This window comes from Stappia sp. G46H5W (genome assembly GCF_058448995.1).
Window position 1 is genome coordinate 56,306 of record NZ_JBZFLL010000001.1, and the last position, 115,343, is coordinate 171,648.

Genomic DNA, 115,343 nt, shown 5'->3' on the forward strand with positions numbered 1-115,343 from the left:
CTCGGCGCCGGCGAGCGGCTGGTGCCGTCGGGCTTTGCCTCGCGCGGGCACCTGCATGCCTCGGACCTCGTACTCAACATGCTGGAACTGGAGGAAGAGGCGCCGCCCGCCGGCACCCATGTCCTGCTGGCCACCCATGGCCACGGCTTTCTCTACGGCGCCACCTTGCTGCAATACTGACAAGGGAGATCCAGATGGACCACGTCGGCATCCTTTCCGAAGCCTTCTACCTGCCGCCCGACAAGAAGCTGGTGGCGGACGTGTTCCGAGACGAGGACGTGCCCTTCGGCACCTTGTCGAAGAACATCGACTTCCAGCGCGACATCGGCATCCATGACATCCATGTCACCGACGAGCTGCCCTCGGTACTGGCCATCGCCGCCGCGCGCCGCGCCCTCGACCAGGCCGGCGTCGCGCCCGGCGAGGTGGATCTCGTCGTCGACTTCACCTCGATCCCGGAGGACTATGTCGGCCCGACCTGGTCGGCCGCCGGCCTCGTGCAGCAGGAGCTGGGGCTGGACAACGCCTTCGCCACCGCCGTCAACACCGGCGGCTGCGCCAGCTACCATCTGGCGCTGAAGACCGTCGTCTCCTTGATGCTGGCCGACGACGACGTCACGACGGCGCTGCTCTTTGCCGGCGACCGCACGCCGGATCTCAACAAGACCTACTACCCGATCACCGTGGCGAGCGACGGCGGCAGCGCGCTGGTGCTGCGCAAGAATGCGACCCGCGCGCGCATCCTCGGCGTGGAGACCATCTCCATCGGCCGGCTGCACGACGTGTGGTACGTGCCCGGCCTGCAGAACCGCCAGCCGAACGAGGAAGTCACCGAGCGGCTGCTGCACATGTACGCCAAGATGGACAAGTTCAACGAGGGCGTCATCCCGATCAATTTCCGCATGTTCGGCAAGGTGATGACCCAGCTGCTCGACAAGCTGAACCTCGGCTTCGACGACGTCGACTATTACGTCTATCCGACCTTCTCGACCTGGGATCAGGCCTATTTCATGAAGAAGTTCGGCCTGCCGCCGGAGAAGGTCTACACCAGCGCGCTCAAGCATCGCGGCCATGTCCAGGAAAGCGACATGGTCATCAACTATGCGGAAGCGGTGGAGCAGAACCTGATCCGCACCGGCGACAAGGTGATGGTCGTCTCCAACGGCGCGGGTTTCGCCTGGTCGGCGGCCCTCATCCACCATTGAGCGCCGCTGCGCCGGACGGCGAACTCATCGTGCGGCGGGAGGGCCGGGCCGGACGGATCACACTGAACCGTCCGCGCGCTCTCAACATGCTGAGCGAGGCGATGCTTGCCGGCATCGCCTTGGCGCTCGAGGACTGGCGCTGCGATCCGATCACCGAACTCGTCGTCCTGGATGCGGTCGGCGGGCGGGCCTTTTGCGCCGGCGGCGACATTGCCGCCGTGCATGGCCGGGTCGCCCAGGGCGATGTGGAGGGCGCGCGCGGCCACTGCCTTGCCGAATATCATCTCGACCTCACCCTTGCGCGCTACCCGAAGCCCGTCGTCGCGCTGATCGACGGCGTTGCCATGGGCGGCGGCCTCGGGCTTGCGCTGCATGCAAGCCATCCGGTCGCCAGCGAGCGGGCGAGCTTCGCCATGCCGGAATGCGGCATCGGCTGGATCCCCGATTCCGGCGCCTCGCATCTTCTCTCCGGCCTCTCCCCTCCGCTTGCCGCCTTCATCGCCCTCACCGGCGAAAAGCTCGGTGCGGAGGCCGCCGTCTCGCTGGGGCTCCTGCGTCGGCGCATCGCCTCGGCCGACCTGCCGGAGCTGACGGAGGCGCTGTGCGCGCAAGGCATCGCCGCCCTGCCCGCCTCCCTGCCGGAAAGCCCTGCTGCCCCCGCCCTGCCCGGTTTCGCGCCCGAGCTGGAACACGCCTTCGCCGCCCCCGACGTGCCGGAGATCCTCGCCCGGTTGGATAGCGGCGGCGAGCCCTACGCGCGTGCGGCCCGCTCTCTCCTAAAGGCGTCGCCTCTTGCGCTCGCGCTGACGCTGGAGGTGCTTGCCCGCGCCCGTCGGCAGCAGAGCCTGGAGGTCGCGCTCGGCCTCGAATATGCCGTGGTCTCGCAGCTCCTGATCCACCCGGATTTCGCGGAAGGGATCCGCGCGGCGATGATCGACCGCGACCGCCGTCCGGCCTGGTCGCACACGCATGCGCACCGCTTTCAGGCGGTGGACCTTGCGCCGTTCCTCCCCCCGCCCGGCACGGTCCTGCCACCGCTCGGGACGTCCGGGAACCTCAGTCGCAAAGGCACCTGAACCCCGCGGAATTATATATTTCCCCCGCTTCCGGGGCGCCTTTAGATTTTCCCGTGCAAGGCGCAAAAAAGATCAATAACGATGCGGGGTTGCACCCGGATCGCCATCGTTTGCGCGCAGGGCTTGCGGGAGGAGAACCGCCCCTTTCCCGCCTTGCAGTCGTTTCACGGCACACCGCCGTCGGAGGCCTCGTCAACCGGCGACGGCTTCCGCAAACGCATTCGGGAAACAGACAATGACCTCAGTCCAATCGACACCACGTTCCTCGCTGATGGACAACTGGCCGACGCTCGCGGTTGCCGCGCTCGGCTCGTTCCTCGTCATTCTCGACGTGACGGTGGTCGCCATCGCGCTGCCGTCCATCGAGCGGGAGCTGAAGGCGAGCTTCGCCGAGCTTCAGTGGATCATCAACGCCTACAACATCGCCTATACCTCGGTGCTGATCGCCGTCGGCGCGATTGCCGACTGGTTCGGCCGCAGGCGGGTGATGGTGATCGGCCTCGCGCTGTTCGGCGTCACCTCGCTGATCGTCGGCCTTGCCGACACGCCGACGGCCCTGATCTGGGGCCGCGTCGCGCAAGGGCTCTCGGCCTCCGCCATGCTGATCCTCGGCGTCGCGCTGATCTCCAACGCCTTCCAGGGCTCCGACCGGGCCCAGGCCTTCGCGCTGTGGGGCGTGTCGATCGGGTGCGGCGCAGCCTTCGGACCGATCGTCGGCGGCATTCTCGTCGACCTGCTCAGCTGGCGCTGGATCTTCCTGCTCAACGTGCCGATCGTCGCGCTGCTGATCACGCTGTGCTACTGGCGCGTGGAAGAATCCTCCGATGACAATGCGGGCGGCCTGGACTGGCCGGGCATCCTCACCTTCACCGGCGCGCTGGGCTGCCTGTCCTATGCGGTGATCGAGGGCGGCGAGCGCGGCTGGGGCAGCCAGACCATCCTGGCGGCCATCGCCGGTGCGGTGGTGCTGTTCCTGCTGTTCGTGTGGATCGAAACGAGCGTCAAGAAGCCGGCCTTCGACCTGCGCCTCTTCCGTATCCCCACCTTCACCGGGGTGCAGCTGGTCTGCGTGCTCAACAGCATCACCTTCTGGGTCATGCTGGTGTACCTGCCGATCTACTTCCAGGTGGTGCACGGCATGTCCGCGTCCTCGGCCGGCCTGATGCTGCTGCCGATGACCATCCCCCTGCTGCTCGTCGCCCCGCTCGGTGCGCGGCTGGCCTCGCCCGAACGCCTCGGCGTGCGCGGTCTCATCGCCTTCGGCTGCGCGCTGGTCGCCGCCGGCTTCCTGTGGCTCGCCATCGCTCCGCCGGCCGAGGTGGTCGTGTGGGTGGTCGCCTTCCTGCTGCTGGGCCTCGGCACCGGCCTCATCAACGGCGAGCTGTCCAACGTCGCCACCGCCGTCGTCCCGCCGGAGAAGGCGGGCGTTGCCTCGGGCGTCAACATCACCTTCCGCCACGGCTCCTTCACCCTGTCGATCTCGGTGTTCGGCGCCATCCTGCTGTCCAGCATCACGCTGCAGCTCGGCGGCTCGGGCGATCTGGCGACCGCGCTCGGCGAAGGCCTCACCAACACGGCGAACTTCATCGCCCGCGGCGACTTCGCCGGCGCCGTTGCCAGCGCGCCGGTCGAGGTCCAGCCGGCAGTCACCGAATTCGGCCGGGCGAGCTTCGCCTCCGCCTTCTCGGTGCTGATGTGGATCGTCGCTCTGCTTTCGGTTCTTGCCATCGTCATCTCTGGTCTGATGATCCGGCGGCGCGACCTGCTTTCGGGCCCCGAGGCCCCGGCAGCCGCGGCGGCGGGCGAGTAACCGGAAGACCGTCCGTCGCATCAGCGGAATCCGGCCCGTTTCAGGAGGCGGGCCGGGTTGGCGGCGGACGGTTCCTCCCCGAAATGAAACTTGGGCGCGCCCTCGACAGGAAGGCGCGCCCCTTTTCGTTCCAGCACGTGCGATGCAGCGGAAACGTCAGCTCCAGTAGGTCAGCGGCTGGTCGTCGCCGCGATGGCCGACGAAGCAGGACATCGTCACCCGGCGCCCGCCGACGCCCGGCGTCACCCCGTGGATCAGCTGCGAGTTGAACAGCACCAGGTCCCCGTTCTCCGGCCGGATCAGCAGCCGCGGCTCGCCCAGCACCTCGCGGTCGAGCCCGTCGCGGGTCTCCTGCTCCTTGTCCTGCTCCGGCGTCGGCTCGCTCAGCCACAGCTCCAGCTCGCCGCCCTCCGGCGGCATGTCGAGATAGACGTTGACCGCCAGCTGGCCGGTCAGGTCCGACGCGCCGTTCGACAGCATCCGCGCCAGCCGGTCGTTATGCGGCAGCATCTTGGCGCCCGGGTCGATCACCCGGCAGGTGCCGACGAAGCTCTTGCGCCCGTCGATGGTCTGGATGGTCGCGCCCGCCGGCCAGACCTCCTCCAGCAACAGGCGGAAGTGGTCGAGCGGCGTCAGGTTGGGGTAGATCATGTCGCGGATGCCCCAGATCGAGCGCATCGCCTCGCTGTGGTAGCGGTTGGCGTTGTCCGCGTCCTTGCCGACATCGACATAGCCCATGCCGAGACGCTTCAGCGCGTTCTGCACCTTGTAGGCTTCCAGTTCCGAATGGCCGGCGATGCAGTCGGCGAAGGTGGCCGACAGGTCCTTGGGGTAGAAACCCGGCACATGGATCGCGTCGATGTTCTTCGCAATGAGCTTGCGGAGGCTGTCCTCGTTGAGCTCCTTCGAAATCTCGATAGCCTTCAACATCGTATTTCCCTTCCCGGATAGGCAGAAATGACGAGCCATCTGCTTTCGAAATCAATCGAAAGACGGCGCGCCTTCAGTATTCCAGAGAGGGTTTCTTGCAACAAAGTCCGTTTTCATATCTGCGCAAGCAGCGCAAGGCAGACGAAACCGGCCTCAGCCCGGGCCGAGAAAATAGGTCCCGATATGCCCCACGGCCCGCCGCAGCAGGCCCGGCGAGCCATCCGCCCCGCCTGTCAGCGGATTGGGCAGCGTGCCGGCATATTCGAACCCCTTGTCAGGGTCGTTGGGATCGAGAAGCTGCTGGTTGTCGCGCAGCTGCAGGCGGTTGATGCAGTTGCGCGGGAACTCCGGCACGAAGACGTCGTGACGGGCGAACTTCTCGGCATATTGCGGCTGCGCCGCCTGGTACTCGCGCACGCACTCGCCGACCAGCGCCCAGAACCGCGCCTCGGGCAGCACCTGCCTCTCGTCGAGGATCGCCGCCAGATGGCGGAAGTAGCAGTCGAAGACATCGGTGAAGATGCCGTCGAGCCGCACCGCATCGTCCAGCACCACGCAGTTGCGCCGCACCACCGGCGGCAGCGTCGCGCCGCTGTTGAGGATGCGCATCTCCTCCGCCAGGTCCTTCATGACGATGCGCGTCGGCGCGTCGTTCTCCAGAATGAGAATGACGTTCTCGCCATGCGGCATGAAGATGATGTCATAGGCGTAGTAGCAGTGCAGCACCGGCGCCAGATAGGCCTTGAGGTAACGGCGGATCCACTCCTCCGCCCCCAGCCGCGAGCGCTCGATCAGGCTGGCGGTCAGCGAGTCCCCTTGCGGGTCCAGATGCAGCAGCGCGGCCATCGTCATCAGCCGCTCGCCGGGCCGGATCAGGTTGACCGGGCTTTCCCGCCACAAGGCGGCGAGCACGTGCTTGTAGGGAGAATCCGCCGCCAGCCCTTCCTCATAGTAGGGGTTGCGGTAGCTGATCGTCGCCTGCTCGCAGATCAGGCAGAAGCCGTTGTCCTGCAGGTAGCGGTCGCGCGCCAGCAGGTTGCGCAGCCACTCGTTGATCTCCGGCGTCGTCTGCATGTCCTCCGGCGACAGGCCGCGCTGCAGCATGAAGCCCATGTTGAGGATCGACAGCGCCATCTTCACGTAGCGCTTCGACGGCGAGGAGGCATTGAAGAAGGTACGGATCGACTGCTGCGGCTGGTAGAGGTCCCGCGACAGGCCGAGATAGACGATGTTGCGGCGGGCGATCTCGGGGGCAAAGCTCATCGAGATGCGGTTGAACCACTGCCAGGGATGCACCGGCATGAAATGGTAGCGGTCGGGGTCGAGCCCCTCGCCGGTCAACTGCGCCCGGTAGTCTGCGACGGTTTCCTCGCCCAGTTCCTCCGCCATCAGCCGTTCGTGGTCGATGCCGGCCATCGCGGTGAAGCGCGCGTGCTCGCGGGCGACCGCGATCCAGACGATGGACAGCGGGCCGGCCGCCTCCGGCGCATAGAGCGGATAGTCGGCCGTGTCGAACCCGAGCCGGCCGTTGTTGGCGACGAAGGAGGGATGCCCCTCCGTCATGCCCGTCTCGATGGTCTGGAAATCGGCGCCGGCAAGATCGGAGGCGCGGTGCGGCTTGGTCGCCGCCTTGTAGGCGCTGCCGTAGAGAATGCTGCTGATCTCGTCGAGGTAGACCGGCATCATCGCGTCGCGGATGCCGAGTTCCTTCTTGAACTCGATGATGAATTTCAGCGCGTCGAGCGGCGCCGGCTCGCCCTTGATCCGCTTCTTGATCGAGTGGGCATCCACCTGCCAATGGTCGAGACGCATGCGCCGGGCGCGGAACGTGTATTCGATACCGAGCGCCGGCTGCTCCAGCACGTAGCTTCCGGCTTCGCCGCCCTTCTCGCGGGGGGCGAGCAGCAGCTCGTGGGCGAACTCGGAGATCGCCTTGCGCACCAGGAGCCGGTTGGCCCACAGCCAGCGGTCGCTTTCCAGATGCGCCGTCGCGCGCTCGTGCGGCGGCATGGTCTGCAGGGCGGCGGTCATCGCATCCATCGGTTCGCCCCGTCAGCCGCCGGCCGAGACGGCGGCTGCGGCACCGTCCGCGGGCGAGGAAAAGCGCTGGAAGGCAAGGCTGCTCTCCACCGGATAGTATTCCTTGCCCAGCACCTCGCGGATGATGATCGAGTTGCGGTAGCAGGACTGGCCGAGATCCGGCGGCAGGTAGCTGTCGGCGTGGATTTCCGCGTTCTGTACGAAGATCTCGCCTCCCTCCTTGTCGATGCTGCAGTTGCGCGCCACCGCAAAGCGTCCCTCCCCGCACCAGTTGATGCGCGTCGCGATCGGCTTGAGATAGTCCGGCATGCGGAACCGGTAGCCGGTGCCCATGATCAGCACGTCGGTCTCCAGCTCGAAGGACTTCTCCTCCTCCACCTGGCGGAAGGTGACGCGGAAGCTGTCGCTCACCGCATCATGGGTGCAGGCCTCCACCTCCGTGTTGGAGATCAGCATCATGTCGACATCGCCGCCGAGCAGCTTGCGATAGCGCAGGTCGTAGATGTCGTTGATCAGGGACGGGTTGACGCCCTTGAAGATCGACTGCATCGCCCGCACCAGGTCCTCGCGCTTGGGCCGCGAGAGCGAGAAGAAATAGTCGGCATAGTCCGGCGTCGTCATCTGCAGGGTGAACTTGGTCAGTTCCCGCGGCACGAGGCGCGAGGAGCGCGTCACCCAGTTCAGCCGGTAGCCGTAGCGGTCGATGTCGCTCAGCAGGTCGTGATAGACCTCCGCCGCGCTCTGGCCCGAGCCGACAACCGTGATCGACTTCCTCTGCCGCACCGCCTCGCGGTTGCGCAGGTAGTCGGCGCTGTGCAGCAGCGTGTCGCGCAGCGGCTCGCACGGGGCGGGCAGCGCCGGCGACATGCCCGAGCCGAGCACGATGCGGCGGGCGAGCAGCACCTTGCGCTGGCCCATCTTGGTGTTGAGGCTGGTCACCCGGTAGACGCCGGCCGTCTCGTCGTACTCGACCGTTTCCACCTCGCGGTTGAACACCACGTTGTCGAGGCGGCCTGCCGCCCAGCGGTAGTACTTGTTGAATTCGTTGCGCAGCAGGAAGAAGTTTTCCGTGTCCAGCAGGAACGCATAGAAGGCGTAGATCCGACCGGTCTGCTTCAGGTAGTTCAGGAAGCTGAACTCGCTGGTCGGATCGGCCAGCGTCACCAGATCGCACAGGAAGGGCGTCTGCAGCGTCGCCGTTTCCAGCAGGGTCCCCTCATGCCAGTTGAACTGGTCCTTGCGTTCCAGGAACAGGCAGTCGAGATCGCGGATCGGCTGGGTCAGGCAGGCGAGCCCGAGGTTGAACGGACCGATACCGATGCCGATGATGTCGAAGACATGACCTTCGGCGCTTTGCGCGGATTGCGACGTCATTGAAACTCCTTCCGGCGACGCCAACCGGGACGCGGACGGCATCCGCGGCGGACAGGAAAACCTTAGCGATCCGGCCAAAGCAGTTGAAATATATTATATTCGGCACATTCGGTGGCTTGGCGACTGATTGCCGCCAAGCCGTGCTCCATCTCGGCCGAGACGGTTTCCGGCGCGCCAGGCGGCCGCTGGAGGGCGTCTCTCAGTAGGACGACGGCCGCTTGCCGGAAAAGTCATGGGCCTCGGTGCCCTCGATGGGCGGGCTGAAGATGCTGAGGCAGATCGAGGGGTCGCGCACCACCATGCGGTGGGCATCGTTCCGGTTCATGATGAAGGCGGTCGCCCGCGCGCCGTTGGTGTCGATGGGGTGGCTGCCGCTCTCCCAGACATATTCGCCGCTGCCCGAGACGTAGTAGCAGCTCTCGAAATGGTGCCGGTACTGCAGTGGCGAGTCCGTGTTGGCGTTGCCGAGCGTCTGGCACAGGGCAAAGCCGAAGCCGTCCGCCTTGACCAGGAGCCGCCGGCTCTGGCCGTTGCCCCAGAAGACGTCGCGCTCGGTGCCGATGAACTCGTCGATATGGCGGATCAGCGCATCGGCGCGGATCGCCTCCTGCGGCCCCTCGCCGCCGAAGACGGTGCAGATGCGCATTTCGCTCTCGGCAATGAAGCTCACCTCGGTGCTCGCCCGCGCGGCGATCAGCGTTCCGGGCGAAGCGCGCTCGCTGCGTCCGTCGACGATCACCGTGCCCTTGCCGGAAAGACAGAAATGCGCCTGCGCGGGAAACTCGCCGGCGGCATCGCGCGTCACCGTGTCGGCAGCGCCGGCGGCCAGCGTCGTGTCGTAGAGCGCATGCCCCACCTGGTCGGTGCGCGACACCACTTCGCGGGACACGGCATAGCGGAAAACCGGCGCATCGCCGGCTGCCTTGAAGGTACGGACGATCACGTTTGAGCCCTCCTCGAACATGCCGGGCGGCCCGTTTTCCGGGTCGCTGCCGGACTTGTGCGAAAAGGTTATCCCGCTCACCTCGAAAGGTATAAATCTTGTTTTGTCTTAGTTTCGACGCAAGACGATATCGAACACACATCGACCTTAAGCAAATCACGCAATAATTCGAAAAATATATTCAACGCTACAGATCGAGCTATGGGAACGGGCCGCCGCTCTCCGGTTCCGGGTCTCGCGATGCTCGCCCGGAATGACGGCCTGAGATAGAAGCACGACCTCGCATCCCCTTCGCGCGTCACCCCGGACGAGCATCGCGAGATCCTGGGCCTATTGGCTTCCAGAGCGGCTGCGGGAACACACCGACCTCCGGCAGGCCCACGCCTACCGCAGGGCGAAGACGAGGATGCCAGCGGCCAGAGCGGCGTTGAGGACCCAGAAGAGAGCGAGCCGCCGCACGCGCGTGGTGTGCGGCGGCAGCTTCGGCGGGAGGCGCCTTTCAGTCATGCTGGAACCTTTCCGAGATGATCTGTCGCGGCGCCACGCCGAGGTCGAGCAGCGCCTCCTCGACGCCCTCCATCATCGGGGCGGGACCGCACAGGACATAGAGCCAATCGCGATGGCGCGCCTCAGTGAACAGCCGTGTGACCAGCGCCGCGTCGACCATCCCGCGCTCGCCTTCCCAGCCCTGCGGCGGTTCGGACAGAACCTGCACCACCTCCGTCCGGTGCTGGCGGCGCATGCGGGCGAGGTCCTCCGTGCAGGCGATCTGGCCCGCATGGCGGTTGCCGTAGACCAGCACCGTCGGGCGCGGATCGCCGTCGATCTCCAGTTGCCGCAGCAGGCTCAGCATCGGCGCGATGCCGACGCCGCCGGCGATGAAGGCGATGCCGCTGCCCTGCCGCCCCTCCAGCACCAGATTGCCGTGCGGCCCGTCGACATAGGCGCGCGTGCCGAGCGGGATGCCGCTCAGCGTCGCGGTGAAGTCGCCGAGCTCCTTGATGACGAAGCGCAGGTCCTTGCCCTCGCCCGGCGCCGAGGCGATGGAGAACGGGTTCTCGCGCAGCGAGAAGACCGGCGCGCCGATGCGGATCCAGGCGAACTGCCCGGCGCGGTACGAGATCCCCTCGTGCCCCCTGGGGCTCAGCACCACCTCCCATGTGCGCTCGGCCAGCTGCCGCAGGCCCGTCACCTCCCAGGGGCGGCGGCGCGCCAGCAGCGGTTTCACCAGATAGACATGCGCCAGCGACAGCACCGCCGCCGCCGTCAGCACGGCCCAAAGGCCGGCCAGCTGCGGATCCGCGCTGTAGCGGCCGGCGTGGCGGGCATGGATCAGCACCAGAACGGCAATGGCCAGCGCGCCGAGCCCGTGGGCGAGCCGCCAGGTCTCGTAGCGCCAGCCGATGCGGTCGCGGGCAATCGACAGGATCACGAAACCCGGCAGCAGTGCGAAGGCCAGAACGCCGGTCGCAAGCCCTTCGGCGGCGAAGGTCAGCGTCAGCTGGCGGGTCGGGTCGAAAGGGAGCGGCCGGGCGAAGGGCAGCGTGTACAGGAACGGATGCGCCAGGGCGAGCACCAGCGCGGTGCGGGCGAGCAGCTGGTGGAAGCGCATGGTGACGTCGAGGCCGACGCGGCCCGAGATCGAGCGGAAGCGGCCCGACAGCACGAATTCCATCAGCAGGATCGCGAAGGCCACCATCGCCATGCCGCTGGCGATCTCATCCATCACCGGGCGCGGCGGCCGGCCGCTGGCGGCGGCCAGGGCGAGCGGCGCCAGCGCGATGAGGAGATAGAACAGGATCAGCGCGGCGGCAGGCATTGCGGTTCCCCCGTGAGACGATGCGCGATGATAAGCCCCGCGGACCGTCCGGCAATGCGCGAAAACCTCTAGGGCACATGGCCCGCAAATCATCGTGCCGGCGCCAAGACCTCGACACATTGCCGGGCGAACACTCATCCTGACCCTGCTTTTCGGCAGATTCGTTCAGGAGATTTCAGGCATGACGCTTTTCCGCTCCCTTGCCACGGCGGCCGTTGCGGCGGCTGTCGTCCTCGCAGCGCCGGCAGCGCTCGCCATGGAAATGCGCACCGAACGCATCGACATTCCGCGCGGAGCCGCCGGCACCGAGATCGCCGGCATGATCAAGGGCGAGGAATTCGTCGAATACCTGCTTCCGGTGACGACCGGCCAGCAGGTCAGCCTCTCGCTGTCCTCCTCCAACCGCTACGTGCACATGGGCGTCGCCGAGCCCGGCAGCCGGCGCGAGGTGTTCGACGGCTCGCATCAGGGCGCGAAATACAGTGGCCGGGCGACCGAGGCCGGCGACTACCGCATCCGCGTGCGCCTGTCGATCGACGGCGTCGCGCGCAACGAGACGGCCCGCTACGTGCTGACCATCGCCTCCGTGCGCGCCGGCCAAACCCGCCCGCAGCGCCCCGATCCGCAGCCCGGCACCGGCGGCGGCCGCCCGCCCGGTGGAAACCAGGGTGGGGGCAATGCCGGCACCCCGGAGTTCTGGCAGGTGACCGACGTCAGCGCCGGCGATTTCCTCAACCTGCGCTCGGGTCCCAACACCAGCAACCCGGTGGTTGCCCGCCTTGCCAATGGCGAGGTGCTGCGCAATCTCGGCTGCCACATGGTCACCGGCCAGCGCTGGTGCCGGGTGGAGCGGCCGAACGGGCGCGACAACGGCTGGGTTTCGGCCACCTATCTGCGCGAGGGCAGCAACCGTCCCGGTCGTCCGGACCGCCCCGACCGGCCGGGCACCGGGCGTCCCGACCGTCCTGATCGTCCCGGCATCGGCCGCCCCGGCCGGCCCGAGCGCCCCCGCATGGACATGGACGACGGCGGCCCGGACTTCTGGCGGGTCACCGGCATCAGCGGGCGCGACTATCTCAACGTCCGCACAGGCCCGGGCACCGGCTTCCCGATCACCGCGCGCCTGTCGGACGGCGAGCTGCTGCGCAATCTCGGCTGCGGCCGGCTGGTCGGCGAGCGCCAGCGCTGGTGCCAGGTCGAGCGTCGCAACGGCGATGCCAAGGGCTGGGTTGCCGGCGATTTCCTGCGCGAAGGCCATCTCGGACAGGGGGACGGTCGCCCCGATCGTCCGGGTCGCCCCAATCGTCCCGGCCGTCCGGGCGATGACCGCCCCGGCGACTGGCGCCCGGACCGGCCCGACCGGCCCTCGCGTCCCGATCCCCTCCCCGGTCCCGGCCCCTTCCCGGGTCCCGATCCGCGCGCCAGCTATTTCGAGGTGACGGGTCTCAGCTCCAACGGGCTGCTCAATGTGCGCAGCGGTCCGGGCACCGGCTATTCCGTGATCGGCCGGGTGGCCAATGGCGATGTGCTGATCGACAGGGGCTGCCGCGCGGTCGGCACCCAGACCTGGTGCCGCATCCAGCTGCTCGGCGGCGAGGAAAGCGGCTGGGTCTCGGCCAACTACCTGCGCCAGACGCGCTATCGGCCGGGCCGGGGCGGCTGGCGGTAATCCGCCAGCCGGACATTGCCTTGAAACGAAACTCGGCGCCCGGGCTCAGGCCCGGGCGTCGCTCGTTTCGGCGAGGCGCGCCAGCGCGCCGAACAGATCCGTCAGGCTGTCGATGACGATATCGGCGCCAAGGTCTTCCGCCGCAACGCCGCCATAGCCGCCGCGCACCACGATGACCTTCATTCCTGCGGCCCGCGCGCTGTCGACATCCGCGCCGCTGTCACCCACCATCACCGCCGTTGCCGGCGTCGCGCCGAGCTCTGCTGCCGCATGCAGCAGCATTTCCGGCGCCGGCTTGCGGGTGGCGCAGGTGTCGCCTCCAACGACCACAGGCACCAGGTCGTCCATGCCGAAATGGCTCAGGATCGTGCGGGAAAAGCCCTCGGGCTTGTTGGTGACGACGGCAAGGCCGAGGCCGGCGCGCGCGCCTTCCTCCAGCGCCTCCATGGCACCGGGCAGCACCGTCGTACGCCCCGTCAGGTTGTCGCCGTAAAAGCCCATCATCCGCGCCACCAGCGGCGCCTGCGCCGCCGCGTCCAGCGTGCGGCCGCGCGCGGCGAGCGCCCGCTCCACCAGCTTGGGGATGCCATGGCCGATCATCCGGCGCACCTCGTCGACCTCCAGCGGCGCATGCCCCTCGCTTTCCAGCAGCTGATTGGCCGCCGCCGCGATGTCGGGAACGCTGTCGACCAGCGTGCCGTCGAGATCGAAAAGCAGGGCCTTCAGCCCCGATGCATCGTGAATGCCCAAGGCACTCCTCCCTTGCCGGTTTTTTCAAGGTGCCGAGACAAGCACGAAGCGGCGGCAGGGTCGAGGGCATCGCCGCCCCCTCAACAGGAAAGACGGCAAAGGAAAAGCGGCGCGGCGAAGGGAGGAGATCCGCCGCGCCGCCTTGCAAGGGCGGATGTCGTACGGTCAGTGCCCCGTGTCGCCAGCCTCGATATAGCGGGTCAGCACGGGGCGCACGCCATCCACCCACAGCGCGCGGAGGACGCGCGCGAAGGCATCGGCAAAGGGCTGCCTGCGGCCGAGATCGCCGAAGACAGGCGTGAAATCGAGGAAGGCCTGCGGCCGCTCGCGCGCCTCCAGCGCCCGCCGGGTGAGCTCGGCGGCGCGCTCGTCGGCGATCTCGATGGCGCTGCCGTCCTCCGCCGTGCCGGCGCAATAGCGGCACCACAGCGCCACTTCCAGCGCCAGGCCCGCAAGGTCCGCATTTGCCTCCAGCCGCGCCTGCACGGTCGGCAGGATGAATTTCGGCTGCCGGTTCGACCCGTCGAGGCACAGGCGCGGGATCGTGTCGCCAACCTCCGGGTTGGAAAAGCGCGAGGCGATCAGCTCGAAATAGGCGGCGAAGTCGACGCCGGCGATCGGCGGCACCGTCGGGATGATCTCCGCATGGGCGAGTTTGCGCAGGAAGCCGGCGATCAGCGGGTCGGTCATCGCGTCATGGACGAAGTGGTAGCCGAGTAACGCGGACGGATAGGCAATCGCCGCATGGCCGCCGTTGAGGATCCGCAGCTTCATCAGCTCGTAAGGGGCAACGTCCTCCACGAACTGGACGCCCACCTCCTCCAGCTGCGGACGGCCGGCGGGAAAGCGGTCCTCCATCACCCATTGGCGGAACGGCTCGCAGGCCACCGGCGCTGCATCCTCGATGCCGAAGCGCTCGCGCATCAAGGCCTTCTCGCGCTCCGAGGTCGCCGGCGTGATGCAGTCGACCATGCTGCTGGGGAAGGCGACGTTTTCCGCCACCCACTCGGCGAAGTCCGCGTCGCTCATGCGGGCAAGGCCCAGCACGGTGTTGCGGGCGACATGGCCGTTTTCCGGCAGGTTGTCGCAGGACATCACGGTGAAAGGCGCGGTGCCGGCGGCCCGGCGGCGGCGCAGCGCCTTCAGCAGGATGCCGAAGCTGGAGGCCGGCGCGTCGGGGTTCGCCGCATCAGTGACCATCTCCGGATGGCCCGCATCGAAGCCGCCGGTGGTCGCGTCCACATAATAGCCGCCCTCGGTGATCGTCATCGAGACGATGCGGATCTCGGGCCGCTCCAGCACGGCGACGATGGCGTCGGGGTCCACTTCCGCAAAGTCGATCATCGCGCCGGTGACGCGGGCGGTCAGGCCGCCCGGATCCAGCTCCACCACGGTGGAGAGCCAGTCCTGCCCCTTCAGCCGGTCGCGCATCGCCACGTCATAGGGCTTCACGCCGGCGCCGATCACCGCGAAGTCGCGGTCGAGCCCGCGGTTGAACAGTCGGTCGAGATAGACGATCTGGTGCGCGCGGTGGAAGTTGCCGACGCCCAGATGCACGATGCCGGCCGTCAGGTCCTTGCGGGCATAGGCCGGCACGCTGGCACCGGTGATTTCGGAAAGGGTCGAAAGGGACAGGCTGGTGGTCACTGGGGTCGCTGTGGTCACGGGGGCCTCTGGATCATGCTCTCTTGGGCCGGCGCGCGGGAGGGCGCGCGGCGAAGTTCTTTCGCGGATAGTTCGTCGTCTCGGCAGGTCCGGCTCAGCTCATCCAGTTGCCGCCGTCGACGTTGTAGGTCTGGGCCACGACGTAGTCGCTCTCCGGCCCGGCGAGGAAGATCGCCATGCCGGCCAGGTCCTCCGCCGTTCCCATCCGCCCGAAGGGCACGGCCGCCCCGACGAGGCGCTTCTTCTCGCCCGGCGCCCTGCCCTCGTATTTCGCGAAAAGCGCGTCCACCCCGTCCCAGTGCTCGCCGTCGACGACGCCGGGGGCGATGGCATTGACGTTGATGCCGTGGCGGATGAGGTCGAGTCCCGCCGACTGGGTCAGGCTGATCACCGCCGCCTTGGTGGCGCAGTAGACGGCGACCAGCGGCTCGCCGCGCCGGCCGGCCTGGCTCGCCATGTTGATGATCTTGCCGCCGCGCCCGCGCGCGATCATCGCCCGCGCCACCGCCTGCATGGTGAACAGGCACCCGGCCACATTCACCGAGAACAGCCGGTCGAAGCTCTCGCGGGTGATCTCGACGATGGGCGCCATGTCGAACAGCGCGGCATTGTTGACCAGGATGTCGATGCCGCCGAGCTCCGCGTCCGCCCGGCTCACCGCGCGCTCGATGGAGGCCTGGTCGGTGACGTCGAGCTGCACGGCGATGGCGCCGTTGCCGATGGCCTCGGCCGCCTGCTGCGCGCCGTCCAGATTGATGTCCGCGATGGCGACCCTTGCGCCCTCGCGGGCATAGCTTTCCGCGAAGGCGCGGCCGATGCCGCGCGCCGCCCCGGTGATCAGGGCACTGCGTCCTTCCAGCCGTCTCATCGCAGGGCCAGCCCCTTGTCGTCGAAACGATGCAGGTGCTCCAGGTTCGGCGTCAGCGAGACGGTATCGCCGTGGCGGTAGCCCGCCTCGCCCGGCACGCGCACCGTCAGCGGGTCCTGCCCGTCCACATGCACATGCAGGAACGTGTCGGAGCCCAGATGCTCGGCAACGCCGACGCGGCCGCGCCAGCTGCCGCCCTCCTGCGCGATCGCCAGATGCTCGGGCCGGATGCCGATGGTGTGGGCGCCGTGCTTCGCCGCCTCCTCGCCGGTGATGAAGTTCATCTTCGGCGATCCGATGAAGCCGGCGACGAAGAGGTTTGCCGGGCTGCGGTAGAGCTCCAGCGGCGAGCCGACCTGCTCGATATGCCCGGCCCGCAGCACCACGATCTTGTCGGCCATGGTCATGGCCTCGACCTGGTCGTGGGTCACGTAGATCATCGTCGTCTTCAGCGACTGGTGCAGCTCGGAGATTTCCAGCCGCATGTTGACGCGCAAGGCCGCATCGAGGTTGGACAGCGGCTCGTCGAACAGGAAGGCCTCCGGCTCGCGCACGATGGCGCGGCCGATGGCGACGCGCTGGCGCTGGCCGCCGGAGAGCTGCGCCGGCCGCCGATCCAGATAGTCGGTGAGGTTCAGCGTCTTGGCCGCCGCCAGCACCCGCCGCTCCTGCTCGGCCGCATCCATCTTGGCCATCTTCAGCGGGAAGGCGATGTTCTTGCGCACGCTCATATGCGGATAGAGCGCGTAGGACTGGAACACCATCGCGAGGCCGCGGCGCGCCGGCGGCAGGTCGGTGGCGGGCGTGCCGTCGATCTCGATCTCGCCGGAGGTGACGTCCTCGAGCCCTGCGATCAGCCGCAGAAGGGTCGACTTGCCGCAGCCGGACGGGCCGACGAAGACGACGAACTCGCCGTCCTCGATCTGCAGGTCCAGCGGCGGGATCACCTCCACGTCGCCGAAGGTCTTGGTCACCTTGGAAAGGGTAATCCTGCCCATCGTTCGGGTCCTTACTTGACTGCGCCGAAGGTGAGGCCGCGCACCAGCTGCTTCTGGCTGAACCAGCCGAGAATCAGGATCGGGGCGATGGCGAGCGTCGAGGCGGCGGAAAGCTTGGCGTAGAACAGCCCTTCCGGGCTCGAATAGCTGGCGATGAAGGCGGTCAGCGGCGCCGCCTTGGCCGCCGTCAGGTTCAGCGTCCAGAAGGCCTCGTTCCACGCCAGGATGATGTTGAGCAGCAGCGTCGAGGCGATGCCCGGCACCGCCATCGGCGCCAGCACGTGCACCACCTCGTCCCAGAGCGAGGCCCCGTCCATGCGCGCGGCCTCCAGGATCTCGCCGGGAATCTCCTTGAAGTAGGTGAACAGCATCCAGACGATGATCGGCAGGTTGATCAGGGTCAGCACCACGATCAGGCCGATACGCGTGTCGAGCAGGCCGAAGTCGCGGAACATCAGGTAGATCGGCACCAGCACGCCGACCGGCGGCAGCATCTTGGTGGAGAGCATCCACATCAGGATGTCCTTGGTGCGCTTGGCCGGAACGAAGGCCATCGACCAGGCCGCCGGAATGGCGATCAGCAGGCCGAGCAGCGTCGAGCCGAGCGAGATGATCACCGAGTTCATGAAATGCAGGAAGTAGTCGGAGCGCGAGTTGACCTCGACATAGTTCTCCAGCGTCCACTCGAAGGCGAGGAACGAGGGGGGCGAGGCAATCGCCTCCGCTTCCGTCTTGAAGCTGGTCAGGATCGTCCAGAGGATCGGGAAGAAGATCGCCAGCCCCACGGCCCAGGCAGCCAGCGTGACGACGATCTTGCGGGTTCCGGTGGCTCGACGCGCCATGGTCAGGCCTCCAGGTTCTTGCCGATCATCCGCATCAGGAAGATCGCGACGATGTTGGCGAGGATCACGGCAACGATGCCGCCGGCGGAGCCGCCGCCCACGTCGAACTGCAGCAGCGACTGGGCGTAGACGAGATAGGTGATGTTGGTCGAGGCGTAGCCCGGCCCGCCATTGGTGGTCACCAGGATCTCGGCGAAGACCGACAGCAGGAAGATGGTCTGGATCAGGATCACCACGGTGATCGCCCGCGACATGTGCGGCAGCACGATGAAGCGGAAGCGGTCGAACGCGCTCGCCCCGTCCATCTCCGCCGCCTCGAGCTGCTCCTTGTCGAGCGACTGCAGCGCAGTCAGCAGGATCAGGGTCGCGAAGGGCAGCCACTGCCAGGCGACGATCACGATGATCGACATCAGCGGGGCATGGGCGAGAAAGTCGAAGGGCGGCAGTCCGAGCGCCTTGGCCATGTGGGCGAACAGCCCGTTGACCGGGTTCATGAACATGTTCTTCCACACCAGCGCCGAGACGGTCGGCATGACGAAGAACGGCGCGATCACCAGAACGCGGACGATCCCCTGCCCCCACATCGGCTGGTCGAGCAGCAGGGCAAGGCCGACGCCGCCGACGATGGTGATCGCCAGCACCCCGCCGACCAGCAGCAAGGTGTTCGTCAGCGCCTCCACGAAGGCGGGATCGGTCAGGAAGAACTCGTAATTGCCGAAGCCGATGAACTCCTCCATCCCCGGCATCAGGAGATTGTAGCTGAGGAAGGAGAAGTAGACCGTCATCGAGAGCGGGACGATCATCCAGCCGAGCAGCAGGATCACGGCCGGCGAGATCATCACGCGCGCGGCGGCACGCGAATGGGCGGTTGCCATCGGTTCAGCCCCGGGTCAGTTGGTCCTTGGGAAGGGCGGACCGACCCGCATGAAGCGCGGGCCGGCCCTCGTCCTTGGCGCGGCTTACTTGATGTAGCCGGCGCGGCGCATGGTGCGCTCGGTCGTCTGCTGGGCGTTCTGCAGCGCCTGCTCGGCCGAGACCGTACCGGCAAGGGCGGCGGAGAACTGCTGGCCGACGGCCGTGCCGATGCCCTGGAATTCGGGGATCGCCACGAACTGCACGCCGACATACGGCACCTCGTCGACCGTCGGCTTCTGCGGGTCGGCGGCGTTGATGCTCTCCAGCGTCATCTTGGCGAAGGGCGCGGCCTCCAGGTACTTCTCGTTCTCGTAGAGCGAGGTACGCGTGCCCGGGGGCACGTTGGCCCAGCCTTCCTTCGAGGCGACCAGCTCCAGGTATTCCTTGGAGGTCGCCCAGGCGATGAACTTCTTGGCCGCCTCGGTCTTCTGCGAGCCGGCCGGGATCGCCAGGTTCCAGGCCCACAGCCAGTTGCCGCGCTTGCCCAGGCCCTTGTCGGGAGCCAGCGCGAAGCCGACATGCTCGGCGACCTGGCTGTCGTTCGGGTTGGTCACGAAGGACGCGGCGACGGTGGCGTCGATCCACATGCCGCACTTGCCGGTCTGGAACAGCGCCAGGTTCTCGTTGAAGCCGTTGCTGGACGCGCCCGGAGGACCGTAGTTGTTCATCAGGTCGAGATAGTCGGTCAGCGTCGCCTTCCAGGCCTCGCTGTCGAACTGCGGCTTCCAGTCCATGTCGAACCAGCGCGCGCCGTAGGAGTTGGCCATGGCGCTAAGGAAGGCCATGTTCTCGCCCCAGCCAGCCTTGCCGCGCAGACAGATGCCGTAGACCTCGCCCTCCTTGTCGGTCATCGCCGCGGCGGCTTCCTTGATGAAGTCCCAGGTCGGGGCGTCCGGCATGGTCAGGCCGGCCTTCTCCATCAGGTCCTTGCGGTACATCACCATGGAGCTCTCGCCGTAGAACGGGGCGGCGTAGAGCTTGCCGTCGACGGTCAGGCCACCGCGGATCGCCGGCAGCAGGTCGTCGACATCGTACTCGGCGCCAAGGTCGTCGAGCGCGACCAGCCAGCCCTGATTCGCCCAGATCGGCGCCTCGTAGGTGCCGATGGTCATCACGTCGTACTGGCCGCCCTTGGTGGCGATGTCGGTGGTCACGCGCTGGCGCAGCACGTTCTCTTCCAGCGTCACCCACTCCAGCTCGATGTCGGGGTTCTTGGCAGCGAAATCGTCCGTCAGCTTCTGCATCCGGATCATGTCGCCGTTGTTGACGGTGGCGATGGTCAGCTTCTCGGCCAGCGCCGGGGACACGGCAAGCGAGATGGCCGTCGCGCCCAGAAGGGCGCGGATGAATGTGGTCATGAAGTCCTCCCAGATGCCGAATGGGCATTTGCTATGATTGCGGGCAAATACTCACAAAACAGGCAGGAGCCGTCAAGCTGGCGCGGCATGCCGCCCGCCAACATTCGTCGCTGCACCGCAAAAAATATCAATTTGACAATGACTTGAGAAAGACTCCCGTAGCGGCAAGACGCAAGAGGGAAGGCCTTCACGCGATGCAACCGCTGGCGCGCGCGTGGTCAGGCAGATGCCGAAGGGATCGGTGGAGAGTGCGGGATATGGGGGTGCGCGGCGGCGGAAACACCCGCCCGGCAGCGGCGTCTCAGCGCGCCAGCAGACGGTCGGCGGTCAGCTCGTTGGTGATCAAGCCGTTCAGCAATTCCCCGCGCAGCGCGCCGAGGATCGCGTCCACCTTGCCCTCGCCGGCGGCGATGCCGATCACCGGCTTGTCGCGCGCCTTGCCGAGCGGGGCACTGGCGACGAGATCGTTGGTCAGGCCCTCGATCAGCTCGCCATTGCGGTCGTAGACCCAGCTGGTGATCTCGCCGATGGCGCCGGCCGCGGTCAGCGCCGACATCTCGTCGCGGCTGATGAAACCGTCGACGAAGAGCGGCGCGGTCTCGCCCATGTTGCCGACGCCGACGAAGGTCACGTCCGCGTCCTTGGCCAGCGCCAGGATGTTGTGCACCGGCTCCTGATTGTGCAGCAGCGTGCGCTCGCGCTTGGAGCGGGCGAAGACCGGCAGCGGCATGGGATAGTGGCGGGCGTTCACCCGGTCGGCCATGCGGATGATGACGTTGTAGGCCGAGGCCGATCCGTCGGACATCATGTTGCCGAGCAGCGAAACGATCTTGTGCTGCGGGCAGTCCATGGTCGGCAGCTGGTCGACCGAGGCACGCAGCGCGCGCCCCGTGCCGAAGGCGATGATCTTCGGTTCGTTCGACTTCAGGTGCCGCTCCATCTCGCCGGCCGCCGCCTGGGCGATGCCGACGATGGAGGCCGGGGTCGCCGGGTCGCTCGGTACCACCTCGCAGGAGCGCAGGCCGAAGCGGTCCGCCAGATTGCGGCCCAGCTCCATGCAGCGGGCGATCGGGTGGTCGAGCCGCACCTTGATCAGCCGTTCGGTCACGGCCAGCGAGACGAGGCGCTGCGCCGACTGGCGCGACACGCCCAGCTTGCGCGCGATCTCGTCCTGGGTGTTGCCGGCGACATAGTAGAGCCAGCCGGCCCGGGCCGCCTCGTCGAGGCGGCTCACATCCGCATCGCCCTTGCCCGCCATCGCCTCAGCTCCCCTGCCCGGCCGTGCGGCCGCCCGTATCCCGCGCCAGTTGCGGCGCCATCTCGAAAAACGCGGCCCACCGGTCGAAGACCGGCAGCGGCGGTTCGCCGGGCGCCGCGTCGCCTGCGTCCAGGTGGCTGCCGCCGATGAAGTGCCACACCGCCATCTGTGCCGCGCGCGCCGCTTCCAGGCCCGGCAGGCTATCCTCGATGACGAGGCAGCGCTCGGGCGCGATGCCGCACTCGGCCGCCGCATGCAGGAAGAGATCCGGTGCCGGCTTGCCGCGCGCCACCTGCGAGGCGGTGAACACGGCCTCGCCGAAATAGCTGTCGAGCCCGGCAAGCTGCAGCGAGCGGCGCACCCGCGGCGGGCTGCTGCTGGTGGCGACGCAGGCCCTCACCGCCAGCCGGTCCAGCACGTCGAACACGCCGGCGACCGGCTTCAGCTCCGCCTCGAAGGCGACAAGCAGCCGCTCGCGGTAGTCGCTCTCGAAGGTCTCGGGCAAGGCGATGCGGAAGTCGTCGCGAATGCTCTGGGCAACGCGCGGAAAGCTGCGGCCGAGGAAATGCGCCTTGAAGTAGGCATGGTCGACCGCAACGCCCGCCTCCTTGAGCGCGGCCAGCAGCACCCGCTCGCTGATCGGCTCGCTGTCGACCAGCACGCCGTCGCAGTCGAAGATCACCAGCGCGATATCGCGCCCGGCGAGCGGATCCCCGCTGCGAGGGGAAGCGAGCCTGTCGCGAAGATCGGAAGAAGAAGTGTCGAGCGTCTGCACGCGGCGCGGCATCCTGTTTCGCGGCCGCACCCGCGCGGCCCCTACCTGTTCTTCCTGACGATGGCAGGCCTGCCAAGTCAAGTGCGGCGGCCCGGCGGGCATGACCAGCGAATCCAAATTACCAGATCAAGCCATTGATATACATATCGATTTGCGATTATGCCGCAAATATGCCACATTGCATCCCGTCGACCGGGGATGCGCTGCATGCCCGGTTCTGCCTTTCGGGGGCATGGTCGAGGTTCGGACGGGTCCGGATCTTCCGCCCCCCTTCTCGTTCGCCCGGGCCCTCCGGGCGGTCGTAACGAAGCCCGCACGCCGGCTGCCGTCCGCTTCCTCCCGCGGACCATGGCACGCCGGGGCATCTTGCTTGTGCGGGTGCGAGACTGGCCATCGCGCGATGTCGCCGGGAAACCGGATGACGCCGCTTCTGGCACCTCCTGGTGCGGTCACTCGCAAATAAAATCCGACCGGGCCGACAGGCCCGCAATAAAGCAGACACGTCCGGCAAGCGGTTCCACCGCGGGCCAGCATTGTCGTAACAACAGGGATACAAGATGAGCGACCAGACAAGCACCACCGGCATTCCCGAGCCGGAAGGTGCGTCCGACATCATCGAGACCGACTTCGAGATCGGTCAGCACAACCTGGAGGGGCAGCTCGGTCCCTTCGGTTTCGACATCCACAACCCGGTCTTCCTTATTTCCAGCCTGTCGATCGTTGCCTTCGTGGTCTACGCGCTGGTGGCGCCCGAGCAGGCGGCCTCGTTCTTCGGCTGGCTGCGGCCTGCCCTGACCAGCACCTTCGACTGGTTCTTCATGAGCGCGGCCAATGTCTTCGTGGTGTTCTGCCTGTTCCTGATCGTCAGCCCGTGGGGCAGCGTCCGCCTCGGCGGCAAGGAGGCGAGCCCGGACTACAGCTATGCCGGCTGGTTCGCGATGCTGTTCGCTGCCGGCATGGGCATCGGCCTTATGTTCTTCGGCGTGCTCGAGCCGGTCTATCACATGGCCATCTCGTCGCCCCTCGGCGTGCCCTCGCCGTTTGCGGCCGACGGCTCGATCATCCCGGAGAACGTCGAGGCGGCCAAGGAGATGGGCCTTGCGGCGACCATCTACCACTGGGGCCTGCACCCCTGGGCGATCTATGCCGTGGTGGCGCTGGCGCTGGCGCTGTTCAGCTTCAACAAGGGCCTGCCGCTGTCGATCCGCTCGGCGTTCTACCCGATCTTCGGCGAGCGCGTGTGGGGCTGGACCGGCCATGTTATCGACACGCTGGCCGTGTTCGCGACGCTGTTCGGCCTTGCCACCTCGCTCGGCCTCGGCGCCCAGCAGGCCAATGCCGGCCTTGAGCACATCTACGGCATTCCGAACACGATCACCGTACAGGTGATCCTGATCATCGGCATCACCTCCATCGCCCTGGTCTCGGTGCTGCGCGGGCTCGACGGCGGCGTCAAGGTGTTGTCGGAGATCAACATGGTGATCGCCGCCGTACTGCTGCTGTTCGTGCTGTTCGCCGGCCCGACGGTCGCGATCCTCGGCGATTTCGTCACCGGTCTCGGCGCCTATGGTGCCGACCTGGTGGGCCTGTCGAACCCGATCGGGCGCACCGACGACGACTATCGCCAGGGCTGGACGGCCTTCTACTGGGCGTGGTGGATCTCGTGGTCGCCGTTCGTCGGCATGTTCATCGCCCGGGTCAGCCGCGGTCGCACGGTGCGCGAGTTCATCACCTGCGTGCTGCTGATCCCCTCGCTGGTCTGCGTGCTGTGGATGGCCGTGTTCGGCGGCGTTGCCATCGACCAGGTTCTCTCGGACCCGGCGACCAGCGCGGTCAAGGCCAACGTGATCGACAGCTACAGCCCGGAACTGTCGCTCTTCGCCATGCTCGAGGGCCTGCCGCTCTCGGCCATCACCTCGACCATCGCCATCGTGCTGGTCATCGTGTTCTTCGTCACCTCGTCCGACTCGGGCTCGCTGGTGATCGACACGATCACCGCCGGCGGCAAGGTCGACGCGCCGGTGCCCCAGCGCGTGTTCTGGTGCACCTTCGAGGGACTGGTGGCCATCGTGCTGCTGATCGGCGGCGGGCTCGGCTCGCTTCAGGCGATGGTCATCTCGACCGGTCTTCCCTTCACGATCGTCCTGCTCCTGATGTGCGTGGCGATCTTCAAGGGTCTGCAGACCGAGGAGCGCTGACGCACTCGCGCCTCGCTTCTCGGGGCATAGGGTTTCGGCCCTAAGGGGGAAAGGGCGCGGCCTTGACGGGCCGCGCCCTTTTTTTTGCCTGTCGGTCGCCGCTGCGTCCTGCATGTCCGACGCCCCGCATACCCTCTGCCGTCACCCCGGACGAGCATCGCGAGATCCGGGGCCCATTCGTTCCCAGAGCGGCAGCGAAACACGCCAGCGCCCACCCCACACTGAGCCTGTCATCCCGGTTTCGGCGAAGCCGAAGACCGGGATCCAGTAACCCCAGGCCGCACGGTTCGAGCCGTGACGTCGCCGCGAGCGCCCTTCGTCGAGGGCATCCGCTTTCGCAAACCCACACGCCCCCGGCGGATACTGGATGCCTGCCTTCGCAGGCATGACAGCCGTGGGGATGGCGGCGCCTCCCACCTCACGCCTGCCGAGGGTGCCAATGGGTCCCGGGTCGCGGCTGCGCCTTGCCCGGGATGACAGCCGAGTAGGAGGCGCCGCCTCGCATCACCTCAACTGCCGCCCTTTGCCGTCCCTCCTCCGGCTTTGCCCCACCCTCCGCCGTCACCCCGGACGAGCATCGCGAGATCCGGGGCCCATTCGTTCCCAGAGCGGCGGCGAAACACGCCAGCGCACCCCACGCTCAGCCTGTCATCCCGGTTTCGGCGAAGCCGAAGACCGGGATCCAGTAACCCCAGGCCGCACGGTTCGAGTCGTGACGGCACCGCGAGCGCCCTTCGTCGCGGGGCATCCGCTTTCGCAAACCCACACGCCCCAGCGGATACTGGATGCCTGCCTTCGCAGGCATGACAGCCGTGGGGATGGCGGCGCCTCCCACCTCACGCCTGCCCAGAGCGCCAATGGGGCACGGCCTCTGCCTCATTTCCCGGCACGAAACGCCGTGTTTCGAACAGGATCGGACGAAAATTGATCTTGTCACACCAACTCCCCGCCCTCTAGCATTGCAAGGTGATGGTACCCGTGAGGCAAAGCCGAACGCGGGTGAAAAGGGAACACGGCGAGGCGTACCCAACAGGGACCGAATCCGTGGCTGCCCCCGCAACTGTGAGCGGCGAGCGCTGTCCCAATGCCACTGGCCCTTCGGCCGGGAAGGCGGACAGGCGCAATGAACCGCGAGCCAGGAGACCTGCCATCAGCCGCGGCGCAAGCATTTCTTGCGCCTTTCCCATAGCTCCGCGCACGGTGGGTGCGCCAAGGAGGCTGATATGCATATCGAACCCGGCGTCGTCGACGGCGCCAAGATTCTACTCAGCGTTGCGACCGCCGCCGCGTCTGTCGGCCTGATCGGCAAGATGGCGATCGACACTATACGCCGCGACGGGGGCTTTGCCGCCCTGGTGGTCCGCTCGGTGATCGCGACCGCGCTGGTCTTCTGCTTCTTCGAAGTGCTTCCGACCAAGCCGGTCGGCGTGTCCGAGGTTCACGTCATTCTCGGCTCGACGCTCTATCTGATGCTCGGTGCCGGTCCGGCCGGCATCGGCCTTGCGCTCGGCCTGCTGGTGCAGGGCGTTTTCTTCGCCCCGGCCGACCTGCCGCAATACGGCATGAACCTTACGACGCTGATCGTGCCGCTCTTCGCCATGAGCCTGCTGGCAAGCCGCATCATTCCGGCTAAGACCGCCTACAAGGATGTCAGCTACAAGCAGGCGCTGGCCCTTTCGACCAGCTACCAGGGCGGCATCGTCGCCTGGGTCGGCTTCTGGGCGCTCTATGGCGGCGGTCTCGGCGCCGAGAACCTCGCCAATGTCGGCAGCTTCGGCCTCGCCTACCTGACGGTGATCATCGTCGAGCCGCTGGTCGATCTGGCCGTGCTCGCCGGCGCCAAGCTGTTCGACAAGGCCCGCACCGGCCTCGTCTTCCAGCAGCGCCTCTACCACGCTGCCGCCTGACGGCATCTCTTTCCGGCCGCCTCGTGCGGCCGGTCTTCTTTCGGGGGTCAGGCCCCTCACGCCTTGGAACAGGCAAACTGACAAAACAGCCTGAGGTGAGAAAACGTCCAGGACCTGAAGCAATGACGCGACCCATTCCGGGGCGTCCTGATCGACTTGAGAAAAGGATCGACTGCATGACGAGGTTCACATCCGCCGGGTTCGCCCGCACCGCTTTCCTGGCCGGCTCGCTGGCCGCAACCCTTGCCGCCACGGCGACGCCCGCCCTTGCGCATCTCAATCCCGGCGAGCACGGCTCGTTCGCCGCCGGTTTCAGCCATCCGCTGTTCGGCGCCGACCACATCCTGGCGATGATCGCCGTCGGCCTGTGGGCCTGGCAGATCGGCGGCCGCACGGTCGCCCTGGTGCCGGCCACCTTCGTCGGCACCATGCTGCTCGGCTTCGCCCTGGCACTTGCCGGCGTCTCCCTGCCCTTCGTCGAGCCGGCGATCCTCGCCTCGGTTGTGGCGCTCGGCCTGCTCGTGGCGCTGGCCGTCCGGCTGCCGCTCGCCGGATCGGCCGCCGTCGTCGCCGCCTTCGCCCTGTTCCACGGCCACGCCCATGGCGGCGAGATCGGCGCGGCAACGCAGCTTGCCTACGGCGCCGGCTTCGCCCTCGCGACCGCCCTGCTGCATGCCGCCGGCATCGCGCTCGGCTATGGCCTCGGCAAGCTCGCGTCCTCGCGCGGCCACGCCTTGACCCGCGTGCTCGGCGGCCTGACGGCCCTCGCCGGTGCCGCCCTGCTCATCGGCGGGTGAGCGGCCACCACTTTACCGCCTGGGACCTGAGCGGGGATAACCCGCTCAAGGGAGCACTTTTCGCCCCGTGACCTCGCCCGGAGGTCGGCTTTCGCGAGTTTGAGACCGGATTCTCGAATTTCGCGCTGTTTGCGACGGAATTTCGCAAAATCCGTCTCGAAATTTGCACGCGGCGAAACAGACATGAAAACGCCCGGGCGAGCGAGATCTCGTCCGGGCGTCTTTTCTCAAGGAATTCAGGCCTCTGCGCCGGTCAGGCAAGCCCCCGGCGGCCGAAGGTCGGACGCGGATGTCCGCCGCCCGGCGGCACGCGGCGCTTTTCCACCACGACGGGCTGGCCCTGCGGCGGCAGACCGCTCGCCGCCATCGCGGTCCGGCTGCCGCCCTGGCCGCCCCGGCCATTGGCATGCCGGCGGATCAGGTCGTCGATCTCGTCGGCCGTCAGCCCGGATCCTGTCGCCGAGCCTGCATAGGCCTCGCCCCCGGAGCGTCGCGGCCCGAAGCGGTTGGTGCCCGGCGTTCCGGGATAGAACGCCCATAGCAGCAAGAGGATCGCGCTGCCGATCAGGGGGATAAAGATCAGCAGATACCACCAGGCGCTGCGTCCGATGTCGTGCAGCCGGCGTGAGGAGATGCAGAAACTGGCCCATGAGATCATCAAGGCAGCGGCGACAATGATGATCGACACGTCGAGAGTCATCGGCCCGTAGCGTTTGGCGTATCCCGATACGAACGCGAGAAAACCGAAGGCGATGACGGTGACGAAGGTGGAGCAGATCCACCAGTCGATCCGCCCCATGCGCCCCTTGGGGGTGTAAAAATTCTCCAACATGAAATTACCCGCAACCAGAACGTCAATGGCTGCAAGCTAGCATTGTGCAAACGGGGACAAAATGGCGGCTTCCTGCAATCTCCGATCTCGGTTAACCGGGGATAGCGGGCACCGCCATTTCGCATTTCGGCCGTGCCGTCACGCCTTCGCGTCGCGCTGCGCGATCCAGTCGTGATCGGGATGGTTCTTGAAGCGCCACTTGCGCAAGGGGCCGGCCATCACGTTCAGATAGTACATCTGGTAGCCGTAGGGCGCGCCGCACGGATGGTGCCCCTTCGGCACCAGCACAACGTCGCCGTCCGACACCGCCATCGTCTCGTCGAGGCTGCCGTCCTCGGTGAAGACGCGCTGGATGCCGAAGCCCGTCGCCGGATCGAGACGGTGATAGTACGTCTCCTCCAGGTAGGTCATGTCGGGGTAGTTGTCCTCGTCGTGCCGATGCGGCGGATAGGACGACCAATGGCCCTGCGGCGTGAAAACCTCCGTCACCAGCAGGCTGTCGGCGACGTCCTTGTCCTCCATCGCGATGGGATGGATGTAGCGGGTATTGGTGCACTTGCCGCGCTCCTCGAAACCGATGTTTTCGATCATCCCGGCTTCGTGCCCGCCGCTACCCGGCGCGGTGCAAACGGCCAGCGTCAGCTCGGTCGTCGCCTTTGCTTCCCAGGACGAACCGTTCGGCACGTAAAGGCAATGCGGCGGCTTGCGCTCGAAGACGCTCATGCGCTCGCCCCGCTCGCCGAAGGAGATCCCGCCGGCGCTGAGCTCGGCCCGCCCCTCGACCAGCACCAGGATCGCTTCGCGGTCGCCCGTCGCCTCGCTCGCGCTCTCGCCCGGCGCCAGCCGGTAGAGCGTGAAACCGACATAGGACCAGCCGGCGCTCTGCGGCGTGATATCGTGCACCTTGCCGTGCTTGCCCTTTGGTTTCACCAGCAGATCGGCCATGGCGTCCCTCTCCCGTCTCGTGTGTATCGAGGCCTTGCGGCCCACCTTATCCCCGGTCGAGGCCGGTCTCGCGCGCCAGCGTTTTCAGCGCCTTGAGACCCATCGACTGGTAGGTCACCGGATCGCGGACCTCCGGGTCCTGCTCCGCCTCGATGACCAGCCAGCCCGAATAGTCGTGCTTCGCGGCGGTCTTCAGCACCGGCGCGAAATCGACCCCGCCCTCCGGATCGCCCGGCACGGTGAAGACGCCCCGGCGCACGCCTTCCAGGAAGCTCAGCCCCTCTTCGCGAACCTCAGCCATCACATCCGGACGCACGTTCTTGGCGTGGATATGTGAAACGCGGCCCATGTGCTTTTCGGCGAGCCGCGCCGGATCGCCACCGCCGAAGTAAGCGTGGCCCGTGTCGAGCAGCAACCGCGTCGCCGGACCGGTCAGCTCCATCAGCGCGTCGATTTCCTCTTCGCTTTCAATGATGGTGCCCATGTGATGGTGGTAGACGAGCGGCACGCCCTCGGCCGCGCAATGCGCCGCGACCTTCTCCAGATCGGCGCAAAAGGCGGCGAACCGGTCCCGGTCGAGGCGTGGTCGCTCGTTGACCGCAACCCCGTCATTGCCGTGGATAGCGTTGGAGGTCTCGCAGGCGATCAGCACCGGCGAGCCCATCGCCTTCAGCCGCGCCAGATGCTCGCCGATCGCCTCGATCTCGGTGTCGGCCGAGCGCGTCAGCAGATGCAGCGAGTACCAGGCCGAGACGAATTTCAGGCCGTGCGGCGCCAGCGTTTGCGCCAGCTCGGCCGGATCGGTCGGAAACTTGTGGCCGTTCTCGATGCCGTCGAAGCCGATCTCGGCAGCCTGCGACAGACAGGTTTGAAGCGGAATGTGAGCGCCGAGGCTCTGGTCGTCGTCGTTGGACCAGGCAATCGGGTTGGTGCCGTAGAGGATCATCTGTTGCGCCTTCAAGGAGTCGAAGCGGGGTGAAGACTAGTCGACAAGGTTCTGTTTTTTCACGGCCTTCTCGTAGGACGCGCGGGCGGAGCGGACCTCGTCGCGGGTCGAGACCTCCGGCACCGCAACGTCCCACCAGTGACCGCCGGCCTCGGTCGTCGCCAGCGGATCGGTGTCGATGACGACGACGTGGCTGCGCTCCGACGCCCTCGCCCTCACCAGCGCGGCCTCGAGGCCGGCGATGTCGTCGACCTTCTCCGAGATCGCGCCCATCGAGGCAGCATGCGCGGCGAAGTCGATGTCGCTCGGCACCACATGACGGGCCGTGTCGAGCAGGTTGTTGAAGCTCTCGCCGCCGGTCGCCCTCTGCAGGCGATTGATGCAGCCGAACCCGCGATTGTCGAGCAGCACGACGATGAGCTTGCAGCCCAGCATCACGGAGGTCGCAAGCTCGGAATTCATCATCATGTAGGAGCCGTCGCCGACCATGACGACGACCTCGCGCTCGGGCTGCGCCATCTTGGCGCCGAGCCCGCCGGCGATCTCGTAGCCCATGCAGGAGAAGCCGTATTCCATGTGGTAGCCCATCGGCCGGGCAGCCTTCCAGAGCTTGTGCAGCTCGCCCGGCAGGCCGCCGGCGGCGCAGAAAACCACGGCGTTTTCATCGACATTGCGCTGGACGGCGCCGATCACCTGGGCATCGCTCGGCAGTGCGTTGCCGTCGGGCGGCGGCGCTGTCGCGGCGTCCACAGCGGCGATCCACTCGCGCTTGAGATCATCCGCCAGCGGCGTGAACCGCGTGTCGCCGAGTGCCCGGCCCAAAGCCTCCAGCCCGTCGCGCGCATCGGCGCAAAGCGGCACGGCGCCGTGCTTGGCCGCATCATAAGGCGTCACGTTGAGGCTGACGAGCTTTCGGCCCGGCCGGGCGAACAGCGACCAGGAGCCGGTGGTGAAGTCCTGGAAACGCGTGCCGACGCCAAGCACCACGTCGGCCTCGGCGGCGACCGCATTGGCGGCCGAGGAGCCGGTTACGCCGATCGAGCCGAGGTTGAGCGGATGGTCCCAGGCAAGCGCCGATTTGCCGGCCTGCGTCTCGACGACCGGAATGCCGTACGTTTCGGCAAAACGCGCAAGCGCCTGATGGGCAAAGGAATAATGGATGCCGCCGCCGGCGACGATGACCGGGCGCTCGGCCGAGGCGAGCAGGCGCGCGACCTCCTCCAGCTCGGCCGGATCCGGCTGGGGCCGGCGCATGCGCCAGACCTTCGGCTCGAAGAAACTCTCCGGCCAGTCGAAGGCCTCGGTCTGCACGTCCTGGCAGAAAGCGAGCGTGACCGGGCCGCATTCGGCCGGGTCGGTCATCACGCGGAAGGCGCGCGGCAGCGCGGTCAGCAACTGCTCGGGCCGGGTGATGCGGTCGAAATAACGCGAAACCGGACGGAAGCAGTCGTTGACGCTGACCGTGCCGTCGCCGAAGTCCTCCAGCTGCTGCAGCACCGGATCGGGCGCGCGCCCCGCGAAGACGTCGCCGGGCAGCAGCAGCACCGGTAGCCGGTTGACATGGGCCATGGCCGCGGCGGTCAGCATGTTGGTGGCGCCAGGACCAATGGACGTGGTGACGGCCATCGCCCGGCGGCGGCCGAGTTGCTTGGCATAGGCAACGGCGGCATGGGCCATGCCCTGCTCGTTGTGGCCGCGCCAGGTCGGCAGCTCATCGCGAACGCCGTAGAGCGCTTCGCCGAGGCCTGCGACATTGCCGTGGCCGAAGATCGCCCAGACGCCGGAGATGAAGGGAACGCCGTCCTCGTTCATCTGCCGGCAGAGATACCGCGTGACGGCCTGTGCCGCCGTGAGCCGGATGGTCGTCGTCATGCCGCTCTCCCGTCTGCCGCCCTCGCCCGGTCCCAGGCCGCGCAAAGCGTTTCGTATTTCGACGCCATGAGCGCGATCGCGCCCTCGTCGTCAAGCCTGCCGCTGAGCCAGCTCCGCGCCGCCTCGAAGAAGATGGTGCGCCCGACGGCAAAGCCCTTGACCAGCGGGAAGCGGGCAGCTTCCGCGAAACTGGCTTCCAGATCCTCGACGGGTGCGTCGAGACCGAGCACGACGATGCCACGAACATGCGGATCGTTCTCGGAAATCGCGGCGCAGGTCTGCGCCCAGGCGGCGGCGGAGACGGAGGGCTCCAACTTCCACCAGTCGGGATAGACGCCGATCTCGTAGAACCGGCGGATCAGCGTCGCCGTGGTATCGTCGCCGACCGGCCCGACCTTGGACGGAATGACCTCCAGCAGCAGCTCGAGCCCGTTGGCGCGCGCAGCGCGCGCGAGCCGCAGTACCGTCGCCTCCTGCGCCGCTCGCATCGTCTCGTCGTCGTCCGGATGACAGAAGCACAGGACCTTGACCACATGGCCGGCGGGCCACTCGGCGAGGCCGGAGCCAAAGTCCGGGCCGATTTCCAGCTCCAGCGGCCGGGATCCGGGCAGCTCCACCGGGCGGCCGATCCAAAGGCCGGTGCCGGCGGCGGCGAACAGCGCCTCCTCGCCGAGCCGCCCGTCGCTGAGGATGCCGTAGCCGGGCCGCCCCGCCTGCACCCGGCAGGCGGCGGCAAGGCAGAGCTTCTTGAAGGCGGGAATGCGAGTGGGGTCGGCGCCGAGCTCGGCGGCCAGATCCTCCAGCTGCTTGCGGTGATCGAAGGCAAAGACCCGCATTTCCGGCCAGTTGCCCTTGCGGGTCGTCGACCAGTGGATCTGCTCCAGCTCCGCGTCCTTGCGCAGCGCCGGCACGCGCACGCCGCGCTCCAGGAAGAAGCACAGTTCCTCCCAGCTCGGATAGGACGGGGTGCAGCCGTGCCGCGAGACGGCCAGCGCGCCGCAGGCATTGGCATAGGTCAGCGCGCGCTCCCAGCCCTCGTCGCGCAGCCAGCCGCGCAAGAGGCCGGACATGAAGCCGTCGCCCGCGCCCAGCACGTTGAACACCTCGATGGGAAAGCCCGGGCCGGAGATGCCCTGGTCTAGAACGGCGGGGATCTCGGCCTCGAAGGCGACCGCGCCCATCGGCCCGCGCTTGCACACGAGCGTTGCGGCGGAGACAGCCCGCACGGCGCGCAGAGCCGCCAGCGTATCGGTGGTGCCGCCGGCGATGTGGAACTCCTCTTCCGTGCCGACGATCAGGTCGAAGAGGTGCAGATGCGACTGCAGCTTGGCTGTCACCGCGCTGGATTCGATGAAGCGGCTTTCGCCGGCATCGTGTCCGGCAAGGCCCCAGAGATTGGGCCGGTAGTCGATGTCGAGCGCGGTACGGGCGCCGTTTTCTCGGGCAAGGCGCAAGGCCTTCAGCACCGCCGCCTCGGTGCGCGGGTTGGACAGGTGAGTGCCGGTGACGGTGATGCAACCGGCTTCCGCGATGAAGTCCGGGTCGATGTCGCCCTCGTCCAGCGCCATGTCGGCGCAATTCTCGCGGTAGAAAATCAGCGGAAACTGCTCGCGGTCGCGAATGCCCAGAAGCACCAGCGCGGTCAGCCGCTCCGGATCGGTCCTGACGCCGCGCACGTCGACGCCCTCGCGCACCAGTTCCTCGCGGATGAAACGGCCCATGTGCTCGTCGCCGACACGGGTGATGAGGGCGGAGCGCAGACCGAGCCGCGCGGTGCCGGCCGCCATGTTGGTGGGCGAGCCGCCGATATACTTGGCGAAGCCGCGCATGTCCTCCAGCCGGCCGCCGACCTGGGAGCCGTAGAGATCGACCGAAGCGCGGCCGATGGTGATGACATCGAGCGGCCGCGCGTCCCGGCCTTGCTGCGAACTCATGACAACCTCTCCCCGCCCTGCCGGAACCGCAAAGGGGCCCATTCGCCCCTCAAAACGGAACATAAATTCCATTATGGTCGACTGCAACCGCTTTATCGCCCGCCCGTGGTGGAAAACGAGACCGGGGACCGCGACGGCGGGCGCGACGAAAAACGCAAGAGATGCCGCTAGGATTGGCGGGTTTTCGCCTGTTATCAATCCCGTAGAGAATCAAGCTACAGCCGATCATCTGGTATCAGGGGCAGACCACGGGGCACGCACCGCGTCCGATTTCACCGCTGCGCAAAGCGATCCAATCGGACCCAAACACGCCCCACGCCACCCCGTCCAGCCATGAAGCCATGCGGGAGCGGGGCCTTGCACAGCCGTGCAAAAACTGCATATGGAATTTTTGTTCCAAATTCTCGAACGGTGCCGCGGGAGCGATTTTCGTTGCATCGCAACATCAAACGTGGTCTATGCGGCGCAACGGCGTCCGCGTGGAGACACGAGCCTTTCGTGACCGGCGCCCAGACGCAACCTTCCTCCCGATCGTTGCCGATACGAAGCGCTGCTACCCGAGCGGCGGACAACATGGTCCGTTTTCGGTGCCGGCGCGCCCCCAAGGCAGCTGATCTGCGCAAGCTCCCTTCATGACAGACACGGACCGCGACCGCTCGCCCATGATGGCGTGCCGGCGCGAGCAAGGAGTCCGCTTGACCACGTTCAACGACCTCGGCCTCGCCGAGCCGATCCTCAAGGCCCTTGAGGCCGAGGGCTATACCTCCCCGACGCCGATTCAGGCGCAGGGCATTCCCGCGATCATGTCGGGCGCCGACGTACTGGGCCTCGCCCAGACCGGCACCGGCAAGACCGCATCCTTCGTGCTGCCGCTGCTCAACCGCATCGTCGCGCAGAACAGTCGGCCCGAGCCGAAGACCTGCGGCGCGCTGATCCTCGCCCCGACGCGCGAGCTCGCCGCCCAGATCGCAGACAGCATCCGCGCCTATGGCCAGAAGGTGCGCCATTCGGCCACCGTCGTGGTCGGCGGCGTCCGTCCCTTCCCGCAGGTGCGCAACATGGCGCGCGGCGTCGACATTCTTGTCGCAACGCCGGGCCGCTTGATCGACCACATGCAGGGCGGTGCCATCCGTCTCGACAAGACCACCACCGTGGTTCTGGACGAGGCCGACCACATGCTCGACCTCGGCTTCCTGCCGGCGATCCGCCAGATCCTGGCGAGCCTGCCGCGTGACCGCCAGACGGTTCTGCTGTCGGCGACCATGCCGAAGCCGATCCGCGCGCTGGCCGAGGACTTCCTGAACAACCCGCAGGAAATCGCGGTGGCTCCGGCCTCCAAGCCGATCGACCGCATCGAGCAGAAGGTGCTGCTGATCGAGCGCGACGCCAAGCGCCAGGCGCTGGTCGACGTGCTGCGCAGCGAGGACATGGATCGCGCCATCGTCTTCACGCGCACCAAGCACGGCGCCGACAAGGTGACCAAGCAGCTGGAGCAGGCCGGCCTGTCGGCCGCCGCGATCCACGGCAACAAGAGCCAGAGCCAGCGCCAGAAGGCGCTCGACAACTTCCGCTCCGGCCGCACCCCGGTGCTGGTGGCGACCGACATCGCCGCACGCGGCATCGACGTCGATGGCGTGTCGCATGTCGTCAACTACGAGCTGCCGAACGTTCCGGAAGCCTATGTGCACCGCATCGGCCGCACCGCGCGCGCCGGCAAGAGCGGCATCGCCGTTTCCTTCTGCGACCGCGAGGAGCGTCCGTTCCTGCGCGACATCGAGAAGCTGATCGGCAAGGTGCTGGTCGAGCGCGAGGACGACGGCCCGGCCCCGCGCAAGCAGGCGCGTGGCGGCGGCGGCCGTGGCCAGCAGCAGCAGCGCAAGCCCTTCCGCCCGCGCGGCGAAGGCGGCGCACGCGATGAAGGTCGCGGCGAGGCTCGCGGCTTCCGCGGCAGTGCCAACGGCAATGGCAATGGCGGCGCACGCAAGGACAAGCCGGCTGGCCAGCAGCAGCGCAACAGCCGCCCGCAGGGCGCCAAGCCGCGCGATCACAGCGGCGAGCGCGGCCGTGTCCGCTCGTTCCAGCCCGCGTAACGCGGCAACGCCGAAACACGCTTGAAAACGAACGCCGGCGCGGATCCCTCCGCGCCGGCGTTTTTCGTTTCAGGTCGAGGCTCCCCGCCCCTGCCCGCGTCAGTCGGCGGCGCGCACCAGCTGGTTCTGGGTGCCCAGGCCATCGATGCCGAGCGCCAGCCGGTCGCCCGGCTTCAGATAGACCGGAGCCGGCTTGATGCCCATGCCGACGCCCGGCGGCGTGCCGGTGGAGATCACGTCGCCCGGATGCAGGCTCATCATCTGCGACAGGTAGGAAATCACCTTGGCGACGCCGAAGATCATGGTCGCGGTGGAACCGGTCTGCATGCGCTTGCCGTTGAGGTCGAGCCATAGGCCGAGCGCCTGCGGGTCGCTCACCTCGTCGCGGGTGACGAGCCAGGGGCCGAGGGGACCGAACGTGTCGGCCGACTTGCCCTTGGTCCACTGACCGGCACGCTTGGTCTGGAAGTCGCGCTCAGACACGTCGTTGGCAACGCAGTAGCCCGCGACATGGGACAGCGCATCGGCCTCCGACACGTATTTGGCGTGACGGCCGATAACGACGGCGAGCTCCACCTCCCAATCGGTCGCGACCGAGCCGCGCGGCAGCTCGATACCGTCGTCGGGACCGCAGATCGCCGAGGTCGCCTTCATGAAGACGATGGGCTCGGGCGGCACGTCGAGACCGGATTCGGCCGCATGGTCGGAATAGTTGAGGCCGATACAGACGAACTTGCCGACCTGGCCGACGCAGGGACCGATGCGCGCGCCCTCTTCCACCAGCGGCAGCGAGGCAGGATCGAGCGCCGCAATGCGCGCCAGCCCCTCGTCGGAAAGGGTCTTGCCGGCAATATCGTCGACATGGGCGGAAAGATCGCGGATGCGCCCTTGCGCATCGACAAGGCCGGGGCGCTCGCTGCCGGCAGGTCCGAAACGGACGAGTTTCATGGAAGGTCTCCTCAAAAGCGACCCTGCAAACGGGGTCGCGCGATCATAGGCGGTTGAGGAAAAACGGCAATCGCCGCGCCGGCGGGATCACGAACGGCCGGAACGGGCGTCCGGCAGAACCAGCGAATAGCTTGTGGAGCGCCCGCCGCCGGGATCGCGCGCGAGAATGCCGCGGGCGACGAGATCGTTGATATCGCGCAGCGCCGTATCGGGGGAGGTCTTGGTCAGCTTCGCCCATTTCGACGAGGTGAGCTTGCCGTCGAAGCCATCGAGCAGGCGGTTCAGCACCTTGCGCTGGCGTTCGCCGAGCGGTTCGCCGGCAAGCGCCTGCCAGAAGGCCGCCTTGCGCAGCACGTCCTCGAGAATGCGGGCAGAATCGTCCAGCGCGCGGTCGAGGCAGGCGAGAAACCACAGCAGCCAGGGCGTGATGTCGAGATCGCCTTTCTGGGTGCGCTCGAGGATCTCGTAATAGCCTTTGCGGTCCTGCCGGATCTGCGAGGAGAGGCTGTAGAAGCGCTGGCCGCTGCCCTCGGAACGGGCCAGCGCCATGTCGCCGACCGCGCGCGCGATACGGCCATTGCCGTCCTCGAAGGGGTGAATGGTAACGAACCACAGATGCGCGAGCGCGGCCCGCAAGACCGGGTCGAGCGTATCCGGGCTCTCGAACCACTCCAGGAAAGCGGCCATCTCGCCGGCAACACGGGACGCGGGCGGAGCCTCGAAGTGGACCTTCTCGCGGCCGAAGGGGCCCGAGACCACCTGCATGGGTCCTGCCTCCTCGTCGCGCCAGCGACCGACGGCGATGCGCAGCATGCCGCTGCGCCCCGTGGGAAACAGCGCCGCGTGCCAGCCAAACAGGCGCTCCTGCGTGAGCGGCTTGTCGAACGCACCGACCGCATCCAGCGTCATCTCGACGACGCCCTCGACATTGCGGTCGACCGGCGGCAGGCCGCCGATATCCATGCCGAGCCGGCGGGCGATGGAGGAGCGAACCTGGCTGCGCTCCAGGATCTCGCCCTCGATCTCGCTCGACTTCACGACATCCGCCGTCAGCGTCTCCAGAACCGCCTCGGAGCGCAGCTCGAAGCCAAGCGCATCCATGCGCCCGGCCAGCCGTCCTTGCCGGTGACGCACGGCTGCCAGCGGGCCGGAGACCGCCGCGTGGTCGAAGTGGACTTTCGGCCACGCATCGAGTTGATGGATATAGGTCGCCATTCTCCGCATCCTTTGCGGAGAATATAGCCCTCATTCGCCGCAACCGCAATTAATCACCGCATATTATGCGGCGATTGGCGGGTTTAATCGCCGCACGAGCCAGACATGCGGGGTGGGCACCACTCTTGCGAGCAGTCGTCGCGGATTGCATTGTAACGCTTTGACGCCTCGAGACACTCGAAACGACAGGGCCCCGCAGATGACCAGAGCATTCACCCACCTGATGTTCCAGGGCAAGGCGCGCGCCGCGCTGGAGACCTATCAGGCGGTGTTTCCCGATTTCGCCCTCGACCTGCTGGAGCTGAACGGCGACGACACGGCCTCCCCCGGAACGGTGCGCATGGCGAAGGTCTCCTTCGCCGGCCAGAACCTGATCGTCATCGACAGCCCGATTCCGCACGACTTCGACTTCACGCCGTCCATGTCGCTGTTCGTCGAGATGGAGGATGCGGAGGCGCTCGACACTGCCTTTGCGCGCCTGTCGGACGGCGGCACGGTTCTCATGCCGCTGGACAATTACGGCTTCAGCCCGCGCTTCGGCTGGCTGATCGACAGGTTCGGCCTGTCCTGGCAATTGTCGCTGCCGATGTAAGGGCGAAAGCCGGCGCGACTGCAGCTCAGATGGCGGGCGACGGGTCTTCTGCACGGGCTGTGGACGGCGGCACGGGCGGATGGACGTAGCCGGTGGCAAGGAATGTCCGGCCGCGGCCGTCCTGCTTGGCGCGGTAGAGCGCGTCGTCGGCGCTGCGGATCACCGACTTGGCGGTGAGCGCATCGTCCGGCCACCAGGCGACGCCGATGCTGGCGCCGACCGAGGCCCGGCCGCCATCGAACACGATTTCCGAACAGACGCTGTCGACGATCCGGTCGCACAGGGCCAGCACCGAGGCGCGGTCGAGCCCCTCGCGCAGCAACACGATGAACTCGTCGCCGCCGACACGCGCGGCCATGCCCCGGTCGCCGACGGATTCCAGAATGCGGGCAGACACGGTACGGATCACCAGATCGCCGATGGGATGGCCCCAGGTGTCGTTGACCTGCTTGAAGCGGTCGAGATCGATGCACAGGACCGCGCAGCGGTCCTGCTCGCTGCGCTGCAGGACGCGCTCCATCTCCTGTTCGAACTGCAGCCGGTTGGGCAGGCCGGTGAGGGCGTCGTGATTGGCGAGGAAGCGGTTGCGCTCCTCGCTCTGCTGCAGGCGACGGAGGCTGCGGGCAAAGCGCAGGGCAACGAAGCCGAGCGCGATGGCAGCCAGAACCAGAACACCGATCAGCAGCGGCAGCGCCTCGCGCCAGATCACGGCGGAGGGATGGCTGCGGACCCAGGTGGCGACGAAGCGCGGAGTGCCGTCGCCCAGCGGGATCACGTCGCTGTCTGCCGGGACCGCGTCGACCGGGTGGATCGCGAAGTCCTTCAGGCCGAGCTTGCGGCCGATTTCCGTCAGGATCGACGGCATCAGCGGCTTGAAGGTGAGGAGAATGTTGGGCGGCCCGTCGGGCAGCACGGCATCGTCGTCGGGCACGATGGCCTGGGCGACGATCATGTTGATCTCGCCCTTCACCTCCCGCACGTCGGAAACGTAGAGCGGGCTGGACGAGCGCACCGGATGGCGGGACACCCGGAAGCCGCTTCCCTGCCGCTCCCGGGCGGAGGCATAGGCCTGGCGTGCCGCCTCGACGAGATCGGCGGCCAGGGCGACGTAAGCCTCGGCCTCCGTCTTGGAGCGGATATCGTCCTCGAAGATCAGCAGGCGCGGCAGATCGTCGGGCCCGACCATGACGGTCGTTTGGATGCCGAAGTCTTCCCAGTGCCAGTTGGCGATCTCCTCGCGAACGAATGTCCAGTCGATACGGGCGACAAGCGCCCTCACCGCTTCGTCCCAGTGGGACACGCGCGACTGGTCGTCGGCAAGGATCTCGACCTGACGGTCGACCTCGTTTCGCACCAGATGGCGCTCGTCCTGCGCGCGTACCTCGTCGGCGATGCCGCCGGCGCTGCCGAGCATATGCGTGTTGGAAAGCGCGAAGGCGACGACAACGGCGGCACATACCAGATAAATCGCCAGCGCCATGTTGCGCTTGCGCCCGTCCAGCCAGTGCCCCATCGATTTTGTTCCGATCTGCTGCATGGGCAGCACCGTGGCACGAAGACTTGAATGTTCACCTAACCGATGTGGTTCCCGTGCCATTAACGATTGGACCCGGAAAGAACCTGCGGTAGCGCCCGCACCTTGATCTCGCGCAAGGCGAGACTCGCCTCGCCGCACCATAATGGCGCCGGGCTGGACGGAAAATCGCAACGGGGAGACCGATGGGAAAGACGATGAAAGCCGCCGTGGTGCGCGCGTTCGGCGCACCGCTCGACATTTGCGAAGTGGTGCGGCCGGAGGTGGCGCCCGGCAAGATCCTGGTGAAGATCGCCGCCAGCGGGGTCTGCCACACCGACCTGCACGCGGCCGAGGGCGACTGGCCAGTGAAGCCGCAGCCGCCCTTCATCCCGGGCCATGAAGGTGTCGGCACCGTCGCCGCAGTCGGGGCCGGCGTCACCAGCGTGAAGGAAGGCGACCGGGTGGGCGTGCCGTGGCTGCACACGGCCTGCGGCCATTGCCGGCATTGCGTTGGCGGCTGGGAAACCCTGTGCCACGACCAGCAGAACACCGGCTATAGCGTCAATGGCGGCTTTGCCGACTATGTGCTCGCCGACCCGGACTATGTCGGCCACCTGCCGGACGGGCTGGCCTTCGCGCCCGCAGCCCCGGTGCTGTGCGCCGGCGTCACGGTCTACAAGGGGCTGAAGGAGACCGAGGCGAAGCCCGGCCAGACCGTCGTCATCATCGGCATCGGCGGGCTCGGCCACATGGCCGTGCAATATGCCAAGGCGATGGGGATGCACGTGATCGCCGTCGACATCTCCGATGAGAAGCTGGCCCTGGCCCGCGCGCTCGGCGCCGACATGACCCTCGATGCGCGGAGCGGCGACGTTGCCGCCGAGGTGCAGAAGGGCGGCGGTGCGGAAGGCGTGCTGGTGACGGCGGTGTCGCCCAAGTCGTTCAGCCAGGGATTCGGCATGCTGGCGCGTGGCGGCACGATGAGCCTCGTTGGCCTGCCGCCCGGAGACTTTCCGCTGCCGATCTTCGACACCGTGCTGAACCGCAAGACCGTGCGCGGCTCCATCGTCGGCACGCGCAACGATCTTGCCGAGGCGCTCGCCTTTGCCGCGGACGGCAAGGTCGCCGCGCATTACTCGGTGGACCGGCTGGAGAACGTCAACGCGATCTTCGACACGATGCGCGCCGGCAAGATCGACGGGCGCGTGGTGATGGAGATCTGACGCGAACGGCTCAGCCGCGCTCCAGCGCGGCGAGCATGAACGCAGCGCGCTCGGCGACCGGGACTTTCGGCAGCAGCCGGGTCTCGTAGCCGAGCGCGGGCAGGATATCCGCAAGCCGCTCGTATTCCTCGACCGCGGCGGCAAAGCCGTGCCGGCGCTCTTCATCACCCGCATGGATCTCCGGCCAGGGCGGGGCAAGAAAAACCAGCGGCCGGTAACGGTAGCGACGGGCGAGCGGCGCAAGAACGGCGCGCCCGGTCGCGGCCTCGAAAGCGGATGCGGCGTCGATCACGCCTCGGTCGAAGAAGGTCCAGCCATCGCCACCCGCTCCGGCATGCGCGCCGCGCCAGTCGGCGACGGCCATGCGGATCGCCCGCCGGGCAAAGGCGGCAAGATCGACCCAGGGCAACGCGCTGCCCTCTCCCGCCAGTTCCTCGCGGACGATGCGCCGGCCGGGTTCCTCGACCGTTCGGTGGCCGAGACGGGCAAACTCTTCGATCAATGTGGATTTTCCGCCACCGGAACAGCCGGTGACGAGCACGAAACGCTCATGCATGGAAAGGCTCTCTTTGTGGGGGAAACGGGGGCGGCGCATCAAGCGCCCTGCCCCGCGTCCCTCGAGCCTACATCGCGTCGTAGTCGAGCACCACCGTGTCGGAGACCGGGCGCGACTGGCAGGTGAGGACGAAGCCCGCCTCGATCTCCCAGGGCTCGAGCGAATAGTTGACCGCCATATCGACCTCGCCGGCCTCGACCTTGGCGCGGCAGGTGCAGCACATGCCGCCCTTGCAGGAATAGGGAACCTCGACGCCCGCGCGCATGGCCGCATCGACGATGGTCTCGCCGGCCGCGACCGGCACCGTGACGCGGGCTCCGTCGATGATCAGCTCGGCGCGCGCCTCGTGGGCGGTCTCGGAGACCTTGTTCGCGGGCTTGGCCGCATGCGGAGCCGAGCCGTCGGCCGGCGTAAAGAATTCGCGGTGGATGCGCTCGCCCGCCACGCCGAGGCGCGACAGGACTTCGCTCGCGGTCTCGATCATCTCGCCGGGACCGCAGAGGAACACTCCGTCCGCCTCCGCCACCGGCATCACATACTTGAACAGGCGTTCCAGCTTTTCCGCATCCAGCCGGCCGGAAAGGATCTCCACGTCCTGGGTCTCGCGCGAGAGCACATGGAAGACGCCGAAGCGGGTCGGGAAGACATCCTTCAGGTCCTCGATCTCTTCCTTGAAGATGATCGTCTGGGCGCTGCGATTGCCGTAGAACAGGAAGAACTCGCTCTCGGGCTCGCGGGTCAGCACCGTGCGGATCATCGCGAGCACCGGCGTGATGCCGGAGCCGGCGGCCACCGCCACGAGACGGCGCGGGCCGCCCTCATGCGCCGGCAGCACGAATCGGCCCGACGGGGTCATCACGTCGATCTCGTCGCCGGCCGCCACGTTCTCGTTGGCGAAGGCGGAAAAGACGCCGCCGTCGATCTTCTTCACCGCGACACGCAGCTCGCCGTCATCTTCGCCGGCGCAGATCGAATAGGACCGGCGCACTTCCTCCCCGCCGATCACCGTGCGCAGGGTGAGATACTGGCCGGCGGCGAAGCGGTAGGCCTCTCGCAGGCTCTCCGGCACGTCGAAGGAAATCGACACGGCCTCGGGCGTCTCGCGCCTCACTTCGCGGACCTTCAGCGCATGGAATCTCGGCGACATGCGGTTTCTCCCTCAAAAGCTTCCGGCGGCATCCGCTGCCTGCCGGACAAGACGCCAGCTCAGTGGCACTTGAAATAGTCGAACGGCTCGGCGCAGGAGCGGCAGCGCCAGAGCGCCTTGCAGGCGGTGGAGCCGAACTCCGACACCTTCTCGGTGTCGATCGAGCCGCAGCGCGGACAGGCGACCTCGTCGTCGCCGAACAGGGCACGGCGGGAGGCCTTGCCGGCCGGCGGGGCGATGCCGTAGGCGCGCAGCTTCTCGCGCGCCTCTTCGCTCAGCCAGTCGGTGGTCCAGGCCGGCGACAGAACGGTGTTGACCCGCACCTTGCCGAAACCCTCCGCCATCAGCGCGGTCTCGATGTCCATGGTGAAGACGGCCATGGCCGGGCAACCGGTATAGGTCGGCGTGATGTCGACCTCGACCGTGCCGTCGGAGGCGATGCGCACATCGCGCAGCACGCCGAGATCGCCGATGGTCAGCACCGGAACTTCCGGGTCCGGCACCTGCGCGGCGACCTCGAAGGCGCGCCGGCGGGCGCTCTCCCCCGCGATGTCGTGCAGGCGCGAGCCCATCTCCGTCACCACCTGTGGCCCGGCCAGGCCCGCTGCATGTACTGCATCTGCGAAAGCAGGTGGCCGAAGCTCTCCGAATGACGGCCCGAACGGCCGCCGGTCTGGAACCAGCCATCGGGCGGCAGGCGCAGCGTCGCCTCGTCCAGCACCTCGCGCAAGGTGGCGTGCCACTCGTCGCGCAAGCTCGCCGGGTCGACCGCGATACCAGCGGCGACCAGCCGCTCGACCACGCCGTCGATCTCGAACAGCTCTCCCGTATAGGGCCACAGCTGATCGACAGCGGCCTGGGCGCGCTCATGGCTCTGCGTGGTGCCGTCGCCGAGGCGAATGGTCCACTCGGCCGAATGGCGCACGTGATAGGCCGCTTCCTTCTCCGCCTTGGCGGCAATGGCGGCGAGCGTTGCGTCCTTCGAGGCCTTCAGCTCGCGCCAGAGCGGCAGCATGAAGGCGGAGAAGAACAACTGGCGCAGGATGGTCTGGGCGAAGTCGCCGTTCGGCTGCTCGACCAGCAGGCAATTGTTGAACTGGCGCTCGTGGCGCAGGAAGCAGAGCTGGTCCTCGTCGCGCCCCTCGCCTTCCACCTCGCCGGCATAGGTGTAGAGCGCGCGCGCCTGGCCGATATGGTCGAGCGCGACGTTGGCGAGGCCGATATCCTCCTCCAGCGTCGGCGCGTGGCCGCACCACTCGCCGAGGCGCTGGCCGAGAATGGCCGCATCGTCGGCAAGACGCAGGGTGTAGGCAAAGAGGTCGGCGGTCTGGTCGGTCGTGGTCATGGTGCCGCTCCCGCTCACATGTTGCCGACTTCTTCGGGGATCTCGTAGAAGGTCGGATGCCGGTAGATCTTCGAGGCGGTCGGCTCGAACATCACGTCCTTCTCGGTCGGGTCGGAGGCGACGATCGCCGAGGACGGCACCACCCAGATGGAGACGCCCTCGCCGCGGCGGGTGTAGACGTCGCGCGCGGCCTGCAGCGCCATCTCCTCGTCGGCCGCATGCACCGAACCGCAATGACGATGCGCCATGCCGGTGCGCGAACGGATGAAGACTTCCCAAAGCGGCGTGTTCTTCTCGGTCATGGTTTTCTCCCTCGGGCTCGCGGGCGCATGGCCGGTGCGAAAGCCTCATGTTCCTTCGGAACGTCGTTGTGCCTTGCCCCCGGCGCGTGCCCCGCGCCGGGGTGTCGCTCACTCGGCGGCGATGCGGGCCGCCTCGCGGCGGTTGCGGCGCTTCTCTGCATGGGCCAGGGCCGCCTCGCGCACCCAGGCGCCCTCGTCCCAGGCCTTGCGGCGGGCGTCCAGGCGCTCGCGGTTGCACGGGCCGTTGCCGGCGACGACGCGGGAGAACTCCTCCCAGTCGATCTCGCCATATTCCCAGTGGCCGGTTTCCTCGTTGAGCTTCAGGTCCGGGTCGGGAAGTGTGAGGCCGAGATAGTGCGCCTGCGGCACGGTCGCATCGACGAACTTCTGGCGCAGCTCGTCATTGGTGAAGCGCTTGATCTTCCAGGCCATCGACTGGGCGGAGTGCTTGGAGTCGGTGTCCGAGGGGCCGAACATCATCAGCGACGGCCACCACCAGCGGTTCAGCGCGTCCTGAACCATCGCCTTCTGCTCTTCCGACGAGCGGCACATCTCCAGCAGCAGCTCGTAGCCCTGGCGCTGGTGGAAGCTCTCTTCCTTGCACACGCGGATCATGGCGCGCGAATAGGGACCGAAGGAGCACCGGCAGAGCGGGATCTGGTTCATGATCGCCGCGCCGTCGACCAGCCAGCCGATGGCGCCGATGTCGGCCCAGGTCAGGGTCGGATAGTTGAAGATGGAGGAGTATTTCGCCTTGCCGGACAGAAGCTGCTCGGTGAGCTCTTCGCGGGAAACACCCAGCGTCTCGGCGGCGGAGTAAAGGTAGAGGCCGTGGCCGCCCTCGTCCTGCACCTTGGCGAGCAAAGCCGCCTTGCGCTTCAGGGTCGGGGCACGGGTGATCCAGTTGCCCTCGGGCAGCATGCCGACGATCTCGGAATGGGCATGCTGGGAGATCTGGCGCACGAGGGTCTTGCGATAGGCCTCCGGCATCCAGTCGTTGGGCTCGATCTTCTCTTCCGCGTCGATGCGGGCCTGGAAGGCGGCGAGCAGCGCGGCGTCCTCGCTGCGCTCGTCCGATGCGTCACGGGCGTTCAGGGCCTGGGTGTACATGCGATCAACCCCTCCTCGGTTGCCATGCGGGACGCGCAAGGGGCGCGCCTTATCTGCCACGCATTATACGTGACGATATTTTTATATTTCAAGTTTTTTCTGTCACATATTAGCCCATGGCGAACCGGTTCGCACAAGTCGCTGATTTGTCTGAATTCCCAGGTTCAGCCAGCAGAAAAGCGGCGGGCTTCCGTGGCATCCGGCGGCGGCAGCAGGCCGTCGCGGCCGCGCGCATGGTACGCGATCCAGGCCTCGGCCGGCGCCCGCAACGCGCCGTAGAGACGGGCCGCCAGCCGGTTGGCGGCAAGGCCCGGCCAATCGGCTGGAAGCAGCGCAGGCGGCAGCATCGGGTCACGCAGGATCAACCGGCGATAGTCGTGAACGAGCAGGATGCGGCAGACCATCGCCGTCTCCGGCGACAGGCACCCTTGTTCCGCACCGCCCTGCCCGGCCTCCAGCGCATCGGCAAGCGGCGCATACCGCTGGCAAAAGGACTGGTAGCGGCCGGCCAGCGGGGCGAGATCGAAGGCGCGGGCAACGAGATCGGCATCCGACCCGGCCAGCACGGAGGCGGCCAGCGTCACCGCGCCATCCGCCGCCCCTTGCGGAAAGTCGGGCCCGTCCAGCGGCGGGCTGGCCGGGGTGCCGAGCAGCACGCCGGGGGCCAGCAACCCGTAGCCGGCCTTGCGGGCTGCCTCGCGCAGGCCGTTGCGACCGTCCGTTTCGGGCAGCACGACGACGCGCAGCTCCACCGGGCGCGTCTCGCCCCCGTCCGGCGCAAGGCGATAGATGCGCTGCGAGGCCGGGGTGAAGGTCGCGCGCCCGGCCGCCGACAGGGCGTAGAAGCTTAGCCGCCCCTGACGCTCGCGCTCGACCCAGCCGTCGCGGGCAAGACGCGAGAGCGCCGCGCGCACGGCAGCTGCATCGATGCGCATGAGGCCGAGCAGATCGGACAGCGTGCCGGCCCAGACCTCACCGCCGCGCGGGGCGACGAGATCGCCGAAGATCGTGACGATCAGCGACCAGACGCGCAGCGGCTGGGTCTCGTGCAGCCGGTCCAGCAGGGCCGTTGCAAGCGCCTCGACATCCGCCGGAGCCGTGCCGGCCTCAGCCGGCGGCGTGGTGGGCATGCCAGTGCCAGGCGATGTCGATGCGCCGGGTGACCCAGACCTTCTCGTGCGAGGCGACATAGTCGAGGAAGCGGGCGAGCGCCGCGGCGCGGCCCGGGCGGCCGACCAGACGGCAGTGCAGGCCGATGTTCATCATCTTCGGCGCGCCGGCCTCTCCTTCCGCATAGAGCGTGTCGAACGTGTCCTTCAGGTAGGTGAAGAACTGGTCGCCCGAGTTGAAGCCCTGCGGGGTGGCAAAACGCATGTCGTTGGCATCGAGCGTATAGGGAATGACGAGATGCGGACCCGACGGCCCCTCGACCCAGTAGGGCAGGTCGTCGGCATAGCTGTCGGAATCATAGAGGAAACCGCCCTCCTCCATCACGAGGTCGCGGGTGAATTCCGACGTACGGCCGGTGTACCAGCCGAGCGGGCGCGAGCCGGTGACTTCCTCGTGGATGCGGATCGCCTCGATCATGTGGCGCCGCTCGTCCTCGCGCGAGAAGTCCTTGTAGTCGATCCACTTCAGCCCGTGCGAGGCGATCTCCCAGCCGGCCTCGTTCATGGCCGCGACCGCATCCGGGTTGCGCTGCAGGGCGGTGGCGACGCCGTAGACGGTGACCGGCATGGAGCGCTCGGTGAACAGGCGCCACAGGCGCCAGAAGCCGGCGCGCGAGCCGTATTCGTAGATCGATTCCATGCTCATGTGGCGCTGGCGAAGCCAGGGCGCGGCACCGACGATCTCCGAGAGAAAGGCCTCGGAATGGCTGTCGCCATGGAGGATGCAGTTCTCGCCGCCTTCCTCGTAGTTGATGACGACCTGGACGGCGACATTGGCGTCGTTCGGCCACTGCGGATTGGGCGTCTCGCGTCCGTAGCCGACGAGATCGCGCGGATAGGTGTCGCTCATGGGGACCGTCCGTTGCACGAGGGGACCAGGCCCAAGACGGGCTGCTCAAGCCCGGAGGAAACCCAAAACCGTGCGCCGATGCAAGGCCTTCGCGTCAGCCGCGCTCACGCACACGCACAGGAACCGGGACAAGTGCCGGCTCGAGCGCAACTTGGGTCCCGCCACGCGCGCGACGCCCCCGGTCGTCGCCGGGCTCCGACGGCAGCGCCATGATCGCCGCGCCCATCGCGGCCGAGCACAGGGTGATCATCAGGCCGGCGAGCAGCACCACCACGGGCAGCCAGGGTTGGTCGGAGGCAAGGATCAGGCTGCGAAGGCCGCCGGTATCGAGCCACATCAAGCCGCCGAGCACGAGCGCGGCAGCAAAGGCGCCGATCAGCCAGTTGATGGCAAGAAGCCGGAAAAACGGCTGGGCGAGCAGACGGGGGATGCCGCCGGACCGAGAGGAGGAGTGCACGTCTTTCAGGTCGGTCATGGATCCGCACCTTTCCTTGAAGCGTAGACGAGATCGCAAGAGCGTCAACGCGCCCTGCCCGATCCATCTCTTCATCAAGATGGCGCAGGCGGCGAGAATGTCCACGTGGTCGACTGCCGCAGTCGGCCCCGCCCGCATTCCAAGGCTCGAAAAAACCGCTGGCGCCGAAAAATCCCTCGCGGATCGCTTGTGTCCGGGGTCGTGCAGCCTATATAAGGCGGAAGTATATCGAACCGATATATCACTAATCAAGAATATATCGAACCGGCATTGTCCGCAGCCAGCAGGCCCTAAAGGGCACAAAAGCGCAAGCGCGGTCGGGACGGACATGCCATCAGGAACGAGACCGGATCGCATCGACAGGATCGCGACCGGCAATGGCCGAACAAGAAGATCGCCTGCAACGACAGGGCGACGGGCCGACACTCCCGGCGAGGGCGGAAGGAAACCGAGAATGAGCGTGAGAACCCTGTGCCTTGCAATCCTCAATTTCGGAGACGCAACAGGTTACGAGATCCGCAAGCTCTCGACCGAAGGCAAGTACAGCTATTTCGTCGATGCCAGCTTCGGGTCGATCTACCCGGCGCTCGCCCGCCTGGAGGCCGAAGGTCTGGTCACCGTGCGCGAGGAGGCCCAGAGCGGCAAGCCGTCGCGCAAGGTCTATTCCATCACCGAGGCGGGTCGAGAGGAGTTCGTCCGCGATCTCAGCCGGCCGCCCGCACCCGACACCTACCGTTCGCCGTTCCTGCTGGTCGCCATGTGCGCGGAGATGGTCGGGCCGCAGGTCATCGCGAAGGCCATCGACGCGCGCCTGGCGCATCTGCGCGAGGAGCTGGCCAAGCTGGAAGCGATCGGATCCGAACCCTGCGACCGGCGCCCGGCCGCGAGCTTCATCCTGGAATACGGGCGCAACTGCATGACCGAGGACATCCGCTTCCTGGAAGCGAACCGACACAGACTTGAAGACATCGCACTCGGCCACCCCGCCCTCCCCCTGGCCGCCGAGTGAACGAACACAGCCGGAGATCCCCCGAATGAAGATCCGCTTCTCCCACGTTCTCGCAGTCGGCATCGTCGCCGGCGTTGCGGGCTGGATGTGGACGGGCAGTTTTGTGGCCGGCGGCATGGCCGACTCGGAAAACGCGACACCTCCCCCCTCGCAGCGCGCGGAGGAAGCCGCGGCAAAGCCCTTCCGTGTCGCCGTTCGCGAGATCACTGCGCAGCCGCGTCGCTCGATCCTGGTGATCCGCGGCCGCACCGAGGCCGACGCCAAGGTCGAGGTGCGGGCCGAGACCAGCGGGCGGGTGGCCGAGCGCCGGGTCAAGGAAGGCGACAGGGTCGCGAAGGACGACGTGCTCTGCGTGCTCGACAAGGGTGCGCGCGAGGCCAAGGTTCTCGACGCCAGGGCCCAGCTCGCCCAGGCCGAGCTTGACTTTACCGCCGCCACGCAGCTCAACGAGAAGGGGTTCACCGCCCAGACCCGCGTCGCCGCGCTCAAGGCGGCGATGGATGCGGCAACCGCCCGGCTCGAGGAAGAGGAGCTGGAACTGTCGCGCACGATCATCAAGGCGCCGATCCCGGGCATCATCGAGAGCCCGATGGTCAGCACCGGCACGGTGCTGGCGGTGGGCGGCGTATGCGCCACCATCATCGACGCCGACCCGGTGCTGGCGATCGGCCAGGTGTCGGAGCGCGACGTGAGCAAGCTGGAGATCGGCCAGAACGCCGAGGTGGAGCTGGTGACCGGCGACAGCGCGACGGGCAAGATCCGTTATATCGGGACGGCCTCCGACCCGGCCACCCGCACCTTCCGCGTCGAGATCGAGATCGAGAACAAGGACGGGGCGATCCGCGACGGCATCACCACCACCGCACGGGTGCCGCTGAAGGAGGAGAGCGCCCACAAGCTGAGTTCCGGCGTCCTGACGCTGAATGATGCCGGCACGCTCGGCATCCGTGCCGTGGACGAACAGAACCGCGTCGCCTTCCACCCCGTGACGGTTCTGGGCGGCGATGAGGACGGACTTTGGGTTGGCGGGCTGCCGGACACGGTTCGGCTGATCGTGACCGGTCAGGACTATGTGACCGACGGCCAGACCGTCGAGCCCGTGGCCACCATGGCAGGAGCTACGCAATGATCTCGATGCTCGAGACGGTCCTGCGGCGGCCGAAGACCGTTCTCACCCTGATGGTGGTGATGGTTGCGGCCGGCATCATGGCCTATATCAGCGTGCCGAAAGAGGCCGACCCCGATATCGACATTCCGGTCTTCTACGTCTCGATCAGCCAGCAGGGCGTCTCGCCTGGCGACGCGGAACGGCTGATCGCAAGGCCGATGGAGACCGCCCTGCGCGGCCTCGACGGTCTCAAGGAGATCACCACGGTCTCCGGTGAGGGCCATGTCGGCGTCGTGCTGGAGTTCAACGTCGACTTCGACAAGGACAAGGCGCTGGCCGATGTCCGCGACAAGGTCGACCAGGCCAAGGCCGACATCCCGGCGGAAGCCGACGAGCCGACCATCGTCGAGACCAATTTCGCCCTGATGCCGACGATCTTCGTGACGCTGTCCGGCGACGTTCCGGAGCGCACGCTGTACCGGCATGCACGGCGGTTGAAGGACGAGATCGAAGCGGTTCCGACAGTCCTGAACGCAGACCTCTCCGGTCACCGGGAGGAACTGCTCGAGGTCGTCATCGACAGCATGAAGCTGGAGTCCTACCAGGTCACCCAGCAGGAACTGCTGACCTCGCTGTCGAACAACAACCAGCTCGTGCCGGCCGGCTTCCTCGACAACGGCCAGGGCCGCTTCAACGTCAAGGTTCCCGGCCTCGTCGAAACCGCGGAAGACGTCTATTCCCTGCCGATCAAGCAGAGCGGCGAAGGCGTGGTGACGCTCGGCGACATCGCCGAAATCCGCCGCACCTTCAAGGACCCGACCAGCTACACCCGCGTCAACGGCCATCCGGCGATCTCCATCGACGTGGTCAAGCGCAAGGGCACCAACATCATCGAGAACAACGCCGCGGTGCGCGATGTGGTGGAGGCGGCGACCAAAGACTGGCCGGAGACGATCCGCGTCGACTACATCCTCGACAAGTCGGAGGACATCTTCGAGATCCTCGGCTCGCTGGAATCCTCGATCCTGACCGCGATCTTCCTGGTGATGGTGGTGATCGTCTGGGCGCTCGGCTTCAAGTCCGCGCTGCTGGTCGGCATCTCCATCCCCGCGTCCTTCATGGTCGGCTTCCTGATCCTGCAATCGGTCGGCATGACCGTGAACACGATGGTGATGTTCGGCCTCGTGCTCACCGTCGGCATGCTGGTCGACGGCGCCATCGTCATGGTCGAGTATGCCGACCGCAAGGTGGCCGAGGGCATGGACGCGCAGGAGGCCTATATCCGCGCCTCCAAGCTGATGTTCTGGCCGATCACCTCCTCGACGGCAACGACGCTGGCCGCCTTCCTGCCCATGCTGCTGTGGCCGGGCGTGGCGGGCGAGTTCATGAGCTACCTGCCGATCATGGTGATCATCGTGCTCAGCGCCTCGCTGCTGACCGCGCTGGTGTTCCTGCCGGTGACGGGTGCGGCCATGTCCGGCGCGATCTCCTGGATCGGGCGCAACGCCGAATGGCTGGTGGCCCTGATGATCGGCGCCGCCGTCGCCGCGCTGTTCGCCAATCCGGCGGTCGCCGGCTTGCTGCCCCTGCCGCAGGAAGTGTTCCTGACGATTGCCGCCGTCGCCTCTCTGGCTGCGGGTGTGCTCGCCTATTTCGGTCTCAAGCCGCTGGTCGCCGCCTCCCGCCGCCGCGCACAGCGTGCGGCGGCGGAAGAGCAGGAGGCTGCAAAGCTCCTGTCGGCGGGCGAGCAGTTCGATGCCTCGAAGATCCGCGGCGTCACGGGCATCTATGTCCGGCTGCTGAGCTTTTGCGCCGGCACCGCGTTCGGCAATGTCGTCACGCTGGTGGCGCTCGTGGCCCTGTCGGGCGGCATCCTCAGTTACTTCATGGCCAACTCGCAAGGCGTCGAGTTCTTCGTGGAGGAGGAGCCGAATTCGGCCATCGTGCTGGTTTCGGCACGCGGCAACTTCTCCGCCCGTGAGGCGCTGGAACTGGCGCTCGACGTCGAGCGCGAGGTGATCGACGTCAAGGGCATCAAGAATGCCGTGATGTCGGTATCCACCGGAAGCAGTGGCGGCGGCGGCATGATGGGCGTGCAGGACAAGCCGGCCGACGTGATCGCCCAGATCAACCTCGAGTTCTCCGACTATTGCTGCCGGCGGAACTGGAAGCAGATCGCCGCCGAGATCCGCGAACGCACGGCCGACCTGCCGGGCATCTTCGTGGAGACGCGGGAGATCGAGGGCGGCCCGCCGACCGGCAAGGACGTGCGACTGCAAGTCACCTCGACCAGCTACAAGGAGCTGACGGAAACCGTCGCCAAGGTGCGCGAGCATGTAGACAGCATGGAGAGCCTGCAGGACCGCGAGGACAGCCGTCCCCTGCCCGGCATCGAGTGGCAGATCACCATCGACCGCGAACAGGCGGGCCGCTTTCAGGCTGGTATCGGCTCGGTCGGCTCGATGGTGCAGCTCGTCACCAACGGCGTGCTGATCGGCAAGTTCCGCCCGGACGACTCCGAGGACGAGGTGGACATCCGCGTGCGCCTGCCGGAAGCCGAACGCACACTGGACCGGTTCGATTCCCTGCGCCTGCAGACGGAACTCGGCCAGGTGCCGCTGTCCAACTTCATCGACCGGGCGCCGCAGCAGAAGGTCACGACCATCACCCGCCGCGACGGGCTCTATGCGATGGACGTGAAGGCCAATGTGGTGATGACCGACACGATCACCACTGCCGACGGCGTCACCCGGCCGCTGACCGCCAACGACAAGGTGGCGGAGTTGCAGGCCTGGCTCGACACCCAGCAATGGCCGGAAACCGTCTCCTTCCGCTTCCGCGGCGCGGACGAGGACCAGAAGGAGTCCGGCGAGTTCCTGATGAAGGCGATGATCGGGTCGCTGTTCCTGATGTTCATCATCCTGGTGACCCAGTTCAACAGCTTCTACCAGACCTTCCTGACGCTCTCGACGGTGATCATGTCGGTCTTCGGCGTGCTGCTCGGCATGGCGGTGATGGGGCAGAAGTTCTCGATCATCATGACGGGAACGGGCGTGGTGGCGCTGGCCGGCATCGTGGTGAACAACGCCATCGTGCTCATCGACACCTACAATCGCTTCCGGGAAGACGGGATCGAACCGGTGGAGGCGGTGCTGAAGACCTCAGCGCAGCGCATCCGGCCGGTGCTGCTGACCACCATCACCACCATCGCCGGCCTGGTGCCGATGATGACGCAGCTAAACCTCGACTTCGTCAACCGGGTGATCGCGCTCGGCTCGATCACCGCGGTATGGTGGGTGCAGCTCTCCACGGCGATCATCTTCGGCCTCGGCTTCGCGACGATCCTGACGCTGATCGTCATCCCGACCATGCTGGCACTGCCCACGGTGTGGATGCGGCTGTTCGCCAGCCGGCGCAACCGCGAGGCGGATGCGGGCACCGGTGCGGACGGCACTACGCCCGCAGAAACGGCGTTCGGGGAGAGGCAGCACGTAGCGGCATCGGAGGCTCCGGCAACGCCGGCTTCGGCCGCCTTCGGCGCACCGGGCTCGGCCACCGTCACCTCGATCGGGCCGCGCAAGGAACCGCCGAGGGTGCCTCCGGGCACGCTGCCCCAGGCAGCGGAATGACATGAAAAGGGCCCGCAGGAGACATCCTGCGGGCCCTTTTTGTTGTCCAAGATCAGGCCCTTGCAGGCGCTGGCTCAGAGTTTTTCACATCAGAGCTTTTCGAGATCGGCGACGCCGGCCTCCGTGGCTCCCTCGCCCGCTCCGGCCGGCCGGCGAAGGGCGGGAAGAATCTCGGCAACGCTGTTCGCAACCCGGTAGTCGACCTCGAAGCCGGCGCGAATGAACCCTTCGCCGCGCATGTGCGCGAGCAGGTCGATCAGCGGTCGCCAGAAGCCCCCGATATCGGCGAGCACCACCGGCTTGCAATGCTGTCCGAGCTGGCCCCAGGTCAGCATCTCCACCACTTCTTCCAGCGTGCCGATGCCGCCCGGCAGCGCGACGAAGCCGTCGGCGCGCTCGAACATGGTGCGCTTGCGCTCGTGCATGTCGCTGGTGACGACGAGCTCGCTGACCGACTGCATCATCACTTCGCGCTCCTCCAGGAACGCTGGAATGACGCCGGTGACATGGCCGCCAGCCTCCAGCGCGGAGTTGGCGACCGCGCCCATGAGGCCGAGGGAGCCGCCGCCATAGACGAGGCCAAGGCCTTCGGCGGCGAGCATGCGGCCAAGCTGGCGCGCCGCATCCATATAGGCGGGATCGGCGCCCTCGCCCGTGCCGCAATAGACGCAAACGGTTTTCAGGCGGCGGGTTTCATCCTCGCCGCACGGTGACATGTGATCGTGTTTCATGAGGCTAGATGTGACGCCAGCGCCCCCGCGGGTCAAGCGGGCGAATGCCGCCGCCGGCGCAAGCGGCTGGAGACCCGGCTTGCTTGCCGGCTGCTGGTTTAGCGTATAGTCATTCGGTGGAATTTCGGGGGCGCTGACACATATTGTGTCGCAGGGGTAACCGCACGGCGCGAATCGCGGGGAGCGCGGGTTTTCATGTCGCAGAAACTCATCATCCAGGTTCTTGTCCTGCTCGGCCTCGCCGGCGCGGGAGCCGCCGGCTACTACCTGTCGCAGAAGGACGATGGTCCTGCACAGCAAACGACCGAGGCCCCGACGGCCGGCGATGTGGCGACGCAGGCCACCGCGAGCAACGACCCCGCAAAGACGGAAGAGCCAAAGGCCGGCGAAACATCCAGCGAAAACACCGATATCGGCGGAAAGTCCGTCGAGGAGCGACTGGCCGCCGTTCCCTCCTTCGACCTGATGCGTGTGGAGCCGGACGGCTCGGCCGTGGTTGCGGGCCGCTCGGAAGCCGGCGCCATCATCGCGCTGCTCGCCAACGGCGAGGTGATCGGCCGCGGCATCGCCAATGCCGCCGGCGAATTCGCCATCGTGCTCGACCAGCCGCTCAAGCCGGGCGCTCATGCGGTGACGCTGGAAACGCGCGATGCCGACGGCAAGGTGCTGAACGAATCGCAGCAGTCGATGGCCGTCTCCGTGCCGGGCGACCCGTCCAAGGGCGAAGTCCTGGTGATGCTGAACGAGCCGGGCGCGCCTTCGCAGATCCTGCAGAAGCCGCAGCAGGTCGCCGATGCGGGCGCCGCCGCCGACACGCCTTCGGGAGCGCAGGGCACCACAGGCACCGGCGAAACCGCAGCGCCCCAGACGGCAGCCGCTGCCCCCGCGCAGCCGGGCGGCGACACCGCCGCGGCAGGCCAGCAGACGGATGCAGCCGCACAGGCTCAGGTGCAAGCCGAGCCGCAGGCGGCACCGCAGAGCGCCGGCGACAGCAACACGACGACCGAACAGCAGGTGGCCGCGGCCCCGCAGGCCGGCGACACCAGCACGGCGCCCGCCGCAGGCAGCCAGCCGGCAGCGACCGGCGGCAACGCCCCTGCCGACACCGCACCTGCCGCCGATGCGGCAATGCCGACCGTGACCGTCGAGGCGGTGGAGACAGAGAACGAAAAGGTCTTCGTCGCGGGATCCGGCGAGCCGAACAGCGACGTGCGCGTCTATCTCGACAACCAGCTGGTCGGCGAGGCCAAGACCGATGCCAAGGGCCGCTGGCTGCTGGAAGCGCAAGGCGAGGTGAAGCCCGGCGAAGTGGCCGTGCGCGCCGACCAGGTGACCACCGGCGACGGCGAAGTGACCGCCCGCGCAGAAGTGACCTTCGAAAAGGCTGCCGACGAGGCCGTGATCCTGCGTCCTGTGGCGCTGTCCGGCGAGGCCGGAGCGGGCTCCGGCGCCAGCGGCGATGCCGGCACGCGCCAGATCCCGAGCGTGATCATCCGCACCGGCGACAACCTGTGGACCATCTCGCAGCGCCGCTACGGCGACGGCATTCGCTACACGACGATCTACCAGGCCAACAAGGACCAGATCCGCAATCCGGACCTGATCTATCCCGGTCAGGTGTTCATGATCCCCGAAGGCGACCGCAACTGGCCGGCGCAGCGCTCGACCGGCGGCTGAGCCAGACGCTCAAGCGCCGGGCACTCACGTTGTCAAAGCGGAAGGCCTGCCTGCGGCGGCGACTCAGCCGGCGAGGCTGCGCGCGCCGTCCAGGATGAGGCGCGTCGCGATGCGGGCATAGTCGGCACGGCTGACGGCGCCGCCTTCGCGGAACCACAGATAGTGCCAGTTGACCATGCCGAAGAGGCTCATGGTCACCGGCTTCAGCAGCGTCGAGCCGGGCTCGGCGAGCTGCGGCACCGCCCGCGACAGCGCACCGGCGAACAGCTGCACGAGGCGACGCTCGCGCGCCTTCAGTTCCTCCTGCTGCTCGGCCGGCAGCCGCTTCATCTCGTTGATCTGGATCTTGTGCTCGGCATTGGCGTCGCGATAGGCGTCGAGCAGCGCCAGCACATAGCCGTGCAGCATCTCCTCGCCGGTCATCTCCGGCGTGGCGCCCTCCTCCACCGCCGCGATCAGCTCGTCCAGATGATCGCGGATGATGTCGAAGAGCAGCGCATCCTTGTTGGCGTAGTAGTGATAGAGCAGCGCCTTGGAGACGCCGCAGCCGAGGGCGATCTGGTTCATGGAGGCGCGGTCGAACCCGTGCTCGGCAAAGAGTTCGGCCGAGGTCTTCAGGATCGCCTTGCGCTTGTCGTCGTAATCTTCGGCGCGCGGGCGTGCCATGTCGTCCAGTCCCCCGGAGTGGTCCGGCCGCGGAAGGTCCCGCGGCCGTTGCTGCTGGTGTGCGGGCGCCGGCCTATCAGGCCTTCGGCCGGTTGTCGATCACGCGCTTCGCCTTGCCCATCGAACGTTCGATCACGCCCGGGTCGGCAACGGCGATGCGGGTGCTGATCCCGATCACGTTCTTGATATGCGTCCTCAGCTCGGCGGCGGAGGCCGCGCGCTGCGCATCGTCGGCATGGGTGGGAAGCGCCTCGACGTGGACGGTCATTTCGTCCATCCGGCCCGAGCGTGTCAATTCCACCTGGTAGTGCGGCGCCAGCCCCTCGACGCGCAGCAACTGTTCCTCGATCTGCGTCGGGAAGACGTTGACGCCGCGCAGGATCATCATGTCGTCGGAGCGGCCCGTCACCTTCTCCATCCGCCGCATGGAGCGGGCCGTGCCCGGCAACAGGCGCGTCAGGTCGCGGGTGCGGTAGCGGATGACCGGCATCGCCTCCTTGGTCAGCGAGGTGAAGACGAGCTCGCCGATCTCGCCGTCCGGCAGCACTTCGCCCGTCACCGGGTCGATGATCTCGGGATAGAAATGGTCTTCCCAGATGTGCAGACCGTCCTTGGTCTCGACGCACTCGTTGGCGACACCCGGCCCCATCACCTCGGACAGGCCGTAGATGTCGACCGCGTGCATGTCGAAGGCGGCCTCGATCTCCTGGCGCATGGCGTTGGTCCAGGGCTCGGCACCGAAGACGCCGACCTTCAGCGAGGACTCGCGCGGATCGATGCCGCGCGCGCGGTACTCGTCGAGGATCGCCAGCATGTAGGACGGCGTCACCATGATGACGTCGGGACGGAAGTCCTCGATCAAGGACACCTGGCGCTCGGTCATGCCGCCGGAAATCGGCACGACGGTCATGCCCAGTTCCTCGGCCCCGTAATGGGCGCCGAGACCGCCGGTGAACAGGCCATAGCCGTAGGCGACATGGCAGATCATGCCCGGCCGGGCACCGGCGGCGCGCAGCGAGCGGGCCATGACGGTGGCCCAGGTCTTGATGTCATTGCGGGTGTAGCCGACCACGGTCGGCTTTCCCGTCGTCCCGGACGAGGCATGGACGCGGGCTACCTGCTCGCGCGGCACGGCATACATGCCGAAAGGATAGTTGTCGCGCAGGGTCTGCTTGTAGGTGAAGGGGAACTTGCCGAGATCGGCAAGGGTCTTCAGGTCGTCCGGATGGACGCCGGCCTCGTCGAAGCTCTTGCGGTAATGGGCAACGTTCTCGTAGGCGTGACGCAGCGACCATTTCAGCCGGTCGAGCTGCAGGGCCGCGATCTCGTCGCGAGAAGCGGTTTCGATGGGGTCGAGATCGCCCGGCTTCGGCGCCAGATCGAACATGCGTCTAATCCTCCCGGATTGTCCTGTGCCGTCACGGGTGCTTCCCCCGCGCGGTCATCGCTCTTGTTGAAATCCGTCGTTCCTGCCGATCACTCGACCGGCAGGTGGGTGCCCTTGATGGTGCGGGAATTGCCGCGGAACTCGGCGAGGACCTCGCCGGCCGCATTGGTCACGGTCACGTCGGTGATGCCCGAGCGCCCTTCGCGCCAGCGCTCGAAGGCCGTGGCAACCAGCCGCTCGCCGAGGCGTCCGGGCCGCAGGAAGCTGACCGCACAGTGGCTCGCCACCGTGTTCTGGTTGTGGCTGTTGCAGGCGAAGGCGAAGGCCGAATCCGCCAGCGTGAAAATGTAGCCGCCGTGGCAGATGCCATGGCCGTTGACCATCGCCTCGGTGACGGTCATGGCGATCGCCGCGCGGCCCGGACCGACCTCGAGGATCTCCATGCCGAGCCCCTGGCTCGCCTTGTCGCCGGCCCACATGGCATCGGCGCAGGCGCGGGCCAACTCGTCCGGAGTCATGCTGTTGGCTGGTCGTGCGGCTTGCGTGTCGGTCATGGTCACGCCTCCCCGTCCCCGCCCGCGCCCTTCGGCGGGCGGCCGGTGAAGGACGGCGCACGCTTGGCCATGAAGGCGGCGACGCCTTCCGCGTAGTCCGGGGAGCGGCCGGCCAGCCCCTGCAGGTCGCGTTCCAGGTCGAGCTGGGTATCGAGATCGTTGCCGAAGGAGGCTTCCAGCGCCTGCTTGACGAGGCCGAGGCCAAAGGTCGGCGCGGCGGCCAGCTCGCCGGCAAGGCGGCGCGCCTCGCCCATCAGCTCGCCATCGGGCAATGCCTTCCAGATCATGCCCCATTCCTCCGCCTGGCGGGCGGGAACCGGGGTGGCGAGCAGCGCCAGCGCCTTGGCGCGGGCAAGGCCGACAAGGCGCGGCAGCGACCAGGTGCCACCGGAATCGGGCACGAGGCCGATCTTCGAGAAGGCCTGGATGAACTTTGCGCTTTCGGCGGCCAGAACGATATCGCAGGCCAGCGCGATGTTCGCGCCGGCGCCTGCCGCAACGCCGTTGACGGCGCAGACGACCGGCTTCGGCAGCGCCTTCAGCCGGCGCAGCAGTGGATTGTAGTTCGCCTCGATGGTGCGGGTGAGGTCCGGCGGGGCATCGCCCGGCGCGGTGACACGGTCGCTGAGATCCTGGCCGGCGCAGAAGCCGCGCCCGGCGCCGGTCAGCAGCACGCAGCGGATTTCCGCATCGCTCTCGGCGACGTCCATCGCCTCGCGCAGCGCGGCATGCATCGCCTCGTTGAAGGAGTTCAGCTTGTCCGGCCGGTTCAGCGTGACGACGAGAACGCCGCCCTCGCGCTCGACCAGAACGGGCGCGGGCTCCGCCCCGCCGTGAGCTGCAGAAGTCTCGGTTTGCATGCGCCCTCCCGTTGCGCCGGTGCCGCCGCCGCGACGTGGATCCACCCTCGGGGTGCCCTCCCTCGCCGCGATGCGTACCGGTCGCCCTCGTGATTTTTCACTTGACTGACCAACCGGTCGGTCAATTATTATGATCGTCAATCGGGCGCTGTCAATCGCGTCCGAACCAACGAACCGACCCGCCCCGTGGCACCGCGATCAGGCACAGCCTGGACACGGCCGGAGAGGCGGGCAAGACATCAGGCGGCGCGTCCGCCGGGAGGAAAACGCCAGCGGTTCCCGCAAGACGGGACCCTGTCGGCGTGCGTCCCCGGCCAGCGCGTCACGCAGGGAGACGGTCATGGCCGCATTCTTCGACACGCACAAGGCGACCCTGGACAAGGCGGTGGAGACCATCCATAGCCGCGGCTACTGGTCCGCCTATCCGGAGATGCCCTCCGGCAAGATCTACGGCGAGAGCGCGAAGGACGACGGCGAGGCCACCTTCAAGGCCCTGCTGGGCAAGCCGTTCGAGCTGGACCAGCCGACGACCGGCGGTCATGTCGGCCATGAGGTCAGCCCCTTCGGCCTCGACCTTGGGGTCACCTATCCCGAGACCACCCCGGACATGGCCGTTGCCGCCGCCAAGGCCGCGATGGACGGCTGGGGCAAGGCGAGCGCGGAAGCGCGCGCCGGCGTCTGCCTGGAGATCCTGCACCGCATCAACCGGCTGAGCTTCCTGTTCGCCAATGCGGTGATGCACACGTCCGGCCAGGCCTTCATGATGGCCTTCCAGGCCGGCGGCCCGCATGCGCAGGATCGCGGTCTCGAGGCCGTCGCCTATGCCTATGACGAGATGAGCCGCATTCCCGGCGCCGTGCGCTGGGAAAAGCCGCAGGGTCCGAAGGATCCGCTGGTGCTGGACAAGCAGTTCCGCATCGTGCCGCGCGGGCCGGCGCTGGTCATCGGCTGCGCCACCTTCCCGACCTGGAACAGCTATCCGGGCCTCTTCGCCAGCCTTGCAACCGGCAACCCGGTGATCGTCAAGCCGCATCCGGGCGCGATCCTGCCGCTGGCGCTGACGATCAAGATCGGCCGCGAGGTGCTTGCCGAGGCCGGATTCGACCCGAACGTGCTGCAGCTTGCCGCGGACACCGCCGACAAGCCGCTGACCAAGGAGCTGGTCACCCATCCGGACGTCGCCATCATCGACTTCACCGGCTCGCCGGCCTTCGGCGCCTGGGTGCGCGAGAACGCCAAGGGCAAGCTGGTCTATACCGAGGAAGCCGGCGTCAATTCCATCGTCATCACCGGCACGCCGTCGATGCGCGGTATGGCCGGCAACATCGCCTTTTCGCTCTCGCTCTATTCCGGGCAGATGTGCACCGCGCCGCAGAACATTTTCGTGCCGCGCAACGGCATCGACACGGACGAGGGTCACAAGAGCTTCGACGAGGTGGCCGGCGCCATCGCGACCGCCGTCGACAAGCTGCTGGGCGATCCCCAGCGGGCGGCCGGCGTGCTCGGCGCCGTGCAGAGCGAGGCGACGCTGGAGCGTGTCGCCGAGGCCCGCAAGCTCGGCAAAGTGCTGCGCGACAGCACCCCGGTCGAGGGCATGGACGGCGCCCGTTCGGCGACCCCGCTCGTTCTGGCGGTCGATGCGAAGGACGAGGCCGCCTATCTGGAGGAGCGCTTCGGGCCGATCAGCTTCGTGATCGCCACCGACAGCGCGGAGGATGCGATCGCCCGTGCGGCCGGCTCCGCCAAGACGCGCGGCGCGATCACCGCGGCGCTCTATGCGACGGACGAGAGCCTGATCGACAAGGCGGCAGATGCCTTCGCCGATGCCGGCGTCGCGCTTTCAGTCAACCTGACTGGCGGCATCTTCGTGAACCAGTCCGCCGCCTTCTCCGACTATCACGTCACCGGAGCGAACCCGGCCGGCAATGCCTGTCTGTGCGACAGCGCCTTCGTCGCCAACCGCTTCCGCGTGGCAGCCATGCGCCGCCCGGTCGCGGCGTAGGAACGGACGGGCCGGCGGCGACACGTTTGCCCCCGGCCCCTGCTTTCCGAACGGGAGACCGGAAACAGACTGCACTGGACCTGTGGGAGGAAACAAGAATGGCAGTTTTCGGAAAATGCATCCGTGGCGCGGCCCTGCTGGCCGGTGTCGCCATGGTCTGGGCGGCCCCTGCGGCGGCCGACACCATCAAGATCGGCGCTTCGCTGTCGGTCACGGGCCCTGCGTCCTTCCTCGGCGATCCCGAGGCCAAGACGCTGGAAATGTATGTCGAGAAGCTGAACGCCGAAGGCGGCGTCAACGGCAAGCAGCTGGAGCTGATCGTCTATGACGACAGCGCCGATGCCAACAAGGCGCGCACCTTCGCCACCCGCCTGGTGGAAGACGACGAGGTCGTCGCGGTGGTCGGCGGCTCCACCACCGGCACGACGATGGCGATGATCCCGGTCTTCGAGGATGCGGGCATTCCCTTCATCTCGCTCGCCGGCGCCGTGGTCATCATCGATCCGGTGAAGGAGTTCACCTTCAAGACCCCGCATACCGACCGCATGGCCTGCGAGAAGATCTTCGCGGACATGCAGGCCAAGGGCCTTGCCAAGATCGGCATGATCTCCGGCACCGGCGGCTTCGGCAAGTCGATGCGCGAGCAGTGCCTCTCGGTGGTCGGCAACTACGGCATCGAGATCGTCGCAGACGAGACCTACGGTCCGAGCGACTCCGACATGACGCCGCAGCTGACCAACATCAAGAACGCTGCCGGCGTCCAGGCGGTCATCAACCCCGGCTTCGGCCAGGGTCCGGCCATCGTGACGCGCAACTACAAGCAGCTCGGCATCGAGGTGCCGCTGTACCAGAGCCACGGCGTTGCCTCGAAGTCCTTCATCGACCTGGCCGGCGATGCGGCCGAGGGCGTGCGGCTTCCGGCCTCGGCCCTGCTCGTGGCCGACAAGCTGCCAGACAGCGACCCGCAGAAGGCCGTCGTCACCGGCTACAAGTCGATGTACGAGGAAAAGACCGGCCTGCCGGTGTCGACCTTCGGCGGCCACGCCTATGACGGCCTGATGATCCTGGTCGACGCGATGAAGCGTGCCGGTTCCGAGGATCCCAAGGCTATCCGCGACGAGATCGAGAAGACCTCGGGCTTCATGGGCACCGCCGGTGTCGTGAACATGTCGGCGGACGACCACATGGGCCTCGACCTGACCGCGTTCCGCATGCTGGAAATCCGCGGCGGCGACTGGACGCTGGCCGAGTAAGGCGCAAGCCCTCCCCCGCCGCGCGCCCGGCGAGATCCGGCGCGCGGCGGGGCTCCTGCTCACGACATCGAAGGCCCCCGGCCCCGCCGCATCGACGGCGCGGGCAAGCTGACGGCGGACCCATGCCCGAGTTGCTGCAATTCTGTGTTTCCGGACTGACGGTCGGCGCGGTCTACGCGCTGGTCGCGCTCGGTTTCACCATCATCTACAACGCCTCCGACGTGGTGAACTTCGCGCAAGGCGAGTTCGTCATGATCGGCGGCATGACCACGGTCTTCGCCACCGCCGCCGGCGTGCCGCTGCCGCTGGCCGTGATCGGCGCCATCCTCGTTGCGATGGTGGTCGGGCTGCTGCTGCACCGGCTGGCCATCGAGCCGGCGCGCGGCGCCTCGCCCGTGACCTTGATCATCATCACCATCGGCGCCTCGATCTTCCTGCGCGGCCTTGCCCAGGTGGTGTTCGACAAGCAGTTCCATTCGCTTCCCGCCTTTTCCGGCGACACGCCGATCCGCTTCGGCGGCGCCGCGATCCTGCCCCAGAGCTTCTGGGTGCTCGGCGGGGCGGCGGTGATCGTCGTGCTGCTGTGGGCCTTCTTCAACCGCACGCTGATCGGCAAGGCCGTGCTGGCAACGGCAGCGAACCGGCTGGCCGCCCGCCTCGTCGGCATCAACACCTCCTTCGTGGTGGGCCTGTCCTTCGTCATGTCGGCGGCCATCGGCGCCATTGCCGGCATTCTCGTCACCCCGATCACCCTGACCAGCTACGACGTCGGCATGCTGCTGGCGCTCAAGGGCTTCGCCGCGGCCATGCTCGGCGGCATGGGCAACCCGCTCGGCGCGGTGGTCGGCGGGCTGGCCGTCGGCCTGCTGGAAGCGCTCGGCGCCGGCTACATCTCGTCCACCTACAAGGACGCCATCGCCTTCATCGTCATCCTCGTCGTGCTCTTCGCCCTGCCGGGCGGCCTGTTCGGCAAGGCCAGCGTGGAGCGTGTGTGACCATGGGCAAGCTTCTCTCCCATCGGCTCGCCGTTCCGGTCGTGATCGCGCTGCTGGTCGTCGCGCTGTCCTTCGCGATGCCATCCAACTTCTACTACCGCGTCGCCGCGCTAGTGTGGATCTCGGCCCTTGCCGTCATCGGGCTCAACCTGCTGATGGGCTATGCCGGCCAGGTGAGCCTCGGCCATGCCGGCTTCTTCGGCATCGGCGCCTATGCCGTCGCCGTGCTGCCGCCGCAGTTCGGCCTGCATCCACTGGTCGCGGTGCTGGCCGGAGCCGTTGCCACCGCCGCCATCGCCTTCCTCGTCGGCCGGCCGATCCTGCGGCTCAAGGGCCACTACCTCGCCGTCGCGACGCTCGGCTTCGGCATCCTGATCGCCATGACGATCTCCAACGAGGCCTGGCTGACCGGCGGACCCGACGGCATGCCTGTCGAGCGCCTCACCGTCTTCGGCTGGCGGGTGCGCGGCGCCGACACCTGGTACTGGATCAGCGGCGGCCTGCTGGTGATCGGAGCGTGGATTGCCTGCAATCTCGTCGCCAGCCCGACGGGCCGGGCCTTGAGAGCGCTGCACGATTCCGAGGTCGCCGCACGGGTCGCCGGCATCGACGTCGCCCGCGCCAAGCTCACAGTCTTCGTCATCTCGGCCGTCTATGCCTCGGTCGCCGGCTCGACGCTGGCCCTGGTCAACGGCTTCGTGACGCCGGACAAGGCCAACTTCCTGCACTCCATCGAGCTGGTGACCATGGTCGTGCTCGGCGGCATGGGCTCGATCCTCGGATCGGTGGCAGGCGCCGCCATCCTCGTGGTGCTGCCGCAGGCGCTGACCGGCTTCCACGACTACGAACACATGATCCTCGGCCTCATCATGATGGTGATCATGATCGTGCTGCGCGCCGGCATCGTGCCGAGCATCGCCGCGTTCTTCCAGGGGAGGCGGAACAAGTGAGCACCACAACGCCTCTTCTTTCGGTGAGCGAGATCGGCATCGCCTTCGGCGGCGTGCGCGCCGTCGACAACGTCAGCTTCTCGGCACGGGCCGGCGAAGTCTTCTCGATCATCGGCCCCAACGGCGCCGGCAAGACCACGCTGTTCAACCTAGTCTCGGGCGTCTACACGCCGAAGGCCGGCAGCGTTCATCTCTCGGGCGAGCCCGTCACCGCGCTGGAGCCCAACCGACTGGCCGAGCGCGGTCTGTCACGCACCTTCCAGAACCTGCAGGTCTTCTTCCGCATGACCGCGCGGGAAAACGTGATGGTCGGCCGGCACCTGCGCGAAAAGCGCGGACTGCTGGCGCATCTGCTCGCCCTGCCCTCCACCGGACGCCAGAACCGGGAGAGCGCGGAGGTGGCCGATGCCCTGCTGGAGCGCGTCGGACTTGCCGCGCAGGCGGACATTCCCGCCGCCAACCTCTCCTATGGCGCGTTGAAGCGCCTGGAGATCGCCCGTGCGCTCGCGGCCGAGCCGAAGGCGCTGCTGCTCGACGAGCCGGCCGCCGGGTGCAATCCGGTCGAGACCGAGGAAATCGAGAAGCTGATCCGCAAGATCGCCGACGATGGCGTCGCCGTGGTGCTGGTCGAGCACGACATGAAGCTCGTCATGCGCATCTCCGACCGCATCCTGGTGCTCGATCAGGGCCGGGTGCTGGCCGAGGGCTCGGCAACCGAGATCCGTTCGAACCCGAAGGTGATCGAGGCCTATCTTGGAACCCACGGCACGCGGGAGGCCAACCTTGCACTCGACTGATCCGCTTCTGCGCGTCGAAACGCTGCGGTCCTCCTACGGGCGGATCGAGGCCCTGCACGGCGTCTCGCTGAGTGTCGCAGCCGGCGAGATCGTTGCGCTCGTCGGCGGCAACGGCGCCGGCAAGACCACCTTGCTGCGCACCATTTCCGGCGTCCAGCCGATGACCGGCGGCAGCCTGTCGTTCCAGGGACGCGACATCTCGCGCGCCAGCCCGCATGCGCGGGTCGCGGCCGGCATCGCCCAGGTGCCGGAAGGCCGGCAGATCTTCGCGCCGCTCGCCATCGAGGACAACCTGCGGCTCGGCGCCTATCTGCGCAAGGATGCGGAGATCGCCTCCGACCTGGAGCGCGTCTACGACCTCTTTCCGGTGCTGAAGGAACGGCGCAGGAACCCGGCCGGCGGCCTGTCCGGCGGCCAGCAGCAGATGCTGGCCATCGGCCGCGCCCTGATGAGCCGGCCGAAGCTGCTGCTGCTCGACGAACCGTCGATGGGCCTTGCCCCGGTGCTCGTCGACCAGGTCTTCGAGATCATCCAGCGGCTGAACCGCGAGGATGGCGTCACCGTCTTCCTGGTGGAGCAGAACGCCTTCGCGGCCCTGTCCATCGCCACGCGCGGCTATGTCATCGAAACCGGAGAGATCGCGATGGAGGGCAAGGGCGAAGCGCTCCTGGCCGATGAGCGGGTGCGCGAGGCCTATCTCGGCGTTTGAGCTAGGACCTGGCTCAGAAGATGCCGTTGGCGCGCTGCAGCTCCCGCACATAGGCGATGATCGCGGCGACATCCTGCGGGCTCGCCTCGGGAACCGGCGGCATGTCGCCGAACGTCCAGTGGTGCTGGCGAACGCCGCGCGTTGCCGCCAGCAAGAAAGCCCCGTCGGCATGATGCCCCGGCTCGTAGATGACGTGGACCAGCGGCGGGGCGATCCCCTGCCGTCCGGCCGCGTTTTCGCCGTGGCAGCTCGCGCAAAGGGCATCGAAGGCGGTTCTGCCCTCGGCGGCAAGACCCGACAGCTCCGGCACGCTCACCTCTGCCATGGCAGACGCGGGCTCCAGCTCGGGTTCGGGCTGCGGACGCAGGACCACCGCCAGCGCGACGATCACGACGGCGGCTCCACCGAGAAGCAGTCCCTTTCGCGAAATCACGAGTGACCGCCGCAGGAGGGCCCGCTGCCCTTGGCGAGATCCTCGAGGATCGGACAGTCCGGCCGCGCATCGCCATGGCAGGAGTCCACCAGCCGGGTGAGTGTCGCCTTCATCGAGCGCAGTTCGGCGATCTTGCGCTCCACCTCGCCGATCTTCTCGATCGCGACCGCGCGCACATCGGCGCTCGCCCGGTGCTCGTCGTCGTAGAGCGACAGCAGCACACGGCATTCCTCGATGGTGAAGCCGAGGCTGCGCGCGCGCTGCAGGAACTGCAGGCGATGGATGTCCATCTCCGAGTAGTCGCGATAGCCGTTGCCGGCACGTGCCGGGCGGATCAACGCGATTTCCTCGTAATAACGGATTGTCTTGGGCGGCAGGCTGGCGAGAGCCGCAGCTTCTCCGATGTTCATGGCACGTCCGACCTGTTGATCTGGATTTGTGCCATGATGAACCTTCCAGCAGGGGCAAGGTCAAGCGCGAACAAACCCTCATGCGATGGAGGGCGATGAGGCCTCCATCTTGCGCGCCATCAGCCGGACCAGCGGCGGACGCATCAGGGTCGGAATGATCCAGGACTGGACCGCAAGGCCGAAGCGGCTGCGCGGAACATAGTGCCCGCCGATCTTCTCCGACTGTTTCTGGAGTCTCCCTGCCACGGGTCGAAGCCGCGCCTCGTAGGCGGCCAGAGCCTCATCCAGCGGGCGCGTCGCGAGCTCGGCCGCCAGCACATGCGCCCCGACGACGGCCGTGGAGGTACCCTGTCCCGACAGGAAGGTCATGCAATGCGCGGCATCGCCCAACAGGACGACCCGTCCGCACGACCATTGCGGCACCTCGACCTGGCAGATCGTGTCGAAGAAGGCGCCCGACCAGTCGACGCCCTCCCGGAAGGTGTCGGAAATCAGCGCCGGCCAGTGCGAAAACCGGCTGACGAGTTCGGCCGTGCGCTTGTCCGCCGGCACGCGGGACGTGTCTTCATCGCGCCAGCAGAACAGGGTCGCCACCGTACCGTCCCCCACCCGGTACAGGCCGGCCTGCAGATCGATATCCATGAAGGCGGCGTAATCGCAGTCCATCTCTCGCGAGGATGGCATCCGCCAGGCGGCGCTGCGATAGCCGAGCGGCTTCAGAAACTTGGAATGCGGGCCGAAATGCAGTTCCCGCACGCCGCTGCGATAGCCGTCGGCGGCAACCACCAGGTCGAAGCGCTCGCTCGACCCGTCGGAAAATTCCGCCTGCACCGCCTTGCCGTCGTCGACGAGAGCAGAGACGGACGTCCCGTATCGGATCGGCACCCGTCCGCCCAGCCGCTCGACCAGAACCTCCTGCAACGCATCGCGCATGATCACCAGCATGCGGTCGCCGCAGGCTGCCGAAAGATGCCGATAGTTGTAGGAGAACAGCTTGCGATCCCGCGCGTCGCGATAGTCGGCCCGCTGGATCGAGATCGACCTCGCCTTCAATGCGTCGATCAGGCCGAGCCGCGCAGCGACCTCCCAGCCGCCGAGATGCAGGCCGACCGCATAGCCGGCCGTGCGCAGCGTCGGCGCCTTTTCCACCACCACCGGCGACAGGCCCGCATCGAGCAGGCAGTTTGCGAGCGCAAGACCGGCAGGTCCCGCGCCCGAAATCAGGATGCGCATGCCGTCCGCCTCAGAACGTGATCTTGAGGCGGCCGCCGATCGTGCGCCCCTGGCCAAGCTGGTAGACGTTGCCGAAGCCGGCGCCGGCGGAGTCGAAGCCGTAGACCGCGTAGGTCTCGTCGGTGATGTTGTCGACGTAGAAGTCCGCGACGACATGCTCGCCATGCTTCCAGGACAGTCCCGCGTCGAACAGCGCATAGGCGCCCTGCCCGACCGTGTTCGCCTCGTCGAACCAGGTCTTTCCGACATAGGTGACGCCGGCGCGCGCGGTCAGGTCGCCGAAGTCGCCCGGCAGGCCGAACGTGTAGGCCGCGGTCAGGTTGGCCGTGACATCCGGCGCATAGGGCACCTTGTTCCCGGTCAGGTTGACGCCCGGATTGGCCGGATTGTTGTAGCTGCTGAAATAGCTGTCGTTGAAGGCAATACCGCCCGACAGCATGAAGGGATCGACCGGCTGCCAGCGCGCCGTCAGGCTGATGCCCTTGCTCTCCACCTCGCCGACATTCTGCAGGTACTGGCCGGTCACCGGACCGACCGACAGCTGATAGTCGTCCGTCATCGTGAAGTAGACGGAGGAACCGAGTTCCAGCGTGTCGTCGAACAGGCTCGCCTTGATGCCGGCTTCATAATTGTAGCTGTGCTGCGGCTGATAGGAGAAGCCGATATTGGCCGGCGTCACCGCGCGGGTGAAGCCACCGGCCTTGAAGCCCGTACTGAACAGCGCGTAGACGAGCACGTCGTCCGTGACCTTGTAGCTGGCCCCCACCTTCGGCGAGAGCGCGGAGAAATCCGCACTGTTCGTCTGGCGCACGCCGGCAAGGGTCGTCGCCGCGTCCACCTCCTCATAGTCGAAGCGCAGGCCACCGGTCAGGTCGATCCGCTCGGTCGCATGCCAGGTCACTTCGCCGAAGGCCGCGTAGGAGCGGATTTCCTGGTGCGAGGCCAGGGTCGAGGCGGGCACTTCGCGGCGGAAGTCGAGATCCTGGAAATAGAGGCCGGCGACATAGTCGAACATCGCCCCTTCCTGCGGATTGGAGGCGATCCGCAGTTCCTGATTGAAGGTCTCCTGCCATTCGGGCGTGTAGGAGCCGAAGATCGTGCGCAGCAGCGAGCGATCCTGGTAGCCGGTCAGCGAGGTGATCGTCGCCGGACCGAGATCGTAGGAGGCGGTCAGGCCGTAGCTGTCGGTCGTCAACTCGTAGTGGGAGGGCACGGGCAGCGAGATGCGGCTGTCCAGCATCGACTGCATGACAAAGCGTTCCTCGTCCGAGGTCCGCTCGCTGCGACCGTAGGAGAACATGATGTCGAGCGGGCTACCCACCGGCGCATAGCGCAGGCGTGCCTGACCGGCCAGCGTCTCGCTGTCACCGGTCCGTTCGCCAGTGACCATGTCGCGCATCTCGCCGTCCTCGCGCTCGGCGCTGAACCAGGCATCGCCATAAAGGACATCCTCGATCAACGCTCCGCCGAAGGCGACGCCGCCCAGAACGCCGAGGCTGTTCACGTCGATCACCGGGTTCAGGAAATACTCGTTCTCCGGCTTGCGGGTGACGACGTTGATCACGCCGCCGATGGCATTGCGGCCATAGAGCGTTCCTTGCGGGCCGTAAAGCAGCTCGACACGCTCCAGCGTCTGCGGCAGGAGTTGGCTGAACAGCGCCTGATCCTGCGGCAGGCCGTCGACATAGAGCTGGGTCGCCGGATTGTAGAAGTCGACCGACGACTGTCCGCGCACGGTGATGCCGGAATAGGCCCGGCTGGAGCGCTGGCGGATCAGCACGTCCGGAAACACCCGGTCGATGCGGTCGATGGTGGAGAAACCGCGCTGTTCCAGCTCGTCCGCTTCGACGGTCGCGACCTCGCCGATCGCCTCGAAGGCATCCTGCAGACGCTTGGTGGCCGACACGAGAACACGGGGAAGCAGCGTCGGCTCGCCCGCCATGGCAGCGTCCTGCGCCTTGGAGGGGAGCGGCCGGAGGACGGCGGCGATGGCGAGGAGGGAAACGCCCAGCAGAGCACGGCTTCTCATTGTTGATTTCCTTGTATTTCCAGTGCCCCCTCAGCGGCGAGGGGCAGGTCCGAGGCAATGGAGTGGCGCCGGGCGAGAGCCGCACCGGCAAGAAGCAGAAGAGCGGCAAGGGCGAAGACAGCCGCATGTCCGAAGGCCTGGCCGATGAAGCCGGCGGCGATGCCGAAGGCGATGGCCATCACCGCATCGGCGCTTTGCAGCAGGGCGAAATCGGTGCCGGCCTGACGCGGCGAGCACCAGCCGATCATCACCGCATAGAGCGCGATCATCGATGTCGCGGCGGCCGCGGATTGGGCAAGGATCAGCGGGGCGACCAGATCGCGTGAGACGATGCCGGCCCACACGCCTGCCAGCGCCAGGAACAGGGCGGCGTTGGCGAGGGCGGCAAGCATCAGGGCGCGCGCGGACGGACGGCGCAGAAGCGCCAGCATGGCAAGCGCGGCGACAAGACCGGCGGCCGCACCGCCCGCCCCCTTGAGCCAGCCGACATCGGCGAGCGTCAGGCCCACATCGACCAGGAACGGGCCGATCAGGGCGATGCCGAGACGCAGGCCCGACTGGTAGACGAGCATGAAGCCGAGGCCCCGGCGATATTCGGGCCTGCGGAAAGACGCCGAAAGACGCGGGCGAAACGCCGCTTCGTCCAAAGGAACAGGCACACCGTCTTCCAGTCCGCGCGCCGCGACGGCCGGGATCGTCAGCACCACGACCACGCCGGCCATGAACAGCATCGAGGCCTGCCAGCCGAACGCGGCATAGACCGGCAACCACGCGCCGACGCCGAGCAGAAACCCGACATAACCGCCGAAGACCCCGGCGCTGCTGACGGTGGCCCGGCGGCTTTCATCGACCACCTCGACCGCCAGGGCGTCGGTGGCGATGTCCTGGGTCGCAGCGAACACCGCAACGCCCAGCAGCACGCAGAGCATCAGCTCGAAGTGTCCGGCCGGTGACAGCAGCGACAGGACCGCAAAGCTCACCGCGATGAGCGACTGGCACACAAGCAGCCAGGACCGCCGCCGGCCGAGGCGGACGACGCAGACCCTGTCGACAAGCGGCGCCCACAGGAACTTCAGCGCCCAAGGCAGGAACAACAGCGCAAGAAGGCCGACCCGGTCGAGCCCCATCCCCTCTTCGCGCAGCACGGTCGGAAGACCGGTCTGCACGAGGCTGCCGGTAATGGCCTGTGCCGCGTAGAGCCCGATGAACAGGCTCAATATCTTGAAAGTGAAGACGCCTGATGCGCCTGATTTCGATGTCATGAAGTGCTTACCCCGACCACATTCCGGCCTTAATTGCCCCCGGCGAGGCCCGCCACCCGGATCAGGCCCGCTTCAGCCCTGATCGGGACTGTTCGTGCCTCCTGGGGCGAACCGTTGCCCGCATGTCACGCAAGCCCGGCATGGCAGCGCAGGCGCGCGAGAATGTCGGCAAGCACCGACGGCTCGGAGAGGTAGAAGTGATCGCCCGGCAGATCCGCCCGCGCGAACCGCGATCCGCAGACCTCTTGCCAGGCATCGACATCGGCCGCCGATACCTCCAGGTCGCCCTCGCCGCGCAGGGCCAGAACGGGACAGCCGATCCTCAAGCCCGCGCGCGGCGCATAGGTTTCGGTCAGGGCGAAGTCCGCCCGGATCGCGGGCAGGAAAAGTTCCAGCAGCTCTTCGCTCTCCAGCACCTCGTCGCGCGTGCCGCCAAGGCGCCGCAGCTCACCGATCAGCATCTCGTCGACCATTGCATGGCGCCAGGGCGCCGGCGTCGGCAGCTGCGGTGCGCGCCGGGCCGAAGCGATGAGGCCGGCCGGCGGCAATCCGCGCGCCTGCAATGCCAGCCCGGCCTCGAACGCGACCAGCGCTCCGAGACTGTGGCCGAACAGAAGGACGGGCCGCCCTGCGGGAACCGCTCCGCACAGCGCCGGGACGAGGCCGGCAAGAAGCTCGCCGACGGTGTGGGAGGCCGGCTCGGCAAATCGACGGCCGCGGCCGGGCAGTTCCACCGGGCATACATCCAGATCCGCAAGCAGCGGATGCTCCCGCCAGCCGTGAAAGAACGACGCCGCCCCGCCGGCATGGTGGAAGACGAAGAGCACGGCCCTTCCCCGCCCCGTCGGCAGGCCGAAGGGGAACCAGGGCGAAACGGCTCGAACGGGCGCGTTCATCATGCGACCTCCGCCTGTCGGGAGCCTTGACGCAGGCGCGCTGCGACCGCCTCCTTCACCACGCCGGCGACGGTTGGCGCGTCGTCGCGTGCCATGAAATGCCCGCCCTCCAGCCGGCGATGGCTGAAGCCGCCGCAGGTGCGCGGCCGCCAGCTTTCGACCGCCTCCTTTGAGACGAGCTCATCGCCGGTGGCGGACAGCGCCAGCATCGGCGCGCGGATCACCGCCTCGCTGCGATAGCTCGCCGCCATCGCGGTATCGCCCTCCATCGTCGTTTGCAGCGCCGACAGCATCTCGCCGCTCGACAGGATGTTCTCCGGCGTTCCGCCGAGCAGCCGCAGCCGCGTTTCCATGCCGTCCTCGCCGAAGAAACTGCGAAGTTCCGGCAGCGGCTGATGCGGTCCGGGACACACGCCGGCCACCACCAGCAGCGGCTGGCAGACGCCCTCCTGCTCCAGCCGGTGCGCCAGCTCGAACGCGATCTTGCTGCCAAGGCTCCAGCCCAGAAGGACGAGCGGCGTGTCCCGGTAGGGTCTCACCTTCGGCAGCAAGGCCTCGACGGCCGCCGACAGCGAAGTGAACGGCGGCTCGGCGATCCGTCCCTCGCGGCCGGGCAGCTGCACCGGCGAGACCTGCCAGTCGCGCGGGAACCGGGCCTGCCAGTTCTTGAAGGCCGAGGCACCGGCCACAGCATGGGGAAAGGCAAGGATGTTGACGTCGGCGCCTCGTCTCGGCCCGCCGAACGGGAACCAGTCGGCACGCTCGGCAAGCGAGGCCCGCGCCTCGCCCAGCAGCGCCTCGATCCGCGCCGCGCGGGTTTCCAGCAGCGCCGTGCCCGCGCTTCCGCCCGGGTCTTCGCCGCGCCGCCAGCGGCAAAGCAGATAGGTGATGGCGCCCCGGTCGAGGCAGTCGTACATGGCCGAGCCGGGTGCGGCGAAGTAGTCCTCCACCTCTGCCGCGCCCCTGCTGCCGGCAAGGCGCGACATCAGCCCGGCGGGCATCCGGTCGCGCGCGCGGCACACCTGCCGCGTCACGTCGCGCAGGCTCTCCAGCACGAAGCCCATCTCCTCCATCGTCTCGATGAACGGGCCGACCAGCTCGGACGGCCAGAGGTCGCCGTGCAGGAACAACCCGCCGGGCGCCAGCACGCGCCGGACGTGCTGCAGGAAGGCGCCCATGTCCGGATAGGCCCCGGAGGATTCCAGGTTGAGAACGACATCCTGGCTGGCCTCCCCCAGCGGCAGCGCACAGGCATCGGCCACCTGCAGGCGGACCCGCCGCCCGGAGAGCAACCGCCGGGCCCCGGCGATGTTGTCGGCGCTGAGATCGAGCCCGATGGCCGACAGTGGGCGGAACCGGCGCAGGACGACATCCAGCGCGCCACCACGGCCGCAGCCGATGTCCGCAACCCGCAGACCGTCGAGCGAGACGGGGCCCACGAGTTCGGCGACGAGACGCTCGCACGCCTCGTTGGCGCCCGGCTGCACAAGTCCGGTCACGGCACTGTCGGCAAGGCCGGCAATCGGCTCGTAACCCCAGTTGAGGAAATGCGCGTGCCCGTCGAGCCCGGCCTGCACGAAAGCCTCGTCGAGGGCGGAATAGGCGCTGCGGGTGCGCTCTGCGACCGGTTCAGTCGGCATCGGTGAGGGTCCTTGCGAATTCAACGGGATCGGGATGGGGCGGCGGCGGCACCGGCATGGCGCGTTCGCGCGGCGGTCCGGCCTGGCGCAGCACGGTCAGCCAGGCCTTGCCGAGGTCGGCGAGATAGGCGTCCGACTGCCAGGGCACGCTGCCCGGCGCCTCGATGGCGCAGCGCAGCTCGGCGAGCGCATGGCCGATCGCCTCGGGAAATTCGCCATGCACCACGTCCCAGAACGGCGCGCCGGCGGGCGAGCCCAGCACATGGGCGCTCGGCTGCGTGAAGTGGCGACAGCCGGCATGGCGCTCCGGCGACAGCAGATAGGAGCTCGCCTCGCCGTCCTGCCGATAGTCGGGCGCATAGAGCGAATGGCTCCACACGACGGGGCCGAAACTGTTGACCAGATTGACCGTACCCTCGGACCAGCCGACCGCCATGCGGTGCATGACCAGCGAGTGATGATCCGGGTCGGACGGGTCGAGCCAGGATTGCAGCATCAAGGAGAAGGGAATGCCGCCGACCCGCCCCTGGAAGGCATGGAACGGCAACGCCTCGGACGGCGGAACCAGAGGGCCGAGGCATTCGAGCCCGGCCAGCGAGCCGAGGCTGCGCCCCAGGCTGTCGAGCGCCGAATAGAGCAGCTGCGGGCTGGTGGTGACTTCGGCAAAGGCCGCCGGGGCCCGTTCGCCCGCCGCACTCGCATAGGCGATGAAATGCCGGAAAGCCGGCAGATGCGGGTAAAAGCTGTTGACGTGGTAGCGCACGCCTGCGCCTTCCGCCTGCCGGCGCAGCGAGGCGACCTCTCCCGGATGGACGGGGTGCTCCTGCAGCACGTGAATGCCGCGTTTCAGCAGTGCCTCGGCAAGGCGGCTGCCGTCGCCGCCGAACAGCGTGGTGCGGACCACGACGCAGGCCACGTCGATATCGGCCGGCAGGTCCGCGACGTCCCGGTAGAGCGGCACGTCCAGATGAGCGGCGAGCGCACGCGAGCGAGCGCCCCCGCGCGCCAGGATGCCGGCCAGGCGGACATCCCCGCCAAGCCGTGCGATGGCGGCAAGGTAGTGCTCGCCGAAGCAGGTGCCGCAGACGACGACGTTCAGCACCTCACCCGCCATGGCCAAGGCCTCCGAGCCAGGCGCGCAGGGAGCTGGCGCCCTCACGGGGCGCACCGGTACCGGCGAACTCCTCCAGCGGCAGCGACCACGCCTCCTCGCCCTTAGAGAGGATCGCCATCACCGTATCGAAGACGGATGCGGCGAGCCCGTGCGGGAACAGGCCGGCGATCTCGTCGATGTTGCACAGCAGCTCGCGCTCCTCCTCCAGCACCTGGAAATGCAGCGCCACCTGCGGCTGGGCCGCGTATTCATAGGCCGGCATGCCGAGCAGCGGGTCGGCGCTTTCCGGCAGCGCATAGGCCTGCCGCACGCCGAGCAGCGACGTCATCGCCACCGGGAACACCAGCGTCGGAAGGTCCTCTGCCGCAGTGTCGTCGGCGAGCCCTCCGCACAGCAGCGGCGACAGGTTCTCGCGGATCGCCGCCTCGGTCCGCTCCATGAGATCCCCGAAACTCGGCGCCCCCGCGAAATCGAACGGGACCGCCATTGCCGCACTCGCCTCGCAGGCGATGTTCATGGCTTCCGCATGCAGCGGCTTGCGGTCGGGATAGGCGAGTTGCAGGGAGAAACGCTGCGTGTCCGCCGACCACCTGCGCAAGCCGGCGGCGAAGGCCGCAAGCACCAGCGCCGTGCCGGAAACGCCCCGGCCGGCCGCCGCATCCCGGACCGAAAGCCAGGACTCGCGGTCGAGCGCCCGGCGTTCGATGGCGAACCGCGGCGGCAGTGTTTCGGGCAGCGCGGCAAGCGGCAGGTCCGGCGCCGGCGGCAGGGCGGCAAGGCGCCTGCGAGCCGCTGCGCGTGCCTGTTCTGCGGCCTGCGTCTTTCCCACCAGCGCCATGCCGCGCATGTAGTCGGTCGCCGCAAAGCTCAGCGGCGGCAGCTCCTGACCGGGCGCCCCCACATGGCGGCCAAGCTCGCGCAACATCACCTGGAAGCTCTCGATATCGAGGAAGGTCGTGTCGATGTCGAAGTGCAGGCGAATGCGCCCTTCCGGCAGCAGCGACGCGCGCCATTCGAAAAACGGCCAGGCGGACAGGTCGAACGCCTGCGTGCTCATGCGCCGGCGGGTGTCCGTGAGCCGCTCCTCCCGCTCCGCGTCGGTCAGGTCGGAAAGGTCCTCGCGGACGATCGGAGGAACCGGCCCGACCTCGGCCAGCACCGCCCTGCCCTCGTCGTCGATCGCCATCCGCAAGGCCGGGTGGCGGTGAACAAACCGCGCCCAGGCCTGCTCGAACGCATCGACATCGAAGCTCGCCGTCTCCTTGTCGTATTCCACATACATGTGCCGGGCGGTGCCGCCGAGAGGCGCGTCGCTCCGCCGGCCCAGCCACCATGCCCGCTGGAGCGGCGACAGCGGCCAGGTCATCCCCTGGCGTACCGGCACCGGCGCGAGATCGCCATTCGCGAGCAGAAGCCCCTGGCGGCTGGCGGACAGTTCCGCGAGCGCCGCCCGCAGCGATCCTGCCTCCGCGTCCTCCCGCGAACCGCCCTGCGAGCGGATCCCCTCGATGAGCGCGCCGACCGTATCGAAGCGCATGGCCGCCTCGCCCGACAGCTGCAGCCCGGTCTCGGCGGCAAGCCTTTCGGACAGGTCGAGAAACAGCAGGGAGTCGAGCCCCAGGTCGATCAGCCGGCTCTCGGGGCGCACCGCATCCGCAGGCAGCGAGAGAAGATCGGCGATCAGGTTCATGACGATGGCTGCAAGGTCCCCGCCCGCCGCCTTCGGCGGGAGCTGGCCACCAGCCTCAGCGAGGTGCCGGGCAAGCGAGGCCGGCGTCTGGTCCTGCAAGGCGAAAGCTGCCGAAAGCTCGAGCCCCAGCTCGCCTTTCACCGCCTGCGCCAGTTCCAGCATCATCAGGGAATCCACCCCCAGCGACAGCAGGCTTGCCTGCATGTCGATCCGCTCGCGCGGAAGAGCGAGCAGGCTCGCCAGCCGGTCGACAAGCCAGGTCTCGATGCCGACAGGTTCGACAGCATCCCCATGCGCAGGTGCCGCTTCGCGGGCCGGTGCGGCCGGCGTCATTCGCGACAGGGCCGGCGGCAATCGCCCGCCCGCAGCACCCGCCAGGGCCTGCCAGTCGACATGCAGCGGGCTTGCCACCGGGTGGCCGAGGTCCAGCGCCGCTTCCATCAACGACAGCGCCTCGTCCGGCGCGAGCGTCAGCATGCCCCGGCCGGCAAGGTCCTGCGCCAGCCGCACCCGCTCCGCGCGCCCGTCGTCCCAGAAGCCCCAGGCAAGCGCGGTCGCTGCAATGCCGTCCGCGCGCAGCGCGGTTGCAAGTCCTTCCAGAGCGGCATTGGCAATGGCGTGCGCGCCCTGGCCCGCCGGGCCGAAGACGGTCGCGGCCGATGAGGCGAAAACCACGCGCCTAGGCGCCAGCCGTGCGATATGCCGGCACAGGGCTTCGGCCGGCCGCAGCTTGGGCGCCAGCACCCGTTCCAGCGCGGCAGCATCCAGGGAGGCGAGCGGCCTGTCCTCCAGATGGCCGGCGAAGTGGAAGAGCGAGGCGAGCGTCCCCCCTTCGATGGCCGAGAGCAGCCGATCCGTCGCGGCCGCATCGGCCAGATCGATGTTGCTGTCGACGGCCACCTCGACCCCGGCAGCAGTCAGTGCGGCGATCCGGGCCGCCTCTGCCTCCGACGGGGTGCGGCGAGCGGCGATGCGGATGCTGCGCGCACCCTTTCCGGCCAGCCATTCGGCCGTTGCAAGGCCCATCGGCGACAATCCACCGAGCAGAAGATGGAGGCCGTCCGGCTCCACTCCGAACGAGGAAGGAGCTGCCTCCTGCACCACGAGGCGCGGCACGAAACGCCGCCCCCGGCGCAGGGCGACGACCGCCTCGCCGTCCTCGACCAGGCAGGCCCGATGCAGCGCGTCCTCGCCATGGCTGCCGTCGTCGTCGACGAGCCGCAACGCCAGGCCCGGATATTCCTGGGCCGCCACCCGCACGAGACCGGCAAGTCCGGCCATCAGCGGCGCACAAGGCCGGTCCCAGGGCACGGCAGCCAATGCCCCGCGCGTCAGCAGCACGATCCGGCAGCCGGATTTCGCCGCCGCAGGCAACAGCGCAGCCAGGGCGGCAGAGAGAGCGGAAAGCGACCGCCCCTCGTCGGCCTTTGTGAGATCGACAAGACAGGTATCGCCGTCGCCCGCATCGGCCGGCAGCGAAAGCTCGGTTTCGAACGGGATCACCGCCGCGACACGCCCCGCGGACACACGGGAGTTGGCAGCCTCCCAGCGCCAATGGCAGAGCTGGGGGCGTGTCGCGGCGGCGGCCGGCCGACCCTTGCGGAGATTGTCGATCCACAGGACCGGCCAGTCCGTTTTGTCGAAGACGGCAATGTCCAGCCCGCCAGCGTCGTGCGAACGGACGGACAGCCGGCCGCCCGAGACATCGGTGCCGGTGCCGCTCACCGCATCGGCGACAAGCGGTCCCTGCCCGTCGAACCCGGCCAATGCCGGACGCAAGGCCTCGGCAAGCGATCCGGCGACGGCGGCCGCGTTCTCGCCGGGCATGGGCGGCAGCGTGGTCCCGGCAAAGCGGGCGGGCCTTGCCGCGATCACCTCCGCCCCCGTTTCCGTTGCAAGGGCAAGTTCGGTCTCGGCACTGGTCCAACGCAGGGCCTGCGGTTTAGCTGCGGGGACAAGCCGCACGCCTTCGAACCGCCAGAACCCGTCGCCGGCCCGCGCGGCGAGCCCGGCGATCAGGCCCGCGGCATCGGTCGTCGTCACCGTCTCCGACCGGTTTGCGAGGGACGTGGATGCCACGGGCGCCGTCGGCTTCCCGTTGCGGGCAAGCAGGATCGTCTCGCCGATGGCGCCGTCCTTCTGCCCTTCCGGCGGGAAGGACGACCAGTCGGACCACCCGGCTCCGGTGAGGAAAGCCCCCCAGCGGGCGAGCGAGGGGAACAGCTCGCCGCCGCGCGCCTCGATATCGTCGAGCACCGGCACCAGCGGACCGAAAATGAAGTCGAACAAGGGCTTTGGCTGCGAAATCTCACGCATCAGGAGAACGCCGCCCGGCGCCAGCAGGCGGCGCACATCGGCGAGCACTCGCGTCAGGTCGCGGCCGTTGTGCAGCACATTGGCCGCCACCACGAGATCGTAGCTGCCCGGTTCGAAGCCCTGGGCGGCGAGATCCTTCTCGATATCCAGCGTCGCGAAGTCGAGGAACGGAAAGGCGGCGAACTTGTCTCGGGCCTTTCGCAGGAACAGTGGCCCGATATCGGTGAAGGTGTAGTGGGTCCGCCGCGCCGGCAGGATCGGCAGCAGCGCGGATGTGGTGCCGCCGGTGCCCGCGCCGATTTCCAGCACGCGCAGGGGCTTGCCCGCCGACAGTGCCTCGACGATGGCCGCGACCGCATCGGCGGCAAGATCGTTGAGGAAGACGCTGTCGCGCTGGCGCTCGTACATGTCCTCCACGTCGTCCATGGCGGCGGACGGGAACACCAGCGAGACCGCATCCACCGTCCCGGTCAGCATCTGCGCAAGCTGCGGACCGACGCGGGCGACCATGCCCGTCAGGCGGCGATAGCCGCGCCCGGCCATGTCCGCGAGCAGCGGGGCGGCCTCGGCCATCGGCGGCACTTGAAGCGCGCCGAACCTGTCTCCCTCGCGACGGAGCACCCCCTCGTCCACGAGATCGCGCAGCAAGCGAGCGGTGAGCTGGGCGTAATGCGGGAGAATGCCGCCGGCCGCCATCGCCTCCTCCACCGTGCGCCAGGCACCGTCCGCAAAGACGCCTAGCCTGTCGAAGGCATGAGCCACATGGATCGCGTGCAGCCGGGCGACGGCGGCCGCTTCCGCATCCAGCGACGACCAGTCGTGCTCGGCCGCGCGCAGGCGCGAGGCCTCCTGGAGACTGGCCACCAGTTCACCCCAGCCGTCGTCCCTGCCCTCGCGCGCACCTGGCCGGGCGATGCGCCCACCGACGCGCGGAGCAACGGGGGCGATGACGCGCGGTCCCGCAGGGCCGGCGGGCAGCTCGGCCTCCGTCCCCGCCAGGCCGGTACGCCAGCACGGCGCCGCCGCGTCCTTGTCCTGCACGAAAGCTGCGTCCTCGCCGCCGGTCCGGGCGAACAGCGACAGTGTGCGGGCAAGCTCCAGCCCGTTGCCGCCGCCGATCTCCAGCCGCGCGGCCCGGGCGCCTTTGTGCTGGCGGGCCAGCGTTTCGCAGTAGCGCGGCAGCTCGCCCTCGTAGGCGCCTTCCACAAGCAGATCGGCATGGGCCTGCGACAGCGCCCGCAACCCCGGCAGGTCCGGCGCCGACAAGGCCAGCTGCAAGGGACCGTCGGCCTTGCGCCGCGCCGGCTTCAGCGGCTCCGGCAGGTCCTCCACGATCACATGGCAATTGGTCCCGCCGATGCCGAAGGAACTGACGCCGGCGATCCTCGGCCCGTCCGGCCAGGCCTGCAGCGCCTGCGGCACCATGAAGGGCGTTGCGTCGATCTCCAGCGCCGGATTGGGCTTTCGGAAATGCAGGCAGGGCGCGATGAGGCCGGTGCGGACGCTGAACGCCGCCTTGATCAGCGCGCCGATGCCGGCGGCGGTGTCGAGGTGCCCGGTATTCGCCTTCAGCGCGCCGAGCGCGCAGGGGTGACTGCGCGCCGTATCGCGGCCGAAGGCCTCGGCCAGCGCATTGAGTTCGATGGGATCGCCCAGCGGCGTTGCCGTACCGTGGGTCTCGACCATGCCGATGCTGTCGGAGGTGACGCCGGCCAGCGCCATCGCCTCCTCGATCACCGCCCGCTGCCCGGCCAGCGAAGGCGCGGTGAAGCCGGCCTTGTCGGTGCCGTCATTGTTGACCGCGGATCCGCGAATGACCGCGAGGATGCCGTCGCCATCCTCCAGCGCCCGGCGCAGCGGCTTCAGCAGCACGACGCCGACACCGTTGCCGATGAAGGTGCCGGACGCCTCCGCATCGAAGGGCCGGCAGGTCCCGTCGGGCGAGAAGATCATGCCCGGCTGGTGGAAATAGCCGGCGGCCATCGGAAAGGTCAGCGCCGCGCCCCCGGCCAGCGCCAGATCGCATTCGCCGCTGCGCAGCTGTTCGCAGGCCACATGCACCGCCACCAGCGAGCTGGAGCACGCCGTCTGGACCGTCAGCGCCGGCCCCGTCAGGCCCAGCTTGTAGGCGGTGCGCGTTGCCAGATAGTCCTTGTCGTTGCCGATCAGCCGCTGGAAGGTCCGCGACTGGCCGGCCGACAGCACGTCCTCCGGCTGCGGCATCGAGAAGGTGCTCATCCGCGCGGAGCCGAAGACGCCGACCCGCATGCCGGCCACCGTCTCGGCCAGCCCCGCCATGTCCAGCGCCTCGCGCGAGCAGGCAAGGAACAGGCGCTGCTGCGGGTCGATGGTCGCGGCCTCCGCCGGCGAGTAGCCGAACAACTCCGCATCGAAATGCTCGGCTTCGTCGACGACGCTGGCGACGGGAACGAAGTCCTCCCGCTCCAGCAAGGACGGATCGAGCCCGGCGGCGGCAAGATCCTGCGCCGTCACCCGGCGGGACAGCTCCTCGCCGTCGGCAAGGCGCCGCCAGAAGGTGAAGGGATCCGCCGCGCCCATGAAGCGGCATCCCGCCCCGATGATCGCGACCGGTTCCACGTCCTGATAGATCTCGGTGAAGAGGCTCATGTCGAAAGCGCGCATGGGACGTCCTGAATGAAGTGAAGGGAGATGGCGGTTCACAGCTCGCGCACACGGCGCCGGCGCTCGGCATTGGCCCTGCCCGCCGCCCGGCGCGTGCCGGCACGCCCGGCCTCGCCGGCAAGGGCCTGCTCCGGCGCCCCGAGGTGACCGGCGAGTGCCTGGACGCAAGGGTGGGCGAACATGGCGACCACGGGGAAATTGCGCGCCAATGCCTTGCGCAGCTTCTGGTGCAGCCGCAGCAAGGTCAGCGACGTTGCCCCCAGCTCGAAGAAGCTCGCCTCCCGGTCCGGCGCGCCGATGCCCAGTTCCTGCGCCAGGAGATCGGCGATCAGGTCGGCAATCTCGCCATCAACAGGCGCATCAACTGCAACGGCCGGTTCCGCCTTCGGCTCGTTATCGGCTGCGTGCGGCAAGGCGCCGGCAGCGACAGGGTCGACGGCAGGCAACAGGGCCTGCCACGCGCCCGGGTCGGAGGCGAGATCGGCCAGCATTCGGCAATAGGCGTTGAACACGCCTTCGATCCACTCGGCATCGAACAGGCCTTCGACATGGTCCCAGTTGAAGGCGAGCTCGCCGTCCCGGTCGACGACCTGATGGTCGATCCACACCTGCGGCGTCTGGGTGATGCCGCCGGTGAAGCGCCCCAGCCAGTCCGCCGTGCTGCCGTCCGATGCGGTGTTGTCGACGCCAACGCCGCTGGTGAAGACCACCGGAATGGCGAGGGCCTGCGCATCCGTGCCGCGCCTTGCCGCCTCGCGCATCACCCTCACCGCCGAAACGCGGGCATGCTCCAGATCCTCCATCAGACGGTCCTGCAGGCGCCGGGCGGCAGCGGCAAAGCCATCTCCCGCCTGCGCCTCGAACGGCACCAGCAACAGCGAGGTGAAGTCGCCGACCAAAAGGTCGATCTGCGGGTGGATCGGATCGCGGCGGAACAGCGTCAGGTTCAGGCTGAAGCGGTCGCCGCCACCGCCGCCGCGCAGGCTCGCCGCATAGGCGGAAAGAAGCGCCGCGTTGGGAGACAGGCCGGCCGCCGCCGCATTGGCGCGGAAGGCTGCCCATTCGTCATGGGAGAGCGTTCCGGCAAGGCGTGCAAAGCGCGGCGGCGTCAGGTCCTCAGGCTTGCGCTGCAGGGGCAGGTTTGGTGCCGGCGGCAAGTCCGGCAGGCGGGCGAACCAGTGTTCCAGGCTCGCCGCATGGGCGGGCGAGTTTTCCTCTCGCTCCCAGTGCAGCACCACATCGCGGAACGAGAGGTCCAGCGGCGGCAACACGGTCTCGCGGTCGCGCGCAAGCGCTGCCCATTCGGACAGGATCATGACCATGCTGCGCCCGTCGCAGACGAGATTGTCGAGACTGACCAGCAACCTGACGCCGCCGCCATGCTTGGCCATGCGCACGTCGAACAGGGGCCACTGCGCCGTGTCGTAGACCCGGTGGCTCATCTCCCGGCGCTGACGCTCCAGCCAGTGCTCGAGCGCTGCCTCGTCGCCTTCCGTTAGGTCCGACGTCATTGCCGAGAAGACCGGAACCTGCGGCAGGATCCGCTGGTTGCCCTCCTCGTCGATCACCGCCCGCAACATGCCGTGACGCTGCACCAGCCGGTTCCACGCCCAGCCCAGCGCTTCTGCGGAAAGGTCGCTCACCTCGATTTCCGCGAAGATGTGGGTCGACACCCCGCCCAGCGGGAACACGGGCTGGCGGCCGATGAAATAGGCCTGCTGCACGTCGGTCAGCGGGAACGGCTCGAACTGCGCGTGCGGATCGACGGCAAGCGGCACTGGCGCATCGTCCTGCATGTCCTGACCGCTGTCGCCGAACCCGTCGAGATGGGCGGCGAGTTCGGCAAGGTCCTGCATCGCGAAGATGGTGCGCAGCTTCACCTTGTGTCCGAAGACGGCGCGGATGCGTTCGGCCATCCGCACGGCGATCAGGCTGTCGCCCCCGGCCGCGAAGAAATTGGCATCCCGCCCGACGGCATGACCGAGGAGCTCGCTCCAGATCGCGGCAAGCCTGCGTTCGCTCTCGCTGCGCGGGGCGGCGAGCGTCTGTTGCTCCGGCGCGACCTCGCCCGGCAGCGGCAGCCGCTTGCGGTCCACTTTGCCGTTGGCCGACAGCGGCAGCGCGGCCAGCGGCACCACCTGGCGCGGAACCATATAGGCCGGCAGCAGCCCTTCCAGATGGCGGATCACCCGTTCGGGACGGAAGCGCACCGCCGGATCGGCGTTGCGGGCGGCCATCACGGCGAGATCGCCGTTATCGGCAGGGTCGAGAGCCATGGCCGCGTCGAAGCCGGCCTCATCGAGGCTCTGCGTCCAGGCCGGAGCGGCCATCAGCGGCAGCCCGCTCTGCTTGCGTCCGTCCGCCAGTCCGGCAAAGCCGCGTTCGATCACGCCGGCCGTCAGGTCGATCATCGGACCGTTGACGGTCAGTTCCACCGCCAGCAGGTGCCCCGCCGGTTTCAGCAGCGAGCGGACGGCAGCCAGCACGGTACCGACATCGCGCGCCCGGTGCAGGGCGTTGAAGGCAAGGACGACATCGAAGCTGTTGGGTTCGAGCTCCGCCGGCATGGTGCCTTCGGGATCGAACACCACGGTTGCCGCCTGGAGCCCGCCCGGCAGGTCGCGCAGGGCGTCTGCCAGCAGCAAGGGCGAGGGATCGGCAAGCACGAGATCGACACGCGTGTGCGCAGGCAGGTCCCCCGCCGCCTCTACCAGCCCCGCCAGCCAGTCGCGGGTGGCAACGCCGGCGCGGGCGCCGATCTCGAGAACGCGCAAGGGCCGACCGGCGGTCTCGGCCATGGCCGCGAGCGTTTCGCCGATCCGACGATGGGCGTCGACCGCGCAAGGATGCAGCCGGGCCAGACGTTCGGGACTGAGATCGGCCCCATCCGCGTAGAAGAGTTCCAGCGGATCCGTCTCGCCGCGCAGCACAGCGGCAAGCTCCGGCACCAGCGCCTTGACGCGGGAGAGCAGAGCGGGGGCGAGCCCCGCCTCGCCGGCCCGGCGCTCCATGTCCCCCCAGGATAGCGGCAGCGCGCCGGGCGCGAACCGCGCGCCCTCGCATCGCACCACGCCGAGCCGCTCCAGATGGGCGAGCCAGCGCGGAAGCAGCGGGCGGAACTCCGCCGCAAGTCCAAGTGCGGTCTCCGCGTCCTGCTTGTCGAAGGACTTGTCCCCCTCACCCAGCAGCCCCGCTCCGGCGAAGAGATCCGCAAGCATCCGTGCCGCAAGCCCGGCCTGCCAGTCCGCATAAGCACCGGCGCTGCCCTTCGGCAAGGCGACGGCTGCCATGCCGCCGGCAAGCGTATCCCCAAGGGACGCGGCAATCGCTTCCGCCTCCAGGGGATCGGCGGTCAGGTCCTCGTGGAAGTCCGGGTGAGTGCCTTCGAGCCGAAGCCATGCGACCAGCCGGCGTCCGCGCTCTTGCGAGCCCACGACATCGACCACCGCGTCCCTTATCCCCGCATGACCGGCCAGAGCCGCCTCGATGTCCCCGAGTTCGATGCGATGGCCGGCGATCTTCACCTGGGTATCGCGGCGGCCCAGGAACTCGATGACCCCGTCCGGCCAGTAGCGTGCCATGTCGCCGGTCCGGTAGAGCCGTTCCCCGTCCGGGTGCCGGATGAACGCGGCTTCGGTCCGCTCCCTGTCCCCCTCATAGCCGAGCGCAAGACCGACGCCCCCGATATGCAGGTCGCCGATCACCCAGTCGGGTCGATCGCGCAGGCGCGTATCGAGCACCCGGTAGCTCTGGTTGGACAGCGGTGTGCCGTACGGGATCGACGTCCAGCCGGGACGCACCTCCGCCACCTCGAACCAGTTGGACCAGATCGAGGCCTCGGTCGCCCCGCCCATGGCGATGAGCCGTGCGCCCGGCACCCGCTCGCGCAGGATCGCCGGCAGTTTCAGCGGCACCCAGTCGCCCGACAGCAGGACGAGGCGCAGGCTGGAAAGGTCTGCCTCCGTCTCGCCAAGCAGCAGGTCGCAGACCGCCGGGACGGAATTCCACACGCTGACGCCGTGGCGGGCGATCAGCTCCGCCCAGTGCGAGGGATCGTGCGTTCCCTCCGGATCGGGCAGGACGAGCGCCGCTCCGGCCGCGAAACCGCCGAAGAGATCGTAGACCGACAGGTCGAAGCCGAGCGCCGAGAAGCCGAAGATGCGGTCGTTTTCATCGACGTCGAAGCGGGCGTTGATATCGAGGACCGTATTCGAGGCCCCTCGATGGTCGATCAGCACGCCCTTGGGCATTCCGGTCGAGCCGGACGTGTAGATGACATAGGCCTCGTCGGAGAGCGCGCGTCCGCTCGCCGGACCCGCTTCCTCGAAGTCTCTGCAGGCCTCTTCGTCGGCGGGGATGAGTTTCCCGGAAAATTCCGGCAGCCGCCCGATCAGCCGCGCCTGCGTCAGTGCGAGCCGGATCCCGCTCGTCTCCACGATGCTGGCAAAGCGCTGCGAGGGGATCGCCGGATCGACGGGGACATACACGCCGCCCTGCGACAGGATGGCGAGGCAGGCGGCGGCCTGCTCGGCGCCCTTCTCCATCAGCACCGCAACACGCTCGCCATGACGGATGCCGGCCTGACGGAGCCCGCCGGCAAGCTTGCCGACCCAGCCAGCCAGTTCGCCGTAGGAGTAGGACCTCCCCCCGGAAATCAGCGCCAGAGCTTGCGGCCTGGCCTGCGCGTTGCGGAAGAACGGGGCATCGAGCAGGTCGAGCGGCAACTCGCGTGCTGTCTCGTTGACGGCACGGCGCACCTGTCTCTGGTCCTCGGGCCTGAGGTCGCCGACCGGCTCGCCCCATGCCTGCGCCTCGTCGGCAAGCCGCTCCAGCACCGCCCCATAGGCCGTGAACATCCCTTCCACGAGCCCCGCCGGGAACAGGCCGTCGACCACGTCCCAGTTGTAGACGAGCCCGCCGTCCTGCTCGCCCGCCTGATGATCGAGCCAGACCTGCGGCGTCTGCGTGATGCCGTGGACAAGTCGGCCGAGCACGTCTCCCTCGGACGTGCCCTTGGTGGGGTCCTGCATGCCGAGCTGGCTGGTGAAGACCACGGGCGCTGCAAACTGCCGGCCGGAGCCGCCGCGGTTCAACTCGCGCAGCACGTCGACCGCGCTGAAGGTCCGGTGTTCCAGCGCCTCGAACATGCGCCCCTGCACCTCGCGCAACCGCTCGCCGAGCGGCATGGCCGTACCGAAGTCGAGCGGAAGCAGGGTCAGGCAGGTGAAGTCGCCAACCAGCCGGGGCACATCCTCGTGCAGGGCGAGACGGTCGAAGATCGTCAGGTTGAGCGAGAAGCGCGCCTGGTCGCTCCAGGCGGCGAGCACCTCGCCGAAGACACCGACCAGAAGGCCGGCCGGGGTCACCCCGACCGCACGGGCCTGCGCCTTCAGCGCTTCCCAGCGGGACGCGTCGAGACCGGCCTGAAGCCGGGAAAAGCGAGGCACGCCGATATGCTCCGGTGCCCGCGCCAGCGGCAGTTGCGGACCTTGCGGCAGCTCGTCGAGCTGCGCCATCCAGTAGGCACGGTCGATCTCCTGGCGCCGTTTGCGCTCCGCATCCGGGGCCGATTTGGCCAGGACATAGTCGCGGAAGGATATGGTGAAGGGCGGCAGGCCGGCGGCCTCGGGCGAGCCCGCAAGGTAGAGCGCCTGCCATTCCTGCCAGAGGATCTGGCTGCTCATCGCATCATTGATGAGCATGTCGATGGAAATGTGCAGGCGGTCGCGGCCGCCGGGCATGCGCGTCAGGCGGATGTCGAACATCGGCCAGGCCGAGGGATCGAGCACCTGATGCGACAGGGTCTCGCGCATCTCCAGCAGGTGATAGGCGATGCGGTCCGGATCCGCGTTGGAAAGATCCGTCACCTCGATGCGATAGCGCGGAACCTCTTCCAGAATGCGCTGGCGGCCGCTGTCGTCGACGACCAGCCGAAGCGCGTCGTGACGGGCGATCAGCAGGTTCCAGGCCTCCTCCAGCCGCGCGATGTCGAAGGGGGTATCCGGCTCGGTCTCAAGATAGGCATGGCAGGCGATGCCCCCGAGGACATGTCTCGGATCGCGGCCGACCCAGTAGGCGTATTGCAATTCGGTGAGAGGGAACGGCTCGTGGCGGGCATTGGGATCGGCAAGGATCAGGCCCTGCCCGCCGCTGCCGGGCAACGTGTCCCCGCCGCCTGGAGCCGGCTCCGCCTCTCCGGCGAGGTCGACGAGGTGGGCGCGCAGCCGGCCAGGCGTCGCGTTCTCGAAGATCGCCCGCAAGGGGCAGGCAAGACCAAGATCGCGGGTGACGATCCGGGCAAGGTCCATCACCAGAATGGAATCGAGGCCGAGGCCGATCAGGTCCGCCTCGTCGGTCAGAACCCCGGCATCGACCTTCAGCACCTCGCGCAGCGCCGCATCGACGAAAGCGCCGACCGTCTGGCGACGCTCGTCTTCCGACAGGCGCGACCAGTCCGGATGCTCGCCCTCCACCGGCCCGGCAAGCGCCGGCGCGACACGGGCCAGCAAGTCGCTGCGCCCGAAGGCGCGATAGAGCGGCGCGAAGGCCGGCCATTCCACATCGACGGCGACGACATTGCCGCCGGGACCCATCAGGAGCCGGTCCAGCGTGGCAATGCCGCGTGCCGGTTCGAACTTGTGGATGCGGGCCCGCCGCAGCAGGTCGAGAAGGTTATCCTCCAGGTCGGAGAGCCCGCCCTTGCCGCCCCACGGCCCCCAGGCGATGGACAAGCCGGGCAGACCACGGGCGCGGCGCGAGCGCACAAGGGCATCCTGGTAGGCATTGGCGGCGCCGTAGTGGATCTGGAGGCGCGATCCCCACACGCCGGAGATGGAGGAAAACAGCACGAAGGCCGCAAGGTCGGTGCGGTGCTCGGTCAGGCGGTGAAGTACCGCCGAGCCCTCCAGCTTGGAGCGCAGAACGGCCGCGAAATTCTCCTCGCCAAGCTCTTCGAGCGTGTCGAAAAGGCCGATGCCGGCGCAATGGAAGACGCCGCGCAGCGGCACGTTCTCCCCGTCGATGCCGGCAAGAACGGCGGCCATCGCCGCCTCGTCGGCGACATCGGCCTCGACATGGCGAATGTCGACGCCGGCAAGCCGCAAACGCTCATGGGCGGCGCGGACCCTTGGCCCCGGCGCGCTGCGGGCGGTGACGACGATGTGCCGCACGCCCCTTGCAGCCAGCCACTCGACCACGTGGGCACCGGTCGCGCCGGCCCCGCCGCACACGAGATATGCCCCGTCGACCGGCAGTTCCCCGGCCTCTTGCGGGGCCTCGGCCTCGAGCGGCGTTATGCGCGGCGAGAACCAGCCGTCGGCACGCGCCTGCAGCATGTCCTGCTCTTCGAAAACGGCATCGAGACGCGGCAGGAGCTCCGTGAATATCCCGGCGGGATCGCATCGCGGATCGATGTCGACAAGCAGGATCTGGAGATCCGGGCATTCGATCGAAAGCGAGCGCGCCGCCCCCCAGAATGCGGCCTGAAATGGCGCATTCGTGCCGTTTTCGCCCTGCGCTCCGCAGGTGGGGAGAAGGATGCGGAATTTTTGCGAAGTCGACTGCAAGGTTTGAGAAAGGCGTATCAATCTCCACAAGTTCGAGACGCAGGATGCAGGGTCCGCGGCCTCCCCTTCGACCCCGAACCCATCGAGCCAGACGATCGGCTGTTCTGGATTTCCGGCGAATTGCTCATCGCTGCCGCAAGCGGCGATCTCCCGCCCCGGCGCGGCCGCGCGAAGGGCGCGGACAAGGTCCGGCGACCCACCGACGGCAAGCAGCGGCGCGGCGGGGACAGATGCGGATGCCAGGGCCGCCGGGGGCAGCTCGACCTGCTCCCACTCCACCTGGTAGAGCGGCAGCACGCCGGAGCTGTCGCGCCCCGGGGCCGGAAGGGCGGCACGCGTCGGCTGCGAGGCGCCGTAGTCGAGCCAATAGGACTTGTGCGCGAAGGGGTAGAGCGGCAACTGCGAGGGCCGCGCGCGCTCGCCCCGGAACACGGCGGCTCGGTTGGCATCGACGCCGCGCCGGTAGAGCGCGGCAAGGCTGCGGCGCAGCATCAGGCCGCCCGCATCGTCCGGCGCGGCGCTCGCCAGGAACAGCGCGCCGGTCAGCTCGTGGTGCTGGGCCTCGCGCTGCGACAGCATGGTGAGCACCGGCCGGGGACCGATCTCGACGAAGGTGTCGAAGCCGGCCTCGAAGGCGCGGGCGAGCGCCTCGGCATAGCGGACGGTGCGGCGCGCCTGGGTGCCCCAGTAGTCGGCGCCGGGCGCGCGCTCCAGTTCCGCCCCCGTGACGGTGGAGAAGACCCGAAGGCGCGGATCGCCGAGAACGATATCCCCGGCGACCTCGGCAAAGGGCGCCAGCATCGGCTCCATCAAGGCCGAGTGGAACGCGTGCGAGACATGCAGGCGGCGGGCGCTGACGCCCCGCCCCTCCAGCATGGCGGCGAGCCGATCCACCTTGTCCTCGCTGCCCGCAAGCACCGCATCGGCGGAGGAGTTGACGGCGGCGAGCGACAGGCCGTGCTCTTCGGCAAGAGCCTCGGCCTCGTCCTGCGGCAGGCGCACGGCGAGCATCGCGCCGGCCTCGGGGAGCTCCTGCATCAGCCGGCCGCGACGGGCGATGATGCGGGCTGCATCATTGAGCTCCAGCATCCCGGCATGAACGAAAGCGGCGAACTCGCCGATGGAGTGGCCGATGACGGCGGCGGGCTCGATGCCGAAGGCACGCCACAGCCGCGCTAGGGCGAACTGGACCGCGAAGAGCGCCGGCTGGGCGAATTCCGTGCGCCGAAGCTCGTCCTCGCCGGCGGAGAAGACGAGATCGCGGATCGAGCGGCCGAGATGCGGCTGCAGGGCAGCGTCGGCGCGGTCGAAGGCCTCGCGGAAAACCGGTTCGGCCTCGTAGAGCCCCCGGCACATGGCCGGATATTGCGCGCCCTGCCCGGTGAAGAGGAAAGCGACGCGGGCGGGCGCAGCCGGACTTTCCTCGCAGACCGCGCGCTCCAGCTCGGCAACGAGCCCCGGCGCATCGCCGGCGGCGACGGCGATGCGGTGCCCCGCCTCATGGTCGCGGTGATGGGCGGCCGCGTTGACCAGCGCGCGGGCGTCCGCCCCCGGCTGCGACAGGCGTTCGGCGAAGGCGCGGCACAGGCCGTCCGCCGCCTCGCGGCTGCGGGCGGAGAAGGCGAGCAGCAGCGGCGGCTGCGGGCCATCGGCCGCCTGCCCGGTGGCCTGTTCCGGCGCCTGTTCCAGCAGGATGTGGCCGATGGTGCCGGCAAAGCCGAAGGACGTCACGCCGGCGCGCCGGAGGGAACCCCGGCGCGGCCAGTCGGTCGCCCGGTCCGGCACCACGGCCGGGATCTCGCCCAGGCCGATCTCCGGATTGACCTCATTGAGATGGAGATGCGGCGGCATCTGCCCGGCCTCCACCGCCAGCACCGCCTTGATCAGGCCGGCGATGCCGGCTCCCGCCTCCAGATGGCCGATATTGGTCTTCACCGAGCCGAGATAGAGCGGATCGTCCTGCGGCCGGCCGGCGAAGACGTCGCGCACCGCGCGATATTCGATGGGATCGCCGAGCCGGGTGCCGGTGCCATGCAGCTCCAGATAGTCGATATCGCCGGGCGTCAGGCCGGCGCGCGTCAGCGCCGTCTCGATCATCCGGCGCTGCGCGGCGGCATTGGGCGCAGACAGGCCGGCACTGGCGCCGTCCTGCGCCAACACGCTTTCCAGCACGACGGCCCGGATCGGGTCGCCATCGCGCAGCGCGTCGGACAGGCGCTTCAGGACCACCATGCCGAGCCCCTCGCCGCGCACATAGCCGTCCGCCGAGGCATCGAACGTCTTGCAGCGCCCGTCGGGGGCCAGCATGCCGGCGCGCGCCAGCACCACGTCGATCTCGGTCAGCATCTGCAGCTTGACGCCGCCGGCCAGCGCCACCCCGCATTCGCGAAGGCGCAGAGCCTGGCAGGCGCTGTGAACGGCGGCATGGGAGGCGGAGCAGGCCGTGTCGACCGCAAGGCTCGGCCCGTGCCAGTCGAAGAAGAAGGAGAGCCGGCCGGCGGCGGCCGCAAAGGCCGTCCCGGTGCCGTAATAGGGATCGAGATGGGAGCGGTCGCCGGTGGCGAAGGGAATGTGGCCGTAATCGCCCGTGCCGATGCCGATGAAGACGCCCGTATCCGTGCCGGCGAGGCTTGAGGGGGGAATGCCCGCATCCTCCAGCGCATGCCAAGCGGCCTCCATCAGCAGGCGCTGCTGCGGATCGGTGTTGATCGCCTCGCGCGCGCCCATGCCGAAGAAGGCTGCGTCGAACCCGTCGACGCGGGTGAGGCAGGCACCGAAGCCGGGGATCTCCGGTTCCGGGGCAAAGCGCGCGGGGCTGAGCGGACGCACCGCATCGCCGCCCTCCATGAGGAAGGACCAGAAGCGCGCGGGATCGTCGAAGTCCTCATCGCCTCCGGGAAAGAGGCAGGACAGGCCGATGATCGCCAGCGGCTCGGCGCGCGGGGCGGAACCGGATGCGGCTCGGGCATCGGCACGGGAGGCGGCCGACGTCTGCGCCGGCTCGCTGCCTGCCTCTTCAGCGCGGGCCAGCCAGTCGGCAAGCGATGCAACCGTCGGATGGTCGAAGAGCAGTCCTTCGGGCAGCTGGCGGCCGAGCCGGGCCTCGAGCGCGGCAATCGCCTGCGTCGCGGCAAGGGAATCGAAGCCGAGGGCGAAAAGGCTCGCCTGCGGGTCGATCCGGCGCGCCGAGCCGAGGCCGAGAGCGCGGGCGGCAATCTCCGCCACCAGCGCACGGAATTCGTCCGGTGCCGGCGCCGGCCGGGAGGCCGGCTCGTCGGCGACGGGCGCCACCGCAAGGACCAGCTCGCCGGCAAGATAGGCGCGGCGCATCTCCGCCCGCCGGACCTTGCCGCTGGTGGTGCGCTTCAACGTGCCCTTGCGGATGAGCACGACATCGGCGAGCGCCAGGCCGTGCTCGCGCGCGATCACCTCGCGGATGGTGCTTTCGACCTCGCCCGCATCGAGGGATCCGTCGCGGCGCACCTCCTGCACCAGCACGACCGCCTCGCGCCCCTGTGCGTTCTCGACGGCGAAGGCCGCCGCCGCGCCGCCGACGATGGCCGGATGCGCACCGACGAGACTTGCCTCCAGGTCGTTGGGGTAGTGGCACTGGCCGCGCAGGATCATCATGTCCTTGAGCCGACCGGTCACATAGAGATGGCCGTCCTGCAGGAAGCCGAGGTCGCCGGTGCGCAGGAACGGCCCTTCCCGAGCGGCCTCCCCCGGCCCGTCGGCGGGAACGGCGCGGAAGGTGGCGGCGCTTGCCGCCTCGTTGCCCCAATAGCCCCAGGCGATCTCCTCGCCGCCGACCCAGATCTCGCCGACCCGGCCCTCGGGCAGGGTCTGGAGCGTCTGGGTATCGACGATGCGCACGTCCTGACCATCGGTCTCGGCGCCGTTGGAGACATAGGTGCGCGAGGCAGCCGCCGCCGCCTCCGCGACCGGAACGACGCGCCCCTCCTCCAGGGCGGCGGTATCGACGGCGAGATGGCGCGGGCCGGCGGGCTCGAACCCGGTGGTCACCAGCAGCGTCGCCTCGGCAAGACCGTAGGCCGGGCGGATCGCCTCCGGCCTCAGCCCATGCGGGGCGAAGGTTTCGCGGAAGGCCGCGACCTGGCGCGGCAGCACCGGCTCGGCGGCGGGAATGAAGCTCTCCACCCGGCTGAGATCGAGATCGGCGCAGCGTGCCGCGTCATAGGCCTCGACACAGGCATCCATGGAGAAGGCCGGGCACGGCATCATGCCCGCCCCTTCCGCCGACGCCACCTCCAGCCAGTGGAGTGGATCGGCGACGAAGGAGGTCGGCGACAGGACCACGGCCTTGCCGCCGGCCACCAGCGGTGCCAGCACCCCCATGATCAGCCCCATGTCGTGATAGAGCGGCAGCCAGCTGACGACGACGGGCCGTTCTTTCGGTGCCAGCAGGCGGGCGATGAAGCGCAGGTTGCGCATCAGGGGGGCGTGGCCGTTGATCACGCCCTTGGGCTCGCCGGTGGAACCAGAGGTGTATTGCAGGAAGGCGGTGTCCGTGCCGCGAAGGGGATCGCCCTGCCACGCGCATCGCTCGCACGGCGCATCGAGGATGAGGACGCGGGCGCCGGCCTCCTGCGCGAAGGCCTCCAGGTCGGCCTGCGACTGGCGGCGGATCTCCTCGGTGGTGACGATGAAGGCCGGCCGGCAGTCTGCCGCTATCGGGCCGACCTTGCCGAGCACCCGGCGGACCCGCGAAGGACCCGGCAGGTTTACGGGCACGCCGATGAAGCCGGCCTGCATGCAGCCCAGCAGCGCCACCACGTAGTCGATGCCGGACGGCAGCAGGATCAGCACCCGATCGCCCCGGCTCCCCTTTTCCGAAAGCCGCGCGGCGAGCGACCGGGCGCTGGCCGAAAGCTGCGCATAGGTGAGCGTCACCGGCGCGGCGCCAGTGCGGGCGCGGAAGTCGAGCGCGATCTCCTCCCCCCGTTCCCCGGCCCAGTGCGCAATGGCATCGACCAGCGTTTCGACGGCGGGAACCTCAGGCGAGACAACGGACATGCGTAAACTCCAGCTGACCTGTCGCAGTGCGATAACCCGCTGTTTTCCTGACGCGAATGTCGCAATTCGCGGCGAAAGCGGGTTTCGGGGGAGCGCGATTAAATGTTGACTTTTTCAGTCAAGAATTGGAGATCATGGACGGGCCCGCTACCCCGATCCGGGCCGGCAAGGCCCCAATCGGATACTTATTTTCGCGTGCACCGGTCGCCCTAGGCACTTTTCTGGTGCACAGCCCCGGGAGAGGTTCGAATGGCTCTGAACATCGAAGAGCGCCCTTTGAGCCAGGCTGCCAGCGAGCTCGATCTCGCGGCGCGGCAGCCAAGCCACAGCGGCCTGACGGAGACGGCGGTCGACGGAGAGTTCCGTCGCTTCGGCATCCGGCTCGGGCTGGAACTGTCCGTCTATGACCTGCAATTGCAGGACCGCTTCCGCCGCACGGCCAACATGGCGCCGGGCCTGACCATCGTCATCCTGCAGCACGCGACCGGCAGCAGCATGCTGCGCGCGCTGGACGGCGACCCGCATCCGGTGCGGCTGGACTACGATCCGCGCTCGGCACTGATGATCTTTTCCAAGACGCCGATCTGCGGGGTCTACGACGTGCCGGCGGACACGCGCTTCCGCGGCATCGAGATCCGCGTGAGCGAGGCATTCCTGCGCCGGCTCGACGCGATGGCCCTGTTCGAGCAGGCGCTCGGCGGCCATCCGCTGACCGTCGCCGCCGCCGGCTCGTTCTGGGTCGGCCGGTTCCCGGCGACGGAGATGATCGACGCGCTGGCCGCCGGGCTGGTGGCCAGCGGGCTCGACCGCTGCTGCGAGGACCTGGCGATCGAGGCGCGCTGCCTCGACCTGCTGACCGCGGCGATCTCGATGATGCGCGAGCCGCTGTTCTGCCAGAAGACGAAGATCCTGCGCGACTCGCGCAAGCTCAACGAGGCGAAGAACACGCTGTTGCGCCAGCTCGACCGCAGCTGGACCATCCACGACCTCGCGATCTGCGTCGGCCTCAGCGAAAAGCGGCTGAAGGACGGGTTCCGCCAGCAGTTCGGCCTGCCGGTCTACAGCTTCCTGCAGAAGTCGCGAATGGAGGAGGCGCGCACGCTGCTGGCACGCGACGGGGCGACGGTGACCGAGACGGCGCTGGCAGTGGGCTATGCCAATCCCAGCCGATTCTCGCAGCTGTTCCTGCGCGAATACGGCATGACGCCCTCCGACTTCGTCCGCCGCAACCGGCTGGAGGTAACCGGCATATAGACGGAAGATCCGTCATATTGCCGGAAACGGCGTCGGGATCGACGCACTGTGCCCTGATGCCCGGACATGAGCCGAGATATCCTCATGGAAACAATACCCAGAGGAGATTTTCGTCATGACTGTCTGGCCGGTGCTGATCATTGGTGCGGGAAAGATCGGCCGCACCATCGCCGCCCTGCTCGCCGCGACGGGCGACTACCGCGTGACCATCGCCGACCGGGATGCCGCGGCGCTGGCCGCCGCACGGCGCCCGGATGTGGCCATTGCGCAAGTGGATGTCGCCGACGAGGAGGCGCTGGTAGAGGCGCTTGCCGGGCACCGCGCGGTGCTGTCGGCCGCCCCGTTCTTCCTCACCCAGACCATCGCGCGTGCCGCGAAGCGCGCCGGGGCGCATTATCTCGACCTGACCGAGGACGTCGCCTCGACCAAGGCCGTGAGAGAGCTGGCGCAGGACGCGGAAACGGCCTTTGCCCCGCAATGCGGCCTGGCGCCGGGCTTCGTCTCCATCGCCGCGCACGACCTTGCCGGCCGCTTCGACGCACTGGAGAACCTGACCCTGCGGGTCGGCGCCCTGCCCCGCTACCCGACCAACGCGCTGAAATACAACCTGACCTGGTCGACGGACGGCTTGATCAACGAATACTGCAATCCGTGCGAGGCGGTGCTGGACGGCGAGCGGACGCTGCTGCAGCCGCTGGAAGGCTACGAGACCTTCTCGCTGGACGGCGTCGACTACGAGGCGTTCAACACCTCCGGCGGGCTCGGCTCGCTGGCCGAGACGCTGCAGGGCCGTGTGCGGAACCTGCGCTACCTCACCGTGCGTTATCCCGGCCACCGCGACATCATGCGGCTGCTGCTGACAGACCTCGGCCTGAAGGACCGGCGCGACCTGATGCGCGACGTGCTGGAGACGGCGGTGCCGATCACCCGGCAGGACGTGGTGCTGGTGTTCATCACCGCCTCGGGCCGGCGCGGCGACCAGCGCGAGCAGATGTCAGCGGTCTACCGGGTGACGGCGCAGGATGTCGGCGGCGAGACCTGGAGCGCGATCCAGATCACCACCGCGTCGGGCATCTGCGCGACGCTGGACATGCTGCGCGACGGCACGCTGCCGGCACGCGGCTTCGTCACGCAGGAGGCGATCCCGCTCCACGCCTTCCTCGCCAACCGCTTCGGCCGCGCCTATGGCCAGGACAGCGGCGCGATCGGCGCCGCACCGGCGGGGGCACGACGCGCGGCAGCGTGAGGCGGAAAAGTTTGCAAAAAACGCGTGGCGGTGCCTGGCACCGCCATTTTTTTAACTCATATCAATACAATACCGGTGGTACGCCCCGCTTCGGGCGCGATTTGCCGATAACCGAGAGGTCGTCACGGTCCAGACACGGCGCGATCGCACGCGCCCGGAGAATGCCCGCCGATGTTCGAGACGCTCAACCTGCTGATCCTGATCGCCGCCGGGCTCGTCGCCCTTTCGGTGTTCACATCGCTGGTGAGCTTCCGTATCGGCGCCCCGTTGCTGCTGGTGTTCCTCGTGGTCGGCCTTGCCGCCGGCGAGGACGGACCGGGCGGCATCGCCTTCTCCGACACCCGGGCCGCCTATTTCATCGGTTCCATCGCCCTCACCTTCATCCTGTTCGACAGTGGATTCCGCACCCGGCTGGCGACGTTCCGCCTGGCCGCAGCGCCCGCCGTGGCGCTGGCGACCCTGGGCGTGGTGCTGACGGCGGGCGTCGTCGGCGCGGCGGCACACTACCTGTTCGGCTGGGCCTGGACCGACGGGCTGCTGCTCGGCGCCATCGTCGGCTCGACCGACGCGGCCGCGGTGTTCTTCCTGCTGCGGGTCGGCGGGGTGAACCTGCGCGAGATGATCTCCGCGACGCTGGAAGTCGAATCCGGCTCGAACGACCCCATGGCCATCTTCCTGACGGTGACGCTGATCGGCATGATCACCGCCGGCTCGATGGAAGCGGACGCCGCGGCCGGCGCCGAGATGATCCTGGAATTCGTCCGGCAGATGGGCCTCGGCCTGCTGGCGGGCCTGGCCGGCGGCTATGCCATCGTCCAGATCGTCAATCGCATCAAGCTCGAGGCCGCGCTCTATCCCATCCTGGTGCTGGCGCTTGCGCTGGTCTTGATGACCGTGACCACCCTGGTCGGCGGCAGCGGCTTCCTGGCGGTCTATGTCGCCGGCATCCTGTGCGGCAATGTCCGCATGCGCCAGCAGCCTTCGCTCAAGAAGTTCCAGGGCGGCACGACCTGGCTCAGCCAGATCGGCATGTTCGTCACGCTCGGCCTGCTGGCGGCGCCCTCGCAGTTCGGCGACGTGGCGGTGCAGGGCTTCGGCCTTGCCGCCGTGCTGATCTTCCTCGCCCGCCCCTTTGCGGTCTGGCTCTGCCTGATGCCCTTCGGCTTTTCCCGCAGCGAGATCGCCTTCGTGTCCTGGGTCGGCCTGCGCGGAGCCGTGTCGATCCTGCTCGCCATCCTGCCGTTGATTTCCGGCCTGCCGAATGCGCAGGAGATCTTCAACGTCACGTTCCTCATCGTGCTGACCTCGCTGGTGCTGCAGGGCTGGACGATCCGCCCGATGGCACGCTGGCTGAAGCTGACCGTGCCGGCGCGCATGGGGCCGGTCGACCGTATCGAGCTGGAGCTGCCCGGCGGACAGGACCTGGAACTGGTCGGCTACACCGTTCATCCGGCAAGCCCGGTCGCCCGGGGCGAGCGGATTCCCCGCTGGGCGCGGCCGGTGCTGATCCTGCGCGAGGGCCGCAACATCCGCCTGCAGAAGGCCGGCAAGCCGCAGCCCGGCGATCGGCTCTACATCCTCGCCAGCCCGCGCCAGGTTCCGGTGCTCGACACGCTGTTCGCCGCCGCGACGCAGGAAGAGAACGACCCGGCGCTGTTCGGCGACTTCGACCTCGACCCGGAGACCCGGCTGGCGGAACTGGGCGCGCTCTACGGCTTCCACGTCAACAAGGGCGATGCGGACCTGACCTTGCGCGCCTTCATGATGCGCGAGCTCGGCGACGACGTGGAGCCGACCGACCGCGTCGCCTATGGCGACATCGACCTGGTGGTGCGCGCGATCGATGACGACCACGTCATCACCGCCGTCGGCCTTGCCGTCGAGCATGTCGAGCCGGCGGAACCGACCCTGCCCTTCTTCTTCTCGCGCGAGGACATCTACAAGGTCGCCCGCCGGATCGCCGGACGCATCCGCCGCAACCGGGCGCGGGCCAAGGTGCTGGCACGGCGCAAGAGCGCCTATGACCGGCCGGAGGCGGCGGAGGCCCCGTCTGCGGCGGTGGCTGCAGCCGCCGCGCAGGACGCGCGCCCGGCGTCCGGTGCGCCGCAGACGGACACCGCCGGTTCCCCGGCGCCGAGGCCGCCCGCTCCGCCGCGCGCGGCAACGAAGGACGACGCCCAGGACGACGACGAGGACGACGCCCCGGCCGCACGCAAGGACGAGGACCCGGACGACGAGACCGGCGAGACGCCGCGTCTTGCCGCCGCCGGCAGCGACCCGTCGCGCTGATCCCGCCGCCGCCTGACGGCGGGCGAAAAACATGACATGAGGGGAAGACCTCGTGGCGATGCTCGCCTATGGTGCGGCCGTCACAGTGTCTTTCATTTCATGTCATGGAAGTTCAGCATGCACCGATTGACTACGCTTGCCCTTGTTTTTGCCTCGGCCTCTCTGGTTGCCGCCTGCGGCGGAGCAAAAGCCCCCAAGGAATTGATGGCTTACGCAAATTGCGTCGAGCAGGCCAATGTGCCGAAGCCGTACCGCGTCTCCCAAAACTCGGTCATCACGTCTTCGAACTACAAGGTGACGTTCGAGGAATTCTCGGTACAGGGGCAGGAGTTGACGCCCGACCAGGCCGTGCAGATCCGGCAGTGCTACGATCTGGCCCTGCTGGGTCCGGGCGCCGTGGCGGCGCCGGCATCCCAGCCGCAACCGGCCGCCCCGGCCCCCTGAGCCGTTCGCCTGCGGCCCTTACTTCTTGCCGCCGAACCGCTCTTTCAGTCCCTCGCAAGGATCCCCGCGATCCTTGCGGGGCGTGAACCAGAGATAGTCGTAAGGGGGCGGAAGGTCCGCGGTTCCGTCCGCATAGAGCGAGGGCTCGTTCTCGCCTTCCCTCACCTCGACGAAGCCGACGGCAACGGCCTCCGCGTCCGGCGCCCGCCATTCGAGATAGCGCGGCACGCCGAGATCCTTGCGGACATGGCCACTGCCTGCGATCAGGACAGCCCCTTCATCGCCCGCTGAAATCATCGCATCGGCAAGCCTTGCATCCCGCAGGCGCTGTACGGCGACGAGCGGCGTCAGCGCCTCGCGCGGCATCATCCCGCAATGACCGTCGAACAGGGTGTCGAGCATGACACCGTCCGCCGCCTCGCCCAAGGGCTCGGAAAGCCGCAGCGCCGTCACCTCGTCCGCGCCGAGCGCCGCCATGCCCTCGGCCGCGATCCTGCGGCGCTCGCCGCGCGGCGTATCGCCGGCAACGACCGGCAAGCCCTGCGCGACCGCGACCTCGATCACCGGCCGGTAGATCGCATAATCCGGCCAGCCGCTCTCCGCCCAGCGAAGTGCCTCGCCGAAACCCTCCGCCGTGCCCTTGCCCTCGACGAGATAGGCATCGACATCGCCCTGCCGGTCGCGGGGCAGCATCTCCAGCACCACGGCGGGCTTGCGCGCGCCTTCGCCGGTCGCCGCCGCCAACAGCCGCGCCTGCAGCGCGTGATGGTCCGGGTTGTCGTGGATCTCGCCGAGCAGCACGAAGCGCGCGCGGGCCACCGCCGTTTCCACCTCGGCCGGCGGCACGAAGGCGGACCTTGCGACGGACCAGACACGCCCGGCAAGCGGATGGTCCGCGCCGTCCGACAGAGAGAACCCGCCGGAGGGAGCCCCGTCAGGAAAAGCGGCTTGAGAGAGCGCGGAAGGAACGCCCGCGAGCGGGACGAGCACAAGGGCGGCGGCAAGCCGCAGGGCCGACAGGGTCATGTCCTTGGATTCCATGATCGGGCAACGCAACGCCCCACCCGTCCTATCCGCGGCGGGCAGCGACCGACAGGCAGATGGGGCCTTTTCAACAAAGGAAAAGGCCCCGCGCCCGATCAGTCGACGTTCAGGTTCTCGATGGCCAGCGCAATGCCCTGGCCGCCGCCGATGCACATGGTGACCAGGCCGTAGCGGCCGCCGGTGCGCTCCAGCTCGTAGAGCGCCTTGACCGTGATGATGCAGCCGGTGGCGCCGACCGGATGGCCGAGCGCGATGGCCCCGCCATTGGGGTTGACCCGGTCGGAGGGGAAGCCGAGCTCGCGCATGACCGCACAGGCCTGCGCCGCGAAGGCCTCGTTCGATTCGATGAGGTCGAAATCGGCGGCCGTGAGGCCGGTCTTTTCGAACAGCTTCTGCACCGCCGGGACCGGGCCGATGCCCATCACGTCCGGCTCGACGCCGGCATGGGCGTAGCCGACCAGCCGGGCCATCGGCTTCAGCCCGCGCGCTTCCGCCAGCGCCCGGTCGGCCAGCACCACCGCTGCCGCACCGTCATTGATGCCGGACGAGTTGCCGGCGGTCACCGAGCCGTCCTTGCGGAAGACCGGACGCAGGCTGCTGAGCGTCGAGGGCGAGGTGTCGGCCCGCACATGCTCGTCGGTGTCGAAGGTGACGGCGGTGCGCCCGGCCTGCACCTCGATCGGCAGGATCTGCTCCTTGAAGCGCCCGTCCCGGATGGCGAGCCCCGCCCGGTGCTGGCTCTCCACCGCGAGCGAATCCTGCGCCTCACGGCTGATGTTGTAGCGGGCGGCGACATTCTCCGCCGTGATGCCCATATGGCCGCCGCCGAACGGATCGTTCAGCGCGCCGAGCATCATGTCGTGCATCACCGCGTCGCCCATCTTCACGCCGAAGCGGGCGCCGGGGCTGGAGAACGGGGCACGGCTCATGGATTCGGCGCCGCCCGCGAGCGCGTAGTCGGCATCGCCGAGCAGGATCGACTGCGCCGCCGAGACGATGGCTTGCGCGCCCGAACCGCAAAGCCGGTTCAGCGTCAGCGCCGGGGTTTCCACCGGAATGCCGGCATCCACCGCCGCAACCCGCGCCAGATACATGTCGCGCGGCTCGGTGTTGATGACATGGCCGAAGACGACATGGCCGATTTCTTGGGGTTCGACGCCCGAGCGGCGCACAGCTTCGGCAGCGACCTTGGCGCCGAGCTCGGTCGGCGGCACGGATTTCAAGGCACCGCCGAACGACCCGATGGCCGTACGCACCCCCGACAGGAACACCACTTCACGCTTCGACATAAATCTACTCGCTTCCGTATTGCCCGACCTGTGAATTTTCCGTCCAGTCGCCGACGACGAGGAGAGTGCCTCCCGACCCCGCTGCCAGCCCAGTTTGCCCCTGGGCGACAGGTAAACAAGCCACGGCATATTTAGCAAGGCGGACGTGTCGCCGAAGGCCGGGCGGACAGGTGGATCAGGAAGCGTTTTCAAGCTCCCGCGCCATGCCAGCCGGCTCCCCTCCTCGCGCAAGGAAAAACCCGCCCCGGCCAGGCCGAAGCGGGTTTCGCAATATTTCCGGGTGGCGGTCGTGGCGCGGACTGGCGCCCGCGTGCACTCGCGATCGTGCCACCGGCACGATCGGTCCGGCCCCGAAGGGCCGGACCAAGGCTCACTTCATGGTCGGAATGACGAACTCGGCGCCGTCCTTCAAGCCCGACGGCCAGCGCGAGGTCACCGTCTTGGTCCGCGTGTAGAAGCGGAACGCATCCGGGCCGTGCTGGTTGAGATCGCCGAAGCCGGACTTCTTCCAGCCGCCGAACGTGTGGTAGGCGAGCGGCACCGGGATCGGCACGTTGATGCCGACCATGCCGATGTTGATGCGGCTGGCGAAGTCGCGGGCCGTGTCGCCATCGCGGGTGAAGATCGCGGTGCCGTTGCCGTATTCGTGGCTCATCGGCAGCTCGAGCGCCTCGTCATAGTCCTTGGCGCGCACGACGGAGAGCACCGGGCCGAAGATCTCTTCCTTGTAGATCGACATGTCCTTGGTGACGTTGTCGAACAGGCAGCCGCCCATGAAGTAGCCGTTCTCGTAGCCCTGCATGGTGAAGTTGCGGCCGTCGACTGCGAGCGTCGCGCCTTCCTTCACGCCCTGGTCGACCAGGCCCTTGACGCGAGCCAGCGCCTGGGCGGTGACGAGCGGGCCGAAGTCGACATCGTTGCCGGCGGTGTAAGGCCCGATCTTCAGCGCTTCGACGCGCGGGATCAGGCGCTTCATCAGCGCGTTGGCGGCTTCCTCGCCGACCGGGACGGCAACCGAGATCGCCATGCAGCGCTCGCCGGCAGCACCATAGCCGGCGCCGATCAGCGCATCGGCCGCCTGGTCCATGTCGGCATCCGGCATGATGATCATGTGGTTCTTGGCGCCGCCGAAGCACTGCGCGCGCTTGCCGTTGGCGGTGGCACGCGAATAGACGTAGGCCGCGATGGAGGTGGAGCCGACGAAGCCGACCGCCATGATGTCCGGATCGTCCAGGACGCCGTCGACCGCTTCCTTGTCGCCGTTGACGACGTTGAGGACGCCGGCCGGCAGGCCCGCCTCGATCATCAGCTCGGCCAGCATCATCGGCACGGACGGGTCACGCTCCGACGGCTTCAGGATGAAGGAGTTGCCGGCGGCAATCGCCGGGCAGAACTTCCACATCGGGATCATCGCCGGGAAGTTGAACGGCGTGATGCCGGCAACGACGCCCAGCGGCTGGCGCATGGAGTACATGTCGATGCCGGGGCCGGCACCTTCCGTGAACTCGCCCTTCAGCAGGTGCGGCGCGCCGATGCAGAACTCGGCAACCTCGAGACCGCGGATGATGTCGCCCTTGGCGTCCGGAATGGTCTTGCCGTGCTCGCGCGACAGCGCCTCGGCGAGCTTGTCCATGTCGCGATGCAGCAGGTCGACGAACTTCATCAGCACGCGGGCGCGCTTCTGCGGGTTCTGGGCGGCCCATGCCGGCTGGGCGGCTGCGGCGTTCTCGACCGCGGCGCGCAGCTCTGCCTGCGAGGCGAGCGCCACCTTGGCCTGAACCTCACCGGTGGCCGGGTTGTAGACGTCGGCAAACCGGCCCGAGGTGCCCTCGACATGCTTGCCGCCGATGAAATGTCCGATTGTCTTCATGGGTCGTTCTCTCCCTTGTGGCGCAGCCCGCACGATGGAGCGCGCAGCTTCTCGCGGCCAGATGCCACGTCCGAGGCTGACACTGTCATGCCTTCGTTTTTTGTTGCGCACAATAGGCGGAAAGCCGCATCCGTTGTGCGAAATTTATAGCCATGCTAGCGCTGATCCTCAGTTGCCCCCTTAAGGCCTGCCGGAGAACGCGCATGAACTGGGACGATACACGCATTTTCCTCGCCGTGGCGCGCAGCGGACAGTTGCTGGCCGCCGCAAGGGCACTCGGCGTCAATCATGCGACCGTGGCGCGCCGCCTCAGCGCGCTGGAGGAGGATCTCGGCGTGAAGCTGGTCGACCGGCGCACCACCGGTTCGGCGCTGACGACGGCGGGCGAACGGTTCCTCGCCACCGCCGAGCGGATCGAGGCGGAGATGCTGGAGGCCCGCGCCGAGATCGGCGATGCGGATGTCGCGGTCTCCGGCACGGTGCGGATCGGCGCGCCCGACGGTTTCGGCGTCGCCTTCCTCGCCCCGCGCCTCGGCACCTTGACCGAGCGCCACCCGGCCCTGACGCTGCAGCTCGTCCCCGTTCCCCGTGCGGTCTCCCTGTCGCGGCGCGAGGCGGACATCGCCATCACCGTGGAGCGGCCGGACCATGGCCGGCTGGTGGCGCGCAAGCTGGTCGACTACACGCTCGGCCTCTACGCCTCGCGCGCCTATCTCGCCCGCGCCGGCACGCCGAAAACCGCTGCGGAACTCAAGTCGCACGCGCTGGTCGGCTATGTGGAGGATCTCGTCTATTCCGGCGCGCTCGCCTATGCCGAGGAGATCGACCGCGCCTTCCAGCCGCGCTTCGAGATCGCCTCCGCGCTCGGCCAGACCGAGGCGGTGCGCGCCGGCGCCGGCATCGGCATCCTGCATGCCTTCATCGCCCGCAGCGACCCCGACCTGGTGCAGGTGCTGCCCGAGCGCACGATCTCGCGCGGCTACTGGCTGGTGCTGCATGAGAGCGTCCGCGACCTTGGGCGCGTGCGCGTGGTCGCGGATTTCATCTCCGAGGCGGTGGCGAGCGAACGCGGGATCTTCTCCTGAGCGCACCTCAGGCGAAGCGGCGCGCGCCCACGACACAGGCCACCACGAAGACGGTGACGGCGATCATCGACGGGGCGACCGGCTCGGCGAGCAGCAGGCCGGCCAGCAGCAGGCCGAAGAAGGGCTGCAGCAATTGCAGCTGGCCGACGCCGGCAATGCCGCCGAGCGCAAGGCCGCGATACCAGAAGAAGAAGCCGACCAGCATCGAGAAGACCGAGACATAGGCAAGGCCGGCCCAGGCGGGCATGGCGATGCCGGCAAGCGTCTGCGGGTGGACCAGCAGAGCCAGCGCGACCATCGGCGGCAGGGAGAAGACCAGCGCCCAGCAGATCACCTGCCAGCCGCCGAGACGACGCGCCAGCCGCGCGCCTTCCGCATAGGCGAAGCCGCAGACGAGGATCGCCGCAAGCATCAGGAGGTCGCCGACCAGCGAGATCCCGCCGTTGCCCTGCACAGCGAAGAGGGCGACGGCCAGCGCGCCGGCGCCGGAAAACGCCCAGAACAGCGGACGCGGCCGCTCGCCGCCGCGCAACACGCCGAAGATCGCCGTCGACAGCGGCAACAACCCGATGAAGACGATGGAATGGGCCGCCGTGACGTGCTCCAGCGCCATCGCGGTGAGCAGCGGAAAGCCGACGACGACGCCGAGCGCGACCAGCACCAGCGGCACCACGTCGTTCGCCGCCGGGCGCTTCTGGCGCAGCACGAGAAGGATCGCGCCGGCCATCAGCGCCGCCAGCACCGCGCGCGCCGAGGTGAGAAACAGCGGGCTGAACCCGCCGACCGCGACGCGGGTCGCCGGCAGCGAGCCGCTGAAGATCAGAACGCCGAGGAGACCGTTGCCCCAGGCGGCGAGAGGTGAGTGCATGCCACTGTTTCTGTCCATCATCCGCAAGGTGTGGCGCAGGAGCGCTGGCTAAGACAGGTACAGACCAGTACAATCGATCAAAACTGTACTGATGCAATCGACCATACAGATGGGCAACAGGATGACCCGGAGCACCCGCACGCAAACCGTGATGGCCGCGATCCGCAGGCGGATCGAGACGCGGACGCTGACGCCGGGCGAGCGCCTTCCCTCGATCCGCGGGCTCGCCGCCTCCATGCAGGTCTCGCCCTCCACCGTTGTGGAGGCCTACGACCGGCTGGCCGCCGACGGGCTGATCGCGGCCCGGCGCGGTTCCGGCTTCTTCGTGCTGGACACGCCCCAGCCCTTGCAGATCGCGGCAAGCGGGCCTCGGCTCGACCGGGCCATCGACCCGTTCTGGATCTCGCGGCAGGCGCTGGATGCGGATCCCGCCCTGCCCAAACCCGGCTGCGGCTGGCTGCCGGCCGACTGGATGCCGACCGATGCTCTCCGGCGGGCCCTGCGCGCCCTGTCGCGGGTGGAGGCGGAAACGCTCACCGACTACGGCAGCGCGCAAGGCCAGGGCGAGCTGCGCCGCCTGATCGCTCGCGATCTTGCCGAGCAGGGGCTGGACGTGCCGCCCGACCGCATCCTGCTGGCCGGTTCGGGGACGCAGGCGATGGACCTGATCTGCCGGCTGCTGCTGCGCCCCGGCGACACGGTGCTGGTCGACGACCCCTGCTATTTCAACTTCCAGGCCCTGCTGCGGGCGCATCAGGTGCGGATCGTCGGTGTTCCCTATACCCCGCAGGGGCCGGATACGGAGCGGTTCGCGCAGGTGCTGGCGAGCGCGCGGCCGCGCCTCTACCTCACCAACTCCGCCCTGCACAATCCGACCGGCGCGACCATCTCGGCTCCCGTGGCGCATCGCCTGCTGGTCCTTGCCGCCCAGCACGATCTCACCATCATCGAGGACGACATCTTCGCCGCCTTCGAGCCGGAGCCCTCCCCCCGCCTTGCCGCGCTCGACGGGCTGGAGCGGGTGATCCGCATCGGCAGCTTCTCGAAGACGCTGTCGGCCTCGGCCCGCTGCGGCTACATCGCCGCCCGGCCCGACTGGATCTCCGCGCTGATCGACCTGCAGGTGGCGACGAATTTCGGCGGGCCGAGCCCGATGGCGGCGGAGCTGCTGCGCGTCGTGCTGGCCGACGGCGGCTATCGCAAGCATGTCGCCGCCCTGCAGGGACGTCTTGCGCGGGCGCGGCGGCAGGCAACGTCACGCCTTGCCGCGCTCGGCATCACGCCGTGGCTGGAGCCGCGCGGCGGCTTCTACCTGTGGTGCCGGCTGCCGGAGGGGCTGGATGCGGCCGATGTCGCCCGTGCCGCGCTGAAGCGGGGCATCGTGCTGGCGCCGGGCAACGCCTTCAGCGCGGCGCAGACGCAGACCGGATTCATGCGCTTCAACGTCAGCCAGATGGGCGGGCCGGAGGTCGATGCGGTGCTGACCGAAGCGCTGACCGAGGCCCGCGAGATCGCCGAGCGCCGCTCGCAGGCGAGCTGATCAGCCGACCTCTTCCCAGCCGCCGCTGGCAAAGGACCGGGCAGCGGCATGCACCGTGCGCTCGATCTCGATCCCCTCCTCGAAGGTGATCAGGCTCGCCGGTTCGCCCCGAATGAGGCGGATCAACTCGCGGCATTCGATCACCTTGAGATCGTTGAAGCCGAGACCGTGGCCCGGCGCCGGCACGAAGCTGCCATAGGGCGGGTGCGCAGGTCCCGTGAGAATGCGGGTAAAGCCCTGGCGGGCGGGATCGCCGGTCGCGCTGTACAGCTCGATCTCGTTCATCCGCTCCTGGTCGTAGAGGATCGAGCCCTTCGAGCCGAAGACCTGCAGCGCGATGCGGCCCTTGCGCCCCCAGGCCGACCGGTTGACCAGCAGGCTCGCCTGCAGCCCACCGGAAAAGCGCAGCAGGACATTGGCCATGTCGTGGGTTTCCACGGCGCGGCGCCCGCCCTCGGCCAGCGGCCGGGTGGCATAGGGCTTCGCCATGTCGCAGAACACCCGCTCCGCCTTGCCGAACAGCCGGTGCGCCAGCGACAGCGGGTGCACGGCGAAATCGTCGAGCGCGCCGTAGCCGGAACTCGCCTCGCTCTTCCAATAGAAGGCCTGCTCCGGGTCGGCCATGAAGTCCTCGTCCATCTCGGCGCGGAACTGGATGGGCTCGCCGATGGCACCATCCGCGATCATGCGGGCGATCTCGCGAAAGGCCGGGTTCTGGATGTAGTTGTAGCCGAGCGCCGCGATGCGCCCGCTGCTGCGCGCCGCCGCCAGCATCCCTTGCGCATCGGCAAGGGCCGGCGCCATCGGCTTTTCGCACCACACATGCTTGCCGGCCTGCAGCGCGGCAATCGCCATCTCCGGATGAAACGCGTTCGGCGTCGTGATCGACACCACATCGACGCCCGCGTCGTTCACCAGCGCCCGCCAGTCGGAAGTGGCACGGGCAAAGCCGAAGGCCGAGGCCCGCTGGCGGGCCAGATCCTCGTTGACCTCCGCCAGCATTTCGAGCCTTGGACGCGCCACATCGCCGAAGACGGCGCGCACCGCATTCCAGGCCAGCGCGTGGCACTTGCCCATGTAGCCGGTGCCGATCAGGCCGACACCGAGGGACCCGTCCGGGCTGGTCATGGCGCTGTCTCCTTGCGACAGTGTCCGGCACGCGATACCCGGCCGAAACCGGTGCGTAACGTCCGGAAACGGCCCGCATGCCGGTGCATGCGATCTTGCGTGGATGAAACGCAAATTCTATGATTGCGTCAATATGGAATAAACGTTCCTCGAAAGGATCAAGACCTTGCTGTCTGTAGCTGTCATCGGTGCGGGCCGGATCGGCCAGATCCACGCCGCCAATCTGGCCGCGCGTGCGGCGGAGACCAACGACGTCCGGCTGGCCGGCATCTGCGATGCGGTGGAAGTGGCCGCCGCAACCCTTGCAACGCGCCTCGGCGCGCCGGTGATCTCGCTCGACGAGGCGCTGGAGGGCAAGGGATCGAACGCGGTGCTGATCGCCTCGCCGACCGACACCCACTCGGATTTCATCGAGCGCGCCGCCAAAGCCGGCAAGGCGATCTTCTGCGAAAAGCCCGTCGACATGTCGGCGCAGCGCATCGAGGGCGTGCTTGAGGTGGTCGAGGCGGCCGGCGTGCCGCTGTTCATCGGCTTCAACCGCCGCTTCGACCCGAATTTCGCCTCCTTGCGCGCGCGCATCGCGGAAGGGCGGATCGGCGAGGTCGAGCTGGTGACGATCCTGTCGCGCGATCCCTCCCCGCCCCCGGTCTCCTATATCGAGCGCTCGGGCGGCCTCTTCCGCGACATGATGATCCACGACTTCGACATGGCGCGCTTCCTGCTCGGCGACGAGCCGGTGGAGGTGCACGCGGTCGGCTCCGCCCTCGTCGACCCTGAGATCGGCAAGGCGGGCGATGTCGACACCGCCGCGGTGCTGCTGAAGACCGCGCGCGGCAAGATCTGCCAGATCTCCAACTCGCGCCGCGCCACCTACGGCTACGACCAGCGGGTGGAGGTGCACGGCTCGCTCGGCCTGCTGCGCGCCGGCAACCAGCACGAGACGACGGTGGAACTGGCGACCGCCTCGGGCTTCACCGCCGACCCGGTCCAGAACTTCTTCCTGGAGCGCTACGCCCAGGCCTACCGGCTGCAGCTCGCCGCCTTCATCGACTGCGCGCGCGGCACCACCCTGCCCTCACCGAGCGGCCATGACGGACTGATGGCGCAGCGGCTCGCCGACGCGGCAACGCTCTCCGCCCAGAGCGGCCAGCCGGTCCGGCTGTAAGGGGGCTGGTGTCGGCTCCCTCTCGGAGGTCATCCCGGCCGAAGGCGAAGCCGGAGAGCCGGGACCCATTGGCACCCTCAGCAGGTGTGGTGCGCTCCAGCCTCCACGGTTCACCGCTTGCAATTTCTGCAACCTGCCACAACCATCGCGGGATGGCATACTTCGTCTACATTCTCGCCAGCCGACACCATGGCACGCTGTATGTCGGGGTGACCAACGACCTTGCCCGGAGGGTCTTCGAGCATCGCGAAGGGCAAGGCGAGGGTTTCACTCGCCGACATGGCGTCGGCCGCCTCGTCTATTACGAGGAACATTCGTCCGTGAACGAGGCAATCGCGCAGGAAAAGCGCCTGAAACGCTGGAAGCGGGAGTGGAAGATCCAGGCGATCGACGCGTTCAATTCTGAGTGGGACGACCTCTACGAACAGCTCAACAGGTAGACTTGGCGGAACGCATTTCCGGCAGCCTTCCCGTCCGCAGGGAACGGCCCCGCCTCCCTCTCAGAGGTCATCCCGGCCGTAGGCGAAGCCGGAGAGCCGGGACCCATTGGCCCCCTCAGCGTCGTTGCTCGTGCGGTCCTGCGAAGTGTCCTAGGAGGGACGGCGCGGCGCGCGCCGCCGCCGCTCTGGCAGCCAATAGGCCCCGGGTCTCGCTGCGCTTGCCCGGGGTGACGGCCGAGAGGATGTAAGGGCGTGCCACTTTCTCACGCCGTCATCCCGGCGAGACCGGAGGCCCACGACGCCGCCCCGCCCCTCAGCCGTCATCCCGGCCGTAGGCGAAGCCGGAGAGCCGGGACCCATTGGCACCCTCAGCGGATGCTCCTGCGCTCCAACCTCTCCGGCGTCATCCCGCACGAAGCGTAAGCGAAGATGCGGGATCGGAGAGCCGAGGGCCTGTGAGGTGCGCTCCGGAACCATGCCACGACCGCCGTGGCTCTCCGGTCCCGGGTCGCGGCTTCGCCTTGCCCGGGAAGACGCGGGGGAGGTTTGCGCAAGGGGGAAGCGATGCGGGCAGGTTCATCGCCCGATCATTCAAGTCGTCCGGCCTGTAGACGCCGCTGTCTCGATTTCAGCGGATTTCGAGAGCGATTTTTGCAAAATCCGTCTCGAAATTCGGGAGAACAATCCAACAAAAATAACAAAACAATTTCAAATACTTAAAATCAAACACTCAAACGGCAGCGCGAAATTTCGAGAAAGCTCTCTCAATCTCGCCTTGCCGTCTATCCCCGCATTCGCAGACTGCCGCCGGACCGCGACAGGCGTTGGTCCGCGGGGCACTTGTCCCCGCGGGCCTTGTCAGTGCAATCCCCGCGATCAGGCCTCGGCCTTGACGAGCTCGATGGCGATCTCGCTGCCGCCGACCTCGTGCGTGGCGCGGTAGGCGCCATCCAGCGCGCCGCCGATGGTCAGCTCCAGCGCCAGCGTGTCCTGGGCGATGCGGGAGCGGTGCTCCTCCACCGCCTGGACCAGCGTCTCCGGCAGCACCAGATTGAGGCGGATGCGGTCGGTCACCTGCAGCCCGCCATCCTTGCGGGTCTGCTGGATGAGGCGGACCACGTCGCGGGCATAACCTTCGCGCTCCAGCTCGGGATAGATCCGCGTGTCCATCACCACCACGCCGCGGCTGGCATCGAAGAGACCGGTGTCCGACCCTTCCGGTGCCATGACGCGCATGGTGTAGTCTTCGGGCGGCAGCTCGACGCCGGCCAGCTCGACGATGCCGTCGGGCCGCAGCGTCCATTTGCCAGTCTTGGAGGCGGTCATCACCTCCTTCATCTTCTGTCCCAGGCGCTTGCCGATCTGCGGCTTGACCACCAGGCTGTGCTCGCCGACCGACAGAGGATCGGCCTCCAGCACCAGTTCCTTGACGTTCACCTCGTCGGCGATCAGCTGCGAATACGGGCGCAGATCCTCGATGTCCGCATGGGCGACAGTCAGCGTCTTCAGCGGCAGGCGGGCGCGCAAGCGCTTGGCCTCGCGCAGCGACATCACCGAGTTGCAGACGTCGCGGATGAGGTCCATGCGGCGCACTAGATCCGGATCGCTCGGCATCTTGCCCGCCTCCGGCCAGTCGGCCAGATGCACGGACAGCTCGCCCGTCAGGCCCTTGTAGATGCGCTCGGTGACGAACGGCATCATCGGGGCCAGCACGCGCATCAGGTGCGTCAGCACCGTGTAGAGCGTGTCCAGCGCGTCGCGCTTGTCGTCGTCGAGCTCCTCGCCCCAGAAGCGCGAGCGCGAACGGCGGATGTACCAGTTGTTGAGCGCGTCGATATAGCCCGGCACATGCGAATAGGCGGACGGGATGTCGTAGGCGTCGAGCGAGCCCTCGATCTGCTCGATCAGCTCGCGGGTCTTGGCCAGGATATAGCGGTCCAGCAGGCCCTTCTGGTCGAAGCGGACCTGCGCCTTGTACTGGTCGGCATTGGCGTAGAGCGTGAAGAAGTAATAGGCGCTCCAGATCGGGATGATCGCCTGGCGCAGCGCCTGGGCGATACCGCGACCGTCCTTGGCCACCGCCAGGTCGCCGCCGACCAGCAGCGGCGAGGACAGCATGTACCAGCGCAGCGCATCGGCGCCGTAGGTGTTGAAGACGCCGATCGGGTCCGGATAGTTCTGCAGCCGCTTGGAGAGCTTCTGCTTGTTCTCGTCCAGCACCACGCCGTGGCAGACCGCATTGCGGAACGGCGCGCGGTCGAAGATCGCCGTCGACAGGACCATCAGCGTGTAGAACCAGCCGCGGGTTTGGGCGACATATTCGACGATGAAGTCGGCCGGGAAGTTCCGCTCGAAATGCTCCTTGTTCTCGAACGGATAGTGCTGCTGGGCGAAGGGCATCGAGCCGGAATCGAACCACACGTCGAGCACTTCCGGCACGCGGCGCATCATCGCCTTGCCGGTCGGATCGTCCGGGTTCGGGCGGACCAGCTCGTCGATCATCGGACGGTGCAGGTTGTCCACCTTCACGCCGAAGTCGCGCTCCAGCTCCTCCAGCGAGCCGTAGACGTCCATGCGCGGATGGTTCGGGTCATCGCTCACCCAGACCGGGATCGGGCAGCCCCAGAAGCGGTTGCGCGAGATGTTCCAGTCGCGGGCGTTTTCCAGCCACTTGCCGAACTGGCCGTCGCGCACGTGCGAGGGGATCCAGTCGATCTGCTGGTTGAGCTCGACCATCCGGTCCTTGAACTGCGAGACGGCGACATACCAGGCATCGATCGCCTTGTAGATCAGCGGCGTGTCGGTGCGCCAGCAGTGGGGATAATCGTGCAGATAGGTCTCGTGGCGATAGACGGTGTCGCCCCGCGCCTTGAGGTCGCGGATGATGTCCTTGTTCGCCTCGATGACGTTCTGGCCGACATAGTCGGCGACCTCGGCGGTGAACTTGCCCGCCTCGTCCACCGGCACCACAAGGGGGATGCCGCGGTCGCGGGCCAGCTCGAAGTCGTCCTCGCCGAAGCCCGGCGCGATGTGCACGCAGCCCGTGCCGTCGCCGGCCTCGACGAAGGCAGCGGCAAGCACGGCGAAGGCGTTCTCGGTGCCCTTGAAATAGGGGAAAAGCGGCTCGTAGGCGGTGCCGGCCAGCTCCGCGCCCGTCAGCGCGCCGACCTTCTGCCACTCGCCGAACTCGCGCTCGTAGCGCTCCAGCGCCGCTTCGGCGAGGATCACCCGCACGCCGTCCTTTTCCAGGATCGCGTAGTCGAGATCCGGCGAAACGGCCAGCGCAAGGTTGGACGGCAGGGTCCAGGGCGTCGTCGTCCAGGCGAGCAGGCGCGTCGGCACGGCGGCGAAGCGCTCGCCCTGCAGAAGGAAGCCGACGGTCAGCGCCGGGTCCTGGCGCTCGCGATAGGAGTTGTCGAGGCGCGTCTCGAAGTTCGACAGCGGCGTCTGCACGGCCCAGGAATAGGGCACGACGCGGTAGCCGCGATAGACCAGCCCCTTGTCCCAGAGCTGCTTGAAGCCCCAGATCACGCTCTCCATGAAGGAGAGGTTCATCGTCTTGTAGTCGTTCTCGAAGTCGACCCAGCGGCCCTGGCGCTCGACATAGTAGCGCCACTCGTTGGTGAAGCGCATGACCGAGACCGAGCAGTGCTCGTTGAACTTGCCGATGCCGTATTCGAGGATCTCGTTGCGGCCCGAGATGCCGAGCTCCTTCTCCGACGTCAGCTCCGCCGGCAGGCCGTGGCAGTCCCAGCCGAAGCGGCGCTCGACGCAGTCGCCGCGCATGGTGCGGTAGCGCGGGATCAGGTCCTTGACGAAGCCGGTGGCCAGGTGCCCGTAATGCGGCAAGCCGTTGGCGAAGGGAGGGCCGTCGTAGAAGATGTACTCACCCGCCCCGTCCTGGTTGCGGCGGTTCTCCACCGAAGCTTCGAAAATCCGGTTTTCCTGCCAGAACTTGAGGATGTCTTCCTCGAGCTTGGGAAAATTGGGATTCGGATCGATGGCTTCGTACATCACAGATGTCCCGTTCTGATTTGGTTGCCGGGTCAAGACGGCCCGCAGCCCGCAAGATGTCGTTGCGTGGGTTAGCCGACCGGCAGGAAAAATACAATCGTCACGGCCGGCATGTCCGCCATGCCGGCCTTTGGCACAGGGTCAGGCGCGCGTCACTTTCGGCTCGCTCGCCGGATAGCGGCCGCGGGTGTCGATCACCAGCTTCGCCTTGTCGAGGATCATCGCGTAGTCGAAGGCATCGTGATCGGTGGCGATGACAATGGCGTCCTGGCTGGCGATGGTCTCGGCATCCGCCTCCACGGCGGCAAACGCGTGGCCGCTTTCCAGCACCAGCTGCGGCACGAAGGGGTCGGCATAGGAGAGCTCCCCTCCCCGCGCGACGATCCGCTCCATCACCATCAGGCTCGGCGACTCGCGAATGTCGTCGATGTTCTTCTTGAAGGCGGCTCCGAGCACCAGCACCTTCGCGCCGTTGAGCGCCTTGCGGTGGCCGTTGAGCGCGTCCATCAGCTTCTCGACGATGAAGTCCGGCATGTAGCGGTTGATCTCGCCGGCCAGCTCGATGAAGCGGGTGTGCAGGCCGTATTCGCGCGCCTTCCAGGTCAGGTAGAACGGGTCGACCGGGATGCAGTGACCGCCGACGCCGGGTCCGGGATAGAAGGCGGTGAAGCCGAAGGGCTTGGTGGCGGCGGCGCGGATAACCTCGAAGATGTCGATGCCCATGCGGTCGGCCAGCGTCTTCATCTCGTTGACGAGGCCGATATTGACCGCCCGGTGGATGTTCTCCAGCAGCTTGGTCATCTCGGCGACG

Annotated in this window: 83 protein-coding genes and 1 riboswitch (2 of these 84 running past the window's edge); of the genes, 29 read left to right on the top strand and 54 right to left on the bottom strand. The window is 67.9% G+C overall.

What is annotated here, in order from left to right:
- From ACVJ6E_RS00260 to ACVJ6E_RS00275, 4 genes are all read left to right on the top strand, one after another.
- Nucleotides 1-180, top strand: partial view of a 3-oxoacyl-[acyl-carrier-protein] synthase III C-terminal domain-containing protein gene (locus ACVJ6E_RS00260; protein ID WP_120268179.1) — the 3' portion only. It extends 837 nt beyond the left edge of the window; only the last 180 of its 1,017 coding nucleotides appear in the window; its start codon lies off the left edge, out of view; the stop codon is at nucleotides 178-180.
- A 14-nt stretch (nucleotides 181-194) separates the two neighbouring features.
- Nucleotides 195-1,205 (top strand): 3-oxoacyl-[acyl-carrier-protein] synthase III C-terminal domain-containing protein, encoded by a 1,011-nt coding sequence (locus tag ACVJ6E_RS00265; RefSeq protein ID WP_120268180.1) that lies wholly within the window; start codon nucleotides 195-197, stop codon nucleotides 1,203-1,205.
- The gene (locus ACVJ6E_RS00270) at nucleotides 1,202-2,281 is read left to right on the top strand and encodes an enoyl-CoA hydratase/isomerase family protein (RefSeq protein ID WP_158592650.1); all 1,080 of its coding nucleotides are present in this window, start codon (nucleotides 1,202-1,204) and stop codon (nucleotides 2,279-2,281) included. Before ACVJ6E_RS00265 ends, ACVJ6E_RS00270 begins: the two co-directional genes overlap by 4 nt.
- A gap of 235 nt (nucleotides 2,282-2,516) precedes the next feature.
- The gene (locus tag ACVJ6E_RS00275) at nucleotides 2,517-4,091 is read left to right on the top strand and encodes an MFS transporter (RefSeq protein ID WP_120268181.1); all 1,575 of its coding nucleotides are present in this window, start codon (nucleotides 2,517-2,519) and stop codon (nucleotides 4,089-4,091) included.
- A 156-nt stretch (nucleotides 4,092-4,247) separates the two neighbouring features.
- Here ACVJ6E_RS00275 and ACVJ6E_RS00280 read toward each other — a convergent pair whose 3' ends face one another.
- The 6 genes from ACVJ6E_RS00280 to ACVJ6E_RS00305 all read right to left on the bottom strand — a co-directional run bounded on the left by ACVJ6E_RS00280 (nucleotide 4,248) and on the right by ACVJ6E_RS00305 (nucleotide 11,197).
- On the bottom strand, nucleotides 4,248-5,021 hold the full coding sequence (locus tag ACVJ6E_RS00280) for a 2OG-Fe(II) oxygenase (RefSeq protein ID WP_158592651.1): 774 nt from the start codon (nucleotides 5,019-5,021) through the stop codon (nucleotides 4,248-4,250).
- A gap of 153 nt (nucleotides 5,022-5,174) precedes the next feature.
- Complete coding sequence (locus ACVJ6E_RS00285; protein ID WP_120268183.1) at nucleotides 5,175-7,061, bottom strand: IucA/IucC family protein; 1,887 nt, start codon at nucleotides 7,059-7,061, stop codon at nucleotides 5,175-5,177.
- A 12-nt stretch (nucleotides 7,062-7,073) separates the two neighbouring features.
- On the bottom strand, nucleotides 7,074-8,435 hold the full coding sequence (locus ACVJ6E_RS00290) for a SidA/IucD/PvdA family monooxygenase (protein ID WP_120268184.1): 1,362 nt from the start codon (nucleotides 8,433-8,435) through the stop codon (nucleotides 7,074-7,076).
- Between the two features lie 199 nt (nucleotides 8,436-8,634).
- Nucleotides 8,635-9,378, bottom strand: coding sequence for an ectoine synthase (locus ACVJ6E_RS00295; protein ID WP_158592652.1), 744 nt, complete (start codon nucleotides 9,376-9,378; stop codon nucleotides 8,635-8,637).
- Between the two features lie 384 nt (nucleotides 9,379-9,762).
- Nucleotides 9,763-9,885 (bottom strand): hypothetical protein, encoded by a 123-nt coding sequence (locus ACVJ6E_RS00300; protein ID WP_256431531.1) that lies wholly within the window; start codon nucleotides 9,883-9,885, stop codon nucleotides 9,763-9,765.
- Entirely contained in the window at nucleotides 9,878-11,197 is a 1,320-nt protein-coding gene (locus tag ACVJ6E_RS00305) for a ferredoxin reductase family protein (protein ID WP_158592653.1), read from the bottom strand. Before ACVJ6E_RS00305 ends, ACVJ6E_RS00300 begins: the two co-directional genes overlap by 8 nt.
- Nucleotides 11,198-11,378: 181 nt before the next feature.
- On the opposite strand from ACVJ6E_RS00305, the gene ACVJ6E_RS00310 reads away from it, so the two are divergent.
- On the top strand, nucleotides 11,379-12,866 hold the full coding sequence (locus tag ACVJ6E_RS00310) for an SH3 domain-containing protein (RefSeq protein ID WP_158592654.1): 1,488 nt from the start codon (nucleotides 11,379-11,381) through the stop codon (nucleotides 12,864-12,866).
- Nucleotides 12,867-12,911: 45 nt separating this feature from the next.
- Here the strand turns inward: ACVJ6E_RS00310 and gph are convergent, their stop codons facing one another.
- The 9 genes from gph to ACVJ6E_RS00355 form a co-directional block, all read right to left on the bottom strand.
- Complete coding sequence (gph, locus tag ACVJ6E_RS00315) at nucleotides 12,912-13,616, bottom strand: phosphoglycolate phosphatase (protein ID WP_120268187.1); 705 nt, start codon at nucleotides 13,614-13,616, stop codon at nucleotides 12,912-12,914.
- Nucleotides 13,617-13,781: 165 nt separating this feature from the next.
- Nucleotides 13,782-15,263 carry a mannitol dehydrogenase family protein gene (locus tag ACVJ6E_RS00320; protein WP_120268188.1) on the bottom strand — a complete coding sequence of 494 codons (1,482 nt, stop codon included), beginning with the start codon at nucleotides 15,261-15,263 and terminating at the stop codon, nucleotides 13,782-13,784.
- Nucleotides 15,264-15,375: 112 nt separating this feature from the next.
- Entirely contained in the window at nucleotides 15,376-16,149 is a 774-nt protein-coding gene (locus tag ACVJ6E_RS00325; protein WP_120268189.1) for an L-iditol 2-dehydrogenase, read from the bottom strand.
- Nucleotides 16,146-17,147, bottom strand: a complete 1,002-nt coding sequence (locus ACVJ6E_RS00330) for an ABC transporter ATP-binding protein (RefSeq protein WP_120268190.1) — start codon at nucleotides 17,145-17,147, stop codon at nucleotides 16,146-16,148. Before ACVJ6E_RS00330 ends, ACVJ6E_RS00325 begins: the two co-directional genes overlap by 4 nt.
- Before the next feature lie 11 nt (nucleotides 17,148-17,158).
- On the bottom strand, nucleotides 17,159-17,989 hold the full coding sequence (locus ACVJ6E_RS00335; RefSeq protein ID WP_120268191.1) for a carbohydrate ABC transporter permease: 831 nt from the start codon (nucleotides 17,987-17,989) through the stop codon (nucleotides 17,159-17,161).
- Between the two features lie 2 nt (nucleotides 17,990-17,991).
- Nucleotides 17,992-18,864: a carbohydrate ABC transporter permease gene (locus ACVJ6E_RS00340; protein WP_120268192.1), complete on the bottom strand. Its 873-nt coding sequence runs from the start codon at nucleotides 18,862-18,864 to the stop codon at nucleotides 17,992-17,994.
- An 84-nt stretch (nucleotides 18,865-18,948) separates the two neighbouring features.
- The gene (locus ACVJ6E_RS00345; RefSeq protein WP_120268193.1) at nucleotides 18,949-20,262 is read right to left on the bottom strand and encodes an ABC transporter substrate-binding protein; all 1,314 of its coding nucleotides are present in this window, start codon (nucleotides 20,260-20,262) and stop codon (nucleotides 18,949-18,951) included.
- 301 nt (nucleotides 20,263-20,563) lie between these two features.
- Nucleotides 20,564-21,520: a sugar-binding transcriptional regulator gene (locus ACVJ6E_RS00350; protein ID WP_120268194.1), complete on the bottom strand. Its 957-nt coding sequence runs from the start codon at nucleotides 21,518-21,520 to the stop codon at nucleotides 20,564-20,566.
- A 4-nt stretch (nucleotides 21,521-21,524) separates the two neighbouring features.
- Nucleotides 21,525-22,295: an HAD family hydrolase gene (locus tag ACVJ6E_RS00355; RefSeq protein WP_208996653.1), complete on the bottom strand. Its 771-nt coding sequence runs from the start codon at nucleotides 22,293-22,295 to the stop codon at nucleotides 21,525-21,527.
- Nucleotides 22,296-22,852: 557 nt separating this feature from the next.
- Between ACVJ6E_RS00355 and ACVJ6E_RS00360 the strand changes: the two genes are divergently transcribed.
- The 3 genes from ACVJ6E_RS00360 to ACVJ6E_RS00370 all read left to right on the top strand — a co-directional run bounded on the left by ACVJ6E_RS00360 (nucleotide 22,853) and on the right by ACVJ6E_RS00370 (nucleotide 27,197).
- Nucleotides 22,853-24,493, top strand: coding sequence for a BCCT family transporter (locus ACVJ6E_RS00360; RefSeq protein WP_120268196.1), 1,641 nt, complete (start codon nucleotides 22,853-22,855; stop codon nucleotides 24,491-24,493).
- Nucleotides 24,494-25,447: 954 nt separating this feature from the next.
- A riboswitch (cobalamin riboswitch) is annotated at nucleotides 25,448-25,659 on the top strand.
- 57 nt (nucleotides 25,660-25,716) lie between these two features.
- On the top strand, nucleotides 25,717-26,400 hold the full coding sequence (locus tag ACVJ6E_RS00365) for an energy-coupling factor ABC transporter permease (RefSeq protein WP_120268197.1): 684 nt from the start codon (nucleotides 25,717-25,719) through the stop codon (nucleotides 26,398-26,400).
- 176 nt (nucleotides 26,401-26,576) lie between these two features.
- Nucleotides 26,577-27,197 carry a HupE/UreJ family protein gene (locus ACVJ6E_RS00370; protein WP_120268198.1) on the top strand — a complete coding sequence of 207 codons (621 nt, stop codon included), beginning with the start codon at nucleotides 26,577-26,579 and terminating at the stop codon, nucleotides 27,195-27,197.
- 253 nt (nucleotides 27,198-27,450) lie between these two features.
- Here ACVJ6E_RS00370 and ACVJ6E_RS00375 read toward each other — a convergent pair whose 3' ends face one another.
- From ACVJ6E_RS00375 to ACVJ6E_RS00395, 5 genes are all read right to left on the bottom strand, one after another.
- Nucleotides 27,451-28,029 (bottom strand): DUF805 domain-containing protein, encoded by a 579-nt coding sequence (locus tag ACVJ6E_RS00375; protein WP_120268199.1) that lies wholly within the window; start codon nucleotides 28,027-28,029, stop codon nucleotides 27,451-27,453.
- A gap of 138 nt (nucleotides 28,030-28,167) precedes the next feature.
- A complete protein-coding gene (gene iolB, locus ACVJ6E_RS00380) occupies nucleotides 28,168-28,974 on the bottom strand; it encodes a 5-deoxy-glucuronate isomerase (RefSeq protein ID WP_120268200.1) in 807 nt (268 codons plus the stop codon).
- A gap of 46 nt (nucleotides 28,975-29,020) precedes the next feature.
- Nucleotides 29,021-29,920 (bottom strand): myo-inosose-2 dehydratase, encoded by a 900-nt coding sequence (gene iolE / locus ACVJ6E_RS00385; RefSeq protein ID WP_120268201.1) that lies wholly within the window; start codon nucleotides 29,918-29,920, stop codon nucleotides 29,021-29,023.
- A gap of 36 nt (nucleotides 29,921-29,956) precedes the next feature.
- Nucleotides 29,957-31,792, bottom strand: coding sequence for a 3D-(3,5/4)-trihydroxycyclohexane-1,2-dione acylhydrolase (decyclizing) (iolD, locus tag ACVJ6E_RS00390; protein ID WP_120268202.1), 1,836 nt, complete (start codon nucleotides 31,790-31,792; stop codon nucleotides 29,957-29,959).
- Complete coding sequence (locus ACVJ6E_RS00395) at nucleotides 31,789-33,726, bottom strand: bifunctional 5-dehydro-2-deoxygluconokinase/5-dehydro-2-deoxyphosphogluconate aldolase (RefSeq protein ID WP_120268203.1); 1,938 nt, start codon at nucleotides 33,724-33,726, stop codon at nucleotides 31,789-31,791. Before ACVJ6E_RS00395 ends, iolD begins: the two co-directional genes overlap by 4 nt.
- Nucleotides 33,727-34,421: 695 nt before the next feature.
- Between ACVJ6E_RS00395 and ACVJ6E_RS00400 the strand changes: the two genes are divergently transcribed.
- Nucleotides 34,422-35,816, top strand: a complete 1,395-nt coding sequence (locus ACVJ6E_RS00400) for a DEAD/DEAH box helicase (protein WP_120268204.1) — start codon at nucleotides 34,422-34,424, stop codon at nucleotides 35,814-35,816.
- A 99-nt stretch (nucleotides 35,817-35,915) separates the two neighbouring features.
- On the opposite strand, the gene ACVJ6E_RS00405 is transcribed toward ACVJ6E_RS00400, so the two are convergent.
- Nucleotides 35,916-36,764, bottom strand: a complete 849-nt coding sequence (locus tag ACVJ6E_RS00405) for a fumarylacetoacetate hydrolase family protein (protein WP_120268205.1) — start codon at nucleotides 36,762-36,764, stop codon at nucleotides 35,916-35,918.
- An 87-nt stretch (nucleotides 36,765-36,851) separates the two neighbouring features.
- Complete coding sequence (locus tag ACVJ6E_RS00410; protein ID WP_120268206.1) at nucleotides 36,852-37,979, bottom strand: Fic family protein; 1,128 nt, start codon at nucleotides 37,977-37,979, stop codon at nucleotides 36,852-36,854.
- Nucleotides 37,980-38,178: 199 nt separating this feature from the next.
- Between ACVJ6E_RS00410 and ACVJ6E_RS00415 the strand changes: the two genes are divergently transcribed.
- Entirely contained in the window at nucleotides 38,179-38,571 is a 393-nt protein-coding gene (locus ACVJ6E_RS00415) for a VOC family protein (protein WP_120268207.1), read from the top strand.
- Between the two features lie 25 nt (nucleotides 38,572-38,596).
- Here ACVJ6E_RS00415 and ACVJ6E_RS00420 read toward each other — a convergent pair whose 3' ends face one another.
- Nucleotides 38,597-40,108: a diguanylate cyclase domain-containing protein gene (locus ACVJ6E_RS00420; protein ID WP_158592655.1), complete on the bottom strand. Its 1,512-nt coding sequence runs from the start codon at nucleotides 40,106-40,108 to the stop codon at nucleotides 38,597-38,599.
- 182 nt (nucleotides 40,109-40,290) lie between these two features.
- On the opposite strand from ACVJ6E_RS00420, the gene ACVJ6E_RS00425 reads away from it, so the two are divergent.
- The gene (locus ACVJ6E_RS00425) at nucleotides 40,291-41,310 is read left to right on the top strand and encodes a zinc-dependent alcohol dehydrogenase (protein WP_120268209.1); all 1,020 of its coding nucleotides are present in this window, start codon (nucleotides 40,291-40,293) and stop codon (nucleotides 41,308-41,310) included.
- Nucleotides 41,311-41,320: 10 nt separating this feature from the next.
- Here the strand turns inward: ACVJ6E_RS00425 and ACVJ6E_RS00430 are convergent, their stop codons facing one another.
- The 9 genes from ACVJ6E_RS00430 to ACVJ6E_RS00470 all read right to left on the bottom strand — a co-directional run bounded on the left by ACVJ6E_RS00430 (nucleotide 41,321) and on the right by ACVJ6E_RS00470 (nucleotide 48,264).
- Nucleotides 41,321-41,866, bottom strand: coding sequence for an AAA family ATPase (locus tag ACVJ6E_RS00430; protein WP_120268210.1), 546 nt, complete (start codon nucleotides 41,864-41,866; stop codon nucleotides 41,321-41,323).
- 67 nt (nucleotides 41,867-41,933) lie between these two features.
- Entirely contained in the window at nucleotides 41,934-43,013 is a 1,080-nt protein-coding gene (gene paaE / locus ACVJ6E_RS00435) for a 1,2-phenylacetyl-CoA epoxidase subunit PaaE (RefSeq protein WP_120268211.1), read from the bottom strand.
- Nucleotides 43,014-43,072: 59 nt separating this feature from the next.
- Complete coding sequence (gene paaD, locus ACVJ6E_RS00440; RefSeq protein ID WP_120268212.1) at nucleotides 43,073-43,585, bottom strand: 1,2-phenylacetyl-CoA epoxidase subunit PaaD; 513 nt, start codon at nucleotides 43,583-43,585, stop codon at nucleotides 43,073-43,075.
- Between the two features lie 5 nt (nucleotides 43,586-43,590).
- Nucleotides 43,591-44,358, bottom strand: a complete 768-nt coding sequence (gene paaC, locus ACVJ6E_RS00445; protein ID WP_120268213.1) for a 1,2-phenylacetyl-CoA epoxidase subunit PaaC — start codon at nucleotides 44,356-44,358, stop codon at nucleotides 43,591-43,593.
- Between the two features lie 14 nt (nucleotides 44,359-44,372).
- Entirely contained in the window at nucleotides 44,373-44,660 is a 288-nt protein-coding gene (gene paaB / locus ACVJ6E_RS00450; protein ID WP_067341684.1) for a 1,2-phenylacetyl-CoA epoxidase subunit PaaB, read from the bottom strand.
- A gap of 108 nt (nucleotides 44,661-44,768) precedes the next feature.
- A complete protein-coding gene (paaA, locus tag ACVJ6E_RS00455) occupies nucleotides 44,769-45,770 on the bottom strand; it encodes a 1,2-phenylacetyl-CoA epoxidase subunit PaaA (RefSeq protein WP_120268214.1) in 1,002 nt (333 codons plus the stop codon).
- Between the two features lie 164 nt (nucleotides 45,771-45,934).
- Nucleotides 45,935-46,900 carry a PaaX family transcriptional regulator C-terminal domain-containing protein gene (locus ACVJ6E_RS00460; RefSeq protein ID WP_158592656.1) on the bottom strand — a complete coding sequence of 322 codons (966 nt, stop codon included), beginning with the start codon at nucleotides 46,898-46,900 and terminating at the stop codon, nucleotides 45,935-45,937.
- Entirely contained in the window at nucleotides 46,878-47,789 is a 912-nt protein-coding gene (gene puuE, locus ACVJ6E_RS00465; protein ID WP_120268216.1) for an allantoinase PuuE, read from the bottom strand. Before puuE ends, ACVJ6E_RS00460 begins: the two co-directional genes overlap by 23 nt.
- A 94-nt stretch (nucleotides 47,790-47,883) precedes the next feature.
- Nucleotides 47,884-48,264, bottom strand: a complete 381-nt coding sequence (locus tag ACVJ6E_RS00470; RefSeq protein ID WP_209006185.1) for a hypothetical protein — start codon at nucleotides 48,262-48,264, stop codon at nucleotides 47,884-47,886.
- Between the two features lie 454 nt (nucleotides 48,265-48,718).
- Between ACVJ6E_RS00470 and ACVJ6E_RS00475 the strand changes: the two genes are divergently transcribed.
- From ACVJ6E_RS00475 to ACVJ6E_RS00485, 3 genes are read left to right on the top strand one after another with little or no spacing between them, the layout of a single operon-like run.
- The gene (locus tag ACVJ6E_RS00475; RefSeq protein WP_120268217.1) at nucleotides 48,719-49,273 is read left to right on the top strand and encodes a PadR family transcriptional regulator; all 555 of its coding nucleotides are present in this window, start codon (nucleotides 48,719-48,721) and stop codon (nucleotides 49,271-49,273) included.
- Between the two features lie 25 nt (nucleotides 49,274-49,298).
- Nucleotides 49,299-50,402 carry an efflux RND transporter periplasmic adaptor subunit gene (locus tag ACVJ6E_RS00480; RefSeq protein ID WP_120268218.1) on the top strand — a complete coding sequence of 368 codons (1,104 nt, stop codon included), beginning with the start codon at nucleotides 49,299-49,301 and terminating at the stop codon, nucleotides 50,400-50,402.
- Nucleotides 50,399-54,010 carry an efflux RND transporter permease subunit gene (locus ACVJ6E_RS00485; RefSeq protein ID WP_120268219.1) on the top strand — a complete coding sequence of 1,204 codons (3,612 nt, stop codon included), beginning with the start codon at nucleotides 50,399-50,401 and terminating at the stop codon, nucleotides 54,008-54,010. Before ACVJ6E_RS00480 ends, ACVJ6E_RS00485 begins: the two co-directional genes overlap by 4 nt.
- 89 nt (nucleotides 54,011-54,099) lie before the next feature.
- Here ACVJ6E_RS00485 and ACVJ6E_RS00490 read toward each other — a convergent pair whose 3' ends face one another.
- A complete protein-coding gene (locus tag ACVJ6E_RS00490; protein WP_120268220.1) occupies nucleotides 54,100-54,726 on the bottom strand; it encodes a TIGR00730 family Rossman fold protein in 627 nt (208 codons plus the stop codon).
- A 210-nt stretch (nucleotides 54,727-54,936) separates the two neighbouring features.
- Here ACVJ6E_RS00490 and ACVJ6E_RS00495 point away from each other — a divergent pair, with 210 nt between their 5' ends.
- Nucleotides 54,937-56,418 carry a LysM peptidoglycan-binding domain-containing protein gene (locus tag ACVJ6E_RS00495; RefSeq protein WP_120268221.1) on the top strand — a complete coding sequence of 494 codons (1,482 nt, stop codon included), beginning with the start codon at nucleotides 54,937-54,939 and terminating at the stop codon, nucleotides 56,416-56,418.
- A gap of 63 nt (nucleotides 56,419-56,481) precedes the next feature.
- Here ACVJ6E_RS00495 and ACVJ6E_RS00500 read toward each other — a convergent pair whose 3' ends face one another.
- From ACVJ6E_RS00500 to paaG, 4 genes are all read right to left on the bottom strand, one after another.
- The gene (locus ACVJ6E_RS00500) at nucleotides 56,482-57,084 is read right to left on the bottom strand and encodes a TetR/AcrR family transcriptional regulator (RefSeq protein ID WP_120268222.1); all 603 of its coding nucleotides are present in this window, start codon (nucleotides 57,082-57,084) and stop codon (nucleotides 56,482-56,484) included.
- A 76-nt stretch (nucleotides 57,085-57,160) separates the two neighbouring features.
- Nucleotides 57,161-58,471 carry a phenylacetate--CoA ligase PaaK gene (gene paaK / locus ACVJ6E_RS00505; protein ID WP_120268223.1) on the bottom strand — a complete coding sequence of 437 codons (1,311 nt, stop codon included), beginning with the start codon at nucleotides 58,469-58,471 and terminating at the stop codon, nucleotides 57,161-57,163.
- Between the two features lie 89 nt (nucleotides 58,472-58,560).
- Entirely contained in the window at nucleotides 58,561-59,025 is a 465-nt protein-coding gene (paaI, locus tag ACVJ6E_RS00510; protein WP_208996654.1) for a hydroxyphenylacetyl-CoA thioesterase PaaI, read from the bottom strand.
- Nucleotides 59,026-59,027: 2 nt separating this feature from the next.
- Nucleotides 59,028-59,885, bottom strand: a complete 858-nt coding sequence (gene paaG / locus ACVJ6E_RS00515) for a 2-(1,2-epoxy-1,2-dihydrophenyl)acetyl-CoA isomerase PaaG (protein ID WP_120268224.1) — start codon at nucleotides 59,883-59,885, stop codon at nucleotides 59,028-59,030.
- Nucleotides 59,886-60,225: 340 nt separating this feature from the next.
- On the opposite strand from paaG, the gene paaN reads away from it, so the two are divergent.
- The 6 genes from paaN (at nucleotide 60,226) to ACVJ6E_RS00545 (ending at nucleotide 66,591) form a co-directional block, all read left to right on the top strand.
- Nucleotides 60,226-61,887, top strand: a complete 1,662-nt coding sequence (paaN, locus tag ACVJ6E_RS00520; RefSeq protein WP_120268225.1) for a phenylacetic acid degradation protein PaaN — start codon at nucleotides 60,226-60,228, stop codon at nucleotides 61,885-61,887.
- A gap of 152 nt (nucleotides 61,888-62,039) precedes the next feature.
- On the top strand, nucleotides 62,040-63,140 hold the full coding sequence (locus ACVJ6E_RS00525; protein WP_491676405.1) for an ABC transporter substrate-binding protein: 1,101 nt from the start codon (nucleotides 62,040-62,042) through the stop codon (nucleotides 63,138-63,140).
- A 122-nt stretch (nucleotides 63,141-63,262) separates the two neighbouring features.
- Nucleotides 63,263-64,135: a branched-chain amino acid ABC transporter permease gene (locus ACVJ6E_RS00530; RefSeq protein WP_120268227.1), complete on the top strand. Its 873-nt coding sequence runs from the start codon at nucleotides 63,263-63,265 to the stop codon at nucleotides 64,133-64,135.
- 2 nt (nucleotides 64,136-64,137) lie between these two features.
- Nucleotides 64,138-65,085, top strand: coding sequence for a branched-chain amino acid ABC transporter permease (locus tag ACVJ6E_RS00535; RefSeq protein ID WP_120268228.1), 948 nt, complete (start codon nucleotides 64,138-64,140; stop codon nucleotides 65,083-65,085).
- On the top strand, nucleotides 65,082-65,882 hold the full coding sequence (locus ACVJ6E_RS00540) for an ABC transporter ATP-binding protein (RefSeq protein WP_120268229.1): 801 nt from the start codon (nucleotides 65,082-65,084) through the stop codon (nucleotides 65,880-65,882). The genes ACVJ6E_RS00535 and ACVJ6E_RS00540 overlap by 4 nt, the downstream gene beginning before the upstream one ends.
- Nucleotides 65,869-66,591 carry an ABC transporter ATP-binding protein gene (locus tag ACVJ6E_RS00545; protein WP_120268230.1) on the top strand — a complete coding sequence of 241 codons (723 nt, stop codon included), beginning with the start codon at nucleotides 65,869-65,871 and terminating at the stop codon, nucleotides 66,589-66,591. The genes ACVJ6E_RS00540 and ACVJ6E_RS00545 overlap by 14 nt, the downstream gene beginning before the upstream one ends.
- Nucleotides 66,592-66,604: 13 nt before the next feature.
- On the opposite strand, the gene ACVJ6E_RS00550 is transcribed toward ACVJ6E_RS00545, so the two are convergent.
- The 10 genes from ACVJ6E_RS00550 to ACVJ6E_RS00595 all read right to left on the bottom strand — a co-directional run bounded on the left by ACVJ6E_RS00550 (nucleotide 66,605) and on the right by ACVJ6E_RS00595 (nucleotide 94,856).
- Nucleotides 66,605-67,024, bottom strand: a complete 420-nt coding sequence (locus tag ACVJ6E_RS00550) for a c-type cytochrome (RefSeq protein WP_491676379.1) — start codon at nucleotides 67,022-67,024, stop codon at nucleotides 66,605-66,607.
- A complete protein-coding gene (cueR, locus tag ACVJ6E_RS00555; RefSeq protein ID WP_120268231.1) occupies nucleotides 67,021-67,434 on the bottom strand; it encodes a Cu(I)-responsive transcriptional regulator in 414 nt (137 codons plus the stop codon). The genes ACVJ6E_RS00550 and cueR overlap by 4 nt, the downstream gene beginning before the upstream one ends.
- A gap of 78 nt (nucleotides 67,435-67,512) precedes the next feature.
- The gene (locus tag ACVJ6E_RS00560) at nucleotides 67,513-68,667 is read right to left on the bottom strand and encodes an FAD-dependent monooxygenase (RefSeq protein ID WP_120268232.1); all 1,155 of its coding nucleotides are present in this window, start codon (nucleotides 68,665-68,667) and stop codon (nucleotides 67,513-67,515) included.
- Between the two features lie 10 nt (nucleotides 68,668-68,677).
- A complete protein-coding gene (locus tag ACVJ6E_RS00565) occupies nucleotides 68,678-70,696 on the bottom strand; it encodes a TonB-dependent receptor (RefSeq protein ID WP_120268233.1) in 2,019 nt (672 codons plus the stop codon).
- Entirely contained in the window at nucleotides 70,693-71,958 is a 1,266-nt protein-coding gene (locus tag ACVJ6E_RS00570; RefSeq protein ID WP_120268234.1) for an MFS transporter, read from the bottom strand. Before ACVJ6E_RS00570 ends, ACVJ6E_RS00565 begins: the two co-directional genes overlap by 4 nt.
- A 125-nt stretch (nucleotides 71,959-72,083) precedes the next feature.
- Nucleotides 72,084-72,854: an alpha/beta fold hydrolase gene (locus ACVJ6E_RS00575; protein WP_158592658.1), complete on the bottom strand. Its 771-nt coding sequence runs from the start codon at nucleotides 72,852-72,854 to the stop codon at nucleotides 72,084-72,086.
- Nucleotides 72,854-74,494 (bottom strand): thioesterase domain-containing protein, encoded by a 1,641-nt coding sequence (locus ACVJ6E_RS00580; protein ID WP_120268236.1) that lies wholly within the window; start codon nucleotides 74,492-74,494, stop codon nucleotides 72,854-72,856. The genes ACVJ6E_RS00575 and ACVJ6E_RS00580 overlap by 1 nt, the downstream gene beginning before the upstream one ends.
- Entirely contained in the window at nucleotides 74,484-75,608 is a 1,125-nt protein-coding gene (locus ACVJ6E_RS00585) for a Gfo/Idh/MocA family oxidoreductase (RefSeq protein WP_120268237.1), read from the bottom strand. The genes ACVJ6E_RS00580 and ACVJ6E_RS00585 overlap by 11 nt, the downstream gene beginning before the upstream one ends.
- A complete protein-coding gene (locus tag ACVJ6E_RS00590; protein WP_120268238.1) occupies nucleotides 75,598-82,257 on the bottom strand; it encodes an SDR family NAD(P)-dependent oxidoreductase in 6,660 nt (2,219 codons plus the stop codon). Before ACVJ6E_RS00590 ends, ACVJ6E_RS00585 begins: the two co-directional genes overlap by 11 nt.
- Before the next feature lie 35 nt (nucleotides 82,258-82,292).
- Entirely contained in the window at nucleotides 82,293-94,856 is a 12,564-nt protein-coding gene (locus ACVJ6E_RS00595; protein WP_120268239.1) for a non-ribosomal peptide synthetase/type I polyketide synthase, read from the bottom strand.
- A gap of 249 nt (nucleotides 94,857-95,105) precedes the next feature.
- Here ACVJ6E_RS00595 and ACVJ6E_RS00600 point away from each other — a divergent pair, with 249 nt between their 5' ends.
- The 4 genes from ACVJ6E_RS00600 to ACVJ6E_RS00615 all read left to right on the top strand — a co-directional run bounded on the left by ACVJ6E_RS00600 (nucleotide 95,106) and on the right by ACVJ6E_RS00615 (nucleotide 100,089).
- Nucleotides 95,106-96,110, top strand: a complete 1,005-nt coding sequence (locus tag ACVJ6E_RS00600; protein ID WP_120268240.1) for a helix-turn-helix domain-containing protein — start codon at nucleotides 95,106-95,108, stop codon at nucleotides 96,108-96,110.
- 115 nt (nucleotides 96,111-96,225) lie between these two features.
- Nucleotides 96,226-97,356: a saccharopine dehydrogenase NADP-binding domain-containing protein gene (locus ACVJ6E_RS00605; protein ID WP_120268241.1), complete on the top strand. Its 1,131-nt coding sequence runs from the start codon at nucleotides 96,226-96,228 to the stop codon at nucleotides 97,354-97,356.
- A 171-nt stretch (nucleotides 97,357-97,527) separates the two neighbouring features.
- A complete protein-coding gene (locus tag ACVJ6E_RS00610; protein ID WP_120268242.1) occupies nucleotides 97,528-99,645 on the top strand; it encodes a potassium/proton antiporter in 2,118 nt (705 codons plus the stop codon).
- Nucleotides 99,646-99,762: 117 nt separating this feature from the next.
- Nucleotides 99,763-100,089 (top strand): hypothetical protein, encoded by a 327-nt coding sequence (locus ACVJ6E_RS00615; RefSeq protein ID WP_147421841.1) that lies wholly within the window; start codon nucleotides 99,763-99,765, stop codon nucleotides 100,087-100,089.
- 18 nt (nucleotides 100,090-100,107) lie between these two features.
- Here ACVJ6E_RS00615 and ACVJ6E_RS00620 read toward each other — a convergent pair whose 3' ends face one another.
- The 3 genes from ACVJ6E_RS00620 to ACVJ6E_RS00630 form a co-directional block, all read right to left on the bottom strand.
- Nucleotides 100,108-101,115, bottom strand: coding sequence for a ChaN family lipoprotein (locus tag ACVJ6E_RS00620; RefSeq protein ID WP_158592659.1), 1,008 nt, complete (start codon nucleotides 101,113-101,115; stop codon nucleotides 100,108-100,110).
- Between the two features lie 113 nt (nucleotides 101,116-101,228).
- Nucleotides 101,229-102,422 (bottom strand): acetyl-CoA C-acyltransferase family protein, encoded by a 1,194-nt coding sequence (locus ACVJ6E_RS00625; RefSeq protein ID WP_120268245.1) that lies wholly within the window; start codon nucleotides 102,420-102,422, stop codon nucleotides 101,229-101,231.
- A gap of 370 nt (nucleotides 102,423-102,792) precedes the next feature.
- On the bottom strand, nucleotides 102,793-104,292 hold the full coding sequence (locus ACVJ6E_RS00630) for a CoA-acylating methylmalonate-semialdehyde dehydrogenase (RefSeq protein ID WP_120268246.1): 1,500 nt from the start codon (nucleotides 104,290-104,292) through the stop codon (nucleotides 102,793-102,795).
- A gap of 203 nt (nucleotides 104,293-104,495) precedes the next feature.
- On the opposite strand from ACVJ6E_RS00630, the gene ACVJ6E_RS00635 reads away from it, so the two are divergent.
- Nucleotides 104,496-105,377, top strand: a complete 882-nt coding sequence (locus tag ACVJ6E_RS00635; protein ID WP_067222336.1) for a LysR family transcriptional regulator — start codon at nucleotides 104,496-104,498, stop codon at nucleotides 105,375-105,377.
- A 7-nt stretch (nucleotides 105,378-105,384) separates the two neighbouring features.
- Here the strand turns inward: ACVJ6E_RS00635 and ACVJ6E_RS00640 are convergent, their stop codons facing one another.
- Entirely contained in the window at nucleotides 105,385-106,245 is an 861-nt protein-coding gene (locus ACVJ6E_RS00640) for a DMT family transporter (protein WP_120268247.1), read from the bottom strand.
- Between the two features lie 121 nt (nucleotides 106,246-106,366).
- On the opposite strand from ACVJ6E_RS00640, the gene ACVJ6E_RS00645 reads away from it, so the two are divergent.
- A complete protein-coding gene (locus ACVJ6E_RS00645) occupies nucleotides 106,367-107,785 on the top strand; it encodes an aminotransferase-like domain-containing protein (protein WP_120268248.1) in 1,419 nt (472 codons plus the stop codon).
- Here the strand turns inward: ACVJ6E_RS00645 and ACVJ6E_RS00650 are convergent, their stop codons facing one another.
- Nucleotides 107,786-108,913, bottom strand: coding sequence for a Gfo/Idh/MocA family protein (locus tag ACVJ6E_RS00650; RefSeq protein WP_120268249.1), 1,128 nt, complete (start codon nucleotides 108,911-108,913; stop codon nucleotides 107,786-107,788).
- Between the two features lie 166 nt (nucleotides 108,914-109,079).
- On the opposite strand from ACVJ6E_RS00650, the gene iolG reads away from it, so the two are divergent.
- Nucleotides 109,080-110,078 carry an inositol 2-dehydrogenase gene (gene iolG / locus ACVJ6E_RS00655; protein WP_067222328.1) on the top strand — a complete coding sequence of 333 codons (999 nt, stop codon included), beginning with the start codon at nucleotides 109,080-109,082 and terminating at the stop codon, nucleotides 110,076-110,078.
- A 152-nt stretch (nucleotides 110,079-110,230) separates the two neighbouring features.
- Complete coding sequence (locus ACVJ6E_RS00660) at nucleotides 110,231-110,518, top strand: GIY-YIG nuclease family protein (RefSeq protein ID WP_120268250.1); 288 nt, start codon at nucleotides 110,231-110,233, stop codon at nucleotides 110,516-110,518.
- An 876-nt stretch (nucleotides 110,519-111,394) separates the two neighbouring features.
- Here ACVJ6E_RS00660 and ileS read toward each other — a convergent pair.
- Both ileS and ACVJ6E_RS00670 read right to left on the bottom strand, forming a co-directional pair.
- On the bottom strand, nucleotides 111,395-114,532 hold the full coding sequence (gene ileS, locus ACVJ6E_RS00665; RefSeq protein ID WP_120268251.1) for an isoleucine--tRNA ligase: 3,138 nt from the start codon (nucleotides 114,530-114,532) through the stop codon (nucleotides 111,395-111,397).
- 141 nt (nucleotides 114,533-114,673) lie between these two features.
- Nucleotides 114,674-115,343: the 3' portion of a nucleotide sugar dehydrogenase gene (locus ACVJ6E_RS00670; RefSeq protein ID WP_120268252.1), read on the bottom strand. The gene runs 656 nt beyond the window's last position; 670 of the gene's 1,326 nt are visible here — the last part of the coding sequence; its start codon lies off the right edge, out of view; the stop codon is at nucleotides 114,674-114,676.

Excerpts from the sequence above, each read along its gene's own strand:
- ACVJ6E_RS00265 (WP_120268180.1), top strand. The coding sequence starts at position 195 with ATGGACCACGTCGGCATCCTTTCCGAAGCCTTCTACCTGCCGCCCGAC.
- ACVJ6E_RS00275 (WP_120268181.1), top strand. The coding sequence starts at position 2,517 with ATGACCTCAGTCCAATCGACACCACGTTCCTCGCTGATGGACAACTGG.
- ACVJ6E_RS00280 (WP_158592651.1), bottom strand. The coding sequence starts at position 5,021 with ATGTTGAAGGCTATCGAGATTTCGAAGGAGCTCAACGAGGACAGCCTC.
- ACVJ6E_RS00285 (WP_120268183.1), bottom strand. The coding sequence starts at position 7,061 with ATGGATGCGATGACCGCCGCCCTGCAGACCATGCCGCCGCACGAGCGC.
- ACVJ6E_RS00290 (WP_120268184.1), bottom strand. The coding sequence starts at position 8,435 with ATGACGTCGCAATCCGCGCAAAGCGCCGAAGGTCATGTCTTCGACATC.
- ACVJ6E_RS00300 (WP_256431531.1), bottom strand. The coding sequence starts at position 9,885 with ATGACTGAAAGGCGCCTCCCGCCGAAGCTGCCGCCGCACACCACGCGC.
- ACVJ6E_RS00305 (WP_158592653.1), bottom strand. The coding sequence starts at position 11,197 with ATGCCTGCCGCCGCGCTGATCCTGTTCTATCTCCTCATCGCGCTGGCG.
- ACVJ6E_RS00310 (WP_158592654.1), top strand. The coding sequence starts at position 11,379 with ATGACGCTTTTCCGCTCCCTTGCCACGGCGGCCGTTGCGGCGGCTGTC.
- ACVJ6E_RS00325 (WP_120268189.1), bottom strand. The coding sequence starts at position 16,149 with ATGAGACGGCTGGAAGGACGCAGTGCCCTGATCACCGGGGCGGCGCGC.
- ACVJ6E_RS00330 (WP_120268190.1), bottom strand. The coding sequence starts at position 17,147 with ATGGGCAGGATTACCCTTTCCAAGGTGACCAAGACCTTCGGCGACGTG.
- ACVJ6E_RS00335 (WP_120268191.1), bottom strand. The coding sequence starts at position 17,989 with ATGGCGCGTCGAGCCACCGGAACCCGCAAGATCGTCGTCACGCTGGCT.
- ACVJ6E_RS00340 (WP_120268192.1), bottom strand. The coding sequence starts at position 18,864 with ATGGCAACCGCCCATTCGCGTGCCGCCGCGCGCGTGATGATCTCGCCG.
- ACVJ6E_RS00345 (WP_120268193.1), bottom strand. The coding sequence starts at position 20,262 with ATGACCACATTCATCCGCGCCCTTCTGGGCGCGACGGCCATCTCGCTT.
- ACVJ6E_RS00350 (WP_120268194.1), bottom strand. The coding sequence starts at position 21,520 with ATGGCGGGCAAGGGCGATGCGGATGTGAGCCGCCTCGACGAGGCGGCC.
- ACVJ6E_RS00360 (WP_120268196.1), top strand. The coding sequence starts at position 22,853 with ATGAGCGACCAGACAAGCACCACCGGCATTCCCGAGCCGGAAGGTGCG.
- ACVJ6E_RS00365 (WP_120268197.1), top strand. The coding sequence starts at position 25,717 with ATGCATATCGAACCCGGCGTCGTCGACGGCGCCAAGATTCTACTCAGC.
- ACVJ6E_RS00370 (WP_120268198.1), top strand. The coding sequence starts at position 26,577 with ATGACGAGGTTCACATCCGCCGGGTTCGCCCGCACCGCTTTCCTGGCC.
- ACVJ6E_RS00375 (WP_120268199.1), bottom strand. The coding sequence starts at position 28,029 with ATGTTGGAGAATTTTTACACCCCCAAGGGGCGCATGGGGCGGATCGAC.
- iolB (WP_120268200.1), bottom strand. The coding sequence starts at position 28,974 with ATGGCCGATCTGCTGGTGAAACCAAAGGGCAAGCACGGCAAGGTGCAC.
- iolE (WP_120268201.1), bottom strand. The coding sequence starts at position 29,920 with ATGATCCTCTACGGCACCAACCCGATTGCCTGGTCCAACGACGACGAC.
- iolD (WP_120268202.1), bottom strand. The coding sequence starts at position 31,792 with ATGACGACGACCATCCGGCTCACGGCGGCACAGGCCGTCACGCGGTAT.
- ACVJ6E_RS00395 (WP_120268203.1), bottom strand. The coding sequence starts at position 33,726 with ATGAGTTCGCAGCAAGGCCGGGACGCGCGGCCGCTCGATGTCATCACC.
- ACVJ6E_RS00405 (WP_120268205.1), bottom strand. The coding sequence starts at position 36,764 with ATGAAACTCGTCCGTTTCGGACCTGCCGGCAGCGAGCGCCCCGGCCTT.
- ACVJ6E_RS00410 (WP_120268206.1), bottom strand. The coding sequence starts at position 37,979 with ATGGCGACCTATATCCATCAACTCGATGCGTGGCCGAAAGTCCACTTC.
- ACVJ6E_RS00415 (WP_120268207.1), top strand. The coding sequence starts at position 38,179 with ATGACCAGAGCATTCACCCACCTGATGTTCCAGGGCAAGGCGCGCGCC.
- ACVJ6E_RS00420 (WP_158592655.1), bottom strand. The coding sequence starts at position 40,108 with ATGCAGCAGATCGGAACAAAATCGATGGGGCACTGGCTGGACGGGCGC.
- ACVJ6E_RS00425 (WP_120268209.1), top strand. The coding sequence starts at position 40,291 with ATGGGAAAGACGATGAAAGCCGCCGTGGTGCGCGCGTTCGGCGCACCG.
- ACVJ6E_RS00430 (WP_120268210.1), bottom strand. The coding sequence starts at position 41,866 with ATGCATGAGCGTTTCGTGCTCGTCACCGGCTGTTCCGGTGGCGGAAAA.
- paaE (WP_120268211.1), bottom strand. The coding sequence starts at position 43,013 with ATGTCGCCGAGATTCCATGCGCTGAAGGTCCGCGAAGTGAGGCGCGAG.
- paaD (WP_120268212.1), bottom strand. The coding sequence starts at position 43,585 with ATGGGCTCGCGCCTGCACGACATCGCGGGGGAGAGCGCCCGCCGGCGC.
- paaC (WP_120268213.1), bottom strand. The coding sequence starts at position 44,358 with ATGACCACGACCGACCAGACCGCCGACCTCTTTGCCTACACCCTGCGT.
- paaB (WP_067341684.1), bottom strand. The coding sequence starts at position 44,660 with ATGACCGAGAAGAACACGCCGCTTTGGGAAGTCTTCATCCGTTCGCGC.
- paaA (WP_120268214.1), bottom strand. The coding sequence starts at position 45,770 with ATGTACACCCAGGCCCTGAACGCCCGTGACGCATCGGACGAGCGCAGC.
- ACVJ6E_RS00460 (WP_158592656.1), bottom strand. The coding sequence starts at position 46,900 with ATGCCCACCACGCCGCCGGCTGAGGCCGGCACGGCTCCGGCGGATGTC.
- puuE (WP_120268216.1), bottom strand. The coding sequence starts at position 47,789 with ATGAGCGACACCTATCCGCGCGATCTCGTCGGCTACGGACGCGAGACG.
- ACVJ6E_RS00470 (WP_209006185.1), bottom strand. The coding sequence starts at position 48,264 with ATGACCGACCTGAAAGACGTGCACTCCTCCTCTCGGTCCGGCGGCATC.
- ACVJ6E_RS00475 (WP_120268217.1), top strand. The coding sequence starts at position 48,719 with ATGAGCGTGAGAACCCTGTGCCTTGCAATCCTCAATTTCGGAGACGCA.
- ACVJ6E_RS00480 (WP_120268218.1), top strand. The coding sequence starts at position 49,299 with ATGAAGATCCGCTTCTCCCACGTTCTCGCAGTCGGCATCGTCGCCGGC.
- ACVJ6E_RS00485 (WP_120268219.1), top strand. The coding sequence starts at position 50,399 with ATGATCTCGATGCTCGAGACGGTCCTGCGGCGGCCGAAGACCGTTCTC.
- ACVJ6E_RS00490 (WP_120268220.1), bottom strand. The coding sequence starts at position 54,726 with ATGTCACCGTGCGGCGAGGATGAAACCCGCCGCCTGAAAACCGTTTGC.
- ACVJ6E_RS00495 (WP_120268221.1), top strand. The coding sequence starts at position 54,937 with ATGTCGCAGAAACTCATCATCCAGGTTCTTGTCCTGCTCGGCCTCGCC.
- ACVJ6E_RS00500 (WP_120268222.1), bottom strand. The coding sequence starts at position 57,084 with ATGGCACGCCCGCGCGCCGAAGATTACGACGACAAGCGCAAGGCGATC.
- paaK (WP_120268223.1), bottom strand. The coding sequence starts at position 58,471 with ATGTTCGATCTGGCGCCGAAGCCGGGCGATCTCGACCCCATCGAAACC.
- paaI (WP_208996654.1), bottom strand. The coding sequence starts at position 59,025 with ATGACCGACACGCAAGCCGCACGACCAGCCAACAGCATGACTCCGGAC.
- paaG (WP_120268224.1), bottom strand. The coding sequence starts at position 59,885 with ATGCAAACCGAGACTTCTGCAGCTCACGGCGGGGCGGAGCCCGCGCCC.
- paaN (WP_120268225.1), top strand. The coding sequence starts at position 60,226 with ATGGCCGCATTCTTCGACACGCACAAGGCGACCCTGGACAAGGCGGTG.
- ACVJ6E_RS00525 (WP_491676405.1), top strand. The coding sequence starts at position 62,040 with ATGGTCTGGGCGGCCCCTGCGGCGGCCGACACCATCAAGATCGGCGCT.
- ACVJ6E_RS00530 (WP_120268227.1), top strand. The coding sequence starts at position 63,263 with ATGCCCGAGTTGCTGCAATTCTGTGTTTCCGGACTGACGGTCGGCGCG.
- ACVJ6E_RS00535 (WP_120268228.1), top strand. The coding sequence starts at position 64,138 with ATGGGCAAGCTTCTCTCCCATCGGCTCGCCGTTCCGGTCGTGATCGCG.
- cueR (WP_120268231.1), bottom strand. The coding sequence starts at position 67,434 with ATGAACATCGGAGAAGCTGCGGCTCTCGCCAGCCTGCCGCCCAAGACA.
- ACVJ6E_RS00560 (WP_120268232.1), bottom strand. The coding sequence starts at position 68,667 with ATGCGCATCCTGATTTCGGGCGCGGGACCTGCCGGTCTTGCGCTCGCA.
- ACVJ6E_RS00565 (WP_120268233.1), bottom strand. The coding sequence starts at position 70,696 with ATGAGAAGCCGTGCTCTGCTGGGCGTTTCCCTCCTCGCCATCGCCGCC.
- ACVJ6E_RS00570 (WP_120268234.1), bottom strand. The coding sequence starts at position 71,958 with ATGACATCGAAATCAGGCGCATCAGGCGTCTTCACTTTCAAGATATTG.
- ACVJ6E_RS00575 (WP_158592658.1), bottom strand. The coding sequence starts at position 72,854 with ATGAACGCGCCCGTTCGAGCCGTTTCGCCCTGGTTCCCCTTCGGCCTG.
- ACVJ6E_RS00580 (WP_120268236.1), bottom strand. The coding sequence starts at position 74,494 with ATGCCGACTGAACCGGTCGCAGAGCGCACCCGCAGCGCCTATTCCGCC.
- ACVJ6E_RS00585 (WP_120268237.1), bottom strand. The coding sequence starts at position 75,608 with ATGGCGGGTGAGGTGCTGAACGTCGTCGTCTGCGGCACCTGCTTCGGC.
- ACVJ6E_RS00590 (WP_120268238.1), bottom strand. The coding sequence starts at position 82,257 with ATGCGCGCTTTCGACATGAGCCTCTTCACCGAGATCTATCAGGACGTG.
- ACVJ6E_RS00595 (WP_120268239.1), bottom strand. The coding sequence starts at position 94,856 with ATGTCCGTTGTCTCGCCTGAGGTTCCCGCCGTCGAAACGCTGGTCGAT.
- ACVJ6E_RS00600 (WP_120268240.1), top strand. The coding sequence starts at position 95,106 with ATGGCTCTGAACATCGAAGAGCGCCCTTTGAGCCAGGCTGCCAGCGAG.
- ACVJ6E_RS00605 (WP_120268241.1), top strand. The coding sequence starts at position 96,226 with ATGACTGTCTGGCCGGTGCTGATCATTGGTGCGGGAAAGATCGGCCGC.
- ACVJ6E_RS00610 (WP_120268242.1), top strand. The coding sequence starts at position 97,528 with ATGTTCGAGACGCTCAACCTGCTGATCCTGATCGCCGCCGGGCTCGTC.
- ACVJ6E_RS00615 (WP_147421841.1), top strand. The coding sequence starts at position 99,763 with ATGCACCGATTGACTACGCTTGCCCTTGTTTTTGCCTCGGCCTCTCTG.
- ACVJ6E_RS00620 (WP_158592659.1), bottom strand. The coding sequence starts at position 101,115 with ATGACCCTGTCGGCCCTGCGGCTTGCCGCCGCCCTTGTGCTCGTCCCG.
- ACVJ6E_RS00625 (WP_120268245.1), bottom strand. The coding sequence starts at position 102,422 with ATGTCGAAGCGTGAAGTGGTGTTCCTGTCGGGGGTGCGTACGGCCATC.
- ACVJ6E_RS00630 (WP_120268246.1), bottom strand. The coding sequence starts at position 104,292 with ATGAAGACAATCGGACATTTCATCGGCGGCAAGCATGTCGAGGGCACC.
- ACVJ6E_RS00635 (WP_067222336.1), top strand. The coding sequence starts at position 104,496 with ATGAACTGGGACGATACACGCATTTTCCTCGCCGTGGCGCGCAGCGGA.
- ACVJ6E_RS00640 (WP_120268247.1), bottom strand. The coding sequence starts at position 106,245 with ATGCACTCACCTCTCGCCGCCTGGGGCAACGGTCTCCTCGGCGTTCTG.
- ACVJ6E_RS00645 (WP_120268248.1), top strand. The coding sequence starts at position 106,367 with ATGACCCGGAGCACCCGCACGCAAACCGTGATGGCCGCGATCCGCAGG.
- ACVJ6E_RS00650 (WP_120268249.1), bottom strand. The coding sequence starts at position 108,913 with ATGACCAGCCCGGACGGGTCCCTCGGTGTCGGCCTGATCGGCACCGGC.
- ACVJ6E_RS00660 (WP_120268250.1), top strand. The coding sequence starts at position 110,231 with ATGGCATACTTCGTCTACATTCTCGCCAGCCGACACCATGGCACGCTG.
- ileS (WP_120268251.1), bottom strand. The coding sequence starts at position 114,532 with ATGTACGAAGCCATCGATCCGAATCCCAATTTTCCCAAGCTCGAGGAA.